The organism is Catellatospora bangladeshensis (assembly GCF_016862575.1).
GTDB classification, from domain to species: Bacteria; Actinomycetota; Actinomycetes; order Mycobacteriales; family Micromonosporaceae; genus Catellatospora; species Catellatospora bangladeshensis.
The window spans coordinates 1-110,943 of sequence record NZ_BONF01000039.1 but is presented as its reverse complement, the minus strand read 5'-3'; the positions used below and the strand labels follow the sequence as shown (position 1 = coordinate 110,943).

General features: G+C 70.6%; 104 protein-coding genes and 6 pseudogenes (1 of these 110 only partly in view). 59 read left to right on the top strand and 51 right to left on the bottom strand.

The window, feature by feature from the left end; genetic code table 11:
- The 4 genes from Cba03nite_RS29865 to Cba03nite_RS29850 form a co-directional block, all read right to left on the bottom strand.
- Positions 1 to 224, bottom strand: partial view of an Asp23/Gls24 family envelope stress response protein gene (locus Cba03nite_RS29865; RefSeq protein WP_203753276.1) — the 5' portion only. Its footprint begins 253 nt before the window's first position; 224 of the gene's 477 nt are visible here — the first part of the coding sequence; it begins with the start codon at positions 222 to 224; its stop codon lies off the left edge, out of view.
- Complete coding sequence (locus Cba03nite_RS29860; protein WP_203753273.1) at positions 224 to 694, bottom strand: Asp23/Gls24 family envelope stress response protein; 471 nt, start codon at positions 692 to 694, stop codon at positions 224 to 226. The genes Cba03nite_RS29865 and Cba03nite_RS29860 overlap by 1 nt, the downstream gene beginning before the upstream one ends.
- Before the next feature lie 231 nt (positions 695 to 925).
- On the bottom strand, positions 926 to 1,384 hold the full coding sequence (locus Cba03nite_RS29855) for a DJ-1/PfpI family protein (protein ID WP_239126101.1): 459 nt from the start codon (positions 1,382 to 1,384) through the stop codon (positions 926 to 928).
- Positions 1,385 to 1,390: 6 nt separating this feature from the next.
- Positions 1,391 to 1,948, bottom strand: coding sequence for an isochorismatase family protein (locus tag Cba03nite_RS29850; RefSeq protein WP_203753270.1), 558 nt, complete (start codon positions 1,946 to 1,948; stop codon positions 1,391 to 1,393).
- A 115-nt stretch (positions 1,949 to 2,063) separates the two neighbouring features.
- On the opposite strand from Cba03nite_RS29850, the gene Cba03nite_RS29845 reads away from it, so the two are divergent.
- From Cba03nite_RS29845 to Cba03nite_RS29830, 4 genes and pseudogenes are all read left to right on the top strand, one after another.
- On the top strand, positions 2,064 to 2,921 hold the full coding sequence (locus Cba03nite_RS29845) for an alpha/beta fold hydrolase (protein ID WP_203753267.1): 858 nt from the start codon (positions 2,064 to 2,066) through the stop codon (positions 2,919 to 2,921).
- 167 nt (positions 2,922 to 3,088) lie between these two features.
- Positions 3,089 to 3,670: a cysteine hydrolase family protein gene (locus Cba03nite_RS29840; protein ID WP_203753265.1), complete on the top strand. Its 582-nt coding sequence runs from the start codon at positions 3,089 to 3,091 to the stop codon at positions 3,668 to 3,670.
- Entirely contained in the window at positions 3,667 to 4,080 is a 414-nt protein-coding gene (locus Cba03nite_RS29835) for a CBS domain-containing protein (protein WP_203753263.1), read from the top strand. The genes Cba03nite_RS29840 and Cba03nite_RS29835 overlap by 4 nt, the downstream gene beginning before the upstream one ends.
- A 204-nt stretch (positions 4,081 to 4,284) precedes the next feature.
- Positions 4,285 to 5,898 (top strand): annotated as a pseudogene (locus tag Cba03nite_RS29830) (TlrC/CarA/OleB/SrmB family ABC-F type ribosomal protection protein); the annotation flags it as partial.
- Positions 5,899 to 5,922: 24 nt separating this feature from the next.
- On the opposite strand, the gene Cba03nite_RS29825 reads toward Cba03nite_RS29830, so the two are convergent.
- The 5 genes from Cba03nite_RS29825 to Cba03nite_RS29805 form a co-directional block, all read right to left on the bottom strand.
- Positions 5,923 to 6,243 (bottom strand): DMT family transporter, encoded by a 321-nt coding sequence (locus tag Cba03nite_RS29825; protein ID WP_203753259.1) that lies wholly within the window; start codon positions 6,241 to 6,243, stop codon positions 5,923 to 5,925.
- Positions 6,240 to 6,941 carry an FMN-dependent NADH-azoreductase gene (locus Cba03nite_RS29820; protein ID WP_203753257.1) on the bottom strand — a complete coding sequence of 234 codons (702 nt, stop codon included), beginning with the start codon at positions 6,939 to 6,941 and terminating at the stop codon, positions 6,240 to 6,242. Before Cba03nite_RS29820 ends, Cba03nite_RS29825 begins: the two co-directional genes overlap by 4 nt.
- Before the next feature lie 35 nt (positions 6,942 to 6,976).
- Complete coding sequence (locus Cba03nite_RS29815) at positions 6,977 to 7,546, bottom strand: TetR/AcrR family transcriptional regulator (protein WP_203753255.1); 570 nt, start codon at positions 7,544 to 7,546, stop codon at positions 6,977 to 6,979.
- Positions 7,547 to 7,653: 107 nt separating this feature from the next.
- Complete coding sequence (locus Cba03nite_RS29810) at positions 7,654 to 8,292, bottom strand: DUF5701 family protein (RefSeq protein ID WP_203753252.1); 639 nt, start codon at positions 8,290 to 8,292, stop codon at positions 7,654 to 7,656.
- Between the two features lie 284 nt (positions 8,293 to 8,576).
- Positions 8,577 to 8,846, bottom strand: a complete 270-nt coding sequence (locus Cba03nite_RS29805) for a GlsB/YeaQ/YmgE family stress response membrane protein (RefSeq protein ID WP_203753250.1) — start codon at positions 8,844 to 8,846, stop codon at positions 8,577 to 8,579.
- Between the two features lie 243 nt (positions 8,847 to 9,089).
- On the opposite strand from Cba03nite_RS29805, the gene Cba03nite_RS29800 reads away from it, so the two are divergent.
- Complete coding sequence (locus Cba03nite_RS29800) at positions 9,090 to 9,698, top strand: VOC family protein (RefSeq protein WP_203753248.1); 609 nt, start codon at positions 9,090 to 9,092, stop codon at positions 9,696 to 9,698.
- A 53-nt stretch (positions 9,699 to 9,751) separates the two neighbouring features.
- On the opposite strand, the gene Cba03nite_RS29795 is transcribed toward Cba03nite_RS29800, so the two are convergent.
- The 3 genes from Cba03nite_RS29795 to Cba03nite_RS29785 form a co-directional block, all read right to left on the bottom strand.
- Positions 9,752 to 11,413: a serine/threonine-protein kinase gene (locus tag Cba03nite_RS29795; RefSeq protein ID WP_203753246.1), complete on the bottom strand. Its 1,662-nt coding sequence runs from the start codon at positions 11,411 to 11,413 to the stop codon at positions 9,752 to 9,754.
- Positions 11,414 to 11,493: 80 nt separating this feature from the next.
- On the bottom strand, positions 11,494 to 11,808 hold the full coding sequence (locus Cba03nite_RS29790) for a hypothetical protein (protein ID WP_203753244.1): 315 nt from the start codon (positions 11,806 to 11,808) through the stop codon (positions 11,494 to 11,496).
- A 264-nt stretch (positions 11,809 to 12,072) separates the two neighbouring features.
- Positions 12,073 to 12,414, bottom strand: a complete 342-nt coding sequence (locus Cba03nite_RS29785; RefSeq protein WP_203753242.1) for an ArsR/SmtB family transcription factor — start codon at positions 12,412 to 12,414, stop codon at positions 12,073 to 12,075.
- A 194-nt stretch (positions 12,415 to 12,608) separates the two neighbouring features.
- Between Cba03nite_RS29785 and Cba03nite_RS29780 the strand changes: the two genes are divergently transcribed.
- The 3 genes and pseudogenes from Cba03nite_RS29780 to Cba03nite_RS40690 form a co-directional block, all read left to right on the top strand.
- A complete protein-coding gene (locus tag Cba03nite_RS29780) occupies positions 12,609 to 12,851 on the top strand; it encodes a hypothetical protein (protein ID WP_203753240.1) in 243 nt (80 codons plus the stop codon).
- Between the two features lie 115 nt (positions 12,852 to 12,966).
- Entirely contained in the window at positions 12,967 to 13,173 is a 207-nt protein-coding gene (locus Cba03nite_RS29775) for a DUF2795 domain-containing protein (protein WP_203753238.1), read from the top strand.
- Between the two features lie 191 nt (positions 13,174 to 13,364).
- A pseudogene (locus Cba03nite_RS40690) lies at positions 13,365 to 13,655 on the top strand (sigma 54 modulation/S30EA ribosomal C-terminal domain-containing protein); the annotation flags it as partial.
- A gap of 620 nt (positions 13,656 to 14,275) precedes the next feature.
- Here the strand turns inward: Cba03nite_RS40690 and Cba03nite_RS29770 are convergent.
- Complete coding sequence (locus Cba03nite_RS29770) at positions 14,276 to 15,934, bottom strand: SulP family inorganic anion transporter (protein WP_203753337.1); 1,659 nt, start codon at positions 15,932 to 15,934, stop codon at positions 14,276 to 14,278.
- Positions 15,935 to 15,978: 44 nt separating this feature from the next.
- A complete protein-coding gene (locus tag Cba03nite_RS29765; RefSeq protein WP_203753235.1) occupies positions 15,979 to 16,329 on the bottom strand; it encodes an ArsR/SmtB family transcription factor in 351 nt (116 codons plus the stop codon).
- 383 nt (positions 16,330 to 16,712) lie between these two features.
- Here Cba03nite_RS29765 and Cba03nite_RS29760 point away from each other — a divergent pair, with 383 nt between their 5' ends.
- Both Cba03nite_RS29760 and Cba03nite_RS29755 read left to right on the top strand, forming a co-directional pair.
- Positions 16,713 to 17,021 (top strand): hypothetical protein, encoded by a 309-nt coding sequence (locus tag Cba03nite_RS29760; RefSeq protein ID WP_203753232.1) that lies wholly within the window; start codon positions 16,713 to 16,715, stop codon positions 17,019 to 17,021.
- Between the two features lie 79 nt (positions 17,022 to 17,100).
- Complete coding sequence (locus Cba03nite_RS29755; protein WP_203753229.1) at positions 17,101 to 17,775, top strand: carbonic anhydrase; 675 nt, start codon at positions 17,101 to 17,103, stop codon at positions 17,773 to 17,775.
- Between the two features lie 406 nt (positions 17,776 to 18,181).
- Here the strand turns inward: Cba03nite_RS29755 and Cba03nite_RS29750 are convergent, their stop codons facing one another.
- Together Cba03nite_RS29750 and Cba03nite_RS29745 are read right to left on the bottom strand one after the other, a co-directional pair.
- Positions 18,182 to 19,921, bottom strand: coding sequence for a M28 family peptidase (locus Cba03nite_RS29750; protein ID WP_239126100.1), 1,740 nt, complete (start codon positions 19,919 to 19,921; stop codon positions 18,182 to 18,184).
- A gap of 316 nt (positions 19,922 to 20,237) precedes the next feature.
- Positions 20,238 to 22,940, bottom strand: coding sequence for a helix-turn-helix transcriptional regulator (locus Cba03nite_RS29745; protein WP_203753226.1), 2,703 nt, complete (start codon positions 22,938 to 22,940; stop codon positions 20,238 to 20,240).
- Between the two features lie 424 nt (positions 22,941 to 23,364).
- On the opposite strand from Cba03nite_RS29745, the gene Cba03nite_RS29740 reads away from it, so the two are divergent.
- Together Cba03nite_RS29740 and Cba03nite_RS29735 are read left to right on the top strand one after the other, a co-directional pair.
- Positions 23,365 to 23,982 (top strand): hypothetical protein, encoded by a 618-nt coding sequence (locus Cba03nite_RS29740; protein ID WP_203753223.1) that lies wholly within the window; start codon positions 23,365 to 23,367, stop codon positions 23,980 to 23,982.
- A complete protein-coding gene (locus tag Cba03nite_RS29735) occupies positions 23,979 to 24,836 on the top strand; it encodes a hypothetical protein (protein ID WP_203753220.1) in 858 nt (285 codons plus the stop codon). The genes Cba03nite_RS29740 and Cba03nite_RS29735 overlap by 4 nt, the downstream gene beginning before the upstream one ends.
- 248 nt (positions 24,837 to 25,084) lie before the next feature.
- Here Cba03nite_RS29735 and Cba03nite_RS29730 read toward each other — a convergent pair whose 3' ends face one another.
- Both Cba03nite_RS29730 and Cba03nite_RS29725 read right to left on the bottom strand, forming a co-directional pair.
- The gene (locus tag Cba03nite_RS29730) at positions 25,085 to 25,393 is read right to left on the bottom strand and encodes a hypothetical protein (RefSeq protein ID WP_203753217.1); all 309 of its coding nucleotides are present in this window, start codon (positions 25,391 to 25,393) and stop codon (positions 25,085 to 25,087) included.
- A 239-nt stretch (positions 25,394 to 25,632) separates the two neighbouring features.
- On the bottom strand, positions 25,633 to 26,718 hold the full coding sequence (locus tag Cba03nite_RS29725) for a lipase family protein (protein ID WP_203753214.1): 1,086 nt from the start codon (positions 26,716 to 26,718) through the stop codon (positions 25,633 to 25,635).
- Between the two features lie 269 nt (positions 26,719 to 26,987).
- Between Cba03nite_RS29725 and Cba03nite_RS29720 the strand changes: the two genes are divergently transcribed.
- Complete coding sequence (locus tag Cba03nite_RS29720; protein ID WP_203753211.1) at positions 26,988 to 27,299, top strand: hypothetical protein; 312 nt, start codon at positions 26,988 to 26,990, stop codon at positions 27,297 to 27,299.
- Between the two features lie 167 nt (positions 27,300 to 27,466).
- On the opposite strand, the gene Cba03nite_RS29715 is transcribed toward Cba03nite_RS29720, so the two are convergent.
- Both Cba03nite_RS29715 and Cba03nite_RS29710 read right to left on the bottom strand, forming a co-directional pair.
- Positions 27,467 to 28,327, bottom strand: coding sequence for a M23 family metallopeptidase (locus Cba03nite_RS29715; RefSeq protein ID WP_239126099.1), 861 nt, complete (start codon positions 28,325 to 28,327; stop codon positions 27,467 to 27,469).
- 144 nt (positions 28,328 to 28,471) lie between these two features.
- Positions 28,472 to 29,257, bottom strand: coding sequence for a maleylpyruvate isomerase N-terminal domain-containing protein (locus Cba03nite_RS29710; RefSeq protein WP_203753208.1), 786 nt, complete (start codon positions 29,255 to 29,257; stop codon positions 28,472 to 28,474).
- A 197-nt stretch (positions 29,258 to 29,454) separates the two neighbouring features.
- On the opposite strand from Cba03nite_RS29710, the gene Cba03nite_RS29705 reads away from it, so the two are divergent.
- The 5 genes from Cba03nite_RS29705 to Cba03nite_RS29685 all read left to right on the top strand — a co-directional run bounded on the left by Cba03nite_RS29705 (position 29,455) and on the right by Cba03nite_RS29685 (position 33,401).
- Positions 29,455 to 30,471, top strand: coding sequence for an RICIN domain-containing protein (locus tag Cba03nite_RS29705; protein WP_203753204.1), 1,017 nt, complete (start codon positions 29,455 to 29,457; stop codon positions 30,469 to 30,471).
- 124 nt (positions 30,472 to 30,595) lie between these two features.
- Positions 30,596 to 30,946: a hypothetical protein gene (locus Cba03nite_RS29700; RefSeq protein WP_203753201.1), complete on the top strand. Its 351-nt coding sequence runs from the start codon at positions 30,596 to 30,598 to the stop codon at positions 30,944 to 30,946.
- Positions 30,943 to 31,380 (top strand): MerR family transcriptional regulator, encoded by a 438-nt coding sequence (locus tag Cba03nite_RS29695; protein ID WP_203753199.1) that lies wholly within the window; start codon positions 30,943 to 30,945, stop codon positions 31,378 to 31,380. Before Cba03nite_RS29700 ends, Cba03nite_RS29695 begins: the two co-directional genes overlap by 4 nt.
- Positions 31,377 to 31,634, top strand: a complete 258-nt coding sequence (locus tag Cba03nite_RS29690; RefSeq protein ID WP_203753197.1) for a hypothetical protein — start codon at positions 31,377 to 31,379, stop codon at positions 31,632 to 31,634. The genes Cba03nite_RS29695 and Cba03nite_RS29690 overlap by 4 nt, the downstream gene beginning before the upstream one ends.
- Before the next feature lie 345 nt (positions 31,635 to 31,979).
- The gene (locus tag Cba03nite_RS29685) at positions 31,980 to 33,401 is read left to right on the top strand and encodes a hypothetical protein (RefSeq protein ID WP_203753195.1); all 1,422 of its coding nucleotides are present in this window, start codon (positions 31,980 to 31,982) and stop codon (positions 33,399 to 33,401) included.
- A gap of 147 nt (positions 33,402 to 33,548) precedes the next feature.
- Here the strand turns inward: Cba03nite_RS29685 and Cba03nite_RS29680 are convergent, their stop codons facing one another.
- The 9 genes and pseudogenes from Cba03nite_RS29680 to Cba03nite_RS29635 form a co-directional block, all read right to left on the bottom strand.
- Positions 33,549 to 35,198 (bottom strand): RICIN domain-containing protein, encoded by a 1,650-nt coding sequence (locus tag Cba03nite_RS29680; protein ID WP_203753193.1) that lies wholly within the window; start codon positions 35,196 to 35,198, stop codon positions 33,549 to 33,551.
- Between the two features lie 58 nt (positions 35,199 to 35,256).
- Positions 35,257 to 36,768 (bottom strand): family 43 glycosylhydrolase, encoded by a 1,512-nt coding sequence (locus Cba03nite_RS29675; protein ID WP_239126098.1) that lies wholly within the window; start codon positions 36,766 to 36,768, stop codon positions 35,257 to 35,259.
- Between the two features lie 411 nt (positions 36,769 to 37,179).
- Positions 37,180 to 37,596, bottom strand: a complete 417-nt coding sequence (locus tag Cba03nite_RS29670; protein WP_203753191.1) for a hypothetical protein — start codon at positions 37,594 to 37,596, stop codon at positions 37,180 to 37,182.
- Positions 37,597 to 37,803: 207 nt separating this feature from the next.
- The gene (locus Cba03nite_RS29665; RefSeq protein ID WP_239126097.1) at positions 37,804 to 38,121 is read right to left on the bottom strand and encodes an ATP-binding protein; all 318 of its coding nucleotides are present in this window, start codon (positions 38,119 to 38,121) and stop codon (positions 37,804 to 37,806) included.
- A gap of 223 nt (positions 38,122 to 38,344) precedes the next feature.
- Positions 38,345 to 38,704: an STAS domain-containing protein gene (locus tag Cba03nite_RS29660; RefSeq protein ID WP_203753186.1), complete on the bottom strand. Its 360-nt coding sequence runs from the start codon at positions 38,702 to 38,704 to the stop codon at positions 38,345 to 38,347.
- A 149-nt stretch (positions 38,705 to 38,853) separates the two neighbouring features.
- Positions 38,854 to 39,186 (bottom strand): STAS domain-containing protein, encoded by a 333-nt coding sequence (locus Cba03nite_RS29655; RefSeq protein WP_203753183.1) that lies wholly within the window; start codon positions 39,184 to 39,186, stop codon positions 38,854 to 38,856.
- Positions 39,183 to 41,738: pseudogene (locus Cba03nite_RS29645) on the bottom strand (ATP-binding protein). Before Cba03nite_RS29645 ends, Cba03nite_RS29655 begins: the two are co-directional and overlap by 4 nt.
- A 176-nt stretch (positions 41,739 to 41,914) precedes the next feature.
- Positions 41,915 to 42,517 (bottom strand): RDD family protein, encoded by a 603-nt coding sequence (locus Cba03nite_RS29640; RefSeq protein ID WP_239126096.1) that lies wholly within the window; start codon positions 42,515 to 42,517, stop codon positions 41,915 to 41,917.
- Between the two features lie 243 nt (positions 42,518 to 42,760).
- Entirely contained in the window at positions 42,761 to 44,143 is a 1,383-nt protein-coding gene (locus tag Cba03nite_RS29635; RefSeq protein ID WP_203753173.1) for a peroxidase family protein, read from the bottom strand.
- A gap of 386 nt (positions 44,144 to 44,529) precedes the next feature.
- Here Cba03nite_RS29635 and Cba03nite_RS29630 point away from each other — a divergent pair, with 386 nt between their 5' ends.
- Both Cba03nite_RS29630 and Cba03nite_RS29625 read left to right on the top strand, forming a co-directional pair.
- Positions 44,530 to 46,494 (top strand): ferritin-like domain-containing protein, encoded by a 1,965-nt coding sequence (locus tag Cba03nite_RS29630; RefSeq protein ID WP_203753170.1) that lies wholly within the window; start codon positions 44,530 to 44,532, stop codon positions 46,492 to 46,494.
- Between the two features lie 120 nt (positions 46,495 to 46,614).
- Positions 46,615 to 47,898 carry a hypothetical protein gene (locus Cba03nite_RS29625; protein ID WP_203753167.1) on the top strand — a complete coding sequence of 428 codons (1,284 nt, stop codon included), beginning with the start codon at positions 46,615 to 46,617 and terminating at the stop codon, positions 47,896 to 47,898.
- Between the two features lie 127 nt (positions 47,899 to 48,025).
- Here Cba03nite_RS29625 and Cba03nite_RS29620 read toward each other — a convergent pair whose 3' ends face one another.
- On the bottom strand, positions 48,026 to 48,379 hold the full coding sequence (locus Cba03nite_RS29620) for a CBS domain-containing protein (protein WP_203753165.1): 354 nt from the start codon (positions 48,377 to 48,379) through the stop codon (positions 48,026 to 48,028).
- A 206-nt stretch (positions 48,380 to 48,585) separates the two neighbouring features.
- Between Cba03nite_RS29620 and Cba03nite_RS29615 the strand changes: the two genes are divergently transcribed.
- Complete coding sequence (locus tag Cba03nite_RS29615; protein WP_203753158.1) at positions 48,586 to 49,113, top strand: hypothetical protein; 528 nt, start codon at positions 48,586 to 48,588, stop codon at positions 49,111 to 49,113.
- Positions 49,114 to 49,154: 41 nt separating this feature from the next.
- Here Cba03nite_RS29615 and Cba03nite_RS29610 read toward each other — a convergent pair whose 3' ends face one another.
- From Cba03nite_RS29610 to Cba03nite_RS29590, 5 genes are all read right to left on the bottom strand, one after another.
- Positions 49,155 to 50,093 (bottom strand): universal stress protein, encoded by a 939-nt coding sequence (locus tag Cba03nite_RS29610; RefSeq protein WP_203753155.1) that lies wholly within the window; start codon positions 50,091 to 50,093, stop codon positions 49,155 to 49,157.
- Positions 50,094 to 50,193: 100 nt separating this feature from the next.
- On the bottom strand, positions 50,194 to 52,140 hold the full coding sequence (gene ftsH / locus Cba03nite_RS29605) for an ATP-dependent zinc metalloprotease FtsH (RefSeq protein WP_203753152.1): 1,947 nt from the start codon (positions 52,138 to 52,140) through the stop codon (positions 50,194 to 50,196).
- Positions 52,141 to 52,224: 84 nt separating this feature from the next.
- Positions 52,225 to 52,908, bottom strand: a complete 684-nt coding sequence (locus tag Cba03nite_RS29600) for a hypothetical protein (protein WP_203753150.1) — start codon at positions 52,906 to 52,908, stop codon at positions 52,225 to 52,227.
- 231 nt (positions 52,909 to 53,139) lie between these two features.
- Entirely contained in the window at positions 53,140 to 53,538 is a 399-nt protein-coding gene (locus tag Cba03nite_RS29595) for a hypothetical protein (protein WP_203753146.1), read from the bottom strand.
- Positions 53,539 to 53,668: 130 nt separating this feature from the next.
- Positions 53,669 to 56,413 (bottom strand): cation-translocating P-type ATPase, encoded by a 2,745-nt coding sequence (locus tag Cba03nite_RS29590; RefSeq protein WP_239126095.1) that lies wholly within the window; start codon positions 56,411 to 56,413, stop codon positions 53,669 to 53,671.
- A 204-nt stretch (positions 56,414 to 56,617) separates the two neighbouring features.
- Here Cba03nite_RS29590 and Cba03nite_RS40065 point away from each other — a divergent pair.
- From Cba03nite_RS40065 to fdhF, 3 genes and pseudogenes are all read left to right on the top strand, one after another.
- Positions 56,618 to 56,977: pseudogene (locus tag Cba03nite_RS40065) on the top strand (NAD(P)H-dependent oxidoreductase subunit E); the annotation flags it as partial.
- 114 nt (positions 56,978 to 57,091) lie between these two features.
- The gene (locus tag Cba03nite_RS29585) at positions 57,092 to 58,240 is read left to right on the top strand and encodes an NADH-ubiquinone oxidoreductase-F iron-sulfur binding region domain-containing protein (protein ID WP_239126105.1); all 1,149 of its coding nucleotides are present in this window, start codon (positions 57,092 to 57,094) and stop codon (positions 58,238 to 58,240) included.
- A complete protein-coding gene (gene fdhF, locus Cba03nite_RS29580) occupies positions 58,237 to 60,891 on the top strand; it encodes a formate dehydrogenase subunit alpha (RefSeq protein WP_203753143.1) in 2,655 nt (884 codons plus the stop codon). Before Cba03nite_RS29585 ends, fdhF begins: the two co-directional genes overlap by 4 nt.
- Before the next feature lie 26 nt (positions 60,892 to 60,917).
- Here fdhF and Cba03nite_RS29575 read toward each other — a convergent pair whose 3' ends face one another.
- From Cba03nite_RS29575 to Cba03nite_RS29565, 3 genes are read right to left on the bottom strand one after another with little or no spacing between them, the layout of a single operon-like run.
- Positions 60,918 to 61,124, bottom strand: a complete 207-nt coding sequence (locus Cba03nite_RS29575; protein WP_203753140.1) for a DUF1918 domain-containing protein — start codon at positions 61,122 to 61,124, stop codon at positions 60,918 to 60,920.
- A gap of 4 nt (positions 61,125 to 61,128) precedes the next feature.
- Entirely contained in the window at positions 61,129 to 64,419 is a 3,291-nt protein-coding gene (locus Cba03nite_RS29570) for a beta-phosphoglucomutase family hydrolase (RefSeq protein ID WP_308442769.1), read from the bottom strand.
- Entirely contained in the window at positions 64,416 to 65,384 is a 969-nt protein-coding gene (locus Cba03nite_RS29565) for an Acg family FMN-binding oxidoreductase (protein WP_203753137.1), read from the bottom strand. Before Cba03nite_RS29565 ends, Cba03nite_RS29570 begins: the two co-directional genes overlap by 4 nt.
- A 148-nt stretch (positions 65,385 to 65,532) precedes the next feature.
- Here Cba03nite_RS29565 and Cba03nite_RS29560 point away from each other — a divergent pair, with 148 nt between their 5' ends.
- Together Cba03nite_RS29560 and Cba03nite_RS29555 are read left to right on the top strand one after the other, a co-directional pair.
- The gene (locus Cba03nite_RS29560) at positions 65,533 to 65,925 is read left to right on the top strand and encodes an Hsp20/alpha crystallin family protein (RefSeq protein ID WP_203753135.1); all 393 of its coding nucleotides are present in this window, start codon (positions 65,533 to 65,535) and stop codon (positions 65,923 to 65,925) included.
- Positions 65,926 to 66,011: 86 nt separating this feature from the next.
- Positions 66,012 to 66,419 carry a CBS domain-containing protein gene (locus Cba03nite_RS29555; protein ID WP_203753133.1) on the top strand — a complete coding sequence of 136 codons (408 nt, stop codon included), beginning with the start codon at positions 66,012 to 66,014 and terminating at the stop codon, positions 66,417 to 66,419.
- Between the two features lie 71 nt (positions 66,420 to 66,490).
- On the opposite strand, the gene Cba03nite_RS29550 is transcribed toward Cba03nite_RS29555, so the two are convergent.
- The gene (locus Cba03nite_RS29550; protein ID WP_203753131.1) at positions 66,491 to 67,498 is read right to left on the bottom strand and encodes an Acg family FMN-binding oxidoreductase; all 1,008 of its coding nucleotides are present in this window, start codon (positions 67,496 to 67,498) and stop codon (positions 66,491 to 66,493) included.
- 171 nt (positions 67,499 to 67,669) lie between these two features.
- Here Cba03nite_RS29550 and Cba03nite_RS29545 point away from each other — a divergent pair, with 171 nt between their 5' ends.
- Positions 67,670 to 68,104, top strand: coding sequence for a CBS domain-containing protein (locus tag Cba03nite_RS29545; RefSeq protein WP_203753129.1), 435 nt, complete (start codon positions 67,670 to 67,672; stop codon positions 68,102 to 68,104).
- 269 nt (positions 68,105 to 68,373) lie between these two features.
- Entirely contained in the window at positions 68,374 to 69,384 is a 1,011-nt protein-coding gene (locus Cba03nite_RS29540) for a mechanosensitive ion channel family protein (RefSeq protein WP_239126093.1), read from the top strand.
- Positions 69,385 to 69,454: 70 nt separating this feature from the next.
- Here the strand turns inward: Cba03nite_RS29540 and Cba03nite_RS29535 are convergent, their stop codons facing one another.
- Positions 69,455 to 71,821 (bottom strand): arylsulfatase, encoded by a 2,367-nt coding sequence (locus Cba03nite_RS29535; protein ID WP_203753125.1) that lies wholly within the window; start codon positions 71,819 to 71,821, stop codon positions 69,455 to 69,457.
- Between the two features lie 302 nt (positions 71,822 to 72,123).
- Complete coding sequence (locus Cba03nite_RS29530) at positions 72,124 to 73,125, bottom strand: Acg family FMN-binding oxidoreductase (RefSeq protein WP_203753122.1); 1,002 nt, start codon at positions 73,123 to 73,125, stop codon at positions 72,124 to 72,126.
- 197 nt (positions 73,126 to 73,322) lie between these two features.
- Between Cba03nite_RS29530 and Cba03nite_RS40055 the strand changes: the two are divergent.
- Together Cba03nite_RS40055 and Cba03nite_RS29525 are read left to right on the top strand one after the other, a co-directional pair.
- A pseudogene (locus Cba03nite_RS40055) lies at positions 73,323 to 73,509 on the top strand (sulfite exporter TauE/SafE family protein); the annotation flags it as partial.
- A gap of 141 nt (positions 73,510 to 73,650) precedes the next feature.
- Positions 73,651 to 74,286, top strand: coding sequence for a DUF305 domain-containing protein (locus Cba03nite_RS29525; protein WP_203753119.1), 636 nt, complete (start codon positions 73,651 to 73,653; stop codon positions 74,284 to 74,286).
- Between the two features lie 75 nt (positions 74,287 to 74,361).
- Here Cba03nite_RS29525 and Cba03nite_RS29520 read toward each other — a convergent pair whose 3' ends face one another.
- On the bottom strand, positions 74,362 to 74,694 hold the full coding sequence (locus Cba03nite_RS29520) for a cupin domain-containing protein (protein WP_203753116.1): 333 nt from the start codon (positions 74,692 to 74,694) through the stop codon (positions 74,362 to 74,364).
- Positions 74,695 to 75,112: 418 nt separating this feature from the next.
- On the opposite strand from Cba03nite_RS29520, the gene Cba03nite_RS29515 reads away from it, so the two are divergent.
- Positions 75,113 to 76,012 (top strand): hypothetical protein, encoded by a 900-nt coding sequence (locus Cba03nite_RS29515; RefSeq protein ID WP_203753113.1) that lies wholly within the window; start codon positions 75,113 to 75,115, stop codon positions 76,010 to 76,012.
- Positions 76,013 to 76,213: 201 nt separating this feature from the next.
- Here Cba03nite_RS29515 and Cba03nite_RS40730 read toward each other — a convergent pair.
- Positions 76,214 to 76,366: pseudogene (locus Cba03nite_RS40730) on the bottom strand (YfbO family protein); the annotation flags it as partial.
- A 402-nt stretch (positions 76,367 to 76,768) separates the two neighbouring features.
- Between Cba03nite_RS40730 and Cba03nite_RS29505 the strand changes: the two are divergent.
- Positions 76,769 to 78,223 carry an alpha/beta fold hydrolase gene (locus Cba03nite_RS29505; protein WP_203753110.1) on the top strand — a complete coding sequence of 485 codons (1,455 nt, stop codon included), beginning with the start codon at positions 76,769 to 76,771 and terminating at the stop codon, positions 78,221 to 78,223.
- A gap of 159 nt (positions 78,224 to 78,382) precedes the next feature.
- Here Cba03nite_RS29505 and Cba03nite_RS29500 read toward each other — a convergent pair whose 3' ends face one another.
- The 3 genes from Cba03nite_RS29500 to Cba03nite_RS29490 all read right to left on the bottom strand — a co-directional run bounded on the left by Cba03nite_RS29500 (position 78,383) and on the right by Cba03nite_RS29490 (position 81,961).
- Positions 78,383 to 79,327 (bottom strand): TIGR03557 family F420-dependent LLM class oxidoreductase, encoded by a 945-nt coding sequence (locus Cba03nite_RS29500; RefSeq protein WP_203753318.1) that lies wholly within the window; start codon positions 79,325 to 79,327, stop codon positions 78,383 to 78,385.
- Between the two features lie 206 nt (positions 79,328 to 79,533).
- Positions 79,534 to 80,904, bottom strand: coding sequence for a hypothetical protein (locus tag Cba03nite_RS29495; RefSeq protein WP_203753107.1), 1,371 nt, complete (start codon positions 80,902 to 80,904; stop codon positions 79,534 to 79,536).
- Between the two features lies 1 nt (position 80,905).
- The gene (locus Cba03nite_RS29490; protein ID WP_203753105.1) at positions 80,906 to 81,961 is read right to left on the bottom strand and encodes an NAD-dependent epimerase/dehydratase family protein; all 1,056 of its coding nucleotides are present in this window, start codon (positions 81,959 to 81,961) and stop codon (positions 80,906 to 80,908) included.
- A 114-nt stretch (positions 81,962 to 82,075) separates the two neighbouring features.
- Here Cba03nite_RS29490 and Cba03nite_RS29485 point away from each other — a divergent pair, with 114 nt between their 5' ends.
- Genes Cba03nite_RS29485 through Cba03nite_RS29460 form a run of 6 tightly spaced genes read left to right on the top strand, consistent with a single transcriptional unit; the run spans position 82,076 to position 86,405 of the window.
- A complete protein-coding gene (locus tag Cba03nite_RS29485) occupies positions 82,076 to 82,729 on the top strand; it encodes a glycosyltransferase family 2 protein (RefSeq protein ID WP_203753103.1) in 654 nt (217 codons plus the stop codon).
- Positions 82,726 to 83,373 carry a TIGR04282 family arsenosugar biosynthesis glycosyltransferase gene (locus Cba03nite_RS29480; RefSeq protein WP_203753101.1) on the top strand — a complete coding sequence of 216 codons (648 nt, stop codon included), beginning with the start codon at positions 82,726 to 82,728 and terminating at the stop codon, positions 83,371 to 83,373. The genes Cba03nite_RS29485 and Cba03nite_RS29480 overlap by 4 nt, the downstream gene beginning before the upstream one ends.
- A complete protein-coding gene (locus Cba03nite_RS29475) occupies positions 83,370 to 84,014 on the top strand; it encodes a methyltransferase domain-containing protein (protein ID WP_203753099.1) in 645 nt (214 codons plus the stop codon). The genes Cba03nite_RS29480 and Cba03nite_RS29475 overlap by 4 nt, the downstream gene beginning before the upstream one ends.
- Positions 83,990 to 85,147, top strand: coding sequence for a molybdopterin-dependent oxidoreductase (locus Cba03nite_RS29470; RefSeq protein WP_203753097.1), 1,158 nt, complete (start codon positions 83,990 to 83,992; stop codon positions 85,145 to 85,147). Before Cba03nite_RS29475 ends, Cba03nite_RS29470 begins: the two co-directional genes overlap by 25 nt.
- The gene (locus Cba03nite_RS29465) at positions 85,144 to 85,605 is read left to right on the top strand and encodes a hypothetical protein (RefSeq protein ID WP_203753095.1); all 462 of its coding nucleotides are present in this window, start codon (positions 85,144 to 85,146) and stop codon (positions 85,603 to 85,605) included. The genes Cba03nite_RS29470 and Cba03nite_RS29465 overlap by 4 nt, the downstream gene beginning before the upstream one ends.
- Positions 85,602 to 86,405 carry an S-methyl-5'-thioadenosine phosphorylase gene (locus Cba03nite_RS29460; protein ID WP_203753093.1) on the top strand — a complete coding sequence of 268 codons (804 nt, stop codon included), beginning with the start codon at positions 85,602 to 85,604 and terminating at the stop codon, positions 86,403 to 86,405. Before Cba03nite_RS29465 ends, Cba03nite_RS29460 begins: the two co-directional genes overlap by 4 nt.
- 290 nt (positions 86,406 to 86,695) lie before the next feature.
- On the opposite strand, the gene Cba03nite_RS29455 is transcribed toward Cba03nite_RS29460, so the two are convergent.
- Entirely contained in the window at positions 86,696 to 87,361 is a 666-nt protein-coding gene (locus Cba03nite_RS29455; RefSeq protein WP_203753090.1) for a hypothetical protein, read from the bottom strand.
- A 315-nt stretch (positions 87,362 to 87,676) separates the two neighbouring features.
- Between Cba03nite_RS29455 and Cba03nite_RS29450 the strand changes: the two genes are divergently transcribed.
- The 4 genes from Cba03nite_RS29450 to Cba03nite_RS29435 all read left to right on the top strand — a co-directional run bounded on the left by Cba03nite_RS29450 (position 87,677) and on the right by Cba03nite_RS29435 (position 91,913).
- A complete protein-coding gene (locus Cba03nite_RS29450; protein WP_239126091.1) occupies positions 87,677 to 88,246 on the top strand; it encodes a hypothetical protein in 570 nt (189 codons plus the stop codon).
- A 163-nt stretch (positions 88,247 to 88,409) separates the two neighbouring features.
- Complete coding sequence (locus tag Cba03nite_RS29445; protein ID WP_203753087.1) at positions 88,410 to 89,594, top strand: ABC transporter ATP-binding protein; 1,185 nt, start codon at positions 88,410 to 88,412, stop codon at positions 89,592 to 89,594.
- A gap of 166 nt (positions 89,595 to 89,760) precedes the next feature.
- Positions 89,761 to 90,771 (top strand): zinc-dependent alcohol dehydrogenase, encoded by a 1,011-nt coding sequence (locus Cba03nite_RS29440; RefSeq protein ID WP_203753084.1) that lies wholly within the window; start codon positions 89,761 to 89,763, stop codon positions 90,769 to 90,771.
- A 170-nt stretch (positions 90,772 to 90,941) separates the two neighbouring features.
- Positions 90,942 to 91,913 carry an Acg family FMN-binding oxidoreductase gene (locus Cba03nite_RS29435; protein ID WP_203753080.1) on the top strand — a complete coding sequence of 324 codons (972 nt, stop codon included), beginning with the start codon at positions 90,942 to 90,944 and terminating at the stop codon, positions 91,911 to 91,913.
- Between the two features lie 326 nt (positions 91,914 to 92,239).
- Here Cba03nite_RS29435 and Cba03nite_RS29430 read toward each other — a convergent pair whose 3' ends face one another.
- A complete protein-coding gene (locus tag Cba03nite_RS29430; RefSeq protein WP_203753078.1) occupies positions 92,240 to 92,602 on the bottom strand; it encodes an STAS domain-containing protein in 363 nt (120 codons plus the stop codon).
- 273 nt (positions 92,603 to 92,875) lie between these two features.
- Between Cba03nite_RS29430 and Cba03nite_RS29425 the strand changes: the two genes are divergently transcribed.
- The 11 genes from Cba03nite_RS29425 to Cba03nite_RS29380 all read left to right on the top strand — a co-directional run bounded on the left by Cba03nite_RS29425 (position 92,876) and on the right by Cba03nite_RS29380 (position 102,665).
- Positions 92,876 to 93,262, top strand: a complete 387-nt coding sequence (locus Cba03nite_RS29425; protein WP_203753076.1) for an STAS domain-containing protein — start codon at positions 92,876 to 92,878, stop codon at positions 93,260 to 93,262.
- Complete coding sequence (locus Cba03nite_RS29420) at positions 93,259 to 94,650, top strand: trehalose-6-phosphate synthase (protein WP_203753074.1); 1,392 nt, start codon at positions 93,259 to 93,261, stop codon at positions 94,648 to 94,650. Before Cba03nite_RS29425 ends, Cba03nite_RS29420 begins: the two co-directional genes overlap by 4 nt.
- Positions 94,647 to 95,642: an ADP-ribosylglycohydrolase family protein gene (locus Cba03nite_RS29415; RefSeq protein WP_203753072.1), complete on the top strand. Its 996-nt coding sequence runs from the start codon at positions 94,647 to 94,649 to the stop codon at positions 95,640 to 95,642. Before Cba03nite_RS29420 ends, Cba03nite_RS29415 begins: the two co-directional genes overlap by 4 nt.
- A complete protein-coding gene (locus Cba03nite_RS29410) occupies positions 95,639 to 96,061 on the top strand; it encodes an STAS domain-containing protein (protein WP_203753070.1) in 423 nt (140 codons plus the stop codon). The genes Cba03nite_RS29415 and Cba03nite_RS29410 overlap by 4 nt, the downstream gene beginning before the upstream one ends.
- Entirely contained in the window at positions 96,058 to 96,474 is a 417-nt protein-coding gene (locus Cba03nite_RS29405; protein WP_203753068.1) for an STAS domain-containing protein, read from the top strand. Before Cba03nite_RS29410 ends, Cba03nite_RS29405 begins: the two co-directional genes overlap by 4 nt.
- A 31-nt stretch (positions 96,475 to 96,505) precedes the next feature.
- On the top strand, positions 96,506 to 97,951 hold the full coding sequence (locus Cba03nite_RS29400; RefSeq protein WP_203753065.1) for an alpha,alpha-trehalose-phosphate synthase (UDP-forming): 1,446 nt from the start codon (positions 96,506 to 96,508) through the stop codon (positions 97,949 to 97,951).
- 293 nt (positions 97,952 to 98,244) lie between these two features.
- On the top strand, positions 98,245 to 100,380 hold the full coding sequence (locus Cba03nite_RS29395; protein ID WP_203753062.1) for a hypothetical protein: 2,136 nt from the start codon (positions 98,245 to 98,247) through the stop codon (positions 100,378 to 100,380).
- Positions 100,381 to 100,949: 569 nt separating this feature from the next.
- The gene (locus tag Cba03nite_RS29390; protein ID WP_203753059.1) at positions 100,950 to 101,558 is read left to right on the top strand and encodes a dihydrofolate reductase family protein; all 609 of its coding nucleotides are present in this window, start codon (positions 100,950 to 100,952) and stop codon (positions 101,556 to 101,558) included.
- Positions 101,559 to 101,623: 65 nt separating this feature from the next.
- The gene (locus Cba03nite_RS29385) at positions 101,624 to 101,773 is read left to right on the top strand and encodes a YciI family protein (protein WP_239126090.1); all 150 of its coding nucleotides are present in this window, start codon (positions 101,624 to 101,626) and stop codon (positions 101,771 to 101,773) included.
- Positions 101,758 to 101,889 (top strand): hypothetical protein, encoded by a 132-nt coding sequence (locus tag Cba03nite_RS40425; protein WP_275411627.1) that lies wholly within the window; start codon positions 101,758 to 101,760, stop codon positions 101,887 to 101,889. Before Cba03nite_RS29385 ends, Cba03nite_RS40425 begins: the two co-directional genes overlap by 16 nt.
- Before the next feature lie 191 nt (positions 101,890 to 102,080).
- Positions 102,081 to 102,665 carry a hypothetical protein gene (locus tag Cba03nite_RS29380; protein ID WP_239126089.1) on the top strand — a complete coding sequence of 195 codons (585 nt, stop codon included), beginning with the start codon at positions 102,081 to 102,083 and terminating at the stop codon, positions 102,663 to 102,665.
- Between the two features lie 287 nt (positions 102,666 to 102,952).
- Here the strand turns inward: Cba03nite_RS29380 and Cba03nite_RS29375 are convergent, their stop codons facing one another.
- The gene (locus tag Cba03nite_RS29375; protein ID WP_203753054.1) at positions 102,953 to 103,756 is read right to left on the bottom strand and encodes a helix-turn-helix domain-containing protein; all 804 of its coding nucleotides are present in this window, start codon (positions 103,754 to 103,756) and stop codon (positions 102,953 to 102,955) included.
- A gap of 117 nt (positions 103,757 to 103,873) precedes the next feature.
- Between Cba03nite_RS29375 and Cba03nite_RS29370 the strand changes: the two genes are divergently transcribed.
- Both Cba03nite_RS29370 and Cba03nite_RS29365 read left to right on the top strand, forming a co-directional pair.
- Complete coding sequence (locus Cba03nite_RS29370) at positions 103,874 to 104,296, top strand: hypothetical protein (RefSeq protein ID WP_203753051.1); 423 nt, start codon at positions 103,874 to 103,876, stop codon at positions 104,294 to 104,296.
- A 438-nt stretch (positions 104,297 to 104,734) separates the two neighbouring features.
- Positions 104,735 to 105,256, top strand: a complete 522-nt coding sequence (locus tag Cba03nite_RS29365) for a C40 family peptidase (RefSeq protein ID WP_203753048.1) — start codon at positions 104,735 to 104,737, stop codon at positions 105,254 to 105,256.
- 40 nt (positions 105,257 to 105,296) lie between these two features.
- Here the strand turns inward: Cba03nite_RS29365 and Cba03nite_RS29360 are convergent, their stop codons facing one another.
- On the bottom strand, positions 105,297 to 106,412 hold the full coding sequence (locus Cba03nite_RS29360; protein ID WP_203753045.1) for a DmpA family aminopeptidase: 1,116 nt from the start codon (positions 106,410 to 106,412) through the stop codon (positions 105,297 to 105,299).
- Between the two features lie 97 nt (positions 106,413 to 106,509).
- On the opposite strand from Cba03nite_RS29360, the gene Cba03nite_RS29355 reads away from it, so the two are divergent.
- From Cba03nite_RS29355 to Cba03nite_RS29340, 4 genes are all read left to right on the top strand, one after another.
- On the top strand, positions 106,510 to 107,106 hold the full coding sequence (locus tag Cba03nite_RS29355; RefSeq protein WP_203753042.1) for a TetR/AcrR family transcriptional regulator: 597 nt from the start codon (positions 106,510 to 106,512) through the stop codon (positions 107,104 to 107,106).
- A 96-nt stretch (positions 107,107 to 107,202) separates the two neighbouring features.
- Positions 107,203 to 108,339: a serine hydrolase domain-containing protein gene (locus Cba03nite_RS29350; RefSeq protein ID WP_203753039.1), complete on the top strand. Its 1,137-nt coding sequence runs from the start codon at positions 107,203 to 107,205 to the stop codon at positions 108,337 to 108,339.
- A 143-nt stretch (positions 108,340 to 108,482) separates the two neighbouring features.
- Complete coding sequence (locus Cba03nite_RS29345; protein WP_239126088.1) at positions 108,483 to 109,259, top strand: MerR family transcriptional regulator; 777 nt, start codon at positions 108,483 to 108,485, stop codon at positions 109,257 to 109,259.
- A gap of 257 nt (positions 109,260 to 109,516) precedes the next feature.
- Entirely contained in the window at positions 109,517 to 110,359 is an 843-nt protein-coding gene (locus tag Cba03nite_RS29340) for an LPXTG cell wall anchor domain-containing protein (protein ID WP_203753033.1), read from the top strand.
- A gap of 95 nt (positions 110,360 to 110,454) precedes the next feature.
- Here Cba03nite_RS29340 and Cba03nite_RS29335 read toward each other — a convergent pair.
- A partial coding sequence (locus Cba03nite_RS29335; RefSeq protein ID WP_203753030.1) for an RNA-guided endonuclease InsQ/TnpB family protein occupies positions 110,455 to 110,943 on the bottom strand: 489 nt, incomplete at its 5' end.

Sequence of the window (110,943 nt, the reverse complement as noted above, 5' to 3'; positions counted from 1 at the left end):
CCGACCTCGTACAGCGGGACCCCCCAGTCGGCGCGAAGGCACAGCTCGACGGTGTCGTCGGTGATCCTGACCCCTGTCACGCGGCGGCCGGGCAGGTACGTCGCCACCTCGGGAAAGCCGCCGAGCAGGTCGTCGACGCCGGGGCACGCTCTGGCAGCGCCCGCCACCGCGTCGACGTCCACGCCGTCCACCAGCGGCGACGGCGTCGGCGCCGACACGTTCATCACTCGACCCGGGCGGGGCCGCGATCTTCGCCGCTGTCGGGCAGGTGCACGTCGTCGACGTTGACGTTGACCTCGACGACTTCCAGGCCGGTCATCCGCTCGATCGACTGTTTGACGTTGCGCTGCACGCTGCGGCCGAGTTCGGCGATGCTGGCCCCGTAGTCGACGACGATGTCCAGGTCGACCGCGGCCTGCGTCTCACCGACCTCCACCCCCACACCCTGCGCCACGTTCGGCCCGGCACTGCCCGGGATCCGCTCGCGGATGGCGCCGAAGGCCCGCGCGGTGCCGGTGCCCATCGAGTACACGCCGGCGACCTCCCGGCAGGCGATGCCGGCGATCTTCTGCACCACGCCCTGCGCGACGCTGATCTTACCGGTGTCGGTGGTCAGGCGGTCGTTGTGCGGTTTCGGTGACTTCTCCTGCCCGGTGGTGGGCACCGGAGAACGTTCCACCGTCGTCTGCGTCATGGTTCCCCCTCGCTTCGATCGGCGCCATATGGTGTTCCCAGGCGTGACCCGGCTTAATCCATATCCGGCGAGATTCGGGTTCAGCCCGCGACCGACGCAGGTCCGGATCGACGCGAGATCACGTGTGGTCAGCTGCCTCCGACCGTCTCCTGGCACGCAGCGTGCGAAGCATCCGTGCGTCGCTGAATCCCACCTCACGGGCCGCGGCGTCCACAGTCACGCCACGATCGATCAGGTGTTCGGCCCGTTCCAGACGCAGGAGCTGCTGGTACGCCATCGGGGTGGCGCCGATCGCGCCCGAGCCAGCTCGTCCTGGATCGCGTGATGGGTGGTGCAGCGCCGCCCGTCGAGCAGGCCCGCCCGGCCGAGGGCGTCGGCTCCTGCGCAGATCCCGGCCACCGTGCCACCGGCCGCGTGGTGTTCGCGCATCCGCCGGGCGCCGTCGGCGCTGATCATCCGTTCGGGGCCCCGCCATCCCGGCACGACGACCAGGTCGTCTGCGGTCAGTGCCGGCCAGTCGAGGTCGGCGTTCAGCGCCAGGCCCTGCACGCTGCGCACCGGAGTCTGGTCGGACACGTAGTGCAGGCGGTAGTCGTGGCCGAGGTCGGTGGCGATGGAGAACACCTGGGCCGGTGCGGCCACCTCCAGCAGGTGCACCGACGGTACGAGGACGAAGACGACGCGCGGCATGACGGCTCAGCCTACGGACGTGCCGGTCAGCTCATCAACGGTCCTGATCGTCGCCAACCGGCCGGAAAGCGCGTAGCGGGTGCGCTCGATGACGTCCCGGACGCCGAGCGCAGGCCCACCGGCCGGGTCGGCGATGGGGCAGGTGGCCGTGGCGTCGATCGCGAAGGTGACGTCGAAGCCCAGGTCGGAGGCCACGCGGGTGGTCGTCTCGCAGCACTGCTCGGTCTTGATGCCGCAGACCGTCAGCTGGCGCGTACCGCGCTGGGTCAGCAGCTGGTGCAGGTTCGTCGTGGTGAACGCGTTGTGCGCGGACTTGAGCAGCATCGGCTCGTCGCCTGCCGGGTCCAGGCCGTCCATCAACCGGACGAACCCGAGGGCGGGATCGAAGACGGTGCCGGATCCGGGCCGTGTCCCGAGCACCCATACGACCAGGTCGCCGTTCGCCCTGGCCAGGTCCACGAGCCGGTTGACCTTGCCGACGATGCCGGGCTCGGAAGTCAGGTCCCAGTCCGGAAGCCGGCGAAACGACTCCTGCACATCGATCACCAGGAGAGCCTTGTTCATGCGTCCAGCCTGCGGCAGTTCGAGTCGGCAGCGAAGATCGGTTTCGGCCGGCTTGCGGATCGATCCGGACAGCGGCACCGGGCGTCAGACCCGCCCGCGCGGGTAGACCGATGACATGTTCGAAGACTTTGCAGACCGGCGGGTCGACGTCGGCGAGGTCGAGCTGCGTGTCCGGTACGCCGGTCAGGGCCTGCCGGTGCTGCTGATCCACGGCCACCCTCGAACGGGTGCCACCTGGCACCGCGTAGCGCCGCGGCTGGTCGAGCGGGGGTACACGGTGGTGTGCCCGGACATGCGCGGCTATGGGGCGTCCGGCAAGGCGGCGATCCGCCCGGATCACTCCCAGCAGTCCAAGCGTGCGGTCGCACGGGACCTGGCAAACCTGATGCACACGCTGGGCCACGCGTCGTTCGCCGTCGCCGGGCACGACCGGGGCGGCTATGTGGCGCTGCGCCTGGCACTCGACCGTCCGCAGGCGGTCGGCCGGCTCGTGGTGCTGGACGGTGTGCCCATCAGCGAGGCCCTTGCGCGCTGCGACGCCAGGTTCGCCCAGCGGTGGTTTCACTGGTTCTTCTTCGCTCAGCCCGGCAGGCCCGAACGCGCGATCATGGCCGACCCGGACGCGTGGTACGACGCCGACTCCGAGACGATGGGCCGGGGCAATTACGCCGAGTTCCGTGCGGCGATCCACGATCCGGCGACGGTGCGCGCGATGCTGGAGGACTACCGCGCGGGCCTGGGCGTCGACCGCGAGCACGAGCAGGCCGACCGGCTCGCGGGCCGCACGGTGACCTGCCCGACGCTGCTGCTGTGGTCCTCGCGTGACGACCTCGCCGAGCTCTACGGCGACCCGCTGGCGGTGTGGCGTCCGTGGGCTGCCGACCTGCGCGGCGGGCCGATCGACTCGGGGCATCACATGGCGGAGGAGAACCCGGGCGCCCTGGTCGACGCGTTGTGCGGCTTCCTCGCCTGACGGGCGGGGTCCGTGCAAGGCGCCGGCGGCACTGTGCCTGGACCGGCCCGAGGATCAGGCGGCCGGGACGGTTGCCGATCCCGGTTGCTCCGCCCCGGCATGGTTGATCGTCGTCGTCGCCGGGTATGCGCTCAGTGAACGGCCAACGCCGTCGAAGCGAGGCAACGATGAACATCGGCAACGCGGTGCTGTTCGTCGTCGACGTGCAGAACGGCTTCTGCAACGAGTTCAGCGAACCGACCGTCCGCCGCCGGATCGTCCCGCTGGTGCGTCGCTGGTCCGAAGCCCGCCTTCCGATGATCTTCACCAGGTATCACAACTACCCCGGCAGCAAGTTCGAACGCCTCCTCGGCTGGACCGAGGTTCAGCACTCCCCCGACACCGATCTCGTCGACGACCTCGTTCCGTACGGCCCTGCAGCGGTGACGGTGGCGGACAAGACCGGCTACAGCGTGTTCACCGCCGAGGTGACCGGGCTCGTCGACACGTACAGCTGGACCGACCTGGTGTTCTGCGGTATGGACACCGACACCTGTGTGCTCAAGTCCGTGGCCGACGCGTTCGAACGCGAACACACCCCGTGGCTGGTGCGCGACGCGTGCGCCAGCCACGGCAGCCGCGGCCAGCATCGCGCCGGGATCACCATGGCCGGCCGGTTCATCGGCCAGAACCAGCTCATCACACACCGGCAGGTCGCCTCCGCCCTGGCGGTGGCACCCGCCCGACATGACAAGGAGAACACCAGATGACGAGCGCACGAGACATCATGACGCCCGACGTGACCTGCGTCGGCGAGCAGGAGACCGCCCTGGACGCGGCGAAGAAGATGGCCGACCTCGGCGTGGGGTCGCTGCCGATCTGCGGGGACGACCAGCGGTTGAAGGGGATGCTCACCGACCGCGACATCGTGGTCAAGGTCCTGGCCGAAGGCCGCGACCCGTCGAGCGTGACCGCCGGGGACCTCGCCCAGGGTGAGGCCGTCACCATCGGCGCCGACGACGACGACGCCGAGATCCTGCAGACCATGGCCAGCCACCAGGTCCGCCGGCTGCCCGTCATCGACGGGCGCAGCCTTGTCGGCATCGTGGCCGTCGCGGACGTGGCCCGCGCCCTGCCGGACCGGCCGGTCGGCGACCTCATCGACGCCATCTCCGCCTGATCCAGCCCCGCCCTGCGCTCCGGTCAACGGGGCGTCGAGTGTGACGACACGATGGATGTCGCCGGCCCGGTGGAGCGTTCGCCGGGCCGGTGACGTGCTGGAACGCTGGTTCGTCGCCGGCCTGCCTGCGATCGATAACCGGTGGCTAATCCGGCGGTGCGATCTTCCGCGTTGTTCGGCTCCGGGCCGGGCGATGGTGATGCGATGCAGCTTTCGATGCATGACATCACCCGCCGCTACGACGACCGCATCGTGCTGGACGCGGTGTCCTTCAGTGTCAAGCCGGGTGAGAAGGCCGGCGTCGTCGGCGACAACGGGGCCGGCAAGTCGACGCTGTTGCGGCTGATCGCCGCGGCCGACCGGCCCGACAGCGGCGAGGTGACGGTGGTCGCGCCGGGTGGTGTCGGCTACCTGGCCCAGTCGCTGGCGCTGCCGCCGCAGGCCACGGTCCAGGACGCGATCGACCTGGCCCTGGCCGACCTCCGCGAGCTCGAGTCGCTCATCGAAGACGCTGAGGACGGGCTCGGCGGCCTGTCGGGCGCCGAACTCACGGCCGCCCTGGACGCGTACTCCGGGCTGGTGGCGCGTTATGAAGCACGCGGCGGATACGGGGCGGACACCCGCGTCGACAAGGCGTTGCACGGGCTCGGCCTGCCGGGTCTGGACCGTACGAGGGCGCTCGGCACCCTGTCCGGTGGGGAGCGGTCCCGGTTGGCGCTGGCCGCCACCCTGGCGTCCCAGCCAGAGCTGCTGCTGCTCGACGAGCCGACGAACGACCTCGACGACCAGGCCGTGGACTGGCTGGAGGGGCACCTGCGGCGCCACCGCGGCACGGTGCTCGCGGTCACCCACGACCGGGAGTTCCTGAGCCGGGTCACCGACACGATCCTGGAGGTCGGCGAGGGCAGGGTGACCCGCTACGGCGACGGCTACGACGGGTACCTGGTCGCCAAGGCGGCCGAACGCCGGCGACGGCTGCAGGAGTACGAGGACTGGCGCGACGAGCTCCACCGCAACCGCAGGCTCGCCGCAGCGAACGCATTCCGCCTGGACGCGATCCCGCGCAAGGCGCCCATGGCCAAGTTCGGGCACGGCGCCTTCCGGGCGCGCGGCCGCGACCACGGCGCGATGGGACGCATCCGCAACGCCAAGGAGCGCATCGAGCGCCTCATCGGCAACCCGGTGACGCCGCCGCCCGACCCGCTGGTCTTCGCGGCCCGCGTCACCGGCGGCGAGGACCAGCCGCCGCAAGCGGTCGCCGAACTGGACGAGGTCCGCGTCGCCGGCCGGCTGTATGTGCCGTCGCTGCGGATCGAAGGCGCGGACCGGCTGCTGGTCACCGGACCCAACGGGGCAGGCAAGACCACTCTCATCCGGGTCCTGGCCGGGGAGCTGCGCCCGGACGGCGGAACGGTGCGCACCCGCGGCCGGATCGGCCACCTGCGGCAGGAGTCGACGACGTGGCCGCCTGAGCTGACGGTGCTGGAGGCGTTCGCCGGCGGGCAGGCCGGTGACCCCGATGAGCTGCTGTCACTCGGCCTGTTCCGGCCGGCTGACCTGCGGTTGCGGGTGAGCGAGCTGTCGTACGGGCAGCTTCGCCGGCTCGAACTGGCCCGCCTGGTCAGCAAGCCGGTCGACCTGCTGCTGCTCGACGAGCCGACCAACCACCTCTCCCCGGCGCTGGTCGAGGAGCTGGAACAGGCGCTGGTGGAGTACCCGGGCGCGGTGGTCGTCGTCACCCACGACCGCCGCATGCGGGCCGGGTTCACCGGCACTCACCTGGAGCTGCGCGGCGTACGGGCGGTTCAGCCGTCGGCACGCCGCCGTGGCCAGGGCACGGCGTTACTCGTCGGCCGCGAGTCGGGCCAGGAGGATGCCTGCGACGATCAAGGACACCGCCGCCAGGCGCATCGGTGAGACGGGATCGCGATGTACCACGATGCCCAGAGTGATCGCTCCCACCGCTCCGATGCCGGTGAAGACCGCATACGCCGTGCCGACCGGGATGACCTGCATCGCGCGGGACAGCAGGTACACCGCCCCCACGCCCAGCACCAGGCACGCGGCGGTCGGCCAGAGCCGGGTGAAGTTCTGCGTCGGCTTGATGCTCTGCGACCATGCGACCTCCACGAGGCCGGCCGCGAACAGCGTGATCCAGCTCATCTCATCGCCTCCACGGTCTTCAGCGCGGCCGCCACCGAGTCGAGGTGCAGCTGCCGGAACGCGGCGAGAGCAGGATCGACCAGGGAGTTGACCATCTCGACCGTCACGAAGGCGACTTCGTCGACCGCGAAGTGGCCGCGGAAGAAGTCGCGCAGGTACCGCTCCTGGTGGTCCATGGGTTCGCGTGGCGTGCCGGGTCCGTAGGCGCCGCCGCGAGCCGCGGTCACGACCACCCTGGCGGTGAGCCGGGCTCGGGGGAAGGTCACCTGGTCGATCCAGGCTTTGAGGCTCGCGGGGACGGAGTAGTTGTACATCGGCACACCGATGAGCAGCTCATCGGCGCTGAGGAGTTCGGCCAGCAGGGGTTCGACGATCTCCCAGGCTTTTCGTTGTGCGGGTGTCCGGACGGCTTCGTGGATCCGTCCGGGGTCGGTGATCTGTTCGGCCAGCACGGTGTCGCAGATCTGGGTCCAGGCTTCGTCGATGAACGGAACGGGCTGCTTGACGAGGTCCCGGTAGGTGTAGCGGCCGTGGGGGTTCGCCGCTTGCCATGCTTGCGCGTATTTCGCTCCGATGTGCCGGGAGAAGCCGGTCCGGCGGGCGCTGGAATCGAGATGGAGCAGGTGGGGGTGGCTGTTCAAGGTGCAGACCTCCGCTAAGTGGACGCCGTGTCCGTTTAGCGGAACCGTAGCACTCATGTGGACACAGCGTCCACTTGTCCAGCTTGGAGCGGTTAGGCGAGTACGCGGCCTGCGAGCAACGCCAGCGATCGTGCGATCTGCTCGCGTTCCCACCCGCGGGTCTCCCGCTGGTAGAGGTAGAGCTCCGGTGCCAACGGCGCGAGCAGCACGTCGGCGAGCACATCCGGATCCGGGACATCGGCCGCGACCAGCAACGAGTGCACGTGCGCACGCCAGAACCCGTAGGCGCCGGTCTCATAGCGCGATCGGCCCAGTTCGGCGCCGAGGGCCAGGTGCACGTGCTGCTCCAGCAGCCCGAGCATCGCCTCATAGAACGCCGCGAGCCGAGCCGACGGCGAGGCACCCGGTCCCAGCGGCGCCGCGCCGCTGATGAGCTGCTGCTGAATGGCGCGCTCGTGCTCGTCGAGCAGCGCGACGGCGATCGAGGCCCGGTCCGGATAGCGCCGGTACAAGGTGGCCCGCCCGACACCGGCCCGGCGGGCGATGTCGTCCATGGTCACGTTCTGCGCACCGCGTGCGGCGAACAGCTCGCTCGCGGCGGCGAGCACGCGAGCACGGTTCTCCGCCGCGTCCGCGCGTTCGTGGGCGTGCTGACCGGCCATGGCCTCACCGTATCGGCTTCGCCGGGGCCGGGCAGTTCGGGCCAGGACTCACCCCGGCCCGCCCCGCTCTCAGCTCCGGCGGGCCGTCGACCTCGGCCCGCGCGGGCTCATGCCACTGATCTGCGGCTCGCCGAGGCGAACCCGAGCCAGGTGTGGCGGTTGCCCGCCCAGCACCAGCCGACCTTCGGAGCGTGCTTCCTGGCGGCGCCGTCGCGGCCGGTTCCGTTGCTCAGCCACAGCGCCGGGGTACGGGCATCGAGTCTGCCGTCCGCGCGCCGCAGCCGCGAGCCGATGGTCATGAAGCAGTGGTTGCGCTCCAGCGCCTCAGGTTGCTGCAGCAGCCAGTGAATGCCCTCGGCGACGGTCAACGGTGTGCGGCCCGCGGCGGTCAGCGCGGGCAGGGCCTCGTCGGGGCTCCAATTGGCCATCTCGTCGCCGCGAGTGATGTCGTGTACCAGGTACAGGGGTGCCTCGGGCGTCGCCGCGACGTCGATCGGCGCGAACGAGTCGAGGTCGGTCATGTCTTCCACGACGAATCCCTGGCGACCTCCGTGGCGCAGCATGGGCGCCACGGCCGACGGAGCGACGCGGTCCGCGTTGATCACCAGAAGTGCGTTCTGCCCGCCGACCTGGGCGGCGCCCCGGACGTCCGACTCGGCCAGCCCGGCGCGGTCGTGCAGTCCGAGTTCGATCAGTCGCTGCGCCTGTTCGGCAAGCGAAGGCAGCGGAGCCAGTGTGGTGCGCATCGGTCTCTCCTTCATACGGCCGGTGATGACCGGTTTCGCCGGCAGAACGGGCCCGCAAGGGCGGCTGTTCAAGCAGACGATCTTGCATGTCCCAGCATCTGCGGGATCGCTCGTCGGAGCAACGGCGAATCTGCAAGTGATCAATAACCGTCCGGTTATACAAAGGAGTTCCGGCGGGACCGGCCGATGTCCTCGTCGACCGCCGGCTTGGTACTCCGTGCCGCTGTGACGCTGGGGGCCGGGTACGTAACCACGTACCCGGCCCCCAGCGTCACGTGCGATGATCAGACGGTGCTGCGGCCACGGATGCCGCCGAGCAGCGCGACACCCAGCGCGGCAAGGCCGACCTGGAAGACCAGCTCGATCCAGTCGATGCCGTCGGTGACGGCCACGCCCACGGCCTGGGCGAGCGCGGTGCCGATCAGCGCCGCGACGATGCCGACGACGATGGTGAGCCAGATCGGCATACCCTGGCGGCCAGGAACGACCAGCCGGCCGAGCGCGCCGATGACCAGGCCCACGATGAGGGCCGAGATGATGCCGGCGACAGTCATGTCCTTCTCCTTTGCGCGTTGTCGTTGTCACCCCGTGTCTGCCCGCTGCGGCCCACGAGCAAACCGGCCCCTGGTCACAGGTTCCGGGCCAGGTCCTGTGTCGCCGGTCGTGGCTCCGCGTGCGTCTCCGTGCGCCGGCTCCGTGGCGGCTTCCGTGGTCACCACGGATGTGGGCGGGCGGCCCGGCAGGTGAAGCTGTGTTCAGACACAGCGATCTACGACAGCCTCCCGAAGGAGCACGCCATGACCTCCATCGACCACCTCATCCTCGAAGTCACCGACCCGGCCGCCGCCGGCTCGTTCTACACCGCGGCCTTCGGGCTGGGCGAGCGCATCCGCGTGCGGGCCGGCGACGAACCGTCGGCCGGATTCCGCGGCTACGCGATCTCGCTGGTCGTGCCCCAGCCGTGCGACGTGGACAGCTTCTTCGGCACGGCCCTGGCCGCCGGTGCGACGGCGCTCAAGCCGGCGAGCAAGAGCTTCTGGGGCTACGGTGGCACCCTTCAGGACCCGTTCGGCACCATCTGGAAGCTCGCGTCGGCGGAGAAGAAGAACTCCGCCCCCGCCACGCGGCAGGTCAACGATGTCGTCCTGCTGCTCGGCGTCGACAACGTCAAGGCGACCAGGCAGTTCTACGCCGACCGCGGCCTGCCGGTGACCAAGAGCTTCGGCAGCAAGTACGTCGAGTTCGGCACCTCGACCATCAAGCTGGCCCTCTACAGCCGCAAGTTCGCCGCCAAGGACTCCGGCGTGTCACCCGAGGGCTCCGGCTCGCACCGCATCGCCGTCGGCAGCGACGCCGGAGGCTTCGCCGACCTCGACGGCTTCCGGTGGGAGTCCGTGTCCGCCTAGGTGGTGGACTTCGGTGGTCCAGCGGCCGCGCGAGATGGTCTGCGAGACAGAACCTAGCGGCCGGCCGACTGCTCGGCTGCGGCATTGGCTCGCGGCGGGCTGTTGGAAGGCCGCGGCGGTCGACTCGGCTTGGCCGAGGGCTTGCCGGGTTGCTCTGGGGCCGGGCGGGATGTTTCCGGCGCAGGTGCGATGGTGGGCATCGGCGTGCCGGGCGCATCCGGCCCGACAGACGGTGCGGTGCCGGGGCCGGGTGTGCCCGGACCGGCGTCGGTCGTGGGGCCGGATCCGGGCGGACTGACCGGTTGGCCGGAGGGGCCGAGCAGGGTCACCGAGCAGCCGTGGCTGTCGAGGCTGAAGCTCGTCGGCAGAGGGTTGGCGCCGCGGTACGTGCCGGCAATCGGCAGCCTGACAGTGGCTGCGCCGGACAGCGGGCCGATGGCGGCGGTGGCGGTGTGGTCGTGCTGTCGCCAGCCGTGGGTGGGTTCGATCTGCTGGGTGCCGGGCAGCTGCACGCGCAGCTGCCCGGCAGGCAGTGTCGTCGCTGTGGTGTTGGCGATGGTGAGGGTCGCGGTGAACCGGGTGCCGTCGTCGGTGTGCAGCTGGTAGACGACGGCGCAGGCCGTTGTCGTGGAGGCCGTGGGTGACGGCGCTGCCGCCTGGGCTGTCGGCGCCTGCGCCGCCGGGGAGTTCCAGGCCCAGACCGCGGCGGCTGCCACGGCACCGGCACCGAGGAGTCCTGCGGCCAGGGCGGGCCGCCGGGGCCGGCGTCGTGGCGGCTGCCAGGGCTGCAGGGGCGCTTCGGCGCCGGTGTGCACTTCCTGTCCCACGGCGGCAGGCGGCATGACGTGCGGCAGGAGTTCGGGGCGTGAGTACTCGCCGAGCAGGGCCGCCAGTTCCGGTGCGGTGGGGCGGGCGGCCGGGTCCCGGCGCAGGCAGGCGGTGATCGTTTCGGCGACGGGCGCGGGCAGCCCGGGAACGTGCGGCAGCGGCCGCGGCTGCCGGGTCTGTGCCGCGGTCAGCAGCTCGAGGGCCGATTCGGCGTCCCAGGGCAGGTCACCGGACAGCATCCGGTACAGCAGCACCCCGAGGGCGTAGACGTCGGCGGTCGGGCGTACCCGGGGCTGCGGGTCGTCGAGCCGTTCCGGGGCCAGGTACGCGGGGGTCCCGGCCAGATATCCGCCCGGGTCGAGGTCGTCGGCTCCCTGCGGAGCGCAGATGCCGAAGTCGATGACTTTCGCGCCGTCCGCTGCCAGCAGGACGTTGCTCGGTGCGAGGTCGCGGTGGACGATGCCGCGGGCGTGCGCGGCGACCAGCGCCGCGGCGACCTGCGCGGCGACCGTCACCGCGACCGGCCAGTCCAAGTAGATCTGTTCACCGAGGATCTGGTTGAGCGACTGCCCGTCGACGAGTTCCATGGCCAGGTAGGCGGCGTTGGGACGGCGGGTTCCGGTGACGCCGTAGTCGTACACCTCGGCGATGTGCGGATGGCGCAGCCGCGCCAGCGCCTGGGCCTCGTCGCGAAGCCGGCGCAGCGCCAGCTCGTCGGTCAGCAGCCTCGGGTCCAGGAGCTTGACCGCGACGATACGGCCGAGGCGTTCGTCGCGGGCGCGCCAGACGCTGGCGCTGCCACCGGTGCCGACCGGGTCGAGCAGCCGGTAGCGGTCGTCGAGCAGCCGGCCGGGCCGCCAGTGACCGGACGTGGTCGTCTTGGTCACGGGCACGCCTGTACCGGTCGGCCCGCGGCGTCATCGCGCCGCGGGCCGACCTGCCCCACCATGAGGTTCCGTGCCATGCTTCAGGCCGCGCGGTGGCGGCTGGTCGAGTTCATCGGCACCCGGGCCTTCGCCGTGCGGGCGGGTGCGGCGACCCGCCGCAGCAGCTGGGCGTCCCAGGCATCGGTGTTCACGCCAGGGGCCTGCTCGGCAAGGCGCAGCAGCTCCTGGGCCTGGCGCCGTTGCCGGGAGGCCAGGCGGCGCGTTTGGCGGACCTCCCGAAGCCACGAGGACATCAGCCCGCCCAACGCGCACGCGCCGATGACGGCGCCGACCATGCAGGCCAGCAACAACTCCGCGAACGAGAACATCTCGTGGAACACCACACCCCCACTCATCGACAACCGTGCCGGTATAGCCGCGCCGCAATCGGCCTAACCTACACGGGTGGTGATGCCCATCACCTTGCGCGCCCTCGCCGGATCCACACTGGTGCCACGATGTCCGCCCGCTGCGGACACAGTGGACAGGCCGACGGGCGGCGCCTCGTCGGCCGGCGGCGCGGTGACGGGCCGGGCGTGTCAGGCGGACACGAGAGATGGGAAGCCCGCCTGACACACCCGCCCAGTTCGTGGGCGGCTGCAGCGCATGTGCCGCCGCGTCTATCGAGCGCCTGTCTGCCCGGCACGCAGATCGTCGAGCAGTTCGACCTGGTTGGCCAGAACCTCGGTGAGGATGCGCCGGGCGACGGCGAGCAGTTCGGCCACCTCGGGGCTGACCAGGGAGTAGTACACCGTCGAGCCCTCCCTGCGGGTGACGACCAGGTTTATCTTGCGCAGGACTGCCAGTTGCTGGGACAGGTGCGCCGATTCCAGGCCGACCTCGGGCAGCATCTCGCCGACCGAGTGCTCCCTTGAGGACAGCAGTTCCAGGACTCGGATGCGTGCGGGGTGGGCGAGCGCCTTGAAGAACTCTGCTTTGGCTTGGTACAGCGGCTTGGTCACCGGTCCACCCCCCTTCGTTGCAGGAAACCGTACCCGCCCGGGCGTGTTGTCCACGCTTGGGCGGCTCGGCAGGTCGTCATGTGACCTGTTCGCGTCACCACCCGAGACTACACGACCTAGCAGGTTGCTAACGTTAGCAACTACTAAGAGAGTGGCTTCGCGGTACCGCCCTCGCACTGAAAGGCAAGTGATCGATGACTGTGGCAACGACGCCCGGCCTGGCCCCTGCCCCGACCGCCCATGCTCGGCTGCTGGCCTGGGTCGGCGAGGTGGCCGCACTGACCACCCCGGCTGAGGTCGTGTGGTGCGACGGCTCCGACGAGGAATGGCAGCGACTGACGGGCCGGCTCGTCGACGCCGGCACGCTGGTACGGCTGGCCGACGAGCACAAGCCGAACTCGTTCTGGGCTCGCAGTGGGCGGAACTGGACAGCCTGAAGGCCGGGCTGCACTAGCCGCACCTCCCCATGATCGTGGCGTGGCCCGCCGCACCCCTCCTCCTTCCCCGAGCGGCGGGCCACGCCACCCCCGACAACCGACAGGAGCAACACCAGTGACCGTGACTCGCATCGAGCTGGCCAACCACATCGAAGCCGCCTTCACGACCGGGCCGGCCACCCGCGACGAGCTGCTCGCCTTCGCCGCGTGCAGCCACGCCCGGCCGGACGTGATCGCGGTGATCAGGACTCTGCCGGAGCGCCCCTACCCGGCCATGCGCGACCTGTGGACCGACCTGGCCCACATCCCCATCGGCGAGTGACCCGCGGTGTCCGTGTCGACGTGCGCACCCGTGGCGAGGTCGATCCCGGCTTCGTCGACCTCGCCCGTCACGTGGTCATTGCGGTCGTCACGGCGCACAACAGCGCCGCCGGGCCGGTTCGGTTACGCGTCAGCACCGTCGGCGGCGCGAAAGGTCCGACGTTGATCCAGGTCAACCTCCAGGTTCGGGGCATGCCGGCACGTGTCCAGATCTGCGCCCGCACTCCGCAGGCCGCCGCACGCGCAGCCCTGGACCGCCTGGAGCGCCAGATTCACCGGGTGGCCGCGAATGTGGACGCCGTCGCGTGGCCGCTGCCGTTCCGCCGGCGACTCGCCGTGCCAGGTGAAGGCGCCGTCGCCCGGCTCAAGGCGGTGCGGCTGCAGACCGCGGCTCTCACCGAGGCCGGGATGCGGCTGGCGGCCATGGACTACGACGCGCACCTGTTCACCGAAACCGGCACCGGCGACGACGCGATCGTCTACCGCACCGAATCCGAGCAGCTGCGAGTCATACGGCAGGGTGCCGGTCCACCGGTCCTGCCGACGGCGGCGATCCAGGTCGGCTCTCAGCCTGCGTGTGTCCTCGACCCGGCGCAGGCCGCCGCCCGGCTCGCGGCGACCGCGGTGCCGTTCATCTTCTACACCGACCGCGAAAGCGGCCGCGGGAACCTGCTCTACCGCCGCTACGACGGTGACCTCGGCCTAGTGAGCCCGCTGGCGCAGGACGTCTCGGCACAGGCGCCTGCGGGCGCGGGTGCGCAGGCCGACGGTGCTGCTCCGGCAGGTCACTGGGGCTCGCCTCCGTCGCACGAGGCGGTCGGCATGGTGCTGGAGATCGCGAACAGCCGCACCGCGAGCACCCGCAGCAGCACCGCCGCCCCGGCGCGATCGCCCCGGTCATGCATCGCCTCGGCGCGGGCAAGGATCGCCGACATGCGTTCCCTGTCGCCACCCCACCAGCGTCGCCCCGCCGCCAGGTGCACGCTCAGGGCCGCGAACTGCTCGGAGGTGGCGGTGGCGGCGGCGCGCACCGAGGGCAGCAGCTCGGTGGCGATGACCAGGTACGCGTGCCAGGCGGCGAGTCTGCGCGGCTGCACGGGCCCTCACGCCGCCTTCAGGACCGGCTCGGCGGCGAGCACCCCGGCCTGGTGTAGCAGCGTGCGGGCGGCGGTGATCGCGGCCGGGGTGTCGTCGAACATCCGGCCCTGCGAGCGCAGCCGCTGCGGCACGCCGATCGCTGCCAGCGCTCGTTCGTGCTCGGGCCGCATGCCGGAGAGGTAGACGGTGATGCCGCGGTGTTCCAGTCGTTCGATGGCGTCGCGCAGGACCACGGCACCGGTGCCGTCGAGCGCGGAGACTCGCGACATGCGGAGGATCACCACCCGCACGTCGGCGACCTCGGTCAGTTCCAGCAGGAACCGATGGGCGGCGGCGAAGAACAGCGGCCCGTCGAACCGGTATGCCACGATGTGCTCGGCCAGCAGCGCCGCCTCCTCGGCATGGTGATCGGCGACGTCCAGCGGCACCTGCTCCAGCGTCGCCGAGCGGGCGATCTTCCGTACCGCGAGGAATGCCGCCAGGACCAGCCCGATGCCGACCGCCGCGATCAGGTCCAGGACCAGGGTGGCGGCCGCGGTCAGCACCATCAGCACCGCGTCGGAGCGGGTCGAGCGCGCCAGCGCGAGCAGCGAACCGACCTCGACCATGCGGATGGCGGTGGCCAGCAGCACTCCGGCCAGTGCCGCGAGGGGGATGTGCGCGACAAGCGGTGCGGCGGCGAGCATGATCACAGCGAGCACCAGGGCGTGGGTCAGCGCGGCCAGCCGGGAACCCGCCCCGGTGCGGACGTTGACGGCCGTGCGGGCGATCGCGGCGGTGGCGGGCACGCCTCCGAACAGCGGTGTGACCAGGTTGGCCACGCCCTGGCCGAACAGTTCCCGGTCGGGGTCGTGGCGCTGCCCGACGGTCATGCCGTCGGCGACGGTGGCTGACAGCAGGCTCTCCAGCGCGGCCAGTGCGGCGACCGCGACCGCGGAGGTGAGCAGCATCGGCACGGCGGCCGGGTTCAGGAAGTCCAGCGACGGGGCGGGCAGTGTCGCCGGCAGGGCACCGATGCGGGCGACCTCGAGGTGCGTGATCACGGCGACGACGGTGACCGTCGCGACGGCCAGCAGGGAGAACGGCACCGCAGGTCGCCAGCGGGCGCCGATCAGCATGACCGCGGCCACGCCGAGCGCCAGCCCCAGCGCGGTCCATCGGGGATGCGCGGCGAAGTCGGTGATCGCGTGCCACGCCACGACCGTGACCTTCTCCCCCTCCGGGGTCGCCACGCCCAGCGCCGCGGGCACCTGCTGCAGGAAGATCACCGCGGCGATGCCGGCGGTGAAGCCCTCGACCACGGGGGCGGGCACGTAGCGCACGTACCTGCCCGCACGGGCCAGGGCGAGGGCGACCAGCAGGACTCCGGCGATCAGGCCGACGGTGAGCACGCCGCCGGGCCCGAACCGGTGCACGATGGGGACCAGGACGACGGTCATCGCGCCGGTGGGTCCGGAGACCTGCAGGTTGGAGCCGCCCAGCAGCGCGGCGGCGGCTCCGGCGACGATCGCGGTGGCCAGGCCGGCTGCGGCACCCAGGCCGGAGGAGACGCCGAAGCCGAGCGCGAGCGGCAGTGCGACGACGGCGACGGTCAGGCCGGCAAGCAGGTCGCGGCGGGGCTGGCGGCGCATCGCCGTCCAGTCGGCCGGTCCGGGCAGCAGCATGGACACGCGGTCCCAGCCGTTGCGGCAGGCCGCTGCGACGCCGCTCACTCGGCGGCCGCCGTGGCGGCCCGGGCGTCGCGCAACTCGTCCAGCAGCTCGGCCTGCCCGGCGATCATCGCGGTGAGGAACCGGCGTGCGGCGGCCATCACCTCGGCCACGTCCGGCCCGGACAGGGCGTACATGACCGCGGCGCCGTCTCGGTAGGACACGACGACCCCGGCCCGGCGCAGCACCGCCAGCTGCTGCGACAGGCTCGACGCTTCGATCTCGACGTCGGCGAGCAGGTCACGGACGGCCTTGGGCCCGTCGCCGAGCAGTTCGAGCACGCGGATGCGCACCGGATGGCCCAGCGTGCGGAAGAACTCGGCCTTGCTCTGGTACAGCGGCACACCCACGACCTGGCACTCCAAGCTCGCTCATACTTACTCAGCAATTGAACATATTATCAATTGCTAAGGAGCTTCACCAGGATGTCGACGGTTCCAGGTCTGCGGCCCGCCGGACACCCACATGCCCGGACGCCATGCACAGAGGCAGGCGAAGTCGGCTGCTTACCACGACGCCAGGCCCTGCCGCCGCGCCGAAAGGGTTCGACGGGCCTGCCAGACGCCCGTCGGTCAGGCTGGCACCGCCGCATTCCCGAGGCGACGGCACCAGCCAGCTAGACAATTGAATATCTGTTCAACTGCTTCGTGTATGCACTGCGCATATCATGTGATTCATATCACTAATCGTCACGGCGAGGTAGCAGTCAGCCCCGATGCTCGTTGGCCCAGGCGTGGAGCGGCTATGGAGGCAGCTGCAGCGACCACTACTGGCCGAGGTCGTCGCTGCTTACGACCGGGGCATCCCCGTCGTCGACCCGTTCGCCTATGCCGCCGAGCTGGGTCAACGGCCCGACCGGATCCGCGCGGCCCTGACCGCCCTACAGGTCGCCGGCTTCCTCGAAACCCAGCCGCACCGCGGCGACCTACTGATCACCCGGGTCTGCCCGCTCGCACGCCAGGTCCTCGCCGGCGACCCCGCCCGCAACGGTCCGATCCCACCCGACGCGAGCACAGCCGACGGAGCATCTCCCGACGGCTGATCCGGCACCCGACCCGCGGCCTTGCACTCCCGCCTCACATGACCTCCAGGCGCCATCGCAGCGCGAGGAAGAACCCATCATGCGCAGACGCGCCCTGCTGGCAGCCGGGCTGCCGCTGGCATTGCACCACCCGGCGCTACCACCGACCGATTCGGCGCAGCACGATCCGCCGCACCGGACGTCACACGCGCTGGCCCGGCTGGCCGCGGGCAACCGCCGGTTCCGCCTGGGCGCCGCGCGCCACCCCCACCAGCAGCCCCACCGCCGGCACCAGCTCGCCACCGGGCAGCACCCGTTCGTCATCACGCTGGGCTGCGCCGACTCCCGCGTCGCGCCGGAGATCGTTTTCGATCAGGGACTGGGTGACGTGTTCGACAACCGCGTCGCCGGCAACATCGCTGACGACCTGCTCATGGCCAGCGTCGCCTACGCCCTGGAGCACTTCGATCCCCCGCTGCTCGTGGTCCTCGGCCACGAGCGCTGCGGCGCGGTCACCGCCGCGATCGACGCACTCACCGGCCCGGGGCCCGGCCCCGGATACGCCGGCACGCTCGTGCGGCATCTGCGCCCAGCGGTCGAAGCGGTGCTCGGCCGCCCCGGCGACCTGGTCGCCAACGTGGTGCGGGCCAACATCGCCCTGCAGATCCGCCGGCTGCACTCCAGCCCGCCGATCGCCGGCAGGGTGCAGACCGGCCGGCTACATGTCACCGGCGCCGTCTACGACCTGGACACCGGCGAAGTGCCCTTCCTCTAGCGGGTGGAGCCGACCGCAACCCGGCAGCAGGTGTACAGGCCCCCTTCAGGCACCCTCGCGTCGTGCGCGGACCGCATCGCCGGTCTCGGTTGCGGGCCGCACACGAGCTCGCACGGCCCCAGCAACCGCCTGCATCGCCGACCCGGCGCCGCAGCCCTCACACCTGCGCGCCCTGGACGCCGACGCCACGCCCTTACACCGACCGTGCAGGTCCGCCCCCACATCGGATGTCACCCCCGTTTGCGACGCCAGGACCTCAGCTCCGTGACCTGACACCGGCCGGGGCCGGGTGGCCGCGGTCGTGATCCGCTTGATGGCGCGTGTCACTTCTCACTGCTTGGAGGCGGTAGGGGTGGCCTGGGCGAACCTTGTGGGCGCGCCCAGGCCACCGTCGGGGAGGAGCAGGTCAGCAGGGTCCGGCGTCGCTCCACACCGCCCACGACTGGGCCGCGCCCGGCTCGGCGCCGGTGGAGTACCACGTCGAGTTCCACTTGCGGCCGATGTGGGAGACCGTGTCACCTGGCGCGTATGCCTGGCTCGCGCTCCATGCCGGGATGCCGGCGCAGCCGCCGCCGGGCACCGTGACGGTCAGCGTGTACGTAGCCGCGTGGCTCGTGGCCGCCGTTGTGCCGGTCACCGTGATCGCGTAGGTTCCGGCGGGGGTGGCGGCCGATGTGGAGATCGTCAGGCTCGCCGAGTTGCCCGACGTGACTGACGCCGGGCTGAAGTTGACGGTCGTGCCGGGCGGAAGGCTGCCGGCGCTGAGGTTCACCGTCTGCGCCGGGCCGGACACGGTGGCGGTGTCGACCGTCGACGTCGCCGCCGCGCCGGCCCCCACGCTGCCGGTGCCGGGGCTCAGTGAGAGCGAGAAGTCGCTGGGCACGGTGCCGACGGTCAGCTGGTAGGTGACGCTGTGCGTCGTGCTGCCCGTGCCGGTCACGGTGATCGGGTAGGTGCCCGCGACGGTGCCCGGCCCGGTGTTGATGGTCAAGGTCGCGGAGTTGCCTGAGGTCACCGACGACGGGCTGAGGTTCGCCGTGGCCCCGGCCGGCAGACCGGACGCCGACAGGTTCACCGTCTGCGGGCTGCCGGAGGTGGTGGTGGTCGAAACGGTGGCCGAGACCGATCCTCCGGGCTGGGTGCCGCCCGCGCCCGGGCTCACCGCGAGGGAGTAGTCCGACGGGACGGTCGTGCCGACGGCCACCTTCCACACCGCGTACGCGATGCCGTCCGCGGTGCGGTTGAGGGCGGTGGCATTGATGTTGCTGGTCGTGTCACAGGAGCGGTGGTAGCAGGGGTCGTAGGCCGAACCGGCCGTGCCGCCCCACTTGGCCGCCTCCGCCGAGGTCTTACGGGCGCTCGCCCCGGTCGCGTAACCGGACGTGGGGATGCCCGCGAGCTGGAACGAGTAGTCATCGGAGCGGCCCTGCCCCTCGACGTTCTCCTGCGGGGCGAGGTTCAGCGACGTCCAGTACTCCCGCAGCGGCGCCGCGGTGGCGCCGTTGATGTTGTTGATGAAGTAGCCGCCGTTGCGCGAGGCGACCATGTCGAAGTTGTAATAGCCCTTGATCGCGCTGCGCTGGGCCGTGGAGAGCGAGTTGACGTAGAACTCGGAGCCGTTGAGGCCCTGTTCCTCGTCGGTCCACCAGCCGAACCGCACGTGCCTGAGCATCGGCGGGTTGGCTGCGGCCAGCTGCAGCGCGACCTCCAGCAGGCTGGCCGAGCCGGATCCGTTGTCGTTGATGCCCGGTCCGGCTGACACGCTGTCCAGGTGAGCGCCGAACATGTACGTGGCGGCCGTGTCGCCACCCGGCCAGTCGGCGATCAGGTTGTTGGACACGTATGTGCAGGTGGTACAGCGCTGTTCGGCCACGGTGAATCCGGCGGCCTGCAGTCGGCCTTTCACGTATGCCAGCGACTGGGTGTATCCCGCGGATCCGGCGCGCCGGGTGCCACCGTTCTGGTTCGCGATGGTGTTGAACTGGGTCAGGTGCGACTGCACGCTCGCCACGTCGATGTCCGGCGCGGCCGCCGCCACGGTCGCCCATCCGATGGGGACAGGGTCGGCTGCGGCTTGTGGCATGAACGTTTGGACAGCGAGCGTGCCCAGCGCCAGGCTGAGAAGAATGGATGCGGTCCGTTTCACATTGCGCTCCTCGACGGCTGTGGATACTGCCCGCACCAATGAACAACAGTCTTAACAGATAGGGCAACATGGATGACCCCTTGCGCCACCCTTGTCTCGACCCTCGACGAACCGGCACGCACGAGTGCTTGAAGCAGGGGTCTCCCCCGGTCCGCCGTCGGGTCCGGTGGGTCCGCGATGAGGCCCGGCCGGCCGGGAGAGCGGCTGTCCGGCTGACGCCGAGGACGCCGCGCGGCGCAGTGGAGGAACGGCGGTCCCGTTGCGCGGTGACGTTCTTGAGCTGCGCTTTGCTGCGGGCCCACCCCGTTGGCGCGGCTCAACGTGGCGGTGTTTGCGATTGCGCCAATCGGCTGACGAGATCTGCTCGGTTGCGAACACCGCGCATTCGGTAGACGCGGGTCAAATGCGCCTCGACCGTCTTCACCGACAGGTGCAGCGCGGCGGCGATCTGCCGGTTGGTCGCCTTTGCGCGAACCATGTCGATGATGTGCTGCTCCAGGTCGGTAGGCGGACGGCCGTGACCGTCCAGATCGTCCAGCGCGGCTTGGACGTAGCGCAGCCAGGGAGTGCATCCGTGGCGCGCGTACCGGCGGGCGGCTTCGCCGTATGCCATGCGTGCAGCGGCGCGGCGGCGGACGGCCGCCTCGATCGCGCCGAGAGATGCCCAGGCTCGGGCCACTTCGAGCGGATAGGGATGGTCCGCGGCATGCCCCAGCGTGTCGCGCAACAGCGAGGCGGCCGTGTGCGCTTCCCCCCTCGCGGCTTGGAGCACCGCCTCCGCGCGGGTGAGTCCCAGCCGGACGACGGTGCGATCCTCGCGCCCGGCTCGGGCCCGTGCCTCCTGCAGTACATGGGCGGCCTGCTCCGTCGCACCGGCGCGCGTCAACGCCTCCGCAAGGTCGGCGTCCAGCAGGAACAGCGCCGGGTCGACGTAGCCGATGCCGTCGAGCAGCTCACGGGACCGGGCCAGCAGCGCGGCGGCGGTGCCGACATCGCCTTGCAGGTAGCGTGCCCGGCCGAGCAGCCCGAGCGAGTAGGCCCGGCTTTCGGTCATGTTCTGCGGTTCCAGCGCAGCGGCGGCTGCCTCCAACGCCGACGCCGCGGCCGCCGCCGTACCGCCGTTGAGTTCGGCCATGCCCCGCAACAGCAGCGCACGTCCGGCGTTGGGCTCGAGATCCTCACGGAAGCGCGCCCCGGCCAGGCCTGTGCTGTACGCCTGCCGGCACCGGCCGGCCCGCTCGTAGGCGACGGTCAACACGTGCAGCACGTCGCCGAGCTCGCGAAACCGTCCGGCGGCCTCGACATCGCCACGAAGCAATTCCAGGTCCCGCACCGCAACGGACACCCCGCCCTGACGCAGCCGCGCGACCGCCAGGCCAGCACGCAGGTACACGGCGGCTTCGGTGAGCGGCCCGCCTTCGGTGAGCCGTACACCGTGCCGGTAGGTGCGGATCGCCCGTGCGCCGTCGGTGAACAGCTCCACCGGGCCTCGGACGCTGAGGATCCGGGTCATCAGTTCGGTGCTGTCACCGGCTAGCGCCTCGGCCTGCTCCAGGTCGGCCAGGCAGCTCGACAGCTCACCGGATCTCATGGCGACATCTGCCTGATACAGGTGGACACGAGCCATCAGGTGCGGGTGGCCAGCCGCGTCGGCAGCGGCGTCCGCAAGGAGTCTGCTGGTGCGTTCGCTGTCGGCGTCGAGGTCGGCCAGCAGCAGGCGTGCGCTCACCCTGCCTTCGACGTCCGCGTCGCCGAGCGCACGCTCGCAGTCGGCGCGCGCGTCCGCGAAAAGACCGGCCGCATGGCTGCTGTCGGCCGCGTTCAGCAGGCGTCGCGCGGCCAGCGCGGGGTCTGCCGGGGTGCGGTCGGCTGCCAGGCGCGACAGCTCCGCAGCCGTACCGGGCGCACCCCGGCGGCGTGCCGCGTCAGCGGCCCGGTCCAGCGCGGCGGCGAGTTCGGCATCGGGCCGGCTGCAGGCCAGGGCCCGGTGCCGGGCATGTCGCACCGGGTCGTCGGTCAGATCGGCGATACGCAGGTGCGCGGCCAGGCGCTGATGCGGGGTCGCGTCCGCGTACACGATCTCGGACAGCATCGGATGGCTGAACCGGTATCTGCCGTCGGCGCCAAGAACCAGCACCCCTTCGGCCAGGGCGGCGGACGCCTCCGTCTCGGTGGGCGCGGGGCCGCCCGCTGCAAGCATCAGCAGCCCCGGGCGCAGTGCGGGCGCAAGCCCAGCCAGCCGGTCGGAGACGAGATCACGCAGCCGGCGTGTGACCCGCAGCGGTTCGTCTGGGCGTGGTGTGACGTCATCGCGGACCAGCGCCCGGCCCAGTTCGAGCGCGAACAGCGGATTGCCGCCGCTGGCGGCGGTGATCCGCGCCATGGCCGAGCCGTGCAGCCGCAGCGCCAGGCGCGTCCTGAGCAACGCCGCGAGTTCTGTCTCCGCCAGCCCGCCCAGCGGGATCTCGACCGTCGGGGACGTGCACAACTCGCCCAGGGAAGGTTCGTCACCATCGGCGACGCGCTCGGTGACCAACGTCGCGATCCGCGATCCGCCCAGCCGCCGCACCGCGAACGCGAGCACCTCCATGCTGGGCGGATCCAGCCATTGGGCGTCGTCGAGAAGTATCAGGACCGGTTGCCTTTCGGCCAGTGCCCGCAACAGCTCGACCACGGCGATCCGCAGCGCCGGCTGACTGGTGGCCGTGCCGGCCGCGGGTGGCTCGTGCAGCAGCGCGGCGCGCAATGTCGCCGCCAGATGGGCGGGCACCGCGTCGTCGGCGGCATCAAGGTGGGTGGCGAGTAGATCGAACAGCGCCACGTAGGGCAGATGTGCTTCGGTGGCCGAGGCAGCGCTGTGCAGTACCAGGGCCTCGCCTGCGGCCGCGACCGCGCCGATCACCGTGGACTTTCCTATACCGGCGGGCCCGTACAGCAGGACCCCGCTTCCCGTGGCAAGGTGTCGCCGACAGCCGTCGATCACCGCTGCTCGCCCGAGGACTGAAGTCAAGCCGTCCATCGGGGCAGGTTATCGACGGCCGCGAGTCGCCGGAAGTTTCATCCGGATGCTATGACTCGCGCAGGGCGCTGACAGGGTGGATCGGCCGCGATCGGCGACGTGGTCGACTTCAACTCCGTGGTCGCGCCCGGCTCGGACATGATCGCAATCCTGGTTGCAGCATCCGCGACGGTCCTGCCCGGCCAGAGTCGGATCGGCCCAAGAGCGTGAAGCACCGCTCGGCACGAGCGAAAGCCGCCGTCTCCCGGGTCTGCGCTGTATCCAGCGATGCTCGGCCTCCTCTCAGTAGTGGGCCGGCAGCCCGCCCAGCCACGACGGCAACCCGGGCATGCTCACAACCAGGACGGATCCCATGCGACCTCACCCGCACCTTTCCACCACTCCACCCACGGGCAGCCGACAGCGGTCGGGCATCAGACTGCACATGATCTTCGGCACCCGCATGTCGCGCACCGTCGCAAAAGTCAGACATGCCCGCACGATGGCGGTGATGTCCGCCGCGGTCGCGCTGGCGCTGACCGGCTGCGCGGCAGACCGCTGCCCGCCGACGCAGCAGTCGGCGCCCAACTCGCAACAGGAAGCACCGGCCAAGCCCAAGTACGGTTTCGGCGTGCCCAAGGGCGACCCGTCGCTGGACAGGAGCACGGTCAACACGGTCTACAGCCTGCTGGGCAACCGCAAATGCAAGACGGCCGCCGACAACATGGACGACGACGCTTGGCAGGACTTCCTCGACCCGCGTGAGGTGCTCCTGGTCCAAGCCGCCGTCGAACTCTGCGGCAACAACGACAAGAAGGCCGATCCCCGCCGCGCAGCGGCCCTTTACGAGGCGGTCAGCGACCAATTCGGCGGCTGGAACCACATCGGCTGGTCGGAGACCTCCAGCTCACTGAGCTGGCACGTGTGTGAGATGTACAAGTCGGTGGCCAGCACCATCGACAAGAAGGACCGAGACGACGTCATCTGCTCCAACGCCGACGCACCGGACAAGGTCCTCCAGTGGCAGGCTGACACCGACCCCCGAGCACTGGTGCAGAGATGACCCAGCCGGAGACCGCCGAGCCACTACCCCAGCCGCACCTGAGCGCCGCGGCCGAACTGACCCGGCAGCTGCTGCTCCTGCTGGCCAACGTCACCGTCATCACCGCGCTGCTGGTCTACTTCGGCTGGTGGCGCGCAGAGGAGCACAACCGGCTCCTCGGTTTCGACCAGGCGCTGCTCGGCATGTCGACCCAGGAGTACGTGCTGCGCAGCATCGACCAGGTGCTCGTCCTGCTCGCCATCGTCGGCGGCCTTGGACTGCTCGGCACCTGGGCATGGCAGCGGCTGACCCGAACCGCCACCTCCCCGCACCGGGCCGCCGGTCTGCTGCCCGCTGTACTGATCGTGGCAGCCGTCCTGCTGCCGGCCGGATTCGCGGTGACGTTCCCGGTGTGGAACGCCACCGCCTACACGCTGTGGCCGCTGTCGGTGGCCGCGGGCATCCTGCTGCTCGCCGCCGGGCTGCGGCTGCGCGGACTGCGGAAGGGCCAGACACCGCAGGCCGACACCATGACCCAGCTGTTCCTGCTGCTGGTGCTGGGCGTCTGCCTGTTCACCGCGGCTTCACACCGGGCCGCGGTCGTCGGCGCCGAACTCGCCGACGACTTCGTCGCCGGTTTCGCCAAGCAGCCCGATGTGACCGTCACCAGTGCCGAACCCCTGTACCTCGACGGACCCGGCGTCACGACAGAGCAGCTCGACGAGTCCACCTACCGCTACCGCGGCCTGAAGTTCGTCGAACGGACCGGGACCACCGTGTTCCTGCTCCCGGCAGGCTGGCGCGTCGGCCACGGCCAGCTCATCGTCCTGTCGGAGGGTGAAGGGCTCCGATTCGCCTACGGCAGCACCGGGTAGACCCACCGAAGCCCAGCGTCGATGCCGTCGAGCACAAAGGCATGACGTCTCCGGTATGGCCGGGGGCGGCGCCGTCGCCGCGGTGCCGCCCCCGGTTTCGTGCGCTGCGCAAGCTACTGGAGCAGATGGCCGGGGGCAGGCCGACCCGGGCCGGTGGGCCGCGCCGGACGGTCAGGCCTGCGGCGGAGCGGCGTGTATGCGTACGCAGCAGTGGCCTGGCTGCGGGTCCAGCGGGACGGGCGTACGAGTCACCCGCGGGTGTTGACCCACACGTCGACGATGGTGTGGTTGGCGCACGCCGCGTAGGAGACCTGGCCCACGGCGGCCCAGTTCCCGGGGCATGCGATGTAGCCGACACCCGGCATGAAGTGCTTCTGCAGCATGTTGACCTGGTGCTCACCGGTCCCGCCGGTGCAGATGCTCTGCGCCCAGTTGGAGCCGTAGGTGACCGTGCAGCCGGTCGGCGCAGCCGACGCGGCGGAGCCCGTCGCAACCACGCTGCCGACGGCCGTGAGGACGCTGAGCGACGCGTACGTCGCCACCCTTCTGAGGTTCATGCTCCCCCTTTATTTAACACACCTAACAATTAGTTCACCACGATATTCGCCCTGTTCGATTCCCGTCAATACCTACCATCGTCGATCGATAGCCGCCCTCGGGGTATCAGATCGTCGGTCCGGGCCGACAGCGGCAACAGCCGGCGACCTGAGGCCGTACCACGCTGTGGGCCCGGTGCGGGCGGGTTCCCGCACCGGGCTGAACACCAGCGCGCCGTGGCACGGCTGGTCGCGGACTGCTACGGGCGCCTGAACAGCTCCTCCAGCCACTGCACGACCTGCGGCGCGATCGCCGCCGCCACGGTGAAGTGGTCTGCTCCGGACACCGGGGTGTAGATGACGTCGGTGCCGGCCGCGGCGAGCTGCCCGGCGGTGATCTCGGTGAGCACGGCGGGCAGCTGATCGGCCGTGCCGTGGGCCAGGCGCACCGGTCTGGGGTAGCGCCGGACCGGGACCTCGTGCGGGTCGAACAGGGCCGTGAACTCGCCCATCGCGGCGGACGGGTCGGTGAACACGTCAGCCATCGTCAACCCGGTCAGCGCCGCGGCCATCTGCTCGATGCAGACGTGTCCGGCGAGGTCGACCAGGTCGAGGCCGGCCGGGGTGAACCAGTCCGCGGCGCGGAACCCGCCGGGGTGGGTCACCGGCAGGGTGCGGCCCTGGTAGGGCACTGCGGGGTTCACCGGCGCGGCCGGGTTTCCGGCAGCGGCGAACTGCAGGCCCCACTGGGTGGTGGGTGCGATCGCGATGGTGCCGACGTGGCGCAGTGACGGCGCGTATCCATCAGCGAGCGAGCCGGTCCACAGCGCCGCGTGGCCGCCGAGCGAGTATCCGGCGGCGGCCCATCGCCGCGACACCGGGGCGAGACGGCGTGCGGCGCGGACGATGTCCACCATGGCGTACGCCTCCGCGGGGCCGTGCACGACCGAGCTTTCGCCCGGTGTGCCGATGCCCTCGTAATCGGTGACGGCCACGGCGTACCCGGCGCGGAGCAGCGCCTCGCTGAGTGGGCGGATGAACGGCGGCGTGCCGGCCTGCGAGGCGGCGCACCGGTCCGGCGTGCCGTTGAACCCCGGGCCGAAGCTGACCAGCTGCCACCCGCCCGCCGGTGGGGTGCCGGCCGGCAGGGTGATCGTGCCGCTGGCCACGGTCGGGTGGCCGTTCCACGACGTCGAGAGGTAGCGCAGCCGCCACGCGGGACCGGATCCGGCCGGCCGCAGCGGCTCCGGCAGCGGCTCCACCGCCACCGGGGTGCCCGGCGCGCGGCTGCCGGAGCCGTGCGGGACGGCCGTCGCGGGGCCTGCCGCGGCTGGAGTCGCGCTCACCGCGACGAGGCAGGCGACGACGGCAGCGGACCACCGAAGCGTGCGGCGGGCTACGGCGCGATCACCGGCGGCGGCAGGCAGGACCGGCGGCCGGCGGTGGAGGTGGATGTGGGGATGTGCCATGGGGCTCCTCAGACGGGAAGGGACCCGAGGAGAGCAGGGGCGGGCGTCGCGGTTGGCACACGCCGACGGCCGTCGGCGTGCACACGGACGTGTTCGCTGCCCTTCGCCCGTTCCTTGCGCGGCACGACCCCGAATCCGCTCGAGCCGTGGACGCTCCCGCCCGCCAGCTCACCACATTAGACTTAATCGATAGATCGGGCAACGGCGCGCCCTTATTGATCAAGAACTGCATGGCGCAGCCGCCGACCGTTCGGCCTAGGGACGAACGCCGCAATGATCGCGATACTGGGCCGATGCCCGGAATTCTTGCCGACATCGCACCGGACCCGGAGCCGCTGGATGCGAAGACCGCCGCGTTGTGCGCCGCCTTCACCGCGGTAATGGCCGTGATCGTCCTGGTGGTGATACTGGTCCGGCGGTCGCGCGAACAAAGCCGCGGTGACAGCCACGGCGGCTGATGACGACGTCCAGTCGCACGCACGGCGCAAGGCAACCCGCTGCCCCGCTCCGCGGGCATGAACATCGTCCCGACGTTGAGACGGGGGTACGGGCGCGGGCAGGTCACCCGGCACACAACGCCGGGCCGGTGCCGCGCCCGTACCCGGCACCGGCAGGCGTCCGGCCACTACTGGCAGCAGATGTTGAACCCGCGGTTCATCCAGAACGTCGTCGGAATCGGGTTGCTCAACGTGAAGTTGTCGACGCTGGGAGCGGCCAGCTCCCTGCGGCCCGGACGCATCTCCACGTGCGTGTGCGCCGAACTCGCGCCGCGCGATGCCTCGGTGGCGATCCGCTGGCCGCGGCTGACGTGCTCCCCTACGCTGAGCCCGTCGAGCGGATCGGTGTGCAGGTAGATGATGCTCGCATCCAGCTCGGCGTTGTAGATCGACAGCGTGGACAGCCCACCGCCGCCTTCGACCTTGTTGATCACCGTACCGGCGGTGAGGGAGTACACGGGTGACCCTGCGCCACGTGCGAAGTCGATGCCCTCGTGGCGGCCCGAGGTGGACAGGTAGCCGTCGAAGTAGGCGCTGATCGCGCCGCCCGCGTCGTGGTAGACGCCGTACTCCAGGCGGTCGTTGCCCGCCTCGCCGACGACGTGGCCGGCGTTCTCGTTCTTCAGCGCCGCGCTGAGGTTGTCCTTGCGGCCGGCGATGAACGAGTCGATCGCCCCCGCCCAATCGCTCTTGTAGAAGATCGTGACCGGAACGGACTTGCGATTCCAGACCGAGGCCGCGTTGTTCTTCACGCACTGGCCCCGCCCGCTGCCCGCGCTGATGAAAGTCACGCAGCCCGCCCCGGTGCCGTAGTCCCTGACCGAGCCGCTGAAGTCGACCAGCGACCCCTCGTGATTGCTGTTGTAGTAGAGGCAGACCTCCCCGTCCTCGCACACCCCGTTGCGTGCGGTCGCCGCGTGTGCCGGCGTGGCCCCCACGACCCCGCCCAGCATGGCCGCGACGATCACGGCGATGACAGACTTCTTCAACGTCGTCCTCCTCCGAAAGCCGAGCGCACTGACGCGCGCTGCGACGTTACGGCGGGGCGGTACATAGGCTCTATAACGGACGGATTGCCCGAGAAGAGCGATCCGGGATGGTTTGGCGCGCCGCTCTCCTTCGACAGCCGGTTGTCACACGGAGGGGTCCCAGGCTGCGAGCTGGTCGAAGATGCGGCGGTCGCCTTCGGACTTCAGCGAATCCAGCGGTATGCGGCCGTAGAAGAACAGGACCAGGTCACTGGCCGTGCCTCGGGCGGAGGCGTCGGCCGTGTCCGGGTCCTGGCCGACCGCGGACGTGAGGTGGGCGACCTGTGCGCCGTCCTGGGACAGCCGAAGGCGCCAGGAGTGGCCCTCGGTGGCGTGGTAATCGACGACGGCGGGTTCGTGCGGCCAGGCGACCGTCGTCGCACAGAGGGTGAGCTGGCAGTCGTCGAAACCGTCGAGGGCTATCTCCTCCGGTATCGGCTGCGGGGCACCCCCGGCGAGCTGGACGTCGTAGGTGTGCACCGCGATCTCGTGGAGCTGGCGCCGCGCCCAGGCCCCGGAGGTCTGCGGTGACGGCGAGTCGCCCCACCATGTCCAGCAACCGCGATCCGGGCCCGCCTCGCGCAGCACGCTCATGAGGTGCTCGACGGACTCGGCCCACCAGGCCAGGAGAGCCTCGCGCTCCCGAGGTGCACCCGCGCCGCCTGCCCATGCGGACTCCTCCGGCGGAGCGTCCGCGGGCCCGGCGGTGACGATGGCGGCTGCCTTGCGGCGGCCCATACCCACGTGTTGCACGTGATCGAACAGCGTCCGCTCGGGATGGGTCGGCATCTGAACGTCGAGGCCGGGTGCCGCGACGACCGCCGCATGGAAGGCAGCCGACCGTTCGTTGATCAGCCGCAGCTGATCAGGGAACGTGAGTATTCTGAGCACCCGGCTTTCTATCACTGCGCTCCGAGGACCGGACAGCGATTTTCCCAGCCGATGCGGCGGCCGCCCCGGCGCTGACAGGTGCCCTTGGATGACGCGCGGGCGCCCCTTCCCGAATCGGTGATCCGCAGAACGCTCGGGCGCATCTCACCGATCGGCATGAGATTGTTCGACGCATCGACATCAATGATGATTTCCGCATGTCATTCAGAAGCATTGTCATGGGCGGGGTCGCCGTCGTGATGACGGTCGTGGCAGGCACGGCCGGAGCCCTGGTGGCCCCGTCGGCCGCCTTCGCCGACACGCTGTCGCCGCCCGACTACCTGGTCAACACCTCTACCGGTTCGCTATGCGTAACGAACGCGTCGACAGCCGTGCTGCTGGCCGGCTGCGACGGCGGCACGAACCAGATGGTGCGGGTGAAGCGGTACTCCGGTAACCAGGTGCAACTGCAGGCCCGCCGGAGCAGCTACACGACCTGCCTGGCGCCGGAGGGCGGCTCGACCGCCTCTGGCACACCGATCGTCCAGGTGACGTGCGGTTCGTCGACGTGGAAGCTGTGGACGGTGAACGTCGACGCCATCACGCACGAGTACCAGTTCACCAACGTCAAGTCGGGCAGAAGTCTCGGCTGGGACGGAACCGGGGTCTTCCAAGGCGGGTCACGGATCAGGTGGCTGCTGACCCCGGCCGGAACCTGGTACCGCATCGGCCCGACGCACACCGACAAGTGCCTCGACGTGGACACCGCCCAGAACAACGGCACCTACGAAGGCGTGCGGGTGCAGCAGTGGACGTGCCTGCCCTACGCGCAGACGAACCAGCTGTGGGCCATCACCGAACTTGAGGCGCCGTTCGTCTTCAAACCGGGCCCCTACACCGGCTCCGTGCTCGCCCCGGCGGTGGTCCGGTTCCAGCCGGCGCACTATCTGTCCAGCTGCCTGACGTGGGACAACACCGCCAACGGGACCGCGGTGCGGCAGCGGCAATGTTCGGCTACGCCGACGCAGAACCGCAAGTGGCTGCTGATCCCTGTCAACCACGACCTCGACTGGCCCGTCTACAAGATCGTCGCGTACGGCGGGGAGGGCTGGCCCTGCCTCGACGTGGACAACCGGATCGACTACGGCGTCGCCGACGGCACCAAGGTGCAGATCCACCAGTGCCTCGACGGCCAGGCCAACCAGGAGTGGTACATCTACAAGGCAGCCGCCTGACAGCGAGCCGGGCAGGGCAGGCCCGGCTCGCTGCCGCCACCAAGCCGAGCACGTCACCGTCCACGTTCCCTGGCCGCTCCACCGGCTTGCATCCTGTACCCGGGTACAGGCTTACGGTGGGGTCATGGCTGATCAAACCCCGCCCCCGGCTTGGGTTCCGCAGGCATGCACCCTGCCCACCGCCGAGCGGCCGTTCCGGCTTGCCGAGTTCGACGCGTTGTTCGCCCGTGCCATCGGGCCGGGTGAGCGGGTGAACGACCGGCACCTGCGCCTGCTGCTGTCCGGCGGCCCCGACGCGGCCTCCGACGTGAGCGACCTGGCCGCCCGCGAGAGCGAGTGCTGCTCGTTCTTCACGTTCACCGTCGCCGCCGACGGGCCCGGACGCGTGCGGCTCGACATCGAGGTGCCCGTCGCGCACATCGACGTGCTCGACGCCGTCGCCGAGCGAGCGACCGCCGTCGGCGGCGCCAGGTGAACGGCCCGCTGCGCAGCGGCGAACTCGCCCAGGCGGCCGGGGTGAACCAGCAGACGCTGCGCTACTACGAACGCCGCGGCCTGCTCGCCGAACCGGTGCGCAGTCCTGGCGGCCACCGCCTCTACCCCGCCGAAGCCCTCACCGTCCTGCGGGTGATCAAGACCGCGCAGCGGCTCGGGTTCACCCTCGACGAGGTCGCCGAACTCGTCGACCTCGGCACCCACCGCCACGGCCGCCGACGCGACGCGAGCCTGCAGAAACGCGCCACCGCCAAGCTGAGCGAGATCGAAGCGAGGATCGCCGACCTGCAGGCCATCGCCGCCAGCCTGCGCGCCGCCCTGGCCGCCGGCTGCGACGACCTGGCCACCTGCGCCACCACCGACTGCTGTCCCCTGCCCTTCGCCGACCTCGACCGTAAAGGACCCGCCTCATGAGCGCCCTCCGCCGCCTGCTGCCCGGCAGCCTCACCGGCCTGACCGGCCTGGCCTGTGCCCTGTGCTGCCTCATCCCGCTGCTGCTGGCCGCGGGGCTGCTCGGCGGCGCCGGCTGGGCGGTGCTCGGCCAGATCATGCCCGGCGTCGCCCTGGCCCTGGCCGCGGTCACCGGCCTGGCGTGGTGGTGGGCCCGCCGCCGTACCCATGCCACCGGCTGCGCGGGCGGCGACTGCTCCTGTGGCGCCGCCCGGTGAGGGAGCGAGGCTGCCCGGCATGACGGTCGCCCGCTCCGTCATCCTGTCCGCCCTGGCCGCACTCCTGTCGTCGCGGACAGCATTCGGGTGAGCTCGGCTCCCAGCGCCGAGCCGACGTGCGCGCGAGACGACTGGCTTGGTCAAGCCCGGTGTCAACGGCACGGACCCCTGCTCGTGCGCCTATGACAGCCGAGCCTGTGCTCGACGGGATCGGGCGTGCAGGGCCGGAAGATCACGGCTGGTAGAGCATGCGTCGCCGGGGAGACTTCACGGTCCGTCAGCTTCACGAGGCCAGATCGTTCAGACACGGTCCGGCCTCAACCGGACCGCAGTAGTGGGGGAAGCATGGAAGCAGTCGAAGCGAAGACCCGTCCGCGGCGGCTCACCGCGGTGCTGAACACGGCGATGCTGCTGGCGGTCAGCGGCCTGATCGTCACGGCGGCCACCTCACCGGCAGCCGCCGCGACGACCTCCGGGCAGTTCGTCACCGTCGGCTCGGGAATCGGGTGCGACGGAAGCACCGGCGACGGCGGAGCATCGACGCCTGCGACGGTGTCGCTGACGCGCGTGGGCAACGAGCTGCGGATCGACCTGTCGCTGTCCGGGATCCCGGCGCAGACCTACTCGGTCGAGGTGTTCGAGTCGACGGGCGGGTGCGGCAGCGACGACCAGGCCGCGATCGGCAGCGTCGCCGGTGCCACGCCCCCGACTCTGGTGATGTCCCTGCCCCACGTGACTCTGGGCGGGGAGCTGCTCGGTGACACGACCGGCTCCGAGCGGGCTGTCATCGTCCTGGACAGGGCCGGCAGCAGCTGCGGATGCGGCGACGCGTTCGTGGCGGTCGTACCGATGCCGGCCGCAGAACCCGAGGATGTCGACACCGACCATGACGGTCTGGACGACGAGTTCGACGACTGTCCGCAGGTCCCCGGTGATCCGCGGTACGGCGGCTGCCCCGCGACCAGGTACGAGGTCGTGTTCGCGACCTTCATCCCCTCCAACTACATCGACAGCACCATCGTGTCCCGACTCAACGCGACCGAGCTGCCCATCTTCAACCGCAACTGGGGCAACGGCTGCTTCGCCCGGCCCGAGCCGGGAGCACCGGAGCAGCTGTACACCGTCATCGGGGCAGGCGACGACCGCGGCTACAGCTACGCCGCGGCCAGCGGCGCCACCGGGCGGCGCTACCGCTCGCTGCAGAAGGCGACCGTCGTGGCGATCGACAAGGGTGCCCGGACGGAGTTCCTCGTCGACCCGGACTCCGTCGTCACCGACGCGGGGGTCTCGGAGAGCTTCGTCAAGAACCGCCCGGGCGCGCGGGGTGCGCTCAACCACGGGGTTGTCGGCAGGATCGACCCGTCGGACCATGACGGTCCGGTCAACGACTGCGTGCTGCGCCAGGGGGTCAATCCGGGAAGCAGCGACGAGATCGACGTACCGACGGTCAGCCAGGTCGCCGCACACCGCGGCAGGCTGACGCTGAACGGCGTGGCGAAGAACGGTCTCATCCCGTTGTCGCCCTCGATCAACTGGAATCTCGCCGTGGAACTCGACACGACCGGTGACTCGACGCGCGTGACGGTCAGTGGCCAGCGCGACGGCTTTCCGGCGTACGAGATCTACGTCAATCAGCAGCCGGTCTACCAGTTCGCCCCGACCGGGCTGACCGCAGGCCAGCTGCCGACACTGCGGTTCGGGCTGCTGGACCTCGGAGGGCTCTTCGTCTCCCAGACGATCACTCCTGTCAGCCGGGTACTGACCTGATCCAGCGTGACGTTCTAACCCCCGCCGCGTCGTGGCGGTCGGCGTCTGCTGATCGGATGCCGAGGGCTGCCCGGGGGTGTCGTGCCGGGTAGGGCGGCTGCGGCTCCCGGCGCCGCAGCCGCCGCCCGGTTCAGGCAGTGGGCGTGGTCAGCACCAGGTGAGGGTCGAGTTGACCCGGGTCACGTTGGTGATGGTGTTGTTGGCCCCGCCGCACGGGCTCTGCCGGATGTTGGTGTTGGACACCGTGAGGTTGCGCAGGGCGATCCCGGACGACAGCGGGAACTCGGTCCGTGCGGAGATGCGGACCTCCCCACCGCCGTTGACGGTGCCGGACACGGCGGCGATGGTGACGTTGTAGCAGTTCTCGATCAGGATCGAGTTGTTGCCGGTGTTGGCGATGTCGATGCGGTCGATGACCGCGCCGCCGCTTTCGGAGACGCAGAAGATGCCACGGCCGCCGCCGCGGGCCTTGACCGTGCCGACGCGGATGTTGGTGTTGTAGGCGCTGCCGATGCGGCCGTTGCGGTTGGCCATCCGGAACGCCGCGTATCCGGTGCCCGCCCCGGCGTTGTCCGCGTCGACGGTGCCGATGGTGGCGTTGATGGTCTGGTTGAGCAGCAGGCCGGACTCGCCCACGTTGCGGGCGGTCACGGTGCCGATGGTGATCCCGTCGACGCCGTAGGTCTCCACGGCGTGCGAGCTGGCGCCGGACACGTAGACGTTGTCGATGCGGACGTTGCGGCTCCACTGGGTGGTGTCGCCGCGGTTGTCGATGCGCACGCCGAGGCCGCTGGACAGCCGCATGTCGATCTGGCCGAGGGTGAGGTTGTTGACGTTGCGGGTGAAGATGCCGTACACGGGGGTGCCGGTGAGCTTGAGGTTCTGCACCTCGATGTCGGTGGTGCCGCGGGAGTAGACCGGTGCCATGTCACCGGACCCGGCGCCGGTCACGTTGATCGTGCCGCACACGTCCAGGACGGTGTAGCTGGGCAGCGACAGGCGGGCGCTGGCGGGCACGTTGCCCGAGCCGCGTACGACCACGCGCTGCTTGCTGGTGCGCCCGGCGGTCAGGCCGTTGACGGCGGCCTGCATCGCGGCGAGCATGTCGCCGCCGGTGTAGCGGGTGGTGCCGCCGTTGCGGGCGGTCCAGGTGCTGCCGGACAGGGTGACCTCGCCGTGGAAGGTGCCGCTGCCGCAGCCGGACGTCGGGGGCGGCGAGGTGGTGCCGCCGGTGCCGACCTGGACCAGCTGCCACTGCTGGTTGGCGCCGTTGAGGTCGTCCCACTGGGAGATCCGGGCGCCGTCGGCGGTCGACCATTCGAAGACCTCGAGCGCCTTGTTGCTGTTGCGGTTGATCAGCCGGACGTGGCCGCTGTCGGAGTCGGCGAGGCGGAACTGCTGGTTGGTGCCGTTGGTGTCGGGCCACTGGACGATGTTCGCCCCGCCCGCGGTCGACCGTTCGTAGACGTCGAGGACCTTGCCGCTGTGCCGGGACTTGAGCCGGTAGTAGCCGCCACCGGAGTCGACGAACTGCCACTGCTGCTGGCTGCCGTCGTTGCGGGCCCACTGGACGATCGGGGCGCCGTCGGCGGTGTCGAGGTTGTACAGGTCGAGGGCTTTGCCGCTGTGCCGGTTGACGAGCACGTACCAGGCCGAGGTGTTCACGGTCGCGGCCTGCGCGGGCTGCATCCAGGCCACTGCTCCGAGGGCCGCGAGGATGAAGGCGGTGGCGAGCACGAGTCCGGTGCGCCAGGGTGTGTGCGGAGGACGGGAGTTCTTTGCCGGGTTGGTTGACATCGTTGTTCCTTCGATGGGGGCGATGGGCTCAGGTCTGCGGATGGTTGTTCTGGGTGGATCAGTAGACGTAGGGCCAGCCGGCCGCGTCGTAGCCGATGCGGTTGATGCCGAGCAGCGAGGCGCCGTTGTCCGCGTAGTAGTGGTAGACGAGCTGTTCGCCGTCGGTGTCCGGCAGGACCGCCTGGTGTCCGGGGCCGTGGATGGAGCCGTGCCCGGCCAGGACCTGGGTGCCGCCGCCGCTGGTCAGCGCGGTGCCGTTGCGGTCGACGTACGGGCCGGTGACGTCGGCCGACCGGCCGACCGTGATCCGGTAGGTGCTGGACGCGCCCTTGCAGCACAGGTCGAACGACATCCACAGGTAGTAGTAGCCGCCGTGTTTGACGATGTAGGGGGCTTCGACGGCACCGCCGGCGTTCGGGCGTGACGCCAGGCTGCGGACCTGGGTGTCGGCGGCTGAGCGCAGGCCGGTGGCGTTATCGAGGCGGATGAGCTTGAGCCCGGACCAGAACGAGCCGAACGACAGCCACCAGTTCCCGGAGTCGTCGAGGATCAGGTTCGGGTCGATGGCGTTGTAGTTGACCGACGTCGACGACTCGATCACCAGGCCGCGGTGGGTCCAGGATCCGGCGGCGCCGGTGGGCGAGGTGGCCAGGAAGATCGCCGAGCGCTGCGACCCGAACGAGGAGGCCGAGTAGTACAGCCAGTACTGGCCGTTGCGGTAGGAGATGTCCGGGGCCCACAGGTTGCGGTCGCCGTTGGTGTACGGCGTCGTCCACGACGCCCCGTTGGGCCACACCGCTCCGGCGTTGCGCCACGCGACGCGGTCGGCGGACGTCTTCAGCGACAGGTTGATCCCGGTCGCGGCCAGCAGGTACGTCCCGTCGGGCTTCTTCACGACCGTCGGGTCGTGGGTGCCGACGTCCCCGGTCACCAGGCCGGGCAGCGGGTATTGCGCCGGGGGTGTGCCGGGCGTGCTCGTCGGCGACGCGCTCGGGGTGGTCGCGCCGCCGACGCGGACCAGCCGGAACTGCTGGTTGGCAGCGTTGGTGTCGTCGTACTGGGAGTACCGGGCGCCGTCGGCCGTCGACCAGCCCCACAGGTCAAGGGCCTTGCCGCTGTTGCGGTTGATCAGCTGGAGGTGGGTGGCGTCGATGTCCTGGACCGAGAACTGCTGGTTGGTGCCGTTCAGGTCGGTCCACTGCACGATGTCGGCGCCGTTGGCGGTCGAGCGCTCGTACACGTCGAGGACCTTGCCGCTGTGCCGGGCGCGCAGCCGGTAGAACCCGCCGCCCGCGTCGACGAACTGGAACTGCTGGCTGGCCGCGGTGGCGTTCGGGGTGCGCTGCACGAGCGCGGCCCCGTCGGCGGTGGACGAGCCGGCGATCTCCAGGGCCTTGCCGCTGTGTCTGTTGACCAGCTGGTAGTACGCCGACGTGTCGATCGTCGCCGCGTCGGCGGTGGTCATCACCGCGACCGCTCCCCCGCCGCCGAGGGCGAGCACGGCGGCGACGGTCATGGCGATGCGGGCACGCCGTCTCGGTGGCGTGCCAGAGGGGAGTGCATCGGGCATGGGGGTACCGTCCTCTGCTTGCCGGCGGCGCAGCCGCCGAGGTGATGGGAGAAGACGACGGTGCACGGCCCGCCCGTCTCAGCAGGTCGTGGTCGACCGGGCCTGGTGACGAACGGCGGTGGCGCACGGGGTGTGCACCCGTCGTGGGTCGTCGACCGCGTCGGTGCAGCGACGCGGGACAGCACGTTCGAAGCCCGGTGGTGCCGGTTGATGCCCTCTCGCCGGCACGTTTCGAAAGTGTTTCAGCCAAGGAGATTGTTAGCGGTCACATCGTTGACTGTCAAGGTCTGCCGAGCGGCGTCCGGCTGCCCCGAACAAACGCCGCCCTGCTCAGCGGCCACGTCGGCACGCCAGCCGGACCCGCATCTTGGCATCACGGAAAGTTGAGGACCGTCGCCGCTTCTGTTGTGGTCACCGCGTCTTCGGCAGAGAACTGCCGAGCAGTTTCCCGGGGGCTGCGATGATGCCGTCCTGGCCGTTGATGTTGAGGATGCCTGAAGCGATCGCGAGGATCCCCGCGTCGAGGTCTTGGATGTCCGCGAACGACTTGGTGATGCCGTACTTCCTCAAGATGCCTTCCGCGATCGCGACGAGCTCGCTGAGTCCTGGGCCTACCGGCCCCCCGTTGGCGATTTTGATGTCATCGTCGCTGCCGGGCTTGAGCAGATCGCTGATGATGTTCAGACCTCCGATCTCCTCGCGGGGCCCCGGATCAGCGGCTTGGGCGGGAGTCGCCAGGAACAGGGGCATGGCCGAGACGGCAATGGCCCCGAGAACGGCGCGTGGCTTCATATCGTGATCAACGAACCGGCCGATCACGAGATACATCTGTCGCAAAACGCCACTCCCCTGTTGCGGACCGAGTCTGCTGACGGCGTGTGGAGTCGCGGTCGCCGACGGGCACGCACATGGCGCCGTGGGAGAGCGCTACCGCCAGACTCACGGACGCACGATGTGGGTCTGGGGGGGTACATCACGGCGAAAAGATCATGCCGTGTGCGCCCAGGGTGGGCGAAGTGTGAGCCGGTTGAGGTATCAGAGCAGGAACGACAGCCGCCAGATGGAGCATCCCGGTCGGCTGTACAGGTGGAGGCCGTCGGACACCTCGGCGGCGATGTCAAGACCCCAGCCCCCGGCCGAGGGCCGGGCTGCGGGCTGGCGCGGCGGATAGGTGCCCCCGTCGGTGATCTCGCAGGTCACCAAACCGCCGCCGGCCCAGACCCGAAGCTGCCCGCCACTGCGCGTGTGCCGCAGCGTGTTCGTGGCGATCTCGCTGACGGCCACCTCCAAGGCCGCTACCCGGTGTGCCGGCAGACCATGCTCGGCAGCGGTCCGCCCGGCGATGCGGCGCACGTTCGCCAGGTCACCCGCGCTATCGAACAGGATGACCGCCGTATGCGCCGGGGGCGGGTCGAATGGCTCTGTTACCTGTTGCATGGCTCCTCCGGCCGTGGTGGCCGCCCTGCTGTCCCTCCGTGCGCCGCTGTCGGCGTCAACTGTGAGGCGGCCGCCGCCCAGGCGTGGCGGCCGGTGCGGCGTTCAGCCTTCGCTACCGCAGTACCCGCCGGATGCCGGATCACACCCGGCACGGGCGGCCAGGCGCAAACGGTGTCACGTCTGCTGGTCGTCGCACAGGTAGCTGTACACACCCGTGATGTGCAGCACCCGAGCGGTCATCCCACTGACGTTGATCAGCCGTAGTTCCCCGCCGCCGGCCAGGATGCGCGCGCGAGCGTACGAGGGCGTGTACGCCGGAGGAGTCGGTGAAGGTGACCGCTTTCATGTCGACTTGCAGCGCCAAGCCGGGCCGCTGGCCGGCCGCCGACACCAGCAGCTCGTACAGCTGGTCGGCGACGGCGAGATCGATCTCGCCGGTCAGGTGTACGCGCGCCACATTCTGGTCGTACTCGACCTGGTGGCTCAGCTGCGAAGTCACGCGCCAAGTTGTAGCACGTCCGTTCGGGCCACGACGGCGTCGATCTATGCCGGTTCTACCCGCACCGGCGATGGCCGGTCCACGCAGCGGGTCCCCGCCGGCCACCGGCGTGAGCCGCCGTTGTTGCGTCCGGTCGTGGCTGTCCCCTGTCAGTCTGGCAGCGCCTGGCGGACGTCGACGGTCTTGTCCATGCCGGTGAGTGCTAGAAGGCTGCCGACGACACTGGACTCCGGGGCGATGACGACCATCGCCTTGCCTTTCTCCCGGTTGTCGTCGGCGAGCCGTTGGATCATGCGAAGCCCTTGGCTGTCGAGGAACCCGAGCTCGGTGAGGTCGAGCAGGACGCTGGGTGTGTCTGCGGCGGCACTGCGCAGCTGCTCGTCCACCTCGTCGACGTTGGACATGTCCACCTCGCCGTTGATGCGCAGGACCGGCCGGCCGCGGTCTTCAGCGACGATGACCTGGGCTAGGGAGTCGCTCATGGCGCGGTTCCATTCGGTGAGAAGCGGAGTTTCACTGTCGTGCCGGCATGTGTGGTGTCGAGTTCGAAGGCGTCGCTCACCTTACGCATGATGCCGGTGCCGCGGCCGCGGTTGCCGGGCTCGGCCGACGGTGTGCGCCAGGTGCCCGTGTCGGTCACGGTGACCACGAGGTCACCGCCGGGTTCGTGCTGTCCCACGATGGTGATCGTGGCCGGGGCCTGGTCGTGGTAGGCGTGCTCGATGGCGTTGGACGTCGCTTCGCTGACGGCCAGCTGCAGGCGGGTCATCGTGGCGGCGGCGATGTGCCGGCGGGTGCCCCAGTCGGCCAGCAGGCGGCGCAAGTGGCGCAGTTGCTGGGCGTCGGGCTCCATCCGGTGGTGGAAGTCAGGCGATTCGGGTCGCAGGCACAGGGCCACCGCGTCGTCGGTGCGCTGCTCGTCGGTTCCGAGCGTGTCGATCAGGCGGCTGCAGAACTGCTCGACCGGAAGGCCGGGCAGTGCGGTGGCCGCGTTCTCCAGGCGGCTGAGGCCCACGGTGATGGGTTCGCGACGACGTTCGACCAGCCCGTCGGAGTAGAGCACGAGCGTCGAGCCTCGGTGTCGACGACGAGCATGGGCGGGTGCCCGGCGGAGGCGTAGTGCAGCTGCCGGGTGGCCGGGTCGTACACGGCGTAGCAGGCGGTGACGAAGTCGGCTCCGTCGACGTCGCAGGCGAAGCGGTCGAACTGCGACAGCAGCGCGCCCGGCCTGGTGGAGTGCGGGGCCAGTGCACGCATGCCCACGCGCAGGCTTCCCATGGCGATCGCCGCGTCGAGGCCGTGCCCGACCACGTCTCCCACGGTGATCGCGATGCGGCCGTCTGGAAGGGTGAAGGCGTCGTACCAGTCGCCGCCGACCTCCAGGGCGACGCTGCCTGCTTCGTACTGGGCCCAGATGGCCACGTCCGGGCTGTTGACGATGGCGCGCGGCAGCAGAGCGCGCTGCAGCTGCAGCGCGATGCGGTGCTCTTCCTGCCGGATCGCGATGCCGGTGAGCACGACACCGACCCGGCCGGCCAGGTCGCGCAGGAACGCCAGATCCTCGTCCAGGTGCTCACGCGCGGCAGGTTCGTCGAACTCCACGACCAGCTTGACCGTCGTGTCCCGGCCGGTGGCGATCGGTATGCCCGGCACGTTCGGCGAGTCGGCGACGGCGGCCCGGTCGGCGAACCCCGGTGCGAGGTGCTCGACGAGGCAGCGCAGTCCGTCGTCGACCGTGGCCACCCTGTCGAGGTCGCTGATGATGTCGGTGAGCAGCTCCATGCGGGCCCGGATGCGCCGGCCGAGACGTTCCTGCTCACGCAGGACCTCATCGGCTCGGCGGCGGTCGTCGATGTCGGTCGCCACCCCGAACCACTTGATGACCGATCCGGCCCCGTCGTAGAGCGGCACGATACGGACCAGGAACCAGCGGTATCCGCCCGAGCGCTGCCGCAGGCGCAGCTCGCCTTCGTATGCGCCGCCGCGGGCCTCGGCCGCGTGCCAGTCGGCGCGCAGCTGGTCGGCCTCGTCGAGGTGGGTGGCTGCGAACAGCATCGAGCGGTGGTCGTTGCCGTCCGGCACGATACCGGTGGTGGTGATCCAGTTGTCGTTGACGAACTCGACCGAACCGTCGAGCCGGCCCACCCAGACCAGTTGCGGGCTCACCTCCACCACTTCGCGAAACCGCAGCTCGCTGTCGCGAAGTTCGTTCTCGGCCCTGGCCCGCTCGACCGCGGCCCAGGTGCGTTCGGCGACCTCCTCGATGAGCGTGATCTCGGCCGGGTCCCAATCGCGTGGCACGTTCTGGTGCAGCACCAGCGACGCCACGTGCAGCCCGTTCTTCAGCAGCGGCACCGCGGCGAACGCCCGCACGTCCGTCGCCGGGTAGGCGAGCCGTTCGGCGTCGCTGAGCCGCGGATCGGCTGCCACGTCGGTGACGGCGATGGTGCGCCCGGCGCGCCATTCCTCGAACAGGGTGGCGCCGAAGTCGTCGGCTCGGTAGCGGCCGACGATGCTGGCCACCGCGGGATCGTGGTAGTCGCTCTTGGCCACGTAGTAGTCGCTGTCGGGCTCGTGCACGACGTCGAGATACAGGGCCCGGCTGGCCGACAGGTGCCGGCCGAGCCGCTCGGCGGCGTAGGACTCGATCTGCAGGGGGTCGGACAGCGAGCGCAGCGCCTCGGTGAGGTCGAACAGGAACGCGCGCCGCGCTTCGGCGGTGTACCGGTCGGTCACATCAGCGGCGACCCCGACCAGGCGCGTCGCGGCCGGCGGATCGCCCACGAACGTCGCCCGCGCCGTGACCGCGACCCAGTGGTAGCCGCCGTGGGCCTGCCGGACCCGGATGTCCTCGCGCAGCTCGCGGGTCCCCGCGGGGTCGAGAGCGGCTTGGGCTGCGGCCGCGTACCGGCCTCGGTCGTCCGGGTGCATCATGGAGGCCATCGCCGTCGCCAGCGGCACATCGAGGTCCAGCGGAAGGTTGAACAGCTCCCGCATCCGCGGGTCGGGCTCCCCGCGGCCGTCGACGTACCAGACGAAGGTGCCCATCTGGGCCGCGTCCAGGGAGAGCTGCAGCCGCTCCTCCTTCGAGGTCTCCATGGTGACAAATTATCGTGCCCTCGTCATTAGTGGCCATCCGGACAGACTGGGCATGACGATCAAGCTCAACGGCGACGGGACGTGGCCTACGGTCAGCTGCGTACCGGCCGGTCACCGGATTCCGGCCGCATGCAGGCGCCGGGTGGCGGCACGGTCGATGCTGGCCCTTGCCGGCGACCCTGCCGGCCCCTGCCCACCGGTGCCCTCGAACGCACCGGCGATGACGACGAGCAGCAGCAGTGGCATGAACAGTGTCCTGATCAGCATCGCCCAGCAGGCCTTGAGACCGATCCTGCCGCCGTCCTTGACCCGCACCAGCTGCGTTCCGGTCAACACTCCCCCGAGCGCACGGCCGCCGCTGAAGAACAAGCCGTACAGCACCGGCACGACCACCAGCAACGCCAGCGCGCACACGGTGACGGCTTCGTCGGACAGGCCCGAGGTGACCCGCACGAGCGACACTGCGACGATGCCGACCGCGACGCCGAGCAGGTATACGACGAAATCGATGAGCCATGCCAGGAACCGTCGCCACTCACCGGCTCGGATGTAAAGCCCGCCGTCGTCGAACGCCGCCAGCCGCTGGGCGGCTCGACGCCCGAGGACGCGCTCGGTCTCAGCCTTGGCCATCTCCAGACGGGTCGGCGGGCGGCCTGCCAGTGGAGCCGTCGCAGCATCAGCTTGTCGCATCATCAGCACATTGTGATCACCCATGACCGCCCTCTGCGATGCAGGGCTCGCCGGTGCCGGCGGGCCCGGCTGCCGGCACCGCGTCGGAGCGCCGGACATCTGTTCATCGACTACGGACGCGGGACGCTACAACGGCGTGGTCACTCGTCGTCCCAGCGCCCACTACTGGGTGGGATGCAGTCGCAAGACCGCACCCCACCAGATCTCGAGGACTCAGATGCTGACGTTGAGGCGGCGATTCGCAGCGACACCGCCCGGTGGATTGCCTTAGGCGACCGGGGTCAGGCCGAAGCCGGTGAACTTGATCAGGTCGGCCATGGTGAAGTCGCCCGCGGTGGCTGAGGGAAGGAACGGCGTCCAGCCGGGGTCGGCACGCAGGTACGACGACGGATCCGCGGCGAGCAGGCCGAGGAAGACCTCCGCGACGATGCGGCCGCCGACCGGGCCGAGATGCTTGCCGCCGGCGAGTTGGTTGGCCTCGCGCAGCAGGTAGTACCACAGTGGAGCGGGGCCGGGCTTGGGCAGGCCGAGCTGGTCGTCGGTAAGCGGTGTCTGTCCCAGCGCGCGGGCCACGGCCTGGCCTGAGGGCAAGCCGAGCCGGACACCGCGGGTCAGGTTGCGCTGGGCCAGTGAGGGCATCCGGGGGGCCACCTCCGGCGGCAGCGCGAGCAGCGGGCCGGCGATCTCGGTATCGATCTTGCGGGAAGGCTGCGGCGGATTCGCGGCGTCGACCTCGAAGAAGCGCCGCCATTCCACCTGCCATCCCGCGGGCAGGGGGCGCAGCCCGCCCAGGTGGCTGAGCGGGTCGCTCTCGGCGATGGGGGTGGATGTGAAGATCGGCCGGCTCGGCACGTTGCTGTTGACGGTGTAGCGTCCGCGGATCATCGAGTGCGCGAACCGGTAGGCGGCCACGGAGAACTCGACGGGCATGAACGGCTGGTTACGCCAGGTGAAGAACGTGAGCCGGGTCTTTTCCACGGGCGGTCCGCCGGCTGTCAGCGGCTCGCGTACCAGGACGTCGCCGAGGGTCTGCTCGCCGACGACGCGGCGCAGGAAGTCGTGCACGACCAGCCACTGGTAGTGCCAGCGCACCACCCGCTGCACAGCGGCGAACTCGGTCTCGCCGGCTTGCGGCGCCGCCTGTGCGAAGTCGGCGCGTCGATCGAAGACTCTGTTGTGGAACAGCAGCAGGGTCAGGTGCAGCTGGCTGATGAAGATGTTCTCGTCGTTGCGGGGGTCGCCGATCAGGGCGACGCCCTGGCTGCTGCGTGGCAGGTCGAGTTCGTTGTCGTGCTCGCCGATCAGGAACTTGTCCCGGTTGGTCTTGTCGTACAGGTAGGGCTGGTCGGCGGGGCCGCGTCCGTACACGCTGTCCAGATCGAAGCGCGGGGTGCGGAAGTTCGTCAGCGCGTCCGGGTCGTTCTGCCGGTCGAGGCTGGACACCGGGTCGAAGGTGAGGTCGTGGTCGATGAACTGGCCGAGGAAGGTGAAACCTGCGGGAATCTGGTCGTTGTCCCCGCTGGGGTCACCGCCGTTGGGCTCGGCCATCGCCTCGGCGATGGCAGCGATCGTGGCGTCGTCGGGCTCGAACGCCGGCAGGCGGCGGAACATCCGGCCGAAACGTCCCTCGAAGAGCTGGGACTTGGCCACGTTCTCGACTCCGCGCAACGGGTCGGAATGGCGGAAGGGCGTCTTCGACTCTGCAAGATCCACAGCTTTCCTCACTGTCTGGCTCCCGGCCGCGGACAGAGTCCGGCCAAGCCGAGAAGTCCTCGAGAAGCGCCAAGGCTGCCCGCGCAACCCCGGCGTAGTCGCAAAACACGCTAAACGCAGTGATATGCGCTTACCGGGCAAACAGTACAGCCACGGGTCCGTTTCCGAATGCTGAGCTGCGATTTCAGGTCCGTGTCGACCGCCCGGACTGCGCATGCGGGCCCCTCGGGCGAGCAAGATCCGAGCGGAAAGTGAAGCTCACGTTGATCTTGTCCCTGGACGGAGGCGGGCCGGCACCCGGCAGATGGTCGGTTGCCTGTTGTTTGGCTGCGCCACTGGGTTTCCAGCCTGGGTCAGATCGGCCGCAGAACCGCAGTCCCGGCTTCGGGGCGACGCACATCGACGCCTCGGCGCGACTGCGATTCAGACCGTCCGGGTGGCTGTTTGACCGTATTGTGATGATGTGTCTACGCCGGATGGACGGGCGGCGGGCAGCACTCATCACGCCAATCGGGGGACCGGAAGTGGCCGAGACGACGACGCTGAAATGGCGTCAGCATCAGCTTTCGCCGCACGCGCAGGACGCACTGCGCAGCGTGACCGGCCTACCTCGACGCGTCCCCGCACCACCCGCGCCCGCCGAACCGGCTCCGGCAGAGGCCGACCGGCACATACAGCTGCCAGACCTCCCCGCCACCGCACCGGAGAAGGCCGCGACCCTGTTGCGGGTGGCGGCGCAGATCGAGCACGCGCTGATGGTGCAGTACCTCTACGCCGGCTACTCGTTCACGCTGCCGCAGCGCGAGATCCTCGACGTGGCGATCGAGGAGATGAGCCACCTGCTGACGGTGCAGAACCTCCTGCGGCTGGTCGGTGAGGCACCGCACCTGCACCGGCAGGACTACGGGCCGCCGTTCGCCGAGGACGAGCGCCTGTTCCCGTTCGACCTCAGGCTGGAACCGCTGTCACATCTGTCGCTGGCGAAGTACACGATGGCGGAGTCCCCGGCAGTGCTTCCGGCGGAGATCGACCCGGATGTGTTCGCGCACATCGAGGACCTCGCCACCGGATCCAGGCACGAACAGGTCAACCGGGTCGGCACCCTCTACGCGCTGCTCGGCGCTGTCTTCGGCAGCGAGGCACTGCTGCACGAACTGGCGGCGACCGGCGACCCCTGGTACGTCGCCGTCGACCAGCTGGCGGCCGAAGCCGCGACGTTCTACGGCAGCCGCGACGCCCTGCACCTTCCCGACAGCGCCTTCCATCCGGCGTCCGCGCCGGACCAGGCGTCCGACCCCGAGTGGGACCGCTCGGTCGAGAAGAGCATCGACGAGTTCCGGGTTCACGTGGCGGCGAACCGGCGTGAGGCGCTCACGGCGCTACGGGACATCGGCCTGCAGGGCGAAGGACCTTCGGTGGTCGCCACGGAGAACGCCCACTTCCGGCGGTTCTACAACCTGTTCCTGCGCTTCTTCGGAGCGGACGGGACAGGCACGAACCCGCCCCCCGGGGTGATGGACGTCCCGGCCGGCAGCCGGATCGTCCTCGACGAGCACGGCTCGGGCGACGGCGTCATCTCCCACCCCACGACGATCCGGTGGGCGAGGCTGGCCGACCTTCGCTACGCCATCCTGCTCGCGTCGCTGGAACGTTACCTGCGGGCGCCGCGCGACGACCGGGCCTTCCTGCGCGGGTGGTGCTTCGCGGAGATGTTCGCGCTGCGTAAGCTCGCCGACTTCCTGCGCCGTATGCCCAGAGGCCCCCGGCAGCAGGCCCGGGTGGCCTCGCTGCCCTTCAACCTGCCAGGGTGGCTCACCACCGGCGCGCAGTGGTCGGATCTGGTGGCCGCGTTCGGCGAAGCCACGGCGATCGCCCAGGCCCTAAGTGCCGACGCCGCCATCGCCGACGACCATCGGCGCCTGCTGGCGCACCTGCTGGCATCGGACGGGCGCAAGCTGCAGGAGGCGACGGCGCGTACGCAGGGCACGACCCAGCGCAGCCGCACCGACGCTGTCCGCGATGTCCTGGACTGGGCGGCCGGCGCCGGTGATCCCAGGCATGACAAGCAGGGCCGGTTCTGGAACTTGCAGCACGACGACTTCGTCCAGGTCGAGATATTCGGTGACAACGTCACGACCCCGCCGTCGCCGGGCGAGGACGCGCTGCTCGTGGCGATGCTCCGTGGCCAGTCGATGCCCCTGGCAAGGCCGAAGCTGCCCGAAGACAGCGGGGAGTTCCTGCTGGTCGAGCAATGGGTCAACGACGGCTGCCCGGACAGCGACGTTTAGGCGCCGGCCACCCACATCCCCGCGCCCGGCTCCGGCCGGCTACCTGAACAGGAGAGCACCATGGCGGTCATCGCGTCTCTGCACGGCAGCACCTCCGGCGACGGATTCCTCATCGCCCCCGTGGGCGCGCACGTCTTCGACGCGGCGCTGTCGCTACGCACCGATGCGGGCACCGCCTCGGTGACACTCCGCGCTGCACCCGACCCCGGCGCCCTGTCCTTCTCCCAGACGTCGGTCACGGTCACGACCGCACCCACCTCGGTCACGGTGCACGCCAACGGGAAGAGCATGTCCAGGGGCGACACGACGATCGAGGTGGTGCAGGCGGACACCGTCGTCGCGAGCCTGGTCGTGACCTGCATCGCGAACCCCGTCATCCACATACGTGGCCGGTTCCAGGCCCGGTTCGCGACCGCGATCGCGATCTACAACAGCAGCCCGATGTACACAGCCGACTCGGAGGACATCGGTCCCGGCTGGACCTGGGCGCTGGAAGGCGAGCCCGGCTTCGTCCCACCGACGGGAAACGTCCCGGAGCGGATCGATCTGCCGGTGGGTCGGGTCATCCGCTTCAACGACCCGGTCGCACTGCGTACGCACGCGGCACCGGTGGTGACGACCGTCGACAAGATCAGCGGCGAGACCAAGACGGGAATCCAGGTCTTCACCAGTGGCGACCCGGTGATCGGGGAACGAGCCAACCTCGGGCCGAACACCTACTTCGCGGGCAACCGGGAGATCGACCCTGCTGATCCGACGCCGGAGGACTTCTACGACGATGCGAACGAGCCGATGGGCCTATTCGAACTCCACATCGGCGACCGGTTCTCAGGCGCATCGAAGATCGGGCCGTTCACCCATAAGGCGAGCTTCGCCAACGAGCACACCCGCACGCCCGACTCGCGGCCGATCGCCACGGGCCTCGAGGACGCGACCGCCGAGCGCCTGGAGTTCGGCCTGCCCGACCTCGCCACCTTCAGCGAGACCCGCATCGACCTCCTCGTCGCCGACTACGAAGCGCTCCCGCCGGGAGACTCACCGCAGCGGCGAAACATCGCGCGGCGGATCGGTCACCTGCTGTTTGCCGTCCGTCCGGCAAAGCGCGCCGCGGTCACCGCCGCGCATCCGAACGCGTTCGTCCCCAGGGTCCCGACGCTGCCTCTAGGCTGGACCAAGAAGGAGGTCTTCAACGGGAAGGTCGACGCGGACCTGAGATTCGAAGCGGACGGCTCGAGCGTGATCGAATACTTCAGCCTGTTCACCTCGTTCGCGTTCCAGTCTCACATGTTCTCGTTCCACTCCGACGAACTCTGCGCCCACCACATCAGCAGCGTCCGCGCGGATCCGACGGCCGGCCCCAGCTCCCTCGCCTTCCCCGAGCTGGCCACCGTCCACCCCCGCTGACCGTTACGTCGCCGCCGCGCCGGCTCGTCACGCCCCAAGTCGACTGCCCCAGACGACGAGGGCATCTACGGCCCGTTTCATAACTCGTCGGAGTCATGAGCCAGCGCCCTTCTCGGGCGTCCGCGCCTCACTCCGGCTGGGGTGGGTGCGGTTCCCGCGTCGTCGGGACCGGTTTCGCCTGCGCAGGTGCGCGGGCCAGAGCCTTTCCCTCGGCGGGCGTTGGTGACAGGGCCCCCCGCGTGGAGGTCCCGGACCTGGGCGTGGTGCTGCTCGGCCCAGATGGCGAGGTTGACCGCACCCGGCGCAGCAGGTCGCCTTCGGAGACCACCCCGGCGAGCCAGTGCAGGTCGTCCAGTACGGGTACGGCGTTCAGACGGTGTCGGGTCTGCAGGTCGGCGATGTCGGCGTACGGGGTGTCCAACGCGCCGCTGACGACGTCGCGGCTCATCACGTCGCGTACCGAAGGCGTGCCGCTATTCATGACCGCCACCTTGGGCTGTTCGAGGACCAGTTTGCCGGTGGTGCACGACGGTCTTGCCGCCGACGTGAGGCTCCGCTAGCATCGTCTCGCGCTGCGGCCTGTCACGCCCGGTGTTCGTCACGGCTGGCCAGCCTGTGACCAAGGTCCTATGGAACGGGTCTGGTCGGCCCTGCCGCGTCGTACGCGAACAGGCGCACGGTCAGGGCATGGACACGCAACAGCGCCTGGTCAAGGCAGACGAGCAGGGCGTTTGGGCCAAGGTGATCACCGGCGGGCCGTCGTTGCAGCTGCTGTCACGGATCGTCGAGGCTGCCGGCACGGCGCTGCGTAACGCAAGTTCTTACGACCTGCGGCTGGCCGACGGCGGCGGCGCCTGCCCGCGGGCTCATCCGTGGGAGGGCGAGGCCGGCACCTGCCGGGCAGGGCCGTGCGGGCCGGACCGGGGCTGGGCCGTCGTGCTCGGCACCGATGGCGATCTGCCCGACGACCGGGCCCGGGCAGGGCAGGTCGCGCGTGAGTTGCTTGCCGATTCGGCCAGGGCGGGGTTGATCGCGTCGATACACGCCCAGCCGGCCGTCGTTCCGCTGGCGCGGGACCATCTACGCCTGATGCTGGGCACATCGGGATTTCCTCAGCTGGTGGTGTTCGTGCGCCCGCTGCGCACACCGGTCGCCGCATCCGAGGCCGGCTCGTGCCCGATGTGGCAGGAACTCGCCGCTGCGGCCGCCGTGTGACGCCAGGTCGTCGGCCACGCCCGCCCGAGCGCGGGCGTGGCTCAGGTGGTGTGGACTACCGCGACGGGGCTGTGGGCGTGCTCGACGAGGGCATGGCTGACCGAGCCCAGCAGCATGCCGGTGAAGCCGCCGCGGCCACGCGACCCGACGACCGTCAACGCGGCGTCTTTGCTGGCGTCGATGAGGGCATGTTCGGCGTTGAGGCTGTGCACGGGCCGTAGTTCGACTGCCAGTTCCGCGTGCTCGGCGCGCCACGGCGCGATCGCGTCGGCCAGCAGCTGCTCGGCCTCTGCGCGAGCGGCTTCGACTGGGTCGATGGCAGGTTTGTCGCCGCGGTACCAGGGGGCCTGCCAGTGGATGTTGACGAGGATCAGGGTGGTGTGACGCAATAGCGCCTCGCGCGCGGCGAACGTCAGCGCCGCTTGTGCCGTCGGAGATCCGTCGTAGCCGACCATGACAGGCCCGCTAAGCGTCGCGGCGGATCCGCTGCTGTCGGCGTCGGCGCCGGTGGGCCGGAAGACGACGACCGTGGTGTGGGCGTGGGCGGCGACCTGGGATGACACCGAGCCGAGCAGCAGGCCGGTGAAGCCTCCGGCGCCGCGGCTGCCGACGACGAGCAGCGCCGCCCGGCGCGACTCCTCGATCAGGACGGGCGCGCCGGCGCCGGCCTTCAGATGAGAACGCACTTCCAGGTCGGGAAACTGCTCACGGACCTGTGAGGTGACACCGGCAAGGGCCTCTTCGGCGGCCTGACGAGCGGCGCCCTGGTCGGCTGCCAGGTACTCCCCGCCCAACCAGGGTGGGCTGAACCCATACAGCGCGCTCTGGTAACCGCAGACCAGTTCCAGTGGCGCGTTGCGCTCGCGGGCAAGCCGGGCGGCGTAGTGGGCGGCGAGCATGCTGCATTCGGAGCCGTCCACCCCGGCGATCACCGGATGGTCGCGGCCAGCGGCGCGTGGTTGGGCGGTGTCAGGGTCCATGTGTCCACGATGCCGCCCGGTCGGTGCGTCAGGTGCCCGAATCGAAGATCCGGCTGCGGTGTCCGGGCTGCCGCTGACCCTGCGCGCCGTGAGTGTCGGCTTACCCGGTTCTGGCGCCGCTCATGGACTTCTCGTCGACGTCGCTTTCAGGATCCGGCAGGTCGTGGTCCAGCACTGTCTGCACTGCTGCTCCGTCGACGGTTTCCTGCTGTTCCAGCAGGTCGGCGAGCCGTAGCAGAGGCTGCTGGTGTTCGGCGAGGACGGCGGTCGCGCGGTCCTGTGCCTCGCGCAGCAGCCGGGCGACTTCTCGGTCGATGAGCTGCTGTGTCTGTTCGGAGTAAGGCCGGTGGGGCTGGTCGGCGGGGTCGTCGCCGAGGAAGTGCGACAGGCCGGTGCCGTAGCCGACGGGCCCTAGCGCTGGGGACAGGCCGAACTCGCGGACCATCCGGGTGGCGATCTGGGTGGCGGCGGCCAGGTCGTTGGCGGCACCCGTCGATGCCTGCCCGAGGATCAGCAGTTCGGCGGCCCGGCCGCCGAGTTTCACGGTGAGCAGGTCGGTCAGGTAGTTCTCGTGGTAGAGGTGCCGTTCGGCTTCAGGCAGCTGTTCGGTGGCGCCCAGCGCCATTCCGGCGGGCAGGATGGTGACTTTCGCGATGGGGTCGGCGTGCGGGCACAGCGCGGCCAGCAGCGCGTGCCCGGCTTCGTGGACGGCGACGGCGTGGCGTTCCTCGGGCAGCAGCGCGTTGGAGGTTTCGCGGCGGCCGAGCAGCAGCCGGTCGCGGGCGGCGTCGATGTCGGCGGCGGTGATGACGGTGCGTGCGGCGCGCACGGCCCGGATCGCTGCTTCGTTGACCAGGTTCTCCAGGTCGGCGCCGGAGAAGCCCGGGGTGGCCCGGGCGATCAGCCGCAGGTCGACGTCAGGCGCCAGGTGCTTGCCTCGTACGTGCACCGCCAGGATCGCGGCGCGTTCGTGCTGGGTGGGCAGCGGGATCAGGACCTGCCGGTCGAAGCGCCCGGGGCGCAGCAGCGCCGGGTCGAGGGTTTCGGGCCGGTTCGTGGCGGCCAGCACGACGATGCCGGAGCGCTGGTCAACCCCGTCCATCTCGGCCAAGAGCTGGTTGAGGGTCTGCTCGCGTTCGTCGTCGCCGACCCGGCCCGTGCCGGCGCGGCGGCCGCCGATGGCGTCTATCTCGTCGATGAAGATGATCGAAGGCGCGCGGCGGCGGGCCTCTTCGAACAGGTCCCGTACCCGTGAGGCGCCGACGCCGACGAACATCTCCACGAACGCCGACCCGGTCACCGACAGGAACGGCACCTGGGCCTCACCGGCCACCGCCCGGCCGAGCAGGGTCTTACCGGTGCCCGGAGGCCCCACCATGATCACTCCGCGGGGGCCTTTGGCTCCGGCGACGGCATAGCGCTGCGGGTCACGCAGGAAATCGACGACCTCGCCGATCTCCTGCTTGACTCCCTCGTAGCCGGCGACGTCGGCGAACCGGGTGGTGGGCCGCTGCGCCTCGATGATCTTCGCTCGGGAGCGGCCGAACCCGCCTATGCCTTCGGCGAGAGTGCCCTGGGCGCGGCGGCCGGTCCAGTAGAAGAACCCGAGCAGCAGCAGTAGTGGCAGGAAGCTGAGCGCCAGCGCCCAGCCGGAGCCGCTGTCGCGGGTGGCGGTCACCTCGACGTTCTTGGCGCGCAGCTCTGCGGTCAGCGGCGCGGGGTCCAGGGCCGTGGGGATCTGGCTGGTGAACGCGGTGCCGTCGGACAGTGTGCCGTGTACGGCGCCGTCTTGGGCGACGGTGACTGCCGCGACGGCGCCTGAGTCGAGCTTGGTGAGGAACTGGCTGTACGTCAGGTGCTGCGGCGAGGAGCCGCTCATCAGCGGCACCAGCAGCAGGACGGCGGTGACGAGGATGCCGATGGGCAGCAGCCATCTGCGCCAGCGTGGAGCCGGGGCGGGGGCTGGGCGTGGCGGTTCCCGCGGCGGCCCCGACTTCACCGGCGCGGACGTGTGCCGGCCCGAGAACTTCGGCCTGCTGAACGCCACATCAAACTCCTGTCCCCCGCTGCCTGCGACTGCTCGGTGGGCCCAGATCCGCGGCCGTTCCTGTCCCGCGCCCACCGTGCCGGTTCACGCGTGCCGGGTGTGCACTGCCGAGGTGGTCGGTAGGTGTTCACGGACCAGCAGCCAGCTCGTGGCCAGCAGCCACGCCGCGGCGAGGATCCCGATCACGGCCTGCACCGCGACCAGTGACGGCGCCACGACCCCGGTGGCCACGCCCAGCGCCGCCAGCACCCGGACCGCGGCGAGTACACCGGCCAGCCACGCGAGCCATATCGGCAGCGCATGGGTGCGGGCGATGCCGATCGCGGCCGCGCCCAGCGGCAGCGCGGAGGCGACCCCGGCCAGCAGCCCGGCGACGGTCAGCGCCGTGTAGGGCCCGGCGGCCAGCGCGAGCAGTGGTGGGTGGGTGGCCATCGCGTACGTCATCCCGGCGAACACCACGACGATGAACAGTCCGACGGCGCCGGCGAGGATGAATCCGCCGGCGACGAGCATCGGCACGACGCCGGACTCTCCCGCACGGCGCAGCAGTGCCGCGAGCGTGATCCCGAACCAGACGGCGGCCACCACCGCTGCGGCATACAGCAGCATCGCGGTGACGATCGCGGTGCGGTGCCCGGACAGGTACTCGGCGATCACAGGGCCGCTGCTGCCCAGCGGCGGTGCGGACCCGAGCAGCAGCCGGCCCAATACCGCCAGGGCGACCGCGGCAATACCGGCGATTCCGCCCCAGCGCATCTCATGACTCATCGAGAACACCTCCTGCGAGGACGTCGACAAGTCCACGATCGCGCGGTCGGCATGACGACGGCAACAGACCAAAGTCCCTTTTCGCAGGTCAGATCGGCCGCGCCGAGGAACTCCAGCGTCACCATACGGTCAAATCCTGCGCCACGGCGGCGGCGCCTGGCAGCGGCTTGGCGAATATGCCCGCAGGGCGTTGCTCGGCAGTTGCGCCGCGATCGATGCCGAGCCCCGCATTCAGGCGGGGCGGTCGCCGGTTCGTTGCGGGCCGAGTAGCTGCCGCAATTCGCGGTCGCTGACCCGTCCGGCGAGCAGGTGCCGGGTCAGCGCCAGTAGCCACAGGCCGACGACACACAGCGCTGCCAGCGCCAATGCCGTGCCTTCGCCGGTGGCGGTTGCTGCCGCCCCGGCGACGAGGCCATTCGCGGCGAGGACGAATGCCACCACCAGAGTGCGTTTGGTCGGCCGTTCCAGGCGAAGCCTGCTGTGCTCGACGGCGGAGGTGACCGCGCCGAGGACAAGAACCGCGATGGCCACGGATCTGACGGGCAGGACGCTGGGGCCTATCTCGGCGTAGGTCGCTGCTGCCGCCCCCACCAGCGCGGTCGATACTGCGTCACGCCAGGTCAGAATCATGGCATCCACCTCGCCTTCGAGGCTGCCACCACCGCCTCGACGCGGGCAGAGCACATGGGCCTGACCCGTCGGGTCTCTCGGCCCGCCGTCACCGGCGGCGTTCTGAACGTTGCGGTGGATGGCCGGCAGATCAACCGGTCGGCGATGTCTTACGGCGGCGGCACCAGCGCCACAGCTCATCGACGCCCCAGACGATCGCGGGAAACGGAGCTAGCATGGCCAACTGCCAGGCCTGTGGCGGGCGGGTGCCGAACACGTGCTGCAGCACCGGCACGGTCACCACCGCGGCGGCGAAGGCGATCTCGAACGCGATGCCCCACAGCAGCAGCCGGTTGGACAGCACCCCGACCGAGCGCAGTGACGCGGTCTGGGTCCTGGAGGCCATCGCGGTGCCGATCTGGCAGGCGACGATGCCCAGGAACGTCATGGTGGTGGCCTGCTGCCACACCGGATGCAGGGCGGTGCCCGGCTCCACCGGCGCTCCTGGGTGCCAGCCACCGGCGGTGAGGGTGACGAAGAACCCGGTGAGGACCAGGATCGCCGACACCCCGCCCAGCAGCACCCACGCCCGCACCAGCATCCCGGCGTCGATGACGTTCTGGCCTCGCCGCCGGGGCGGGCGGTTCATCACCCCGGGTTCGGCGGGCTCGCGGCCGAGCGCGAGCGCGGGCAGGGTCTCGGTGCCCAGGTCGATGGCCAGGATCTGCAGGACGGTCAGCGGCAGGGGGACCGCGCCGCCGGACAGGGCGAACACCAGGAACGGGACGACCTCGGGGGTGGCGTGGGCGAAGATGTAGACGATGAACTTGCGTACGTTGTCGTAGACGCGGCGGCCTTCGGCGACCGCGGTGACGATGGTGGCGAAGTTGTCGTCGGTCAGGACCATGGTGGCGGCTTCGCGGGCGACGTCGGTGCCGGAGCGGCCCATCGCCACGCCGATGTCGGCGCGGCGCAGCGCCGGGGCGTCGTTGACGCCGTCGCCGGTCATCGCCACGACGTGGCCTTCGGCGCGCAGCGCGTCGGCGATGCGCAGTTTCGCCTCCGGCGAGCTGCGCGCGAAGATCAGTTCGCGGTGGGTGCGCAGCCGGCCGTCGAGGGTGGCTTCGCTCATCCGGTCGAGGGTGTCGCCGTCGATGACGCCGCTGTCGGGGTCGGCGTTGATGCCGATCTGGCGCGCGATCTCGGCGGCGGTGGGCCCGTAGTCGCCGGTGACGATGATCAGGCGTATGCCGGCGGTGTGGCAGCGGGCGACGGCGTCGGCGACCTCCGGGCGCGGCGGGTCGGCCATCGCCACCACCGCGAGCCAGGTGAGGTCCTGTTCGGCGTCCTCACGCCGGTCCGGTGGCCGTTGCTCGTCGGCGCGGCGGGTGGCCACGCCGAGCAGTCGCAGACCACGGCGGGCGTAGTCGGCGCACGCGGCGCTGATGTCCGCTCGGTCGGAGGCGGTGAGTTCGCGGTCGCCGTTCGGTGTGGCAACGCGGGTCGAGCGGGCCAGCACCGCCTCTGGGGCGCCTTTGACGTTGATCCACAGGCTGGCGGCGTCGCGGTCGACGGTCGACATCAGCCGCAACGCCGAGTCGAAATGGAACAGCCGCACGCGCCGGGCCGCGCGTGCGTCGGTGCCGGTGTCGACACCGAGGGCTGCGGCGGCGTCCAGCAGCGCCACCTCGGTCGGATCGCCGCCCGGCGCCGACGGCGGATCACGGTGGGCGTTGTTGCAGGCGGTGATCACCGAGGCCGCCCGGCGCAGCACCGTGTCGCCGGAACCGACCTGGTCGGGGAAGCGGTGCTCCGCCAGGGGTGTGCGGGCATCGGTTACGTGCATCCGGTTCATGGTCAGCGTGCCAGTCTTGTCGGTGCAGATGACGTCGGTAGAGCCGAGGGTCTCCACCGCCGACAGCCGTTTGACGACCGCGCCACGACGTGCGAGCGCCCGGACCCCGACCGCCAGCGCGAGGGTGATCGTGGGCAGCAGCCCTTCGGGGACGTTCGCGACCAGCAGGCCGATCGCGAAGATGAACGCGTCCGGCAGCGGCAGCCCGGCCAGCGACGTAGCGAGCGGCAGGAACGCCGCCGCGAACCCGACCGAGACCGCTGCGATCAGCCACGCGACCCGTTTGACCTGCTGTTCCAGCGGGCTGGGCGCACGGCCGACACGCTGCGACAGCGCGGCGATCCGGCCCAGTTCGGTGTGCATGCCAGTGGCGAACACCAGCGCCGAGGCCTCACCCGCGGTGCAGACGGTGCCGCTGAACAGCAGGTCCCGGGCCGAGAGCAGTGGTCCGGCGGTGTCGGTGAACTCCGCCGACCGGCCCGCGGGCACCGACTCTCCGGTCAGCGTCGACAGGTCGACCTCCACCGTGCCCGACAGGAGCCTGGCATCGGCGCAGACGCGGTCGCCCTCCTCGACGACCAGTACGTCACCGGGCACCAACTGCTCGGCGGGCAGCACCTGGACGGTGCCGTCGCGGCGGACCTTCGCCGTGGCGGGCAGGTACGCCGCCAGCGCCTCCACGGCCCGCTCGGCCTGCTGCTCCTGCACGAACGCCAGACCGGCGTTGAGCAGGATCACCACGACGATCGCGGCTGACAGCGGCGGGAGGCCGGCGACCGCCGCCAGCACGGCGGCCACCCACAGCAGCAGCGCCAGCGGATGGGTCAGCTGCACCACCAGGTCCCGCCACCAGGTGCTACGCGTGCGCCGCACCAGCAGGTTCGGCCCGAACGCCTCCAACCGCCGGGAGGCCTCCCTGCCCGTCAGACCCTCGGGCCGCGACCGCAGGTCACGCAGCAGCCGCGCCACCGGCTCCCGCGGATCGGCCTCGGCCGCCGGTGGCCCACCGGTGCCTGCCGCGTCGTCGGGCTGCTCCACCACCTCGACATCGTCTCCCGCCCATCACCGGCAGATGACGCGAACCGCCAGCGCCCCTGGAATCGATGTCATAGCGGTTACTGCAGGTCAACTGTCCGCAGGCGGCCGATAATGAAACCGGACGGTACGGAGGAGCGATGACGGGTTCGGCGACGATCGTGGTCGGCGTCCGGCTGCCGCCGCGACGGGCCGCTGCAGCCCGGGTGGGTGAGATTCGTGGCCGGATTCAGGCGGCCCGGTCGTAGCGCGCTGGAGGAGTTGACAGCCCGCCGCGTTGACGTCGGGGCACTGGGACGCTTGCACGCTTCCGCAGGATGCGGCGAAGCCGCAGGCGCGGACCTGCCTGCGGCTGCCACCTATGGGACGCGGACGTACTTCGCGGACCTGCACGCACCTCAGGCTGCCCGTCACGTTCGGGTCTGTGCCGGCACAGCGTGTTTCCTGGCTGGCGGCGGAGCGCATCTCGGCCAGGTTGAGCAGGCGCTCGGCGTGCGGGCCGGTGAACGTGCCGCCGACGGGTCGGTGTCGCTGCAGGCGGTGCACTGCCTCGGGTTCTGCTACGGCGGCCCGGCCGCCTTGGACGGCGACACTCCCTGCGCCGGTGCCGATCTGGCGGCGCAGCTTTGCGGGCGTGCACCGCGGCGTGCTCCACCGATCCCGGCCACGGCTGTGGCGGGCCCCGTGCTGCTGGATCGCCAGGCAGGCTGGCGGCTGTGGCCGCAGCTGGTCGCCCGTGCCGACGCCCCGGACCTGATCCGGGACCAGGTCGCCCGGTCCGGCCTGCGTGGCCGCGGCGGCGCGGGGTTCCCGGCGGCCCGCAAGTGGCAGGCCGTGGCCGCCGAGCCTGGCCCGCGGTATGTGGTCGCCAACGGCGACGAGGGCGACCCCGGCTCCTACGCCGACCGGCTGCTCATGGAAACCTACCCCGACCGGGTTTTGGAAGGCCTGGCTCTGGCCGGGCTGGCGTGCAGCGCAACCGCCGGGGTCGTCTACGTCCGCTCGGAATACCCGCAGGCTCTGGCCAGCATGCGTGAGGCCGTCGCCCGAGCACGCGCTGATGGCCACCTGGGCCGGGGCGTGCACGGCAGCGACGTCGACTTCGACGTCGAAGTGGCCCAAGGCGCCGGGTCCTACGTCGCCGGTGAGGAGACCTCGCTGCTGCGCTCGCTAGCCGGGCTGCGCGGCACAGTCCGGCTGCGCCCGCCGTATCCGGTGCAGTCCGGGCTGTTCGGCCGCCCGACGGCGGTCAACAACGTCGAGACGCTGTCGGCGGTGCCCGCCATCCTCGACCGCGGCGGGGACGCCTATGCGCGCCTGGGCCGTGCCCCGGAGGCCGGGACGCTGCTGGTATGCCTCAACGAACGGTTCGTGCGCCCCGGCGCATACGAGGTGGAACTGGGCACGCCGCTGTCGGAGATCGTGTACGGGCTCGGCGGCGGCCTGCCACCCGGCCGCACGCTACGGGCGGTTCAGGTCGGAGGGCCGCTGGGCGGGTTCCTGCCGCCGGGAAGGCTCGACCTGCCGCTGCTGGCCTCAGCCCTGGACAGCGCCGGGGTGGCGCTGGGCCACGGCGGCATCATCGCCGTGGACGACACCGTGCCCGCCGATGCGCTGCTGGCGCAGTTGTGGCGGTTCTACGCCGCCGAAAGCTGCGGGGCGTGCACTCCCTGCAGGGAAGGCACGCGCCGCGGCGCCACCGACCCGCAGACCGCCTCCGCCGACGGGGGCCTGCTAACGCTGATGGCCACGGCCAGCCTCTGCCCGTTCGGGCGCTCGATCCCCCGCGCGGTGCGCAGCCTGGTATGCGCTCTGGCCGAGGACCCCCCGTGAGAGTCACCGTTGACGGCAACGAGGTCGACGTCCCCGCTGGCGCCACCGTACTGGACGCGGTGCGGGCGGCGGGACGAGACCTGCCGACCCTGTGCGACGACGACCGGCTCGCCCCGGCCGGACTGTGCAGGCTGTGCCTGGTCCGCGTCAGCGGGCGGATCGCGCCGGCCTGCGTGACCGCCGCCGCCGACGGCCAGGACCTGCGCACCGACGACCCGGACGTCACCGCGATGGCACGCCTGGCGCTGGAGCTGACCGTCGAGCGGCTGCCCGCCTCGGCGCTGTCGCTGCCCACGGAGCTGGCCGCGCGTTGCGCCGAACTGGGCGTCGGCGCCGACCGGTTCGCGGCCGTCGGCCGCGGACTGGGCGTCGACAGCACCCACCCCTACGTCCATCTGGACGCCGATCTGTGCATCGCCTGCGGGCGGTGTGTGCGCATGTGCGACGACGTGCAGGGCGCTTTCGCTCTGACACTGGCCGGACGCGGCGCGGGCACCGTCGTCACACCCGGCGGCGGCAGCTGGGCGCAGTCGGCATGCGTGTCCTGCGGCGGCTGCGTCGACACCTGCCCCACCGGTGCCATCACCCGGGCCGGCCACCCACCCGCACCGGCCGCGTCGCAGGTCGGGACGACCTGCGGGTACTGCGGGGTCGGCTGCGCGCTGATCGTCCACACCAGCAGCGGTTGCATCGACCAGATCACGCCGGACCGCGCCGGGCCGGTCAACCGCGGCCACGCCTGCGTCAAAGGCCGCTTCGCGTACGCGTTCGCCACGTCCGGCGACAGGCTCACCACGCCCCTGATCCGGCGCGGCGAACGTCTGGAGCCGGTCGGCTGGGACGAAGCGCTGCGTCTGGTCGCCGAACGGCTGAAGGGCGTCGTCGACCGCCACGGCCCCGACGCGGTGGCCGCGATCTGCTCGGCGCGGGCCACCAACGAGGAGAACTACCTCATGCAGAAACTGATGCGGGCGGTGATCGGCACCAACAACGTCGACAACTGCTCCCGCATCTGCCACGCCCCATCGGCCGCCGGGCTGACCGCCGCGTTCGGGCTCGCCGGTGGCACGAATCCGGCCGAGGACATCGAACGCGCCGACTGCATCCTGGTCGCCGGCGCCAATCCCACCGAGGCACACCCCGTCATCGGCGCCCGGATCCTGCAGCAGGCACTGTCCGGCGCCGGGCTGATCGTGATCGACCCCCGCCGCACCACCCTGGCCAAGATCGCCAATGTGCACCTGGCCGGCGCGCCGGGCAGCAACGTCGCGATCTTCAACGGCCTGGCCCGGGTCATGCTCGAGCACGGCTGGGTCGACGCGGACTTCCTCGCCCGGCGCGCCGCCGGGCTGGACGCGCTGCGCGAACAGCTGGCCTGGTTCACCCCACAGCGGGTGGCCGACGTCAGCGGCGTCGCCCCGGATGCGCTGCTGGCCGCAGCGCGGCTGTATGCCACGGCGATGTTCCCGTCGATCATCTACGGGCTGGGTGTCACCGAGCACACGCACGGCACCGACGGCGTACGGACGCTGGCTAATCTGGCGATCCTGCGCGGGGCTGTGGGCACCGGCCGCGGCGGTGGCGTCAACCCGCTGCGCGGCCAGAACAACGTCCAAGGCGCCTCCGACATGGGCGCACTGCCCGATCAGCTGCCCGGCTACCAGCCTGTCGCTGACCCGAGGGCGCAGGCCCGGTGCGAGCAGGTGTGGGGCTGCGGCCTGCCGGCGCGGCCGGGTCTGCGCATCCCCGACATGTTCGATGCGGCGCTGGATGGTCGGTTGCGGGCGCTGTGGGTGTTCGGGGAGAACATCGCCCAGACCGACCCCGACAGCAGCCATGTGCGGGCGGCGCTGGACGCCTGCGAGTTCGTGGTCTGCCAGGAGATCTTCCTGACCGACACCGCCCTTGCCGCCGACGTGGTGCTGCCGGGAGCGTCGTTCCTGGAGAAGGACGGCACGTTCGTCAACTTCGACCGCCGCTTCCAGCGGGTTCGCTCCGCCCTGGCGCCGCCGGGCTTGGCCCGCACCGACTTCCACATCATCGCCTCGGTCGCCCTCGCGCTCGGTGCCGACCTGGGCTGCCCGACTCCTGCCGACGCTCTCGACGAGTGCGGGCGGGTCGCGCCGCTGTTCGCCGGGATCAGCCACTCACGGCTGGACCGTGACGGGCCGCTGCACTGGCCCTGCCGGTCGCCTGACGACCCTGGTCAGGCGCGGTTGCACCTGGACTCGTTCGCCACGCCGGACGGCCGGGCGCAGCTGGCGGCCCGGCCGTGGCTGCCACCGGGCGAGCTGCCTGACAGCCGGTATCCGTTCGTGCTGATCACGGGTCGGCGGCTGGCGCACTACAACGCGGGCACGATGACCCGCCGCACGCCGAACCTGCTGCTGTCGCCGCATGAGACCCTCGATGTCCACCCCGCCGACGCGCGAACGCTCGGGTTCGGGGAGGGTGACCGCGTCGAGGTGCGCAGCCGCCGTGGCGCCCTGACCGCGACGGCCCGCCTGACCACGGACGTCAGTGTGGGGCAGGTCTTTCTGGCGTTCCATTTCCCCGAGGTGGCCACCAACGTGCTCACCTCCGCCGCGGTGGACGAGGCGACCTCATGTCCGGAGTACAAGATCACCGCGGTGTGCCTGCGACCCTGTTGACGACTTGCCGCCGGGTGCAGTGGAGGTCAGTGCGGCCGGTGGGGCGCGTGAGGCGCCTCGACGTGGGCCTCCGAGCCCGGGAACACCATGCTCTCGCGGCCGGTGTCCAGCCAACGTACCGTGTACGGCGGTGTGCCGTCGGCGTGGCGCAGCTCCGTGATGACACCGATCCGGCGTGGTTCGCCGACGTGGATGGCTTCGAGCACCAGGCGGTCTCCGACGTGTGCCTTCATACCTTCACTGTGCGCCGTCGGCCGGGGGGCTGTCAGGCGCATCACTGGCCTGCCCGTCGGGACTCTCGGCCGTGGGCGCCATCGGGAACTCCCGGTGGCGGCCTGCCGCCAGCGAGTGGACGGCTCCGTCGACGCCCAGGCGGATCGGTGGTGCCTGGCATGGGCGCAGCCCGACGCGCAGCCGCCGGTGATCGACGTCGATGACGACCCAGTGGCCGCGGTAGAGAACCTCGACGTGCAGCGCCCGCAGTTCCCTGGGCAGGCGCGGGTGCAGGTACAGCACGTCGTCGCGGGTCTCCAGGCCGGTGTAGCAGCGCATGGCCAGGTCGACGGTGCCGGCCATGGAGCCCAGGTGGACACCGCCGCGGGTGCTGCCGCCGCGGGTGTCGGCCAGATCGGCGCCCAGCGCCTGCGTGAAAAGCGCCCAGGACTGCTCGCGGTCGGCGCGGGCCTGCACCCAGCTGTGCGCGATCCGGCTGAGGCTCGACCCGTGCGCGACCCGTGCCAGGTAGTAGTCGACGGTGCGGTCGATCGTCGCCCGGTCCAGCCGGTAGCCGAGTCGTTCGAACAGCGCCTGCAGCTCGGCTGGGGACAGCAGGTACAGCAGCATGAGCACGTCGGCCTGCTTGGAGAGCTGGTAGCGGTTGGGGGTGTCGCCCTCGGCGCGCAGAACCGCGTCGATGCCCACCAGGTCGCCGTACCGGGTCCGGTAGGTCGCCCAGTCGAACTCGGCCAGGTCGCCATACCCCGCGAATTGGCTGATCACGCCGTTGTGGAACGGCACCCGCATCCGGCGGCTGATCCGCTCCCACCAGCGCGTCTCGGTCTCGTCGACGCCCAGCCGCGTCCACAGGGTGCCGCAGTGGTGCCCAGCGAGCAGGTCGATCACGTCGAGGGCGCGGGCCAGGGCCCATGCGGTCATCACGTTGGTGTAGGCGTTGTCGCGCAGTCCGGGCTCCGCCGAGCCGGGGTAGGCGTCGTGGTACTCGTCGGGGCCGACGACGCCGCTGATGCCGTAGCGGTCGTCGCCGGGGTCGTAGTCGACCAGCCCGGCCAGGTAACGGGCGATCTCGACGATCATCTCGGCACCGTGGTCGGCGAGGAATTCGACGTCGCCGGTGACCTGGTAGTACTGCCAGGTGTCGTAGACGATCGCGATGCCGACGTGGCGCTGCAGGTGGGAGTAGTCCGGGATCCACCGGCCGAGGTTGGTGTCGTACAACTCCGTGGGGGTCTCCTCGCGGCCGTCGCTGCCGCTCTGCCAGGGAAACATCGCCCCGGTGCGCCCGGCGGCGCGGGCCGCTGCGCGGGCGGCGTCCAGGCGCCGCCATCGGTACAACAGCAGCGCCCGCGACAGTGCGGGCAGGCGCAGGTTCAGGACCGGGAACACGAACATCTCGTCCCAGAACACGTGCCCGTGGTAGCCCTCGCCGTGCAGCCCTCGGGCCGGGACCCCGGCGTCCAGCTGCGCGGTGTGCGGTGACAGGGCCTGCAGCAGGTGGAAGGTCTGCAGCCGCAGCGCGAGCACGACCTCGTCGTCGGCATCGACGGCCAGGTCGAACCGTTCCCACAGCGTGTCCCACGCACGTTCGTGGTCGGCCAGCAGCTCGGTGAAGGTCCCGGCCGCGGTGGCGCCCTGCCGTGCGGCCAGGGCGGGCTCGCTGACGGCCGGGTCGCGCGAAGTGGCGGTTGCGACGATCTTCTCGACCGTGACGGGGTGGCCTTCGGCTAGGTCCAGGCGCAGGGTCTGGCCGGCGAGTCCGTCTTGCAGCCACGGTCTGCGTGGCACTGCCAGCGGTTTGCCGTGGGTGTCGCGCACGACGGTCCGGGCGGCCATCGCGATCCGGATCATGGACTGGACCGTGACTGCGGTGAGCGTGCAGAGGTCGCCGTCGGCGGTGACCGATTCGACCCTGAGGTGCTGTTTGACCAGGGGTGCGTCCTCGGGCAGGTTGGCGTTGCTGACGTGGCCGTCGATGCCGGAGCAGACCTCGATGGTGCCGGCCCAGCCGTCGGCGGTGAACGTCGTGTCGAGCGCGGCCAGGTGCGCCGTCCCCATGTGCACCAGGCGCCGCTGCACGACGGTGGTGTGCCGGCCTGCGGCGTCGCGGAAACCGAGGGTGCGGGTGAGCACCCCGGCGCGCAGGTCGAGTTCCGTGCGGTAGCCGGTCAGGTCGGCGCTGTCGGGGCCGAACCAGTCGCCGCCGGTGGTACGCCAGCGCAGCGGCAGCCAGTTAGGGACGTTGACCAGGTGCTCGTGCTCCACGATCCGGCCGGCGACGGGGGTCTGCAGACGGTTGTAGACACCGGCGATGTAGCTGCCGGGGTAGTGGACGGTGTCGGCGGGGCATTCCGGGGCCGCTGCCCGCGTGCCGAGATAGCCGTTGCCGGTGGCGCACAGTACTTCGCGTAGGCCTTCTCGTACCGGGTCGTAGCCGTTGTATCGCAGGACCCAGTCGCTGTGTGCCTGTCCGCCGGCGTAGAAGTCACTGACGTCGGCCATGCCCGGCACCGGTCGCGGCCGGGTGTCCAGGCCGAGTTCGGCCAGGTCGGCCACGACCAGGTCGGCTCCGGCGTTGCCCAGCAGCTGCGGTCTGCCGCGGCGGTCGACGCCGACGACGAGCCCGAACCCGCCGCGGCGGCCTGCTTCGACGCCGGCGAGTGCGTCCTCGATTATCACGGCCCGGTCTGGTGACACGCTGAGCCTGCGTACGGCCTCCAGGTATGTCGCGGGTTCGGGCTTGCCGGGCAGTCGCAGTGCGGCAGCGTCCTCGCCGTCGACCCGGGTGTCGAACAGGTCGCCCAGGCCGGTGTCGGCCAGCACGCGGGCGGCGTTACGGCTGGCGGTGACCACAGCGGTGGCTATCCCCGCCTCTCTGAGCCGCCGCACCAGGTCGACCGACGTGTGGAACACGTGAACACCTTGCTGGTCCAGCAGCTGGCCGAACAGTTCGTTCTTGCGGTTGGCCACCGCCCACACAGTCTGCTCGCCGGGCGGGTCGGCGGGCGTTCCTTCGGGCAGGTGCAGGTTGCGTGACTGCAGAAAGCCGCGTGCGCCGTCCAACCGGGGCCGGCCGTCGACGTAGGCGCTGTAGTCGGCTTCGATGTCAAACGCCGCGGCCGCAGCACCGGCGTGCGCCTTCAGTGCGGCGTCGAAGGCCTGTTTCCAGGCCGCGGCATGCAACGTCGCGGTGTCGGTGATCACCCCGTCAAGATCGAACACGACGGCGTCGAGCCGGTCAGCGCGCAGCGTCGCCGTGCTGCCCGGTTCCGGCTGACGGGCGGGGCTGGTCACGGCGGATCGAGCATCTGTGCGGCAGGGCGCCGCGGGCTGTGGGCGGGCTTTCCGGGCGGTGGATGGCCGACCCGGACCAGGATCTGCGGGTGTCCCGGTCCGTAGATCAGGCGTGAGATCCGCGCCCGCAGATCAGGAAACTCGATCACGTCGCTGATCGGCGCCGACCCCAGCCCGGCGGCGGTTGCGGTCAGCAGCACCGCCGACAGCGCCTCGCCGGCTCGCAGACGGTCGGTGCCGGTGTCGGCGTCGGCGAACAGCAGAGCGTACGTTGCGCCGACGTCATGTTCCGGGCCTGCGGAGAAGCCCGAGCTGAAGTAGGTGAAGTCGCGTACGGGCACCCGGCGCTCGGATGCGTTCACTGCGGTGACGGCGGGTATGCCGTCGCCCGCGTCAGCCGGCCTGTTCGTCCAGCGCAGCAGTTCCTCCTGGTAGATCGGATCGGTGGCCTGCCGGGAGGCTGCTTCAGTGGCCGCCTCCCGCAGGACGATCATCTGGTCGTCCGTCAGCGGCTGCAGGTGTACGCCTTGCTGCTCGGCGGCCGCGACCAGGGTGCTGATGGACGCGCTGCTGACCGGTTCGGCGGTGAACGCCCGCCGGTCGGTGTGTCGGCGGGCCATCGCCCGATAGAGGTTGACCATCGTGTCGTGGGCGGCGGCGTCGCGGATCGTGATGACCGCCAACGGGGTGCCCGGTGTCTGGACACGGTGACGGCGTATCTCGGGGTTCAGGCCGTTGGCCGACAGCGCCACACAGGCGTGGTGCAGCGCGCAGCCGCAGCTGATCAGCAGCTGCCGGCTGTCGGGGTCGGTGGCGAGCCGGCGGTGCTGGTCGGCGAACAGTTGCAGGCTGTCGTTGCCAGTCCGCCAGATCCACGGCTGGCTGTTGAATACCGACGGCGCGGCCAGCGCGTCCCGCGCCGCCTCGAGCAGGGCGCCGTGCAGGCCCAGCCGCGTGACGTTCATGGTTTCACGGTATGCCGCCCGCAGCCTTGTTCATGGGCAGTCTGCGCAGGTCAGGGCCGAAGTCCCGGCATGCGCGGCCGACCGGCCCTGTCAGCGGCGTACCGGGCGAGCTTCAGATGGAGGTGAGACACCACGGAAGGAGAAGATCATGACCGCGCTCGTTCCCCGGTTGTTCGGGGACCTGTCCGACCTGTTCGACGACCGGCCGATGTTCGCCGGCCACGCCATCCGCATCGAGGATTTGCTCACCGACGAGCAGTACCAGATCCGCGCGGAACTGCCCGGCCTCGACCCAGAAAAGGACATTCAGGTCAGCATTGACAACGGCGTCCTGAGCATCCACGCCGAACGGCGCGAGCAGGAGAAGGGTCGCAGCCGGTCGGAGTTCCGTTACGGCATGTTCACCCGCGCTGTGCGCCTGCCCGGCAACGCCGACGTCTCGGCCATCCATGCCGACTACGACAAAGGCGTTCTTGAGGTGACCGTTCCGCTGAAGGCCTCCGAGGCTGCGGCCAAGCAGATCCCCGTCAAGGCCAAGTAGCCGGCAGCGGTGACGCCGGTGGGGCGAGACGGCCTCCACCGGCGTTACCGTCACGTCCGACCGCAGGACAGCGGACAATGATGGTCGTGACGAAGGTGGCCGTCCGGGCGGCGAAGCTGCCCGTACGAGAGATCATGAGCAAGCCGCCATGCTGCGCGCGCACGTCGAGTGCGCTGGCTGAGGCGCTGGCCGAGATGGGGCGTGAGCGGCTGCGGCATCTGGTTGCCGTCGACGACGGCGGGCGTTGCGCGGGTGTGATCTCCGACCGGGTCATCGCGGCGGCGTGGGCGGCCGACCCGATGTCGCTGACCGCGCGCACCATCGGGTCGGTCATCGACCGGCAGCCGGCGATTGTCGGCCCCGATGCGACCGTCATGGACGCCGCCAGGCTGATGGGTGCTGCGGGAGTCGACGCGGTGGCCGTCGTCGACCGGCGTGGCGTGGCAGTCGGGATCGTCACTGGCGCCGACCTCGTGGCCCTGCTCGCCAAGTGAGGCTCGCCGATGCCGCGGTCGCACCAGGCTGGTCGCCGGAGCGGGATAGCCGATGGGGATGCTGGGCCTGGCTAGGGCTGCGGGATCTGGCCGGGCCAGGTGGTGCGCTCGGCTGGCAGCCGCGGTGTGCCAGGTACCGGCGCCTGGTCGGGGTCGGCCAGTCCGAACCGAAGCACCAGCATTGGATACCCGGCACCGGCCAGCATCCGGCGCAGGATCTCCCGCGTCGCGGGCACCTCGACCACGGAACTCAGCGGCAGCACTGCCACACCCAGGTCGGTGGCCTTCAGCCAGCAAGCCGACAGCGCCTCCCCCGCTCGCAGCCAGTCACCGGGCTGATCTCCGGAGGTGAACAGCAGTCCGTAGACGGCCGATCGGGCGTGGCCGTGCCCCGTGTCGAGGGTGCCGGGCCGGCCGAAGTCACGGCCCGGCACATCGGTCTGCGGAGCCGTCTGCGGGACGGCGTCTGAGGGCACGCCGGTGCGGGCCGGGCGGGTGCCGCCGATCCAGTAGTCCATTTCCGCCCGCTGTTCGGCATCGGCCAGGCCGATCTCGTTGGCGCGGGCGGCGGCTACCGCCAGGTCGTCGAGATCCGGTTCTGCGAGCCAGTGCAGGCTGGCGCCTTCGTCGGCCGCGGCCTGCCGGATGAGCTCCAAGGCGTCGTGGGGCACTTTCCGCTCGACGGTCGGGCGGCGGTCGGTGTGCCGGACGTCTATCTCGTCGAACAGCCGCCGCTGCTGCGCGGTTGCCGTTCCATGCCCGCTCACCGTGATCTCGGCCAGGGCGTCGGCCGAGCGGACGTCAGGCATCCGCTTCACCTGCGGCACCCAGCCACCCGCGTGCAATGCGAGCCGGGCGTGATGCAGTGCAGCGCCGCAGCTGATCGTCAGCAGTCGTCCCTCCGAGTCGGCTGCGCGCAGCTGCCGGCTGCGGTCTGCGCGAAGCTGTAGGCCTGTGCGGGTGGCGAGCCACCGCCACGGCTGAGTGTTGTGCACCGACGGGGCACGGCCGCCGATCTCGGCGGCCCGCTGGTACGCCGTGAGCAATTCGTCGCTCTGCGACGGCTGCCGGTCTGTCATCGATGCCTCGCAGCTTGCGCCATCAACCAGTGATACCGCAGCGAGGGCTTCCGAAGTGCGCTTTTGCCCGAAGAGGGCCTGTGGTCCCGGGTGGTCGGGTCGACATGCCCTTCCCGCTCGGCCCGCCCGCGCGCATTTTGGAGGCTGGAGGAACTAACAGCGGAGGTTGAGATGAAGGCTATCTACGCTACCCCGGTCCTGGTAGGCGCCCGGCGTTGCTCCTGGACCCGCCGCCCGGTAGCCGAGGTGATGAGCAGCCCGGCGCTGGCCGCGCCTTCATCGGTGCCCCTTGATCACGCACTGCAGCAGATGCTCGTCGGCGGCTTCCGGCACCTGGCGATTGTCGATGAGCAGGGACGCTGTATCGGAGTATTGGCGGCCCGCGCCATCGCGGCTGCGTCAGCGGGGCGACATGTTCTGGGTGAACTCACCGCCGCAGAGGTTCTCGACCACGAGGCCGCGGTGCTGGATTCGCGGGCTGTGGTCGTCGACGCCGCACGGTTGATGAGGTCGGCGGCGGTCGACGCCGTTGCTCTGGTCGACGACACCGGGTGCCCGGTTGGGATGCTCACCAGCAGCGATCTGATCAAGCTCATCGCATCCTGAGGGCCGCGGTACGGGTCGTCAACAGGCGGCGGTGCCGGCTTGGGCGTATGCAAATGCACGATCGAAGACGCGGATCAAACGGACAACTGGGGCAACCAGCGGCCGTCACACATCGTGAACAATCCACATAAGCCCTGACAGGTACGATACCTGACTTAAGATGTGAGGCGGCTAACGAATTCCCAGCCGCGCCTTGCCGACAAAGCGGCAGTTGCCGGGTGGGCCCATGACCGCGGGCGTTCCGCCGACCGATGAGGGACAAACTCGCCATGTCTCTGCCCGCACAGCCGGCACCTGAGCCCCTTCCGAATGCCGACTGCCTGGCCGACCGGACATGCAAGTTCCTATACGACCTCACCGGATCCAGATGGCTCTCCGAGGGCGGCTACTACCTGCTGGTAAAGCCGGTCCGTATCCTCCTGATCGTCCTCGGCGCGATGATCATCCGTGCGGTGCTGAACCACGGCATCGACAAGTTTGTCACCCGCACGGTGAAGGGCAGGACCATCCTGCGGCCCATCCGAGAGAAGGTCCCCTCCTCCGTCGCCGCAGCCACCACGGTCTTCGCCGACCGCCGCGTTCAGCGGGCAGAGGCGCTGGGATCGGTGCTCAAGAGCGTGGTCACCGCGACTGTGTTCTCCATCGCGTTCCTGATCGTCCTCAGCGAGTTCGAAATCAATGTCGGTCCCCTGCTCGCGAGTCTGGGCGTCGCTGGCGTGGCTTTGGGCTTCGGCGCCCAGTCGCTGGTCAAGGACCTCATCGCCGGAATGTTCATGCTCATTGAGGATCAGTACGGCGTCGGCGACGTCATCGACACCGGTGAGGCGCTCGGCGTGGTGGAGTCGGTCGGACTGCGCATCGTCAGCGTCCGCGACATCCACGGCGTGCTGTGGCACGTCCGCAACGGAGCGATCATCCGGGTCGGCAACAAAAGCCAGGGCTGGGCCACCATCGTGGTCGACATACCCATCGGGTTCGTCGGAGTTGACAAGGCCACGGCCGTGCTGCGGCGGGCCGTGGAAGGGTTCGCCCATGACCCGCAATACTCCGGCTACCTGCTCGAATCGCCGCAGGTGCTGGGCGTGGAGAGTGTCAGCATGGATGGTGTGATGATCCGCACGGTTTGCAAGACCTCTACCGACCAGCAGTGGGACGTGCAGCGTGAGCTGCGAAGGCGGCTCACTGAGGCCATCGAGGCGTCGGGAATCGCTGCGCAGATGCAGGCGTACCGATCGCTGCGGGCGTTGCTGCCCATGCAGGAACCGCCGCAGGGTCGATGACTGCAGGCCGTGCCGCCGTGTGACGCGCGTGCAGGAGCGCGGGTGGCACAGAGCCTCGGCGCCGAGCGAGCTACTGCCGCGTCATAGCGATCTTGTATCGGTCGTCGGCGCTGATCAGGTCGTCGCTGTGGTGGGCGTCTGGTCCGAGGGTGATCTCGACCCAGTGCACCTGGCCGGTGAACGCGGCCTCGTGCAGGCTGTAGTCCGGGCTGACCGTGGTGGCAGTGTCGTTACCAACATCGGTGGTTTCGTCGGCGGAGAAGACCATCGGCACTGTCGCGTCGACGCGGCCTTCGCCGACATTGGTGCCGTCAAGGTACAGGGTCACGGTGCCGCCCTTACCGAGGCCGCCACCGTCGTAAGCGAATTCCATCCGCACCTGGTGGTCGCCCGGCAGAATGGACTGGGTCCCCACAACGGTGAAGGTCTTGAGGCCGAAGAGGTTATAGCAGTACGCCGGCTTGCCGTCCTTGACGTACAGCGACCAGCCGCCGAACGCGCCGCCCTGCGCGATGATGGCCCCTTGGGCACCGTTCGGTGGGACCGTGACCTGTGCCGTGACCGCGTGTGACTTGTTCTTGACGATGACCACCGAGTTCTCGCTCAGTCGGCCCATGCCGCCGTAGAGCAGCTGCCTGTCGCCGCGGATCAGGGTCGGCCGGCCGGCCAGGTCAGCGTTGAAGCGCTCGGGCCGACGGTCGTCCAGCGGCAGCACGTTGAACCGGGCGGCCTCGGTCAGGAACAGCCGCTGCAGTTGCCGGAGCTTGTCCGGCTGCTGGGCGGACAGGTCACGGGCCTGGGTCCAGTCGTCGGGGCCGTACAGCTCCCACACGTCGTCGTCGTAGCCAGGCAACAGCGCCTGCGTGAACGACCACGGCACCGAATGTCTGGTGACCGCTGTCCATCCCTTGTGGTAGATGCCGCGGTTGACGAACATCTCGAAGTACTGCGTATCATGCCGCTCCGCTGCATTCGGATCGTCGAAGGTGTACACCATGGACACCCCTTCCAGCGCGGCCTGCTGCACGCCGTGTACGAAATCCGGCTGCGGCAGCCCCGCCGCCTCCAGCACCGTCGGCGCCACGTCGATCACGTGATGGAACTGGTGGCGCAGCTCGCCGCGGGCCGTGATCCCAGCCGGCCAGTGCACGATCGTGCCGTTGCGGGTGCCGCCCCAGTGGGAGGCGACCTGCTTGGTCCACTGGTACGGGGTGTCCATCGCATGCGCCCAGCCCACCGCGTAGTGGTTGTACGCCCTGGGCGTGCCGAAGTCGCCGATGCGGGAGGCCATGAACTCGGGGGTCTCCAGGCCCTCGATGCCGTTGAGGATGATGTGCTCGTTGAAGGTGCCGTTCACGGTGCCTTCGGCCGAGGCCCCGTTGTCGCCGATGATGCAGTAGATGAGAGTGTCGTCGAGGACCTCGAGGTCGGCCAGCGCCTCGATGAGCCGCCCGGCGTGGTGGTCGGTGTGCTCCAGGAACCCGGCGTAGACCTCCATCTGCCGCGCCAGCACGGGCTTGAGGTCTTCGGGCATGTCGTCCCAGGCCGGGATCTCGGCGGGCCGCGCGGTCAGCTGCGCGTCGGGCGGGACCACACCGATCTCCTGCTGCCTGGCGAAGGTCCGTTCGCGCAGCCTGTCCCAGCCGTCGTCGAACCGGCCGCGGTACCTGTCCGGCCACTGCACCGGCACGTGGTGCGGCGCATGCGTGGCACCGGGCGCCCAGTAGACGAAGAACGGCTTGGCACCCATCAGTGCCCGCTGCTGGCGTATCCACGCGATGGCCTGGTCGGTCATGTCTTCGGTGAAGTGGTAGCCCTGTTCCGGAGTCCGCGGCGGCTCCACGGGCACTGTGTTCCGGTAGATCGACGGTGCGTACTGGTTCGCCTCACCGCCGATGAACCCGTAGAAGTACTCGAACCCGCCACCGGCGCTGGGCCAGGCGTCGAACGGCCCGAGGGGACCGGTCTGCCAGACGGGCACCTCGTGGCACTTGCCGAACTGCGCCGTGGAATACCCGTTCAGCTTCAAGATCTCCGGCAGCGGCGCCTTCGTGTTTGGCCGTACAGAGCTGTACCCGGGCGCGGAGGTGGCCATCTCGGTGACCCCGCCCATTCCGACCGAGTGGTGGTTTCGGCCGCTGAGCAACGCCGCCCGGGTTGGCGAGCACAGAGCGGTGGTGTGAAACCGGGAGTAGCGCAGTCCGCCGGCTGCCAGGCGATCGAACGTCGGGGTGGCGATCGGACCGCCGAAGGCGCTGGATGCCCCGAACCCGCAGTCGTCGATGAGTATCACCAGTACGTTGGGCGCAGACGGAGGCGGCAGCAGCGGTTCGATGGGCGGGTACGAGGTGTCGGGGTCCTTGGCGTCGTATGTCGCGGACGCCGGCTGCTCGACATGTGGGATCGGCAGCACGTTTCGGCTTCTCGGCTCTGCCATCGCCATCACCTCTGGATGTCGGTCCACTGTTCACGGTAGGGAACGCGGCCGTCGGTGTCCGGTGGTTCGCCGGAGGAGGATCGGCCGTGAGCCGGTCGGCGGGCGGCGGGTGCGCGCGGGCGGGAAGCAGCCGTTAGCTGGGCCGCTGCGGAGAAGAGCTTTCGCAGGCGGCTGGCGTGCTCGCCGGCGTATACAGAGGTGGTGACCCTGCGAGAGATTGACGGCTGACGGGCATCAACTGCCGGCCGCATTGCCGGAAAGATCTTCGCGGTACCTCGCTTCTGGTTGTGACGATCGGTCCTTCAGGGTTGAACGCGTTCGATGGTTTCCGTGGTAGGCAATCGGGGTGTGCGTGGCGCATCGCCCTGTGTGGGGTCGGGTATGGCGAGCCGTATGGCGAGCTGGGCGTACCCGATACCGATGAGCAGGCGGTTGACCAGTTCTCGGGTGCGGGGTGGCTCGACGGCGGCCGAGAACGGCAGGAGTGCGATGTTCATGGCCGTGGTGGCGAGCCAGATGTCGGACAGCGCTTGCCCGGCGCGCAACCACGCGCGAGGGTCGTCGGCGTACCCGTAGAGGATGGCGTAGGTGGCGGCGTCGTCGTGTTGATCGTTGACGGGCAGTGTGCCGATGTGGCCGAAGTCGCGGTTCGGCACTGTTGTCGAGGTCGGCCCGGTGAGAATGTTCGCGTCGGGTATCCCTGCGCCGCTGTGCCGGTCGGTGCCGGTCCATGTGTCAAGTTCGCGGCGGGTTGCCGGGTCTGCGGTTTCGTCGGCTTGAGCTTGGGTGATCGCTGCGGCCAGCTCGAGGACCTTGTCCCGGTCGAGTGGCTGCAGACCGCTCAGATGGGTCGCGGCGGTTGCCTGCAGCAGCGGCATGACGTCGGTGGGTATCGGCTGCTGCTTGGGCGGGCGCCTATCGGTGTGCCGCACCTCGATCGCCTGGCGTAGGCGCTGAGCGTCGGGCACCGGTCGTGCGCGAGCGATGGCAGTGATCGTCGCCAGGTGGAGCGGATTATCCGGTTGGGGCAGCAGCCGCACTTCGGTTGCGCTCCCGGCAGCGGCAAGGGCGACCTGGGCGTGGTGCAGGGCGGCACCGCAGCTGACCGTAGCCAAGCGGCAGTCGGGGTCCGTGACGTGCAGTTGACGGCTAGCGTCGAGGTACAGGTCGGCGGTGCTGGCATGGATGCGCCATCGCCATGGTTGAGTGTTGTGGATCGATGGCGCTCGTGCCGCGACTGCTGCGGCTGCGCCCAGTTGGTCGGCGACAGCGTGGTCGCCGGGAGGCAGCTGATCACTGATCATGATCTCGCTCCGTCCTGCGGTCGTCACGACACGGTTCTTCCACCAGTATGGCCGTGCCACGCGGCCCCGTCAGGCAAGCCGCAACGGCACGTCCTCACCGCCCACCGGTGACCGACCGGTTTCGCTTGGATGCGTCGGTCGGCCTGGCGGGCGCTGCCGCCGTGGCCGAGCTTGATCTGGATGGCCACCGGCCTGGTGGCGACGAAGGTGGATTCCTCGCCCTCGCGCTGCTCGCCGGGCTTGCCATGCCCACCGCCGTCGGCACGTCACGGCTGGTCATCGCCATGAAAATCGACGGCCGGCCTGGCTGGATACCTGCACAGCATCACAATCGACTGGCGCCTCACCGCCGCCGTGACCGCAGTCGCGGTCGTCGGCAACCTCACCGTCCGCCAATCCTGCGACCACCGCGGCACCGGACCTCAAGACACCGTTCAAGCGGACGGCACTGCATTACGCAAAGCGCCGCATAGGTGTTCGTTTCCGCCTTAAGGTTGTCGCGGTGAGGTGTTCAGGGAGGCCGACATGAGTCAAGCCGTACGAAGCGCAGCCATCGCTGCGGCGTTCATCGCCGCGACCGCGTTATCCGGCTGCGCGGGCGTCCAGAGCACCCAGAGCCCGCCGATTCCGGCGGCAGTGCAGCCGAGCCCCACGCAGCAGTTCAACGACACCGACGTGCAGTTCCTCCAGCAGATGATCGTTCACCACCAGCAGGCACTGATGATGGCCCGGATGGCCGCAGCCAAAGCCGCCGACGCGGATGTCAAGCAGCTCGCCGCTCAGATCACACAGGAGCAGGCGCCCGAGATCGAGCAGATGAGCGCCTGGCTGCAACAGTGGGGCAAGCCCGTGCCGTCGATGGGCCCAGGCATGGCACTGCCGTCGATGTCGCCGCCGATGGGCCCCGGCATGATGCCGTCGATGCGCCCTATGCCCGACATGGGACGCCTGCAGAACATGACCGGCCAAGGATTCGACCAGATGTTCCTGCAGATGATGATCGCCCACCACGAGGGCGCGGTGACGATGGCGAAGGCCGAGATCGCCGGTGGCGCGAATCCGGCCGTCAAGCAACTGGCCGAGAAGATCCAGGCCGACCAGAGTGCTCAAATCGAGCAGATGCGCCAGATGCTGAACCCGTCGCCCAGCCCCACCCGCTGAGCCGGCGCCGACGGAGTCAAGCAGCTTTTGGGTTGCGCTGGGGCTGCTCCTCATTCCGTGTGACGACCAGCTCGCCTATGTCTGACCCGCAACGGTGAGAAGCACGACGGCGTCCTCGGTCGCGGTCAGGGCATGGCGGCTGTCCGGCACGACCAGCAGGTCCCCGCCAGCGCCTTCGCATGAGGTGTCCTGCGTCGTCAGAAGCACCCGTCCTTGCAGCACATGCAGGGTGGCTTCGCCTGGATTCTCGTGCTCTGCCAGGGACTCACCGGCACGCAAAGCCAGGACGGTCTGGCGCAGCATGCGAGTACGTCCTCCATACACGGTTTGGGCGCTCCGGCCGCTCGATGAATCTCGCGCGGCGTCCATCAACCGCACCGCCAATGCCGTTAACGACGTCTTCTCCATGGCCGCCTCCCTTCAGCAGTAAACCGACGCGCCTCTGGCCGCCGAATCCAGTGGCGGCAATAGCCTCAGGATGCAGGATCGCGACGTCGGCAGCAGTTGAAAACGATGCGCCTTACCAAATTCAAAGGATCACGGTACCAACAACGGCATCTTCGGCAGTGCTGATCCGATGAAGCTCGCGGCCGTGGCGCCAGCCGGATTCGGCGCTCTGACGGCGAAGCGGATGAACTTGTGATCAACGTATGGGTCGGGGCGGCACCCGCAACCGGTCTGGAACGACGCGGGGACCGCGCGGCCAGCTCGGGGCGTCGAGGACGGCGGTTTACCGAGGCGAGGGCTCACGTCGAAGATCGCCTTAGACGGCTCGGCGTCCCGGCGCCCCGTTCCGGTGGCGCATCAGGTAGGTACTCTGTCACGGATGAGCCCCGACATGATCAACTATGCTCCCCTGCACGCGGCACCCTCCCCCGCTCATACAGCTACGGTGCTGGAGGCCGCACGGCGCGGCGACTTCGGCGAGGAGACCGCCCGGCAGATCACCGGAGCCGGAGCGCGCAGCACAGGGGTCGGCTGCCTCGTGGGCGGCTTCCTGGCCGCCATCATGCTCGTCGCCCTCATCGGAATGCTGGCGCAAGGCGACTCCGAAGGGCTGCTCGTGGGCGGGCTCTTCCTGGCCGGGGCCGTGCTCCTCGGGGTCGCAGTCAAGTTGCTCGGCGACCTGGGCGAGCGCCGCAGCGCTGGGCGGCTGGTGCGCTTGGTCGCGTTCGCCCACGCCAACGGCCTGCCGATCGAACCGGAGGCACCGGCACGGCAACTGCCCGGTTCGGTCTTCGTGCCCAATCCCCACGCCCGCACGATGCACCAGGTGCGGTGGACGGCCGACGGCCTGTCCTTCGAGGTGGCCACGCACACCCGGCAAGGGTCTGGCCAGGGGACACGGCTGGTGCGCTGCCTCGCGGTCCACCTGGACGTGGCTCCTCCCCGGCTCGCCTTCAATCCCAGCGGACCGGGTGCGGTGCGGCCCGCCCCCATCCTCGGCACGGACGTCTTCGAGAATGAGAAGTTCGCGCTGTTCGCGCGCACCCGCGAGCACGCGGCAGCCCGTGCCTTCATGACCGACGAGCTGGTGGCACTGCTGGACGATCGGAACCGGCCGATGAGCGCAGAGGTGGTCGACGGCTGGTTCCTGGCCTATTTTCCCAGCCAGGACGAACTCGACGAGCGGAGCTGGCGGCAAGCCTTCGCGGTGGCGGAGGCGGTCGTGCGTGCCCGTGAGGCGTTCAGGGCACGGGGACAGTCCCAGCAATCCGGCAAATGAGCCGCCCTGGGACCGGCACGATGTCGTATGCACCTGCTGTTGATCCACGTCATCCGGGCGTGGCTCGACACCGGCTGGGACGCTGTCGGTGTCTCGTGGCTGCGCGGCCTGCACGACCCGGTGACCGCTCGCGCCCTGGCCTCGCTGCACGCGTACCCAGGAAACGGCGCTGTCGGACTCGAGAGTCCGCAGGCGCGCAGCGATCTCGGCGAGGTCGGGGCGGCCGAAGCCCTCCTGGTTCGGGGCGATCGATCCTTCGACGGTGTTCCCCGAGAAGAACTCGTCGAGCGTCAGCAGCGGGTAGCGGTCACCGCCTGCGGCGGAACGGGAGAGGACCTCGTCACGGGTGATCACGATCCGATGCTATCGGAGCGCGCCGACACTCCACGTGGGCGCGAAGCGCCGGACATCTATAGCGGGTCCGTCGATGAACCAGGCGCCAAGACACTCGAGCTGCTGCCCTTCCCGCGCCACTGCCGTCGGCAAAGGACGGCTGCGGTACGAGTTCGGCCTGCCTCGCGGCTGCGATCCGGCAAGCACCAGGTACGCACCCGACGGATGCCTGATACAGCCTTTGATATGGCCGCCTGGTCGACGATCGGCAACATTAAGCCTTCACCTGCCCGTTCGCTGTGACCTACCTCGATAGGGCTGACTGCCTGGAGAAAAGGCCGCCCTCTGATTCCAGCGGGCCCCGCCCAGGCGGCCGGCGTCCCACAAGGGTCCGGTGCCGCCGACCCCCGCTAGTGTCGCTACATGAAGCGATTGACATATGTCGTGCTCGCGGCTGTCGTGGCGGTCGCCGTCGGCGCCGGCGCGCCCGCCTCGGCGGCACGGCCTGGGCTGCGGTGGGCGGCATGTCCCGGTGCGGCCGATCCCGGACTGCAATGCACGACCGTGAAGGTCCCGCTCGACTACCACCAGCCGGGCGGCCGCAGCATCGACATCGCCGTGTCCCGCCTGCCCGCCACCGATCCCGCGCAGCGCCGCGGCGTCCTGCTGACCACCGGCGGCGGTCCGGGCGGCCCCGGCGTGCAACTGCCCGAGGAACTGGCGGCTGTGCTGCCACCGCAGGTCCGCGCCCGATACGACCTGATCGGGTTCGACATCCGCTTCGCCGAGCAGAGCACTCCGATCAGCTGCGGCCAGCCGGGCGAGGAGCCGGGCGGGTTCTGGGTGCGCGACCCCGCCGGCCTGCGCAGCTTCATCGCGCAGGTGTCGGAGGCCCGGCGGTACGCGCAGGCGTGCGCCGCAGCCAGCGGTTGGGCGCTGCCGCACGCCACCACGGCGAACGCGGCCCGCGACATGGACGAGATCCGCAAGGCGCTCGGCGAAGCGAAGATCTCATATCTCGGCGGCTCCTACGCGGGCATGCTCGGTGCGACATACTCGACACTGTTTCCCGACCGCGTGGACCGGTTCGTGCTCGACAGCCCGGTCAACGGCGACGCCGCCTGGCGGCAGTTCGAACTGTCCCGCACACCCGCCTTCGAGACAGGGCTCGCCGCGTTCGCGGCGTGGATCGCCGACAACGGCGGGTACGGTTTCGGCAACAACGCGACCGAGGTCGCGGCGAACATCGAGGCGCTGCTGGACCTGGCAGCCGCCGCGCCGATCGAGGCCGGCGGTCACGCATGGACGGCGGGCGAGCTGGGCAGCCTCGTCATCGTCGGCATCTTCTTCGAGCAGTACTTCCCGTACGTCGCCGCCGATCTCGCGGCGGTCCGGGACGGCTCACCACCACCGGTGCCGATGCCGCTCTACCCGTCCGCCCGGCCGGGCGTACCGGGCGTGCCGGCCGACAACCACACCGCGGTGAACACCGCCTACCGCTGCGGCGACAACGCCTGGCCACGCAGCACGCACACCTACCTGGTCGACGTGTACCGGTATGCGGCACAGTACCCGGCCTTCGGCCCGGCCAACGCGAACATCAACGCTTGCGCGTTCTGGCCCTCCGCCGCAGACAACCGGGTGCCGCTGGCCGGCAACCGCGCACCAGGCGTGCTGGTCACGGCCGCGCTGCGAGACGTGTCCGTGCCCATCGCCAACTCACGCGCCGTTGCCGCGGCGATCCACGGGTCCCGGCTGATCACGATCGACGCGCAGACCCACGCGCCGTTCCCCCACTTCGGCAACGCCTGCCTCAACGCCGCCGTCGTCGACTACCTCGTCACCGGGCAGCTGCCGGCCGACGACGTGGCCTGCTGACCCCCGCTCCGCGAGGGCCCCGCAGCCGCGGCCGCGGGGCCCTCGCGGAGCGTCCACCTGCCGAGTGCGGCGCGATGGTGGGGCGCGGCGGCACGGTGCCGCGGCCGGGGTCGGGCGCCTCACCGTCCTGAGGGCGGCGGCGGGCCGACCCGCCAGCCGTCACCTGGAAATGATCTCCTTGGCGTAGGTTTCGATCATGTCGGTGTAGTAGGGGCCGATCGGGGCGACATACAAAGTATCGAATCCGGCCTGTGCATATTTGGCGACCATGTCCCGGTGCACCTGGGGATCGGGGCCGCACGGGATCTTCTCCGCGACCATGTCCGGGGTCACCGGCTCGGCGGCCTGCTCGAAATGTGCCGGTGTGGGCAGCATCTGCGACAGTTCCCCGCTGACACCAGCGGTCGGCCACAGCCGGTGCGCCAGCCGCACCGCCTCCGCCCGGTCGGGCGCGAAGCACGACTTGGCACCGGCCGCGGTGGGCTTGCCTGCTCCTCCGCTCTCACGGAACAGGTTCAGCAGGTCGGCGTCGGGCTGCGTGCTGATGTAACCGTCGCCGATGCGCCCGGCGAGCTTCGTCGAATTCGGCGCCAGCCCCGATACGTAGATGTCCGGCGGTGTGTCCGGCAGCGTGTAGACGCGGGCGTTCTCCACGGTGTAATGGTCGCCGTAGTGCTCGACATCCTCGCCCGTCCACAGCCTCCGGATCACCTCGACGGCCTCTTCCAGCATGTCCAGGCGAACCTTCGCCGGCGGCCAGTGCTCGCCGGTGATGTGCTCGTTCAGCGCCTCCCCGGAGCCGACACCCAGGGTGAACCGGCCCTCGGTGAGCACCGCGCTGGTCGCGGCGGCCTGCGCGATGACCGCCGGGTGGGTGCGAACGGTCGGGCAGGTAACCGCTGTGGTGATCGGCAGATTCGTCACCCGGCTCAACGCGCCGATCATGGACCACACGAACGGACTGTGTCCCTGCGCGTCGACCCACGGATGGAAGTGGTCAGAGATCCACAGCGCGTGGAAGCCGGCGTCCTCCGCCCGCTGCGCCTGCTCCAGCAACTCCTGCGGGGAGTACTCCTCGCAGGAGAGGAAGAATCCGATTTTCATGATTATTCCGGTACCCCATGGTTTGCGGCCCGAAACCGCCGCACCCTGCAGCGGTAACGCCGGGGCGCGGGGGGCGACCTTCGGCAGGCCCCGTGGTTGCCTCGGGGTGCGCGCGGATGGACGGGGCAGCGACGGCACAGAACCACTTCGGTTGAAGCTGCGCTTCAGGAGGGGGACGTGCAGGTGGGCGAGGGCGGGAAGGGCGGTTACCAGATCGTCAGCAGCAGGTGGTTCACCGCAAGGGCGATCGTCGCGCCGGCCAGCAGCCAGCCGCGGCGGCTGCTCGCCGGCAGCAGTGCGGCGCCGGCCGGCAGCCATACGGCGAAGGGCAGCCAGATGCGTTCGACCTCGGCCTTGCTGAGCCCGGACAGGTCCGCGGCGGCGACCGCCAGCAGCGCGGCCAGCGGCAGCAGCACGTGTGCTGCCCGGTCGTGGCGTACGGCGGCCGTGGCGCGGCGGGCGATGACGGCGGCGGCCGGCCCGGCCGACAGCAGGAACGCGGCCAGGTTGGCCCAGGCCCAGTAGCCGTAGGCGCGTTCGGCGGCGATTCCCTGGTAGTAGCGCTGGACGACGAGGTGGTAGCCGTCGAGCCACCAGAACCCGGCGGCGCTGAAGGCCACGACGACGGCCCCGGCGGCCGTGGCGGCCATCGCCAGCACCGGTCCGGCCGCGTGCCGGTGGCCGCGGCTGACCGCTGCCAGCACGACGACCGCGGCCAGCGGCGCGAGCAGGACCAGCCCGTAGGACAGGTGGCAGGCGAAGGCGAGCAGCGCACCGGCGGCCAGGGCCGTGCAGGCGGCCAGGGCGCGCCGTCCGCTGGTCAGGGCCACTGCCAGCAGCGCCAGCGAGGTGCTGGTCAGGCCGGCGAACATGCCGTCGGCGGAGGCGCCGATCCAGACGGCGCCGGGCAGCAGCACCAGGTACGGCACCGCGGCGCGGGCCGCGGTTTCGCTGCCCAGGGCGCGCAGGGTCACCGGCACCGCGACACTGGCCAGGGCACCGGTCGCGACGCAGGTGAGCGCGGCTGGGCCGCCACCGCCGAGGCCGATGCGGTCGAGCCAGACGAAGATCAGCAGCGCTCCGGGCGGGTGCCCGGAGACGTGGGTGGTCCACGAGTCGGGCTGGAAGTCGAGGATGCGTCCGGTGAACCCGGCGAGCATGGCGGGAATGTCGGTGACGCCCGGCACCTCGGTGAGGTATTCGGCCTGGGCGGTCAGGCGGCCGGCGAGCCCGACCCGCCAGCCGTCGATCATGGCGAGGCTCATGGTCCAGGCGGCCGCGGCGGTGTAGCCGGCGGCCATCAGCCGCCGCCAGGGCAGGGTTGCGGCCAGGCGCGGCCCGTGCAGGATCACGGCGGCGGCGACGGCCAGCGCGGCGGGTGTGCCGGGACCCAGGTGCGGCCGCCATAGCGCGTACAGGGGCGCGGCCTGCGCCTGCACGGGGGTGCCGAGCAGGTTCAGTGCGGCGCCTGCGGTGATGGAGGCGGCGACGAGTGCCGCGGCCAGGGCGGTGGCGATGCGGTCGGCGGGCGGGAACGCGGCGCCGGCGGGGGCCGCCGGGTTGTCGGTGTCGAGCATGTCAGGCCCGTAGCGGCGCGTGGGCGAACTCGGCCAGGCCGGCGGCGAACGGCACGGTGGCGGTGAAGCCGATCTCCTGGCGGGCGCGGCGTGGTGAGGCGACGATGTGCCGCACGTCGCCGGCCCGGAAGGCTCCGGTGACCTGTGGTGCGGGGCCGTGCATGGCGTCGGCGAGGGTGGCGGCCATGTCCGCGACGGTGCGGGGCTGGCCGGACGCGATGTTGTATGCGCGCAGGCCGGGCCGGGGCTGGTCGTCGAGGGCGGCCAGGGCGGCGAGGTTGGCGGCGGCGACGTCGGTGACGTGGACGAAGTCGCGGCGCTGGGCGCCGTCCTCGAAGACCTGCGGCGCTCGTCCCTGCTCCAGGGCGGATCGGAAGATCGCCGCGACGCCGGAGTAGGGCGTGTCGCGCGGCATGCCAGGGCCGTAGACGTTGTGGTAGCGCAGGGCGATGGCGTGTGCGCCGGATTCGCGGGCCCAGGCGCCGGCCAGGTGTTCCTGGGCGAGTTTGGTCGCGGCGTAGACGCTGCGTGGTTCGAGGCGGTCGTCCTCGTCGACGGTGCCTGGTTGCAGGGGGTGGCCGCAGCGGGGGCAGCGCGGTTCGAACAGCCCGGCGGCCAGGTCGTCGGTGTGGCGTGGGTCGGGGCGGGTCTGGCCGTGCTGCGCGCATTCGTATCGGCCCTCGCCGTACACGACCATGGAGCTGGCCAGCACGAGCCGCCGCACCCGGTGGCGGGCCATGGCGGCCAGCAGCACGGCGGTGCCGAGGTCGTTGCAGCCGACATAGTCGGGCAGGTCGGCGAGGTCGACGCCCATGCCGACCATGGCGGCCTGGTGCACGACGGCGTCCGCTGCGGTCAGCGCCTTGTCGACGGCGTCGGGGTCGCGGACGTCGGCGCGGTGCACGGTGATCCCGCCGACGTCGCCCGGCTCGGCCCCGGGCCGGTGGGCGGCCGGGTGGAGGCTGTCCAGCACGGACACGTCGTGTCCGGCCGCGGTCAGGGCGCGGGTGACATGGGTGCCGATGAAGCCCGCGCCGCCGGTGACGAGTACTCGCATGACCCACCAACGTAGGCGTCCGCCGGGCCGTCACGGTGCGACGTTCCTATTTCGTAAGGACTTGTCAGCGTTTGTTAAGAACTTGTGGCGGCGTCGGGCCTTAGGTTCGAGATCATGATTGATGTCGTGCTGCCGTGCCTGAACGAGGCCGCCGCGCTGCCCGGGGTGCTGTCGGGGCTGCCCGCAGGATATCGCGCGATCGTCGCCGACAACGGCTCGACCGACGGCTCGGCGGAGGTGGCCCGCACGTTCGGGGCGCATGTCGTGGCGGTGCCGCAGCGGGGCTTCGGCGCGGCCGCGCACGCGGGCCTGCTGGCGGCGACCTCCGATGTGGTGTGCTTCGCCGACGCGGACGGCTCGTTCGACCTCAGGCATCTGCCGCTGGTCGCCGATCCGGTCGCCGCGGGAGCCGCCGACCTGGCACTGGGGCGGCGGCGGCCCAGCCGGGCGGGAGCGTGGCCGGCACACGCCCGGCTCGCCAACGCGCTGCTGGCCTGGCGGCTGAGGACCAGCCTCGGCCTGCCCATCCATGACCTGGGCCCGATGCGTGCGGCCCGCCGTCAGGCGCTGCTCGCGCTCGATCTGCAGGACCGCCGTTTCGGATACCCGCTGGAGATGATCGTCGCCGCGGCCCGCGCCGGCTGGACCGTGTCCGAGGTCGACGTGCGCTACGCGCCTCGCGCCGAGGGCACCCGGTCGAAGGTCACCGGCACCCTGCGCGGCACGGCCCGCGCCGTGCGCGACATGTCCAAGGTGCTCGCCCGGTGACCGCCCCGCAGCTGCTGCTGATCGCCAAGGCTCCGGTGCCCGGCCGGGTCAAGACCCGCCTGTGCCCGCCGTGCACCCCGCGGCAGGCGGCGGCCATCGCCGCGGCGGCGCTGGCCGACACCGTCGACGCCCTGACCGGCAGCCGTGCCCGGCGTCGGGTCCTGGTCCTCGACGGCCCGCACCCGATCCCGCCCGGCTGGTCCACGGTGCCCCAGCGCGGCGACGGTCTGGGTGAACGCCTGGCCAACGCGTACGCCGACACCGCCCTGCCCGCCGCGCCGTCGATCCTGGTCGGCATGGACACCCCACAGCTGACCTCGCAGCACCTGGCCGCGGCCGCCGAGGCGCTGGGCGAGGCCGACGCCGCGCTTGGCCCGGCGCCCGACGGCGGCTGGTGGCTGCTCGGCCTGCGCGAGCCCGCACACGCCGCGGTCCTGGCCGAGGTGCCGATGTCCACGCCCGAGACCGCCGCGCACACCCTTGCCGCGCTGCACCGGCTCGGCCTGACGGTGGCGCTGCTCGACACCCTGCGCGACGTCGACACCGCCGCCGACGCCCTGGCCGTCGCCGCGCAACAGCCCCACGGCCGGTTCGCCGCGGCCGTCGCCGCCGAACTGCCCCACCCGGACGGAGCACGGCGATGACCAGCCCGCTGGTGCTCTACGCCGGAGCGCTGCGCCGGGCGGCGCGAACCGCCGACGGCGCACTGCACCTGACCGGCCCGGACGGGCGGCTGCTGCGCCGCATGGACGTCGCCGCCTGGCACGCCGCCCCGACCAGCGCGGACGACTCCCTGCTCGCCCGGTGCACCGGGCCGACCCTCGACATCGGCTGCGGCCCCGGCCGGCTGACGGCTGAGCTGGGCCGCCGCGGTGTGCCCGCCCTGGGCATCGACCTCAGCCCGGCCGCGGTCCGGCTCGCCCGCAGCCGCGGCGCGAACGTGCTGCTGCACGACGTCTTCGCTCCCCTGCCCGGCCGGGTGCCGTTCGCGCACGTGCTGCTGGCCGACGGCAACATCGGCATCGGCGGCGACCCTGCGCGGCTGCTGGCCCGCTGCCGCGACCTGCTCACCCCCGGCGGGACCGTCCTGGCCGAGGTCGACCCGCCCGGCACCCGCGGCTGGCGGGCGACGGTCGCGCTCACCGACACCAGGCGCACCAGCGACCCGTTCGCCTGGGCCGCCGTCAGCGCCGGCGAGGTCGCCCCGCTGGCCGCCCGCGCCGGGCTGCGCCACACCGACACCTGGACCGGGGAGGGACGATGGTTCGCCTGCCTGGCCCGCTGAACCGCATCCACCCGGCGCGAGCCGCCCGGCTGTTCACCTCCCGGTTGCGCTCCCCGCAGCTGACCAGCCGCCTCGGGGTGCTGCTCGGCGCGGCCGTCGCGGTGTGCTTCCTGACCGGATACCTCAGCCACGCCATCCAGCACCCGCCCGCCTGGTTCTACTGGCCGTCGCGCCCGGTCGGCCTGTACCGCGTCACCCAGGGGCTGCACGTGGCGACCGGCCTGGCGGCGGTGCCGCTGCTGGCGGCCAAGCTGTGGTCGGTCTATCCGAAACTGTTCCGCTGGCCGCCGTTCCGCGACGCCGCGCACGCGGTCGAGCGGCTCAGCCTGTTCCTGCTCGTCGCCTCCGCCCTGTTCCAGATCACCACCGGCCTGCTCAACATCGCGCTGTGGTACTCGCCGATGAGCTTCTTCTTCACCACCGCCCACTACTGGACCGCGTGGATCCTGGCCGGATCACTGCTGATCCATCTCGGAGTCAAGCTGCCGGTGGTCCGGCGGGCGCTGTCCGCCCCGCAGCGGCCGGCGGCGACCGCGGGCATGAGCCGGCGCGGCCTGCTGACGGCGGTCGGCGCGGCCGCCGCGGCGATCACCGCCGCCACGGTCGGGCAGACGCTGCGGCCGCTGGCCGGGCTGTCCGTCCTCGGCCCCCGCGACCCGCAGATCGGACCCCAGGGCCTGCCCGTCAACAAGTCCGCAGCCGCAGCCGGCGTCACGGCCGCCGCCGCCGATCCCGGCTACCGCCTGGAGGTCACCGGGCCGGCCGGCACACTACGGCTCAGCCTCGCCGACCTCGCCGCCATGCCGCAGCACACCGCCGTGCTGCCGATCGCCTGCGTCGAAGGCTGGAGCGCCACCGCCACCTGGACCGGCGTGCCCATCCGGGAGCTGGCCGCCGCGGTCGGCGCCGCCCCCGGCGCCAGCGTGCGCGTCACCTCGCTGGAACAGGACAGCCCCTACCGCATCTCCACCCTGCCCCCGCCGCACGCCGCCGACCCGCTGACCCTGCTCGCGCTCCGGGTCAACGGGCAGCAACTGCACCCGGACCACGGCTACCCGTGCCGGATCATCGCCCCCAACCGGCCCGGCGTGCTGCAGACCAAGTGGGTCGCCCGGATCGAGGTGCTGCCGTGACCCGGACGCCGACCGCCCTGCCGGCCTCGATCGTGTGGAGCCGGCGTCTGCTGATCGCCGCCGGTGTGACCGGCGCCGGATACGGCGCCGCCGGGCTGCTGACCGATACCAGCGTGTCCCTGCCGCACTACTTTCGCTACACCGCGGCCGTGCTGCTCGGGCACGACCTGATCGTGCTGCCCGCGGCGATCGCCGCCGGGGCGGTGCTGACCCGGCGGCTGCCCGGCTGGGCCAAGCCCCCCGTCCAGGGGGCGCTGCTGGTCACCGCGACGCTGACCGTGGTCGCGCTGCCGCTGCTGCTCGGCTACGGCCGGCGTCCCGACGACCCGTCCGCCCTGCCCCGCGACTACCACCGCGGCTACCTCGTCTGCCTGGCCGCCGTCTGGCTCGTCACCGCCGCGGTGCTCGCCGTGCGGGCGCGGCGCCGCACCGCTTCCGACCCTGAGGAGAATCAGTGAACGCGAATCCCACCGTCGCCGTGATCGGCGGCTCCGGCCTTTACAGCCTGCTCGACGGCGCCCGGGAAACCGACGTCCAGACGCCGTACGGCCCGCCGTCGGACGCGATCACCATCGGCGAGGTCGCCGGACGGCAGGTGGCGTTCCTGCCCCGCCACGGCCGCGACCACCGCCACCCGCCCCACCTCATCCCCTACCGGGCCAACCTGTGGGCGCTGCGCTCGCTGGGCGTACGGCAGATCCTCGCGCCCTGCGCCGTCGGCGGCCTGCGCCCAGACCTCGGACCCGGCACGTTCGTGCTGCCCGACCAGCTCATCGACCGCACCAGCGGACGCGAGCGCACCTTCGTCGAGTCCGGCGCCGTGCACGTCACCTTCGCCGACCCCTACTGCCCCGCTGGGCGCGCCACCGTCCAGGCGACCGCGCAGCAGACCGGCGTCGCGGTCGAACCGGGCGGCACCATGGTCGTCATCGACGGCCCCCGCTTCTCCACCCGCGCCGAGTCCCGCTGGTACGCGGCCTGCGGCGGCACCGTCATCAACATGACCGGCGCGCCCGAAGCCGCCCTCGCTCGCGAGCTGGCCCTCTGCTACACCTCGATCGCGCTGGTCACCGACCACGACGCCGGCGTAGACGGCGACCACGGCGTCACCCAGGACGAGGTCTTCCGCGTCTTCAAGGACAACACCGAACGCATGCGTGCGCTGCTGCTCGCCGCCATCGCCGACCTGCCCGCCGACCGCAACTGCCCCTGCCCGGCGGCCCTCGACGGCATGCGGACCGGCTACGACCTATCCTGACCCGACCCGAGGCTGCCGTCGCGGCCAGGCCATGTCCGCACCTGCGACACCCGGCGGCGATCGAGCGCTGGACGAACGTGCACGCGTCCGCCTTGGCGACGCCGGCCAGCCCCGGGGACGGCGTCGCCGAGCTCCCCGGCAGCTGCACACCGGCGGTGGCGTCGGCCAGGAGCAGTGTCGGCACCGGGCTGGGGAACAGGAACCGGTCGGCGTCCTGCCCGTCCCGCTCACCCATCACCTCGCGGGCGAAGCGCGCGCCTGCCAGCGGGTCAACCGGGCGAGGCCGGCTTTCACAGCTCGACGGGAGACAGCAGCAGCGCGGTCACCGCGCCGAGCAGCGCGATCCCGGCCAGGGTCGCCAGTGCCGTCTGCGTGAGACGGCCGGCGGTCTTCCCGGCGAGGCCGGCGAACAGCAGCACCAGCGCGAGCACGACCGCGATCAGCACGTAGTTGTCGGAGCGCTGGTTGGCGGCGCGAGCCGTGGCCGACAGCTCGTCGGCTCGGTCCAGCAGTCGCTGCGCGTCGGCGTCGGCGGCCAGCCGGTACTGCGGCATGTCGAACGGCGTCGCCGGCGCGGCCGCGTTCACCAGCGGCCGGGTGGCCAGCCACGCGTCGACGGCGGGGCGGAACTCCGGACGCATCCGCTGGAACAGGAACCCGGACGCGGTGTCGGGGTCCGGCCGATAGTCTCCCGCCGGGCGAGGCACGACCCGGTTGATGATCTCGTTGTTGAGCGCGTTGAGCCAGGTCGTGAATGACACAACGTCGATCGTGCGCTGCTCGGCGGCCAGAGTGGAGGCACGGCCCGCGTCGGAGCGCACCGCCCCCGCCGCGGCGTAGGCGTTGGCCTGCACCCCGCCCCACTTCGCGCTCTGGAATCCGGCCCAGGCGGTGCCCACCGCCGCCAACGCCATGATCAGCGCCAGGACCAGTTCCCTGCGAGGGAACGCCGACATGCTGTCCACCCGTACAGTATTCGTAGCTCGGGCCGCCTCGGAGGATGTTTCGCAGTTCGCGGCTGCCGGCGGCTGCCCACCTCCAGGCTCGCTGACCTGCCAGGCGCGTGCGGCTCCCCGGCTCGTTTCGGGTGGACGGTCGTCCGCATGTCACCGGGTCAGGCGACCTGCTGACCGTTGCCCAGCTGCCCGCCGCGACGCGCCCCGACGGCAGGAGCCTTTAGTCCTCTGCGGACGGGACCGGCGGCACTGCCGCCGCCACGGCCGGCGGCGGGATGCTCAAGGCGCCACCCCCGAAGAGGAAGGAACCCGGCGATGACCGCCCTGCTCACCCCCCGCACGACCCCCAACGGCCACCAGCCCTTCGCGCGGCCGGCCCCGCCGCCGCAGACCGCCCGCGCCCGCGCCACCCGGTTCGTCCTGGCCGGCCTGCGCATCGCGCTGGGCTGGGTCTTCCTGTGGGCGTTCCTGGACAAGCTGTTCGGCCTGGGCCACGAGACCAAGGCCGAAGCCGCCTGGATCAACGGCGGCCGGCCGACCCTGGGCTTCCTGAAGTTCGGCACCGAAGGCCCGTTCGCCGGCCTCTACCAGGCGATCGCCGGTGCCACCTGGGCGGACTGGCTGTTCATGACCGGGCTTGCCGGCGTCGGCGTCGCGCTGGTCGCCGGCATCGGCCTACGCGCCGCCGCCACCGCCGGAGGCCTGCTGCTCGTGCTGATGTGGACCGCCGTGCTGCCCCCGGCCAACAACCCCATCATCGACGACCACCTCATCTACGCCGGACTGCTCGCCGTCCTCGCGCTGACCGACGCCGGCGACACCTTCGGGTTCGGCAAGGCCTGGGCCCGGACCGCGATCGTGCGGCGGATGCCCTTCCTGCGCTGACATCCGCCGCCGCCCGGGTGCGGCCGCCGACCCTCGCGGCGGCCGCACCCGGTGACGCAGCACCGCGCTGCAACCGACACCACCACGGGCACAGCGGCCGTCTACGCCGCAGGCGTGCTCGGGCAGGCAATACACCCCACCCCATCCCCCGGAGGTGACGACCATGGCGACCGTCTCCATCGACCGCCTGACCAAGACCTTCCCCCACGCCACCCGGCCCGTCCTTGACCACGTCAGCCTCGAGGTCGCCGACGGCGAGTTCCTCGTCCTCGTCGGCCCGTCCGGCTGCGGCAAGTCCACCCTGCTGCGACTGATCGCCGGCCTCGAAGACCCCACCGACGGCACGATCAGCATCGACGGCGCCGTCGTCAACGACACCCCGCCCAAACTGCGCGACATCGCCATGGTCTTCCAGAACTACGCCCTCTACCCGCACATGACCGTCACCGAGAACCTCGGCTTCAGCCTGCGCATGTCCCACACCCCCCACGACCGCGCCCGCGAACAGGTCGACGAGGTCGCCCACGTGCTGGCCCTGGAGACACTGCTCGACCGCAAACCCGCCGCGCTGTCCGGCGGCCAGCGCCAGCGTGTGGCGATGGGCCGGGCCATGGTGCGCCACCCGAAGGTGCTGCTCATGGACGAACCGCTGTCGAACCTCGACGCCAAGCTGCGAGTGGCGATGCGCGGCGAGCTGATGCGCCTGCACCAGCGCGACGCCACCACCACCCTCTACGTCACCCACGACCAGGTCGAGGCCATGACCCTCGGCGACCGGATCGCGGTCCTGCACGACGGCCGCATCCAGCAGGTCGGCACCCCGCAGGAGCTCTACCACCACCCCGTCAACGTGTTCGTCGCCGGGTTCATCGGCTCCCCCGCCATGAACCTCGCCCTCGGCCGGGTCATGTCCGGCGAACTGGGCCTGTCGGGCCTGCGACTGGCCCTCGGCGAGCACTGCTGGCCCGTACCGGAGACGCTCGCCGGCCGGCTGGACGGCGTGGACGCCACCGGCCACGACGTGGTCGTCGGGCTGCGCCCCGGTGCGCTCACCCTGGGCTCGGCCGCGCCCGGCCTTCCCCAGATAGAGGTCACGGCCGTCACCGTCGAGTCGCTGGGCGACGAGACCAACGTACTGTTCCTGCCGCCGTTCACCGTGCCCGACGTGATCCGCGGCAGCGGCGACAGCGACATGACCACCATGTGGACCGCGCGCCTGGGGCCTGACACCGCGATCACCGCGGGACAGACCGTCACTCTCGCCGTGGACCTGGCTCAGGCCTACGTCTTCGACGCCGCCACCGGCGCCGCGCTGCATGCCGGCCCCGTGCCGCAGCCGGCCGCCTGAACACCCGGCCTGGTGCCGGCCGCCCTAACCCGGCGGCCGGCACCGCCTCATCGAAGCGAGACGGGACCAACGTCCCGCCGGCGGGGACGTCGGCCTCATGACGGCAACGGCCGTGCGGAGAAGGCTCGAAGGTGAAGGCAACACCACGAAGGAAAGGAGAGCCGTCATGCGCGCCTGCGTGGTGACCGGCTTCGACGCCCCGCTGTCCGTCGGCGACGTGCCGATCCCGCGGCCGGCCGATGGCCAGATCCTGGTCCGGGTCGAGGCCAGCGGGCTGTGCCACACCGACATCCACGCCGCCCGCGGCGACTGGCCGGTCAAACCCGCGCTGCCGTTCATCCCCGGCCACGAGGGCGTCGGCATCGTCGAGCGCCTCGGCCGCGGCGTCACCGACGTCGTGGTAGGTGACCGGGTGGCCATGCCGTGGCTCGGTTACACCTGCGGCACCTGCGAGTACTGCGTCAGCGGCCGGGAAACGCTGTGCCTGTCGCAGCGCAACACCGGCTACTCGATCGACGGCGGCCACGCCGAGTACGCCGTCGCATACGCCAGCCATGTCGTGAAAGTCCCCGACGGCGTCAGCCCGTTCGACGCCGCTCCGCTGACCTGCGCCGGAGTCACCACCTACAAGGCGATCAAGGTGGCACAGGTGCGGCCGACCCAACGGGTGGCCGTCTTCGGCATCGGTGGGCTCGGCCACCTGGCCCTGCAGTACGCGCAGATCTTCGGCGGCGACACCATCGCCGTCGACGTCACGGAGGACAAGCTCGCGCTGGCGCTCAAGCTCGGCGCTGCGCACACCGTCAACGCCGCCCGCACCGACCCCGTCGCCGCGATCCAGGACCTCGGCGGCGCCGACGTCGCCGTCGTGCTGGCCGCCGACCCGAAAGTGCTCGAGCAGGCGCACGCCAGCCTGCGCCGCGGCGGACAGCTGGTCCTGGTGTCGCTGCCCAAGGACAACACCATGCGCCTGCCCGTGTTCGAGACGGTGCTCGGCGGGCTGACCGTCATCGGGTCGATCGTCGGCACCCGCGCCGACCTTGCCGAGGTGTTCGCCCTGCACGCCGCCGGACGTACGACCGTGCAGTACGAGATCCGCGACCTCGACGAGATCAACGACGCCGTCGACGACGTCCTGGCCGGGCGGGTCACCGCCCGCATCGTGTTCCAGGTCTGAATCGCGCACCGTGGGCGGGCCGCAGCTGTGCGGCCCACCCACGGTGCCGTATCCGGGCTGCAGCACCACCGCGACAGCCCCGAAATGCCCAGTAACCCCGTAATCGGCGTGTTTCATACCGCTAGCGGGGATGATCGGGACAGACACCCGGCCTGCCGCAGGAGAGCACGATGACCGCTGCCGTGACGCTGACCCCTACCACCTTTCAGCAGGTCGTGACGGCAGCGGTACGCGCCCCGTCGCTGCACAACAGCCAACCGTGGCGCTTTCGCATCCACGGCGGATCGGTCGACGTGTGCGCCGATCCGGCCCGCCGGCTGCCGGTGGCCGATCCGACGGGCCGGGCCGTGCGGATCGCCTGCGGTGCCGCCGCGTTCAACGCCCGCCTGGCGCTGGCCGTCAACGGCCTGGCCGCCAACACCCACCTGCTGCCCGACCCCGCCGACCCCGAGCTGATGGCACGGCTCAGCCCGCACGCCGCCCGTCCGGCGACTGACACCGAGACGGCCCTGTACGCCGCCATCGCCGAGCGCCACAGCGTGCGGGAACCGTTCGGACCCGCTCCCGTACCGGTCCAAGCCCGGGTGCAGATCGTCCACGCCGCCCAGACTGAAGGTGCGTGGGTGGAGCTCGTCACCGGACCGGCATCCATCGAGGTGATCTCCGAGATCGTGCGGGCGGCCCACGATGCCCTCACCGCCGATGAGGACTACCGGGCGGAGCTGCGCGCCTGGACCCGGCCCGACGACCGGTCCGACGACGGTGTGCCCGCCGCGGCAGGTGGTCCGAGCCCGCAACCCGGCGACCTGCTGCCCCGACGCGCCTTCGGTGACCGGCCGCCGGTGCCCGGTATGGACTTCGATCCCGACCCGTTCGTCGTCGTGCTTGGCACCGCCGGTGACACCGCCGCCGAGCAGATCCAGGCCGGCCTGGCGCTGCAGCACGTACTGCTGACGATCACCGACGCGGGCCTGGCCGCCTCGATGCTGTCCCAGCCCATCGAGGTCGACGCCGAACGGCAGCGGCTGGCCGACGCGTTCGGCCGCGACGGCGTACCGCAGATGGTGCTGCGGGTCGGGCAGGCCCGACCGGGACGCCCCACCCCGCGCCGAGGCGTCTCCCGGGTCGTCGACATGCGATAGGCAGGGTCGCGGTCAGGGCTCTGGTCGTGCCGGTGTCGCGACACTCATCGCTTGTCGGCGTGACGCCCGCGCCAGAGGCGCACAGCTGACTGCGGCTCACCCGGGCCGCCAGGCACTCAACACGATTCTGGCCTGCGGCGCGGGCGACCCGCTGCAAGCAGGCGGCGCCACCGCCCTGCCGCCGGCGGCCGGCACGTGGCGCCGCTGCCGCCGCCCGAGCCTGCACAGCCCGCGTCCGCGTGGCCGGGCTCGCCGCATCCCGCGAAACGAACCCACCCAACCTTGATCACTGCTGAACGTTGACTCGTGCCGTGTGGCAGCAGGACTCAGCGACCGTCGGCGGCGTGTCTGGGCAGCCGCTGTCCGGCCCCCACCACATGCAATGCCCCGTATTCGTCGGCTGCCCGCAAGGTCATCACGACCTGCGGCAACGCGGATCGGACGCTGAGCGACCCACCGGAATAGCGCATCCGCTGATGCGTCTGCACGATCAGCAACGCTCCCGCGGTGTCCAGGGAACGGCACCTGGCCATATCGAGGACCAGCACTTCCGGCCGAAACCGCATCGCCTCGTCCAGCACCTGGCTGGCGTGGCCCGCCGACCAGGCGTCCAGGTCGCCGACGATGGAAACCTCGACCTCCGGAATGCGCCAGGCGGCTACCAGGCCATGGCTGTGGCCGTCGATCACCTTGCCCTCCTTCCTCACCCGGCCGAGCATCGGAACCGTTCATGGCGGCATCCGTGCGATCACATGACAGTCGTGTGACAACACCGCGACGGCCGCAGCGTGTCAGCACCCAGCCGCCGAGCATCCACCGGACACTTGTGCCCACGTCACTGGATGCCCGCCACCTGCGGCGATGTGGTGACGCGCGGTGCCTTGTCACACAACTGTCACGGGTTTGCGTGGTGATCGCCGTACCACCTGGGAAGGGTGAAATCCGCCAGCAGGGAGGTAAAGGTGGACGAATTCAGCCGCGCAGCGCAGACGACACAGACGGTGCCGGTGGTCGAAGTGCAGGTTTGCGGCGACCTCGACGCCAGCTCAGCACCTGGAGTCAATGAGGTGCTCTCCGAGGCGCTCGCCCTGCACCCGCGGCAGCTGGTGATCGACCTGGCCGGGTGTGACGTCATCGACGCCGCCGGGATCCTGCTTCTGCTGGACGCGCACCGCCGCGCCATTCGCGAGGGCGGCATGGTCGCACTGCGCTCCCCGTCGGCCAGGGCCCGCCGAAACCTGAAGCTGGCGAAGGTCGACCGGGTGCTGCAGGTCATCACCCCCGACGGCGACCTGTCCCTGGGCATCTCCCACGACAGCGAGGCCGGCTTCGGCGGGGTGACGCGATGAACACCACCGGCAGATACCAGCTGATCATGGCTGCCGATCGGGTTCCGCCAGCCGACTCGGACGACTGCATCGACCATGTCGATGCCGGACTGTCCGCCCTGCGTGCCTATACCGACCTGCAGGCCGGCACCTGGCTGGCCGCCGACACAGGCAAGACGGCCGACAGCGCTGACGCGGCGCACGCGGCGGCACTGCTGCGTTCCCTGTGCCACCATCAGCCGGCCGCGTTTCCCGAGGGCTGGTTCGACGACTACCTGGCCGTCAACCGTCGGCTGGCGGCCACAGCCACGTGCCTTGCCGCCGAGCAGGCGGTCATCTGGGTCCACGGGCACCGGCTGCAGCTGCTGCCAGGCGTGATGCGGCGGCTGCGGCCCGACCTGGGCATCGTGATGCAGCTGCACAGCGCGTTCCCTCCGGCCGAGCTGTTCGTGCGGCTGCCCGAGCACCGGGAGCTGCTGTCGGGGCTGCTGGGAGCCGATGTCGTCGTCCTGCCGTACCGGCGTGCGGCGGCCAATCTGCTCGACCTCGCCGGGCGGGTGCACGGGCTGCCGGTGCGTGACGGGCAGATCGCCGTCGGCAACCGGCGGGTGCGGGTGCTGGCCTACCCGATGCCCGCCGACGCGGCGGGGATCCGAAGGCTGGCCCGGTCTGGGCCGGTGCGTGCCCGCGCCCAGCAGATCCGCGCCGCGCTGCGGGTGGCCGGGCCGGTGCTGCTGTCGGTGGCCGGCTGGGACCCCGCCGAGGCCGTCGAGCAGCGGCTGGTCGCCTTCGACCGGTTCCTTGCCGAGCACCGCCCCGCCCCTGCCACCATCGCGCTGCTGCACGTCGGATACGGCGAGCCGCGGACCCCGGCAGAGCACGACCACCGCGAACGCGTCGACCGCCTCATCGCGAAGGTCAACGGAACATACGCCGAGGTCGGCCAGCCCGTCGTGCACTACCTGCGGGCAGCCCCGGACCGGCGGGAGCTTACGTCGCTGTACCTGGCCTGCGACGCGCTCCTGGCCACCCCCGACCATCACGGCACGGCGGCGCAGGCGCACGAGTTCGTCGCCGCGCACGGCAGCGCCCCGGTCGTGGTCAGCGAGCTCACCTGCGACGGGGCGGACCTGCCCGGTGCGGTGGTGGTCAACCCGCACGACACCGCGGCATTCTCCGCTGCCATCGCGCGGGTGGCCGGTGTCAGCGCATCGGTGCCCCTGGCTGGCTCGGCTGGGACGGCACCCGCCCCTGAGGCGTGGGCCCGGCGGCTGATGGCCGTCGTACGCGCTCGCGCTGCCGCCCCGGCCCAGGCCAACCGCCGACGCCAGCCCGCGACCGCAGGCAGCACGCGTCCAGCCGGGCATCCGGCTCCGCACGACAATCCGAGGAAGATCGACGCAAGGTGACATACCCGCTCGACCAGCAGCAGCAGCTGCGACGCGCACACGGCTGCCTGCTGGTGGCCGCGTGCGCCGATCTGATCGCCGCCCCGTTCAACGGCCGTATCGTGCCCGACCCGGCGCAGGTGGAGGTCATCCTGCGCACTTCACCGCGCCCGCAGCGACCGAGCCCGGCCGCGCTGCAGATGACCGTGCTCGCCGAGCATCTGGCCGCCCACGGCGGCCGGATCAGCGACGACGGCCTGGCCTCGGAGCTGGCGAAGGAGTGGCCGTCCGACCGGCCGGATCTGGCGGGTTCGGGCACTGCCCGGGTGCTGGTCGCGGTCGCTTCAGGTGCCCGCTGGTGGCAGGCCGCTCCTAAGGTCCACCACGGCGATGGCAGCTTCGGCAGCGTCGCCGCGGTGCGCGCCTGCGCCGCGGGCCTGGTGCCCGGCGTCGGCGCGGCCGCAGCCGCAGCACTGGGCCGCCGGTCGGCGGGGATCACGCACACCCATCTGCTCGCCCGGGACGGTGCCGCCGCGGCCGCGGCCGCGGTGGCGCTGGCCGTGCGCAGCCAGCCCGGCGCGCCTGCCGACAAGTACCGGTTCCTGTCGGCGGTGGCGGCCCAGATGCGCACGGCCGAGTTCCGCTCGGCGCTGCGCACGGTCCAGACTCTGGTGCGCCACCGCAGTGCGCCGGCGGAGACCGCCGCGACGCTCGGAGCCGACCGCACTGCCCTGCGCAGTGTGCCCGCAGCGCTGACGGCGTTTCTGCGTCATCCCGACGAGCCCACCGCCGCGATCCGCTATGCGCTGATGATGGGCGGTCAGACCCAGACCGTCGCCGCCATCGTCGGTGCGATCATCGGTGCGCGCCACCCCGAGCACACGGTCGCCATGCCGTGGCGGCCTGACGTCGTGCGGCTGCTGCGCCTGCGCGCGGCGGCGGCAGGGCTTTCATCGACAACCGCACGCGGCAGCCGGCGCAGCGCCGGAGACCATACCGGCGAGGGGTCATGAGCGACGACCTCGCGCTACGCATGTCCGGCCGGCAGCGGCAGCTGCGCGTCACCGCCGTTGGCGCGCTGCGTGCCGACAACGCCCACCGACTACCGAAAGTCGTGCTCGGACTGCTTCGCCGGTACGCGCCTGCTGCGGTGCTGCTGGACCTGGCGGCTGTCACCCGCATCGACGCCGTCGGTGTCGCCGCGGTCGTGCTGTGCCAGCAGACCGCAGCCCGCCACGGCGTCACCTTCATGGTGGACGCCTGCTCCACGTGCGTGCAGTCGGCCCTGCACGCCCATCACGTCGGCTACCTGCTGCCCGGGCCGCCCCGCCGTCACGCGATGCCGCTGCGGCGCCACCGCACCGGCACCAGGTGCGCAGGGCGGTCCCGCCCGCGCCGCTCCGGCGGCCAGGAAATGGACGGCCGCCGGTGAACAGTTCTCGTCTGCACCTGCGGCTGCAAGCGACGTCATCCGGCCTGCAGCTGGTCGCGCACGGCCGGCTGAACGCCGCCACCGCCCGGCAGCTCGGCCAGGCCATCAGCCTCGCGCTGCACCGGCTGCGCGCCCGGCGGTTGAGCCTGGACCTGACCGCCGTCGACATCATCGACGCCGCAGGCGTCGCGGCGCTGATCCGCGGCAGGGTCGAAGCCGACCGCTGCGCCGTCACGCTGACGATCGCCGACCCGTCCCCCGGTCTCCTCAACGCGATGCGGGCACATGCGCGAACCACCCATGCCACCGCAGGCCCACGTGGCGCCAGCGGGGCGCCGACAGCGCGGCTCCGGTCGCGTGCACGTCTGCGCCTGCCCTGCCTGCGACACCGCCATCTCGATCCGATGCGGTAATCCGCGACCCCGTCTGGAGGCAGCCCACGCGATGGCACCCGAACCCAGCACGCCGACCGCCGGCCGCGCCGGCTACGACCTGCTCGTACTGGCCAACCGCCTGCCGGTTGACCGCATCACCAGCTCCACCGGCGACAGCCGATGGCAGCGCAGCCCCGGCGGCTTGGTCACCGCCCTGCACCCGATCATGCAGCAGCACGCCGGGGCTTGGATCGGCTGGCACGGGCAGCCCGGCCCAGCCCCGGACCCGTTCACCCACGACGGCATCCACCTGCACCCCGTCGGGCTCTCCGAACAGGATGTCGACCGCTACTACGAGGGCCAGTCCAACGCCACCATCTGGCCGCTCTATCACGACGCCGTCGAGCAGCCGGTATTCGACCGCGACTGGCGACACAGCTACCGCGCCGTCAACGAACGCTTCGCCGTCGCCGCGGCGCGCCTGGCCGCGCCGGGCGCCCTGGTCTGGGTACACGACTACCACCTGCAGCTGGTCCCCGGCATGCTTCGCGGACTGCGCCCGGACCTGCGGATCGGCTTCTTCCTGCACATCCCGTTCCCGCCGGCCGAGCTGTTCTGCCAGCTGCCGCTGCGCGACGAGATCATACGTGGGCTGCTCGGCGCCGATCTCGTCGGCTTCCAGCACCCTCATGGGACCCGCAACTTCCAGCGTCTGGCAAGGGAGCTGGTGGGCGCGAAGCTCACCGGCGATGAGATCGAGCACGGCGCGGGGATCACCACCGCGGCGACGTTCCCGATCTCCATCGACGTCGCCACGCAGCAGCGGCTGGCCGACGACCCTCAAGTGCAGGCCCGGGCCGTTGAGATACGCCGCGAGCTGGGCGACCCCTCGACGTTGATCCTGGGCGTGGACCGGCTCGACTACACCAAAGGCATCGAGCACAGGTTGACCGCGTTCGGGGAGCTGCTGACCGAGGGCCGCCTGGAACCCGCCAATACCGTGATGGTGCAGGTCGCCGTGCCCAGCCGCCAGCGCATCGACCACTACCAGGCGCTACGGGAGCGGGTCGAGCGTATGGTCAGCCGCATCAACGGCGTGCACGCCGGCATCGGGCGGCTGTGCGTGCACTATCTACACCAGTCTTACGACCGCGCGGAGCTGGCTGCGCTGTATGCGGCAGCCGACGTGATGGCGGTGACACCGCTGCGCGACGGCATGAACCTGGTCGCCAAGGAATACGTCGCCGCACGCACCGACGGCACCGGCGCGCTGGTGCTCAGCGAATTCGCCGGCGCCGCCGCCGAGCTGCGCCAGGCCTGGACGGTCAACCCCCACGACCTCGACGGGCTCAAGAACGCGATCGTGGCGGCCGCCTACGCCGACCGCGACGAGCAGGCCGGCCGTATGCTGCCGATGCGGGCTCACCTGCGCCGCCACGACGTCAACCGGTGGGCAGCCGACTTTCTCAGCAGACTCGAACAGCCCGCGGGCTGGACCTGTGCCGCCGCAGCCTGAAGAGGATCAGGCACGGCGAGACCGGATTCGGGCCGAACCGGGTACTCACCGAACCGTTCGCCGGCCTCGATCTGGCATCCCGAAACACCTGCAGGCCTGACGGCGGCCTCTGGCCGAAGCCGATGTACTGCCACGAATGCCGCGCACTGGAATCATCTCTCGTGTGGAATCGATCTCGCCTTTCGGTCACCAGGTCCGGGTTGCTCGACCGAAGTGCCCACGCGGCCGCATCTCGTAGCGTCGATGCGGCAGCCCACACCGCTGCCGGCCACACCCGGGCAAGGAGACGCGGCATGGGCAGAAGACGGCTGCTGGCAGCGGTCACGGCAGTCGTGATCCTGGTCGGCGGCGCAGCAGGCGCCTGGTGGTTGACCCGACGCGACACGACCACAGCGACCCGCGACCCTGCCCCGCAGGTCACCGGCGACGGCACCCAAGTCGGTCCCGACGGCGGCACCGTCCAGGTCGGCGACGTCGAGATGCAGATCCCGCCCGGTGCGGTGGCCTACGGCAGCCTCATCACCGTCCTGCCGGTCGCGGCCATCGGCGAGCACGACGGCGAGTTGTTCGGTCAGCCGGTCGGCGTCGAACACGACCAGCCGCTGCGCGAGCCGGTCACCGTGCGGTGGAAGGTGCCGCAGCTGTCCCCGCGGCAGCGCGCCGCAGCCGTACTGACCCGCTGGGACCCGGATCTGCGAATGTGGAGAGTGTCCGACGTGCGCCTGAGCGTCGACGGGGACACGCTGGTGGCTTCGCTGCGGGACTTCTCGTTCTGGGACTGGGCGGCATCGGCCAGCCAGTGGACCGGCGAGCTGCTCGGAAAACGCGTCGACGCCCCCGCATGCAGCGGCAAGCCGCTGCCGTCGTGGGTACGCGGTGTCGTCGACCCGGACGAGGACCTGTCAGCGGCCGCGCTGCGGGTCTGCTTCGAACCCGACCGCGATGAGATCGTCACCGCCCGGGTGGCCAACAACCGCACCTTCACCCAGCGCCTGCAGCTCAAGCCCGACCACGCCGCATGGGCGTGGACGTGGGCAGGGCGGGAGGAGTTCGGCCCGAAGGCAGTCATCTACCGCACCGCCCACGACGTTTTCGACTCCGACAAGTCGTTCCTGCTGCCACCGCTGGCCGAGGTCGCAGTCGGGATCGGCCGCCCGGACTCCCCCGGATCGGTGATGCAGACCGGTACCGGAAGCGTCGACGCCGTCACCGTCCTGGTCGACGTCACCACCTACATCTTCGACCAGCTCCCGGTCGGTGGCAGCGACAACCCTCTGATCAACGCCATGCTGCAGGCGTTGTACGAGTGCGGGGGCAAGGAGCTGCTCAACCGGCCGAAGGCCGACCCGGAGACGATCGTGCGTGCCGTCGTCGACGCCGTCGGCTCGTGCGCCACCGACATCGTCGACCCAGGCAGCGAGTTCGGCGCCCGCTTCGAAGCCCTCGAACAGCAGGCGATCCGCGCCCACCCCGGCACCACCGCACAGCTCGTCGCGCGCGGCGACCGCCTGGTCCACCAGCTCGCCCAGGCATACGCCGTCCTCAAGTACGCCGACCTGCTTTTCTACCTGTCCGACCAGCTCGCCGACACCCTCGTCGGGCCGCTGGCCTTCAGCGTGCGCGGCGACGGACGACCGCAGCAGCTCGGCGTGTGGACACCCTCCTGCCGCGATGTCAACGCCGACAGCGGCCGCCTCTACCGCAACCTCGCACTGCAGGACACGTTCGCCGACGAGAACCGGGAGCTGTGGCAGTTCGACCAGTGGCGACCAGCCGCCCGCACGGCAGTCAAGCCGCTGGACGCCTGCCCAGACGACTACCTGGCCGAACTCGCCGGCTTCCTGCCCGGCGACTGGGGCGACCCGAAAGCGGCCGGGGTCGTGGCCGACGAGGTCTGGTCGCTGTCGGGGTATCCGGCCGTGCCGGTCATCAGCCGGCTGCGCCAGCTGCAACTGTGCGAGGCTGCGTGCACGGTCACGGGCAGCGTGTACTTCGAGCATCCGTCCTACGGCCACAGCGTCCTGATCACCACGATGCCGACCGAGGTGGGCGCTTCGGAAGCGTTCATCGCCGTCATCGGCGCCAACGGGAACGTGCGCTGGCGGCACCGGGCCGGCGCCTGGTACCGGCTCGCACCTGCGGCCCCTGCCATCGATGGCACCGGGCATCTGTTCATCAACTACGACCCGGGACGCTACAACGGCGTGATCATTCTTGGTCCCAGCGCCCAGGGCTTCGACACCTTCGACACGCTGCCCCCGCCTGGGGAGTACGCCCAGCGGTTCTACAGCGCCTCGCTGGTCGACACCGACGGCGACGGGCGTTACGAGGTCGACTCGGCGCTCAACGACTGCGACCCCGACTGTGCCGGCGGCACCAGCCACCACACCATCTACCGCTGGACCGGTAAAGGCTACGTGGCGAGCTGAGGCAGTCCTGCGCCAGCCGATGACGGCCTCGTCCGTTGTCGGCAGGCGTCCGCGGCCGTGGAACGAGCAGCGGGCTGACTCACGTCGCCTCCATCGTCCTAGGAGCCTGAGTTACGGGGTCGGGACGGGGACGGCAACATGGGATCGAGGCGACTTGCAAGCGATCGTCGTCGACACCGCTGACCGCTGCCGATGCGGCGGGACATGCCCTGCTAAAGGTCGGCAAACCTTATCTCCAGATGGTGTAGGCCCGCGCTCCGCGCCTGAGGTCGCATGGCATCAGGGCTGAACCCGGTGAACCAAGAACCGCTTCACGCAGATCTGCCTCCCGGCGGAGCACCGAGCCGGCTCGTTCGAGGGCAGGCCTGCGGTCAGCTTGTTCGTGCTGGGCGTGCTTGGGAAGGCAAAGCGCAGTCGCTACGAAACTGCCGTGGGGTCGGAGCGATGACGACCGGCCTACCGGAATTCTTCAAAGAAGTCTGGGAGGGGGTGTCGGATCGGGGCGGTGGCGTACGTAGCAGGGGTGAGGCCGCCCACAAGGGGCGACGCCCAGACAAGGAAACATGATCATGAAGCTGACGACCATGCCCCAAATCTCCATTGATGGAGTAATGCAGAACAACGGCGCCCCGACGGACGACCACCCGAACGGGTTCGAGCGTGGCGGATGGGCCTTGGGGAAGGGCGACGACGGGACCAGGACGTTCATCACACAGACCTACCAGCGAGCCGAGGCGTTCCTGTTCGGCCGACGCACCTACGAGTTGTTCGCCGGCTCGTGGGGATCTATCGACCAGATGCGCGCACATCCCATCGGCGTGGCTTCGAACGAGGCCCCCAAGTACGTTGCCTCGACCCTGCTCACCGCGCCGCGCTGGGAGGACACGACCGTTCTCCGCGGTGACCTCGCGGCGGCCGTCAGCGAGCTGAAGGCCAAGCCCGGGGGCGAGCTTCAGGTGCACGGCAGTGGCGCCCTGGTCCGGTGGCTGCTGGCCAACGATCTGGTCGACGAGATGACTCTGATCGTGATCCCGGTGATCGTTGGCCTGGGCGCGAGACTGTTCCCGGAGACCGGTCCGGACCTTGCGCTCGATCTGGTCGAGTCGCGGGTCGACTCGAAGGGCGTGACGACCCAGGTCTTCCGGCCGGCCGGGCGCCCGCAGTATGCGACGGCTTGAAGTCCCTGACCGGGGTACCACGGTGTTCTGACACCACAGGAGATGACAACCGGGGCGAGCAGGCGGTGTTCAGCGACGGGCCGTTCGTGGAGTCGAAGGAGTACCTCGCCGGCGTCTGGGTGCGGGAGGCCCCCGATCTCGATGTGGCGCTCAAACTCGCCGCCGAGCAGTCGCCGGTCTGCGATCGGAAGATCGGGGTGTGGCCATACCAGTGAGCGACGTCGAGGAGGCGATCGCCCAGGCCCACCACGAGGAGTGGGCGCGGGTGGTCGCCGCCCTGACCGTGCCCGAGATCGCCTGCGCCTTCCTGGTACGGGAGACCACCTTGTAGGTAACCGTCTGGCTACGCGGGTGAGTGTTGGCCCCACTTGCGGGGGATTTGTGGCTCCATTTGGCGATCTTCGGTCCTTTCGCCATGGGTGAGTTTTGGCCCCAGGCGAGTTGGGCCAACTGGTTCCAGCCAGCCTCGGATCCGGGAGCGGGGGTTGCGCGGACCGAGTCGTGGCCTGCTTTGATGTGCCTATGTCGTGGACGCATGTCGGCCGGCTCTGGACCAATGGCGAACCCTACCTGGCCATCGACGGCGATCTTCGCCAACATTGGCATGGCGCCGACGACGAAACCTACGAACAGCTGGTCACTACGTTAGCGGCGGAGCCAGTCAGCATCCCGGTCGGCTCTGCCACGGCGGCACTCCTGGGTGACGGAGTGGTTCGCGACGACAGCTGGATGGAAGTCTTCACCGCAGCCAACGGCCATATTGCGATCATCCAGGCCGGCGGCCCGGACTACCGCACTTCCGTCGCGGCTGCCCTGTCCTACCCGCTCGGCGCCGACGATCTCGCTGCCGATATTGAAGTCCCCAGCGGCCACATCGCGCTGTTCAGTTCTGCCTGCGACGGTGTGGGCGAGGGCTCGATGGAGCTGTACGGCCCCCGGCCGGGTCAAGTACCGACCGAGCATGGCTGGGCGCCCCGGGAACTGGCCACAGGCCTCCTTCTGCCAGCATCCAGCCCTCTCTACCGGGTGCGCTCCCGCTCGTACACCGAACTCGACGAGGGCGGCTGCTTTGCCCGGTGGCTGCTCATCCCAGCCACGACCGATTAGCCAACGCCCTGGCGCCGATCCGTAATTACTGACAGCAGGCGGGCAACGCCTCAGCGCTGCAGGCATCCGACGAGCGCCGCGCCAGAACCGGTATGACCTGTTCACCTTGCTGGTGACTCACACCCGCAAGGTGGGGCCGAATTTCGCCCACACCGATTCGGCGATCAAGGTGATGGGGCCGATATTCACCCATCGCCGGGGCCAGAACTAACCCGTAGAGCCAACCGTCGGCGGGTACAGGTTCACACATATCCGGCGCCATTACCGGCGGCGTGAGCGAATGGTGTTCACCACGTGACGAGTTCGGTCAGTGCGGCGCTGGTCGTTTCGTCGGCCGGCAGGAAGGCTTCCAGTCGCAGTTCGGCGATGGTGACGTCGGTGGCGGTCCCGAAGTGGGTGAGTGTAGTGATGAGCCGCAGTTCCCGGTTGTCCGGGTCGCTCGTGCGCAGGTGTAGCGGCACCGCGAAGCCGAGATGATGTGGCGCGAGTTGCCGCGGGCGCGGCGGCGCCAGGTCGACGAGTTCGTCGGCGAGGAGCCGGAGCCGATCGCTCGGGTTGCGCAGGCTCTCGGCTTGGACACGGTCGATGATGTGCCATGCCCACTCGTCGAGGTTGACGATGCGCGGCGCGAGGCCGTGGGGATGCAGCAGGACTCGGGGGACGCTGACCGGCGGGGCGAGCAGGTGCGGGTCCACGCCGCGGGTGATCACTTGGAACCCGGCATTGGCGGAGACGAGGTCGCCGTACCGGTCGACGATCACGGCCGGGTAGGGCAGGTGCCCGTACAGGATGCGGTCGAGAGCGGCGCGGATAGGTGCCAACTGCGGGTCGTCTAGATCGCTGTGGGGGTATGCGGGCGCGAAACCCGCGTCGAGCAGCAGTTCGTTGCGTTCGCGGATCGGCACCTCCAGCGACTCGGCCAGCCGTATGATCATCGACCGGCCGGGCGTCGACCGGCCGCTCTCGATGAAGCTGACGTGCCGTTGTGTGGTGCCGGCGCGCACCGCGAGTTCGAGCTGGCTGACGCGTCGTCGGGTACGCCATTGCCGAAGCGCGTCGGCGAATCCGCCCCTGGGCGACTCGGTGATCACTTCTCCTGTTTAGCCGATGTGAGTGCTGGTCGGCGATTCCCTGCGGGGAATTGTCGCGGCGCGCCCGGCGCTGCACAGTCGTGGTCGTAAACGATCATCCACGACTGAAGGATCATCATGGCCGACATCGACCTTAAAAGCTTCACCGACCGCTACGTCGCCGTTTGGAGCGAACCCGACGCGGAACGTCGCCGCGCCGCCGTTCGTGAGCTGTGGTCTGCCGACGCGGTCCATGTCCTGCAGCCGCCGCAGGAAATGCGACAGGCTGCTGAAGGGCTGGGATTCGATCGCCTTGTCCTGGAGGCGCGCGGGCATGACGCGCTGGAGGTACGGGTGACGCGCGCCTACGAGGAGTTCGTCGCCCCGGGCACGTTCGTCTTCCGCTCCCGCGGCGACGTCGACCGGCTGCACGACGTGGTCAAGTTCCGCTGGGAGATGGCGCCTCGCGCCGGCGGCGACGTGGCCGGTGTCGGGCTGGAGATCCTCGTGCTCGGTGCGGACGGACGCATCGTCAGCGACTACCAGTTCATCGAAGGATGACCGCGATGAGGGCGATGCGGCCCCTGCCGTGCGTCTCCCTACCCGGAGACTTCGGACCCGGCACGACACGGCCACGCCCCACCCGGAATGCCTGACTCACTCAGGCGAACTCGGGAAGTCAGAGACGCTACAGGAACGCAAAGTACGGCATGTCAGTGAAACGTGCCGATGGGACTGCACCCCTCAGGCAGTCCCATCGGCTGAGCTCGAACCACCGCAACCCCTCGCGGCGACGACCCTGACAGGCTCAACGCCGTGAACGGCGCGAGGATACGGCCACCAGGCTGAGCCCGTATCGCCCCGCTGGCCTCCGACACAGGACAGCGCACGGACAAGCTCGCGTCTCCCATGTCGGAGCGTCCGCGAGGCTGGCTCTTCCCATGCATCGATCGCCGTTGTTTACTGTTCCGTACGAAGAACTATGGAAGGAGTCAGCACATGGCAGTGTGGAGACGCGCGCTTGCGCGGTTGCTCTGCGGCTTGGCTGTCGTCGCGACGCCGCTGGTCGTGGCGCCCACACCGGCTCACGCGATAGGCGTGCGTGCGGCCGTGGTCGACGCCGCCGAGGCATACCTGGGCACGCCGTACAAGCTGGCGTACGGGTGGACGTGCGGCACGCAGGCGGTGGACTGCGAATGCCTGAACCGCCACGCGATCTGGGACGGCACCAAGCGCGCGACCGGACGCGGGCTGCAATTGAACTACTGGCTGCAGGGCCAGATCAACCAGGGCCGCCGGGTCAGCACCCCGCGGCCGGGTGACCTGGTGTTCTGGGACACCGACCCCAACGACGGCATCCGTTACGGCGGCGACCTGGACCACACCGGCGTCTACATCGGCAACGACCGGGTCATCGACGCCAACGCCTACTACGGCTACGTCAAACGCGACAGCGTCACCCTCGGCGGCACCGAACCTGACCCGCTGTTCATCGACGTGCTCACCCCCAACGGGTACTGAGACGCCCGGACCTCCCCACCGGGACAGGCGCACCGGCCGGCTACCGGCCGGTGCGCACCATCTCCAGCACCCGCCCCACCGGCAGTGCGGGCACCCGGTGGCCGTCGCGGCCGACCATCTCGGCGTTGACGAACAGCGCGTTGAGCACGGCCTCCTCCACCGCCTGCACACACGCCTCGAAGAAGCGGTCCAGGTGCCGCCACGGCACCAGCGACATCTGCTCCAGCCGCTCGTCGCCGGGCTGCGGATACTGCGAGCCGCTGACGTGCTGCTCGGCGGTGGACAGGGCCAGGAACAGGTCCCCGGAGAAGTGCGAGCCGCTGGTGCCGGTGCGGGCCAGGCCCAACGGGACGCGGCGGGCCAGCGCCTTGCACTGGCCGGGCAGCAGCGGCGCGTCGGTGGCCACGACCACGATCACCGAGCCGGCGCCGGCTGGCTGAACTGCCGCGGATGCGGCGAACGGGTCGTCGTCGGTCAGCCGGCGGCCGACCGGATGGCCGGCGACGACGAGTTCGCGGCGCGCGCCGAAGTTCGCCTGCACCAGTACGCCGAGGGTGTAGCGGTCTGCGCCGAACGGCACCTGCCGCGAGGAGGTGCCGGTGCCGCCCGTGTAGCCGTAGCAGTTCATGCCCGTGCCGCCGCCGACCGATCCCTCGGCGACCGGGCCGCCGCGGGCGGCGTCCATCGCGGCGGCGGCGACGGCGGGGGTGACGTGGTCGCCGTTGATGTCGTTGAGGAAGCCGTCGTAGGTCTCGGCCACCACCGGCAGCATCCATCGCTGGGCCCGCTGCGGCACGTGGGCGCTCACCCAGTCGACGACGCCCCGGTGACAGGCGCCGACCGCGTGGGAGTTGGTCAGCATGATCGGCAGGTCGAGCAGGCCGACCTCCTCGACGAATGCCGCACCGGTCATCTCGCCGTTGCCGTTGAGCACCGCCATCCCGGCAGCGCACGGGTGCCCGACCCCGGCCCGGCCGCGCGGCAGGACAGCCGTCACGCCGGTGCGCACCGGGCCGTGACCTGTCCGCAGCGGACCGCTTCCCTCGATGAGGGTCACCGCGCCGACCTCGACGCCGGGCACGTCGGTGATCGCGTTGTGCGGCCCGGGCTCGCCGGGCAGGTGCAGGCCCGCCTGCCGGACACGGCGGCCGGCCACAGACGATTCTTCGTACACGACAGCAAAGAATACGTGCCCGGTCGGACACCCGCCCGGCGGCGGTACGGTGATGCGCACGGATGCGACAGGAGCGAGCATGGCCAGACCCAAGCGGCAGGACGAGCGACGCGCCTACCTGCTGGCCGCCACCCGGGCGGCGATCATGGCGCGTGGTCTGGCCGGCGTGCGCGTACGCGACATCGCCGACGCCGCCGGCATGTCCCCCGGCACCGTCACCTACTACTTCCGCGACGTGCAGGACCTGTTCGCCGACGTCTACGACGAGGCCGTCGAGCGGTTCTACGCGCGCCGCAGCCAGGCGGCCGAGCAGCACGAGGACCCGGCGAGACGCCTCGCGGGGATGATCGACTCGGGCCTGCCGTCCGGCCCCGACGACGAGCTGTGCTGCCTGTTGTACGAGTTCTCGCCGCAGGCCAGAATGCGCCGCGGCGAGGCGGTGATGCGCCGCAGCCTGTTCGACCGCCAAGCCGATCTCTATGAGCGGATCCTGCGCGATGGCGCCGACAGCCAGGCCTTCAGCCTCACCACGCCGCCGACGGACGCGGCCCGCAACCTGGTAGCCCTCGAGGACGCCTACGGGTACCACATCATCACCGGCACGTCGGTGGACCGGAAGGAGGCGCTACGCCTCATGACCGGATACGCCGCGCATGTCGTCGGCGTCGAGGTGTAGAAAAGCCCGCTTGAGGTTGACCCGAGGTCAAGGTGGAGGCTCGTCCGGACGGCATGAATCCGGCCGGACGAATCAGCTCAGAAGGAGTACACCACCATGTCCATCACCAGCACCGGACACGACGAAGTCACCCGCGCACAGCTGCAGACGGCGATCGAGGAGATCGTCGACGCTGGATTCCTGGGCGTGGTGCTGCGGGTGCGCGACGAGCATGGGCAGTGGGTGGGCAGCGCGGGCTCGAGCAGGCTGGGCGAGCCCGGCGAGCCGCCCGTCGACGGCCACTTCCGGATCGGCAGCAACACCAAGACCTTCACCGCCGCGCTGGTGCTGCTGCTGGTCGCCGAGGGCCGAATCGAGCTGGACGCGCCGGTGGCCGCCTACCTGCCCGAGTACGCGCTCGACGAGCGGATCACGGTACGGATGCTGCTGCAGCACACCAGCGGCGTCTTCAACTTCACCGGCGAGTTCTTCCCCGACGGGACCTATCAGCCCGGGATCGCCGCGCCCGGCACCCCGCTCGGCGACGCATGGGTCGACGACCGGTTCCGGACCTACCGGCCGCAGGAACTGGCGGAACTGGCGCTGTCCAAACCGGTGCGGTTCGAGCCCGGAACGGGCTGGAGCTACTCCAACACCAACTACGTGCTGGCCCGGCTCGTGATCGAAAAGGTCACCGGCCGTACCCTGCCCGAGGAGATGCAGCGGCTGATCACCGGCCCGCTGGGCCTGGTCGGCACGGTGCTGCCCGAGGCCTCACCGGAGATCCCCGAACCGCACGCCCACGCCTACTACCGTCACGAAGGCCCCGACGGCACGCACGTCGTGGACGTCGCCCACCACAACCCGTCATGGGTCTCCACCGGCGGTGACATGATCTCCACCACCGCCGACCTGGCCACGTTCATCTCCGCGCTGCTCGACGGCAGACTCCTGCCCGCCCCGCTGCTGGCGGAGATGTGCCGGCCGCACCCGACCGGCATCCCGGGCATGGACTACGGGCTCGGCGTGTTCGTGGAGAAGGTCGGCTCCGGGGGCACCGTCATCACCCACAACGGCGGCCTGGCCGGGTACGCGGCGCTGATGTACAGCACACCCGACGGCAGCAAGACCATGACCGCGTCGCTGACCTGCGTCGACGACTCGAAGCTGACCATCGCGCCGGTGTTCGTCGACGCCCGGCAGCGGCTCGTCGAGCTGGTGTTCGGCAGCGGTCAGGCCCAGCCGGCCGGCTGAGCCGTTCGCCCCGTGCCGGCCAGTCCGGTCGGGACCGATGAAGCGGGTCCACGCCCAGCTCGGTGAGCTGCGGCGTGGCCCGTCCACCGGCCCGGCGGTCACCTCGATGATCGCCGGGCGCGGGCATGGGGCAGGCTGATCGGGTGCGAAGCGGTGTGACGATCGGGCAGGCGGCGGCGTACGTCGGCGTCACGGTGAAGACGGTGCGGCACTACCACAAACTCGGCCTCGTCGCCGAACCCGGCCGGGACGGCTCCGGCTACCGGCGCTACGGCTCAGCCGACCTGCTGCGGCTGGTACAGGTCCGCACCCTGGCCGCCGCCGGGGTGCCGCTGGCCGAGATCGGCGACATGCTCGGCGGCGGCGCGCAGCGCTTCGCCGAGGCGCTGACCGAGGCCGAACGGCGCCTCACCGAGCAGATCAAGGAGCTGACCGCCCGCCGCGAGCGGCTGCGCCGGCTGGCCGACAGCGATCGGGCACTGCTGGGCGATCGCGCCGCGGCGCTGCTGGAGCGGATGCCCGCCCTCGGCTTCGACGCCGACGAGACGGCAGCCCTGCGCGACGGCTGGGTGCTGGCCAAGGCCCTGGTGCCCGAGGGATTCGACGACTACCTCGCCGGTGTCGAGCAGGCCGTCGAGGACCGGCACTTCGTGGCCTTGATCAAGCGTGGTGCCGAGGCCGCGACCTGGTCGCGAGACGATCCGCGCATCGACGAGCTGGCCACCGCCATGGTCGAGCGCTACCTCGCCAATCCGGTGCTGCTGCGGACCGTGACCGGACTGCAGGCCGGCAGCGAGGCCGCGACGCGGTACCAGCTGATCGCCCACCACGGGGCGGAGCAGGGATCAGCCGCGGCTCGCCTGACCACGCTCGTCGAGACCAGGTTACGGGCGGCCGGCGTCCGCATCCCGCGGCCGTGACGCTGGCGCCGCCGTACCGAACGGCGACGGATGCTCCGGCTGTCGGCGGGCGGCGTGGCACGGCTGGCACGCTCGGCGATGTGCCGGGTGGAAGCGCCGACCGACACCACCGGGCTCGATGGCGTCAGCAGTCTGCCGCCGCAGGCGCGTGTCCTGTGTATCTCCCGCACAGTTCCGCTGGCGGCAAGAAGGTTGCACGGTGCGATCGGCATGGTTTATGTTCGCCGCCTTTGGTTGATCACGGGGAGGCAGAAAGCATGCGATGGAAAGCACTGGCCGGCATCGTCACCGTCCTGGCGTGGCTGGCCCCGGCAGCACCGGCGGCCGCCGCCGATCCGGCAGAGATCGGCCTCGAGGCGGCATGCCGGCTCGCCCAGCCGGTGACCTACCCTGACCTGCGGCCGCTGCTCGACGCCGACGTCGCCGCCATGACCGACGTCGAGGTCCGGGTCACGGTGAACCAGGTCCTCGCCGCGAGCAAGGACCGCTATGTCGGCGTCACGCAGCGGGCGCAGGAGGCATTGGACGGCACGCACGACATCCGCGAGTTCCTGGGGTCCCGGGCACAGGTGGTGTGGAACACCGATCTGCGGGTCCTGACCAGCCAGGTCATGTCGGCCGGCGGTGCCCACGTCAAGGCGGCCGCGAACAAGGTGCTTGACGATGGTGGTATCGACGCCCTGCTCGGCTTCGTCAACGACGGCCAGCACGACGCCCGTGCACTGGACTACCGCGACCTCGTCACCGAGGCCAAGCGCACCGGCGGCCCCGAGGTGGTCAAGGCTGCGGTGGCCGCGCTGACCGGCACGTTCGAGGACCTGCGTGTCTTCCTGTGCAGCGGTTGGCGCGAGGCGTACGACAAGGACCAGGCGGCCGCTTCACCGTCGGCTTCGGCTTCGGCTTCCGCGACACCGTCGGCGTCGGCGTCGGCGTCGGCGTCGGCGTCGGCGGCACCGTCCTCGTCGCCCGCGCAGTCGACCTCACCCGGACCTCAGCTGCCCATCACCGGCACGAACACGACGACGCTGGTGCTCGTGGCCGGGGTCCTGATCGCGCTCGGCGCGGCCGGCATCGTGATCGCCCGCCGCGTCCGGGCGTAACCGACGCCTGTCAGGGGTCCGGGCGACCGGACCGTTGCTGATTCCATAGTCGGATGTCAGCAATCCCGGCCTTTCGGTCGGGAAGGTTCCTGCCATCACCGGAGCGTGACCGCTTCGGCTTGGCGAGGATCTCTCGTTTCTGTCCGCTGGTGCGGGGTTGCGCCACCTGCCCGCCCACCCGGCCGCTTGCGCGGTCGGGTGGTGGCGCGGGTCTGACGGTCGGCTCCACGGGGGTTCGACGCTTTCGCGTCCTGGTCTCCGGCCACTCCGGTACCAGTCTTGACTGCCGCCGCCAGGGCGGCGAGGTTACGTGCCGCGTTGGCGTCACGGTCCATCACCAAAGGGCATTGTTCGCAGGTGAACACCCGGAGGTGCAGCGGCAGCTTGGCTCTCACCGCACCGCACTCCGAGCAGGTCTTCGACGACGGGTACCAGCGGCCGGCCTTCACGGTGACCCCGCCTGCCCACTCGCCCTTGTATTCGAGCTGACGTCTGATCCGCCCGAACCCGGCGTCGGCGACCTTCCGGGCCAGGCGCCGGTTTCGCAGCATTCCGGCGACGTTCAAATCCTCGACCACCACCGT

What these genes read in the sequence shown, in the direction of transcription:
- Cba03nite_RS29340 (WP_203753033.1), top strand. Translation starts at nt 109,517, where the DNA reads ATGCGATGGAAAGCACTGGCCGGCATCGTCACCGTCCTGGCGTGGCTG.
- Cba03nite_RS29390 (WP_203753059.1), top strand. Translation starts at nt 100,950, where the DNA reads ATGAAGCTGACGACCATGCCCCAAATCTCCATTGATGGAGTAATGCAG.
- Cba03nite_RS29705 (WP_203753204.1), top strand. Translation starts at nt 29,455, where the DNA reads ATGTCATTCAGAAGCATTGTCATGGGCGGGGTCGCCGTCGTGATGACG.
- Cba03nite_RS29450 (WP_239126091.1), top strand. Translation starts at nt 87,677, where the DNA reads ATGACCGCCCTGCTCACCCCCCGCACGACCCCCAACGGCCACCAGCCC.
- Cba03nite_RS29485 (WP_203753103.1), top strand. Translation starts at nt 82,076, where the DNA reads ATGATTGATGTCGTGCTGCCGTGCCTGAACGAGGCCGCCGCGCTGCCC.
- Cba03nite_RS29475 (WP_203753099.1), top strand. Translation starts at nt 83,370, where the DNA reads ATGACCAGCCCGCTGGTGCTCTACGCCGGAGCGCTGCGCCGGGCGGCG.
- Cba03nite_RS29700 (WP_203753201.1), top strand. Translation starts at nt 30,596, where the DNA reads ATGGCTGATCAAACCCCGCCCCCGGCTTGGGTTCCGCAGGCATGCACC.
- Cba03nite_RS29620 (WP_203753165.1), bottom strand. Translation starts at nt 48,379, where the DNA reads ATGAATAGCGGCACGCCTTCGGTACGCGACGTGATGAGCCGCGACGTC.
- Cba03nite_RS29355 (WP_203753042.1), top strand. Translation starts at nt 106,510, where the DNA reads ATGGCCAGACCCAAGCGGCAGGACGAGCGACGCGCCTACCTGCTGGCC.
- Cba03nite_RS29550 (WP_203753131.1), bottom strand. Translation starts at nt 67,498, where the DNA reads ATGACAGACCGGCAGCCGTCGCAGAGCGACGAATTGCTCACGGCGTAC.
- Cba03nite_RS29690 (WP_203753197.1), top strand. Translation starts at nt 31,377, where the DNA reads ATGAGCGCCCTCCGCCGCCTGCTGCCCGGCAGCCTCACCGGCCTGACC.
- Cba03nite_RS29780 (WP_203753240.1), top strand. Translation starts at nt 12,609, where the DNA reads ATGACTGTGGCAACGACGCCCGGCCTGGCCCCTGCCCCGACCGCCCAT.
- Cba03nite_RS29520 (WP_203753116.1), bottom strand. Translation starts at nt 74,694, where the DNA reads ATGGAGAAGACGTCGTTAACGGCATTGGCGGTGCGGTTGATGGACGCC.
- Cba03nite_RS29810 (WP_203753252.1), bottom strand. Translation starts at nt 8,292, where the DNA reads ATGCGCACCACACTGGCTCCGCTGCCTTCGCTTGCCGAACAGGCGCAG.
- Cba03nite_RS29615 (WP_203753158.1), top strand. Translation starts at nt 48,586, where the DNA reads ATGGACACGCAACAGCGCCTGGTCAAGGCAGACGAGCAGGGCGTTTGG.
- Cba03nite_RS29790 (WP_203753244.1), bottom strand. Translation starts at nt 11,808, where the DNA reads ATGAGTGGGGGTGTGGTGTTCCACGAGATGTTCTCGTTCGCGGAGTTG.
- Cba03nite_RS29410 (WP_203753070.1), top strand. Translation starts at nt 95,639, where the DNA reads ATGAGCGACGACCTCGCGCTACGCATGTCCGGCCGGCAGCGGCAGCTG.
- Cba03nite_RS29545 (WP_203753129.1), top strand. Translation starts at nt 67,670, where the DNA reads ATGAAGGCTATCTACGCTACCCCGGTCCTGGTAGGCGCCCGGCGTTGC.
- Cba03nite_RS29490 (WP_203753105.1), bottom strand. Translation starts at nt 81,961, where the DNA reads ATGCGAGTACTCGTCACCGGCGGCGCGGGCTTCATCGGCACCCATGTC.
- Cba03nite_RS29455 (WP_203753090.1), bottom strand. Translation starts at nt 87,361, where the DNA reads ATGTCGGCGTTCCCTCGCAGGGAACTGGTCCTGGCGCTGATCATGGCG.
- Cba03nite_RS29820 (WP_203753257.1), bottom strand. Translation starts at nt 6,941, where the DNA reads ATGAGTGCTACGGTTCCGCTAAACGGACACGGCGTCCACTTAGCGGAG.
- Cba03nite_RS29735 (WP_203753220.1), top strand. Translation starts at nt 23,979, where the DNA reads ATGACCCAGCCGGAGACCGCCGAGCCACTACCCCAGCCGCACCTGAGC.
- Cba03nite_RS29855 (WP_239126101.1), bottom strand. Translation starts at nt 1,384, where the DNA reads ATGCCGCGCGTCGTCTTCGTCCTCGTACCGTCGGTGCACCTGCTGGAG.
- Cba03nite_RS29420 (WP_203753074.1), top strand. Translation starts at nt 93,259, where the DNA reads ATGAACACCACCGGCAGATACCAGCTGATCATGGCTGCCGATCGGGTT.
- Cba03nite_RS29535 (WP_203753125.1), bottom strand. Translation starts at nt 71,821, where the DNA reads ATGGCAGAGCCGAGAAGCCGAAACGTGCTGCCGATCCCACATGTCGAG.
- Cba03nite_RS29525 (WP_203753119.1), top strand. Translation starts at nt 73,651, where the DNA reads ATGAGTCAAGCCGTACGAAGCGCAGCCATCGCTGCGGCGTTCATCGCC.
- Cba03nite_RS29770 (WP_203753337.1), bottom strand. Translation starts at nt 15,934, where the DNA reads ATGCTGCTGCCCGGACCGGCCGACTGGACGGCGATGCGCCGCCAGCCC.
- Cba03nite_RS29400 (WP_203753065.1), top strand. Translation starts at nt 96,506, where the DNA reads ATGGCACCCGAACCCAGCACGCCGACCGCCGGCCGCGCCGGCTACGAC.
- Cba03nite_RS29850 (WP_203753270.1), bottom strand. Translation starts at nt 1,948, where the DNA reads ATGAACAAGGCTCTCCTGGTGATCGATGTGCAGGAGTCGTTTCGCCGG.
- Cba03nite_RS29825 (WP_203753259.1), bottom strand. Translation starts at nt 6,243, where the DNA reads ATGAGCTGGATCACGCTGTTCGCGGCCGGCCTCGTGGAGGTCGCATGG.
- Cba03nite_RS29395 (WP_203753062.1), top strand. Translation starts at nt 98,245, where the DNA reads ATGGGCAGAAGACGGCTGCTGGCAGCGGTCACGGCAGTCGTGATCCTG.
- Cba03nite_RS29505 (WP_203753110.1), top strand. Translation starts at nt 76,769, where the DNA reads ATGAAGCGATTGACATATGTCGTGCTCGCGGCTGTCGTGGCGGTCGCC.
- Cba03nite_RS29350 (WP_203753039.1), top strand. Translation starts at nt 107,203, where the DNA reads ATGTCCATCACCAGCACCGGACACGACGAAGTCACCCGCGCACAGCTG.
- Cba03nite_RS29655 (WP_203753183.1), bottom strand. Translation starts at nt 39,186, where the DNA reads ATGAGCGACTCCCTAGCCCAGGTCATCGTCGCTGAAGACCGCGGCCGG.
- Cba03nite_RS29805 (WP_203753250.1), bottom strand. Translation starts at nt 8,846, where the DNA reads ATGACTGTCGCCGGCATCATCTCGGCCCTCATCGTGGGCCTGGTCATC.
- Cba03nite_RS29745 (WP_203753226.1), bottom strand. Translation starts at nt 22,940, where the DNA reads ATGGACGGCTTGACTTCAGTCCTCGGGCGAGCAGCGGTGATCGACGGC.
- Cba03nite_RS29840 (WP_203753265.1), top strand. Translation starts at nt 3,089, where the DNA reads ATGAACATCGGCAACGCGGTGCTGTTCGTCGTCGACGTGCAGAACGGC.
- Cba03nite_RS29835 (WP_203753263.1), top strand. Translation starts at nt 3,667, where the DNA reads ATGACGAGCGCACGAGACATCATGACGCCCGACGTGACCTGCGTCGGC.
- Cba03nite_RS29370 (WP_203753051.1), top strand. Translation starts at nt 103,874, where the DNA reads ATGGCCGACATCGACCTTAAAAGCTTCACCGACCGCTACGTCGCCGTT.
- Cba03nite_RS29675 (WP_239126098.1), bottom strand. Translation starts at nt 36,768, where the DNA reads ATGCCCGATGCACTCCCCTCTGGCACGCCACCGAGACGGCGTGCCCGC.
- Cba03nite_RS29815 (WP_203753255.1), bottom strand. Translation starts at nt 7,546, where the DNA reads ATGGCCGGTCAGCACGCCCACGAACGCGCGGACGCGGCGGAGAACCGT.
- Cba03nite_RS29575 (WP_203753140.1), bottom strand. Translation starts at nt 61,124, where the DNA reads ATGAAGGCACACGTCGGAGACCGCCTGGTGCTCGAAGCCATCCACGTC.
- Cba03nite_RS29560 (WP_203753135.1), top strand. Translation starts at nt 65,533, where the DNA reads ATGACCGCGCTCGTTCCCCGGTTGTTCGGGGACCTGTCCGACCTGTTC.
- Cba03nite_RS29495 (WP_203753107.1), bottom strand. Translation starts at nt 80,904, where the DNA reads ATGCTCGACACCGACAACCCGGCGGCCCCCGCCGGCGCCGCGTTCCCG.
- Cba03nite_RS29565 (WP_203753137.1), bottom strand. Translation starts at nt 65,384, where the DNA reads ATGAACGTCACGCGGCTGGGCCTGCACGGCGCCCTGCTCGAGGCGGCG.
- Cba03nite_RS29595 (WP_203753146.1), bottom strand. Translation starts at nt 53,538, where the DNA reads ATGATTCTGACCTGGCGTGACGCAGTATCGACCGCGCTGGTGGGGGCG.
- Cba03nite_RS29860 (WP_203753273.1), bottom strand. Translation starts at nt 694, where the DNA reads ATGACGCAGACGACGGTGGAACGTTCTCCGGTGCCCACCACCGGGCAG.
- Cba03nite_RS29670 (WP_203753191.1), bottom strand. Translation starts at nt 37,596, where the DNA reads ATGTATCTCGTGATCGGCCGGTTCGTTGATCACGATATGAAGCCACGC.
- Cba03nite_RS29740 (WP_203753223.1), top strand. Translation starts at nt 23,365, where the DNA reads ATGATCTTCGGCACCCGCATGTCGCGCACCGTCGCAAAAGTCAGACAT.
- Cba03nite_RS29600 (WP_203753150.1), bottom strand. Translation starts at nt 52,908, where the DNA reads ATGAGTCATGAGATGCGCTGGGGCGGAATCGCCGGTATTGCCGCGGTC.
- Cba03nite_RS29500 (WP_203753318.1), bottom strand. Translation starts at nt 79,327, where the DNA reads ATGAAAATCGGATTCTTCCTCTCCTGCGAGGAGTACTCCCCGCAGGAG.
- Cba03nite_RS29610 (WP_203753155.1), bottom strand. Translation starts at nt 50,093, where the DNA reads ATGGACCCTGACACCGCCCAACCACGCGCCGCTGGCCGCGACCATCCG.
- Cba03nite_RS29365 (WP_203753048.1), top strand. Translation starts at nt 104,735, where the DNA reads ATGGCAGTGTGGAGACGCGCGCTTGCGCGGTTGCTCTGCGGCTTGGCT.
- Cba03nite_RS29685 (WP_203753195.1), top strand. Translation starts at nt 31,980, where the DNA reads ATGGAAGCAGTCGAAGCGAAGACCCGTCCGCGGCGGCTCACCGCGGTG.
- Cba03nite_RS29380 (WP_239126089.1), top strand. Translation starts at nt 102,081, where the DNA reads ATGTCGTGGACGCATGTCGGCCGGCTCTGGACCAATGGCGAACCCTAC.
- Cba03nite_RS29530 (WP_203753122.1), bottom strand. Translation starts at nt 73,125, where the DNA reads ATGATCAGTGATCAGCTGCCTCCCGGCGACCACGCTGTCGCCGACCAA.
- Cba03nite_RS29435 (WP_203753080.1), top strand. Translation starts at nt 90,942, where the DNA reads ATGACCGCTGCCGTGACGCTGACCCCTACCACCTTTCAGCAGGTCGTG.
- Cba03nite_RS29680 (WP_203753193.1), bottom strand. Translation starts at nt 35,198, where the DNA reads ATGTCAACCAACCCGGCAAAGAACTCCCGTCCTCCGCACACACCCTGG.
- Cba03nite_RS29640 (WP_239126096.1), bottom strand. Translation starts at nt 42,517, where the DNA reads ATGGGTGATCACAATGTGCTGATGATGCGACAAGCTGATGCTGCGACG.
- Cba03nite_RS29445 (WP_203753087.1), top strand. Translation starts at nt 88,410, where the DNA reads ATGGCGACCGTCTCCATCGACCGCCTGACCAAGACCTTCCCCCACGCC.
- Cba03nite_RS29470 (WP_203753097.1), top strand. Translation starts at nt 83,990, where the DNA reads ATGGTTCGCCTGCCTGGCCCGCTGAACCGCATCCACCCGGCGCGAGCC.
- Cba03nite_RS29730 (WP_203753217.1), bottom strand. Translation starts at nt 25,393, where the DNA reads ATGAACCTCAGAAGGGTGGCGACGTACGCGTCGCTCAGCGTCCTCACG.
- Cba03nite_RS29515 (WP_203753113.1), top strand. Translation starts at nt 75,113, where the DNA reads ATGAGCCCCGACATGATCAACTATGCTCCCCTGCACGCGGCACCCTCC.
- Cba03nite_RS29440 (WP_203753084.1), top strand. Translation starts at nt 89,761, where the DNA reads ATGCGCGCCTGCGTGGTGACCGGCTTCGACGCCCCGCTGTCCGTCGGC.
- Cba03nite_RS29800 (WP_203753248.1), top strand. Translation starts at nt 9,090, where the DNA reads ATGACCTCCATCGACCACCTCATCCTCGAAGTCACCGACCCGGCCGCC.
- Cba03nite_RS29845 (WP_203753267.1), top strand. Translation starts at nt 2,064, where the DNA reads ATGTTCGAAGACTTTGCAGACCGGCGGGTCGACGTCGGCGAGGTCGAG.
- Cba03nite_RS29755 (WP_203753229.1), top strand. Translation starts at nt 17,101, where the DNA reads ATGCGCAGACGCGCCCTGCTGGCAGCCGGGCTGCCGCTGGCATTGCAC.
- Cba03nite_RS29540 (WP_239126093.1), top strand. Translation starts at nt 68,374, where the DNA reads ATGTCTCTGCCCGCACAGCCGGCACCTGAGCCCCTTCCGAATGCCGAC.